The following is a 114,344-nucleotide window of genomic DNA, read 5'->3' as shown; positions in this document are numbered from 1 at the left end:
GCCGTGCCGGCGTAGGGCGCCACCGCCTCCGCGGCGTGCAGGACGCTGTCCTTCGCGGTGCCGGTCGCGGCTCGCACGCTGTCAATGCGGGTCACGGGATCCTCCTCCTCGGTGGCGTGGTGATGCTCCGGGGTGCAGAGTGCTGAGCTGCATGTGCGCAGTTTCGTGTTTCCATCCCACGAAAGATCATGCCTGTTTGTGGAGATCATGCCCGTTCGCAGCACGCGCGGCATGCGTAAACCGGCATCCGGGTCATAGAGAAGATTCTCCCGGAAAACGCGCGGAATGGCGCGCGGCGAGCGCCCCGGACGGCTACTCGTCGCACTCGGGTCCGTGCGAGGATCAGGGCAAGGAAGCGAAAACGATGGAAGGTAGATCGTGGCCGAGCAGCTGTACGCCACCCTCAAGACGAACAACGGCGACATCGTGGTCCGGCTGCTGCCGAACCACGCCCCCAAGACCGTGAAGAACTTCGTGGAGCTCGCCGAGGGCACCCGCGAGTGGACCCACCCGGCCACCGGGAAGAAGGCCGCGGAAAGGCTCTACGACGGCACCGTCTTCCACCGCGTGATCAGCGGTTTCATGATCCAGGGCGGTGACCCGCTGGGCAACGGCACCGGCGGCCCCGGCTACGAGTTCGGTGACGAGTTCCACCCGGACCTGGCCTTCAATAAGCCGTACCTGCTGGCCATGGCCAACGCCGGCCCGGGTACCAACGGCTCGCAGTTCTTCCTCACGGTCGCCCCGACCACCTGGCTGACCGGTAAGCACACCATCTTCGGCGAGGTCGTCGACGAGGACAGCAAGAAGGTCATCGACACCATCGCGGGTGCCGCGACCAACCCGCGCACCGACCGCCCGCTCCAGGACGTCGTGATCGAGTCCGTCGTCGTGGAGACCCGCGAGGGCTGAACCCCGCACGGGAACTCCGCGCCCCGCTTGTCCGTGTGAACAAGCGGGGCGGGGGAACGCGCGCAAGTCTGCGGACAGGGGGCGAAGGGACACCATGGAGGACCAGGCGGTCTGCTGTTACCGGCACCCGCAGCGGGAGACCGGCATCAGCTGTACCCGCTGTGAGCGCCCGATCTGTCCGGAGTGCATGATCAGCGCCTCGGTCGGGTTCCACTGCCCGGAGTGCGTGCGCGGCGGCGCGTCCGCCTCCGGCGAGCCCTCCGGGCCCCCGCGGCGCGCGGCCGAGCCGCGCACCATAGCCGGCGGCGCGTACACCGCCGACCCGCGGCTGGTCACCAAGATCCTGATCGGCCTCAACATCGCCGTCTGGCTGGCGGTGCTGGGCACCGGCGACCGGCTGGTGAACGACTTCGACCTGGTCGGCCGGGCCTACGACCCGGGCACGGCCGACATCGTGGGCGTCGCCGAGGGGCAGTGGTACCGGCTGCTGACCGCGGTCTTCCTGCACCAGGAGCCGATGCACATCGCCTTCAACATGCTGTCCCTGTGGTGGATCGGCGCCCCGCTGGAGGCCGCGCTCGGGCGTGCCCGCTACCTCACGCTCTATCTGCTCTCGGGGCTCGGCGGCAGTGCGCTGTCGTATCTGCTCGCCGCGCAGAACCAGCCCTCGCTCGGCGCCTCCGGCGCGGTCTTCGGCCTGCTCGGAGCCACCGCCGTCCTGATGCGCCGGCTCAACTACGACATGCGCCCCGTCATCGCGCTGCTCGTGCTGAACCTCATCTTCACCTTCGGCTGGTCCGGGATCGCCTGGCAGGCGCACGTCGGCGGCCTGGTGGTCGGCACCGTGGTGGCGTACGCGATGGTGCACGCGCCGCGGGAGCGGCGCGCCCTGGTGCAGCGGGGGGCGTGTGCCGTGATGCTGCTCGCGATCGTGGCGACGGTGTGGGTCCGTACGCTCCAGCTCACCGGCTGACCGCGTAGCCGGAGGCCTTCGCACGGTCGTGGGCGGCCTCGAACGGGGGTGGGTTCGGTCAGTTGTCCACAGCACGCGGTGGATCTTGCGCAACCTGTGGAGAACATCTGTGCGGTACCGCACTGACCTGCGTTTTCGCAGGAAGGCGCAGGTGTGAGCGATCGAACACGGCCGTTCCGCCGGTCACACCGGCGTCAACGCGGCAGAGGTTATCCACAGATCTTCTGAGTTTTCCCCGCCTGTGGATAACCCTGTGGACAGGCGTTCTGTGCGGACCCTGTGGAGGTGGATCTACTTCCACTGGGTGGAAACGACGAACCCCGCGGCGATGAAGCCGAAGCCGACCACGATGTTCCAGTTGCCCAGGGATTTGACCGGCATGTCCCCCGTCGTCACGTAGAAGAGGACGATCCAGGCGAGGCCGATGAGGAACATCGCCAGCATCAGCGGGGCCACCCAGCGGCGGCCACTGGTCAGGCTGATGCTGGTTGCCTGCTTCGCCGGCGGCGGCGTGAAATCGTCCTTCTTGCGGATCCGTGACTTCGGCACGAGGAACTCTCCTGTCGATGCGCTGCGTGACCGCGCGGGGATGTGTACGGACGGCGCCGGGGCGGGACGGTGAAGGGGACCTCTTCCCTCCCCCACACGTCAGTTAGCGTAGTCCTTCCGCGGCGTCGTAAGGAGTAAGGGTACGTTGAGCAATTCCGCTGACTCCCCCACCCCGGCGTCCCGACGTCCCGCGTTCCGGCCGGTCCGGCTGCTGACCGGAGCGGTCTTCGCACTGGCCGGGATCATCTTCTGGACCAGCTTCAACACAGCCCAGGGCACCGACATCCGCAGCGACGAATCGATGCTGCGGCTGTCCGACCTCATCCAGGAACGCAGCCGCAAGAACGGCGCGCTCGGCGAGAGCGCCGCCAGGACGCGCGCCGACGTCGACGCCCTCGCCCGCCGCGACAACGGGAGCACCAAGGCCGAGCAGCGCAAGCTGGAGGGGCTGGAGAAGACCGCGGGCACCCGTGGCCTCAGCGGCCCCGGCCTCACCGTCACCCTCACCGACGCCCCGCCGAACGCCACCCCCCAGATCCCCGGCGTGCCCGACCCGCAGCCCAACGACCTCGTCATCCACCAGCAGGACCTGCAGGCCGTGGTCAACGCGCTGTGGCAGGGCGGCGCCAAGGGGATCAAGGTGATGGACCAGCGGCTGATCTCCACCAGCGCCGTGCGCTGCGTCGGCAACACCCTGATCCTCCAGGGCCAGGTCTACTCCCCGCCCTACAAGATCACCGCCGTGGGTGACCGGGAGCGGCTGACCACCGCGCTCACCGCCTCCCCCGCCATCCAGAACTACCGCTCCTACGTCGAGGCGTACGGCCTCGGCTGGAAAGTCGACCAGCACGACACGGTGACTCTTCCCGGCTACTCCGGCACAGTGGATCTGCACCAGGCACAGCCCGTCCCGTAGCCGCGCGCCGATGGGGGGCCGATGAGGATCCGGCTGGTCGTCAGGACGCTCAGCGAGCTGTGCGTCACCGCCGGCACCCTGATCCTCCTCTTCGTCGTCTACCTCCTGTTCTGGACCGGCGTCCGCGCCGACCAGGCCATGGACGGTGAGATCGACCACCTCCAGGACCGCTGGGCCGCCGGGCCGGTCGCCGCGGCCGAGCGGCCCGCGCCACGGCCGCGCCCCTACGAGAGCGGCGGATCCTTCGCGATCATGTACATCCCGCGATTCGGCGCCGACTGGGCCAAACCGGTCCTCCAGGGCACCGCCACCGCCACCCTGCGCAAAGGCCTGGGGCACTACGCGAACACCGCCCGCCTCGGCGCCACGGGCAACTTCGCCGTCGCCGGGCACCGCCGCACCTACGGCGACCCCTTCAAGGACTTCCCCCGGCTGCGCCCCGGCGACGCGGTGGTGCTGTCCGACGGCACCACCTGGTACACGTACCGCATCACCGGGCGGCCCTACCGCACCCTCCCGGCCGATGTCGGGGTGCTGGACCCGGTGCCGCGGGCGTCCGGCTTCCGCCGCCCCGGGCGCTATCTGACGCTCACGACCTGTGAGCCGGAGTGGGGGCACAGCCACCGGCTGATCGCCTGGGCGCACCTCGACGCGACCCAATCGGTTGCCCAAGGCAAGCCCAAGGCTTTGTACAGCTGACCCTCCGGCCCCACCCCCGGACCTTTACTCTGGTCCTGCACTCCGGTGCTGCAAACGACTTCGTCATCGGCGAGTAGGGATGGCATGTACGGCTGGATCTGGCGGCATCTGCCGGGTAACGCATGGGTGCGGGCGGCGATTTCGCTCGTGCTCGTGCTGGCGATCGTGTTCGTGCTCTTCCAGTACGTCTTCCCGTGGGCGGAGCCGCTGCTGCCGTTCAACGACGTGACGGTCGACCAGGGAATGGCGGGTCCCCGATGAGTGCGCGCGTCCTGGTCGTCGACAACTACGACAGCTTCGTCTTCAACCTCGTCCAGTACCTCTACCAGCTCGGCGCCGAGTGCGAGGTCGTGCGGAACGACGAGGTCTCCCTCGCGCACGCCCAGGACGGCTTCGACGGCGTGCTGCTCTCCCCCGGCCCCGGCACCCCCGAGAAGGCGGGCGTCTGCGTCGACATGGTGCGGCACTGCGCCGACACCGGGGTGCCGGTGTTCGGCGTCTGCCTGGGGATGCAGTCCATGGCCGTCGCCTACGGCGGCGTCGTCGGCCGCGCCCCGGAGCTGTTGCACGGCAAGACCTCGCTGGTGACCCACGAGGGCGCGGGCGTCTTCAGCGGGCTGCCGTCGCCCTTCACCGCCACCCGCTACCACTCCCTCGCCGTCGAACGGGACACCGTTCCCGACGCGTTGGAGATCACCGCCTGGACGGAGACGGGCATCGCCATGGGGCTGCGCCACCGCGAACTGCGGATCGAGGGCGTCCAGTTCCATCCCGAGTCCGTCCTCACCGAATGGGGTCACCGCATGCTCGCCAACTGGCTGGTGGAGTGCGGCGACACGGACGCGATAGAGCGGTCGACGGGGCTCGCCCCGGTGGTCGGGGCGGTCGGCGGCAAGGCCGTCGGGTGACCGCACCGCGCCCCGGGCCCGAGGGCGCGGCCCAGGGCGCACCGGAATCCGCGGCGGGCGCCGCACCGGCCCCCGAGCCGCGCCCCACCGGGCGGCGCCGCCGCGCCCGCCCGGCGGCCGGGGACGAGCGTCCCGAGGAGGCGGCCGCGGCGCCCACGGGGCGGCGGCGCGCCCGGTCGGCCGCCCCGGGCCCGGGCGGTCCCGGCGGGGCCGCGGGCGTGACGGAGACGGCCGTCCCGGCCCCCGTGGCCCCCGCCTCTCCGGAGACTCCCGCGGCGGCTCCCGCGGTGCCCCGCGCCGCTGCTCCCGCCGGGAACGAGCAGACGATGGAGCTGCGGGTGGGCACCGCCCGGGCGGCGCCCGCCCACGACCGGACGGTGCCGCTGCGTACGGTCGAGCCGGACCATACGCCCGGCGGCCGTGCGGCCCGCCGCAGGGCGGCTCAGGAGGCCGCGAGGCGCGGCGGACGGCACGGCGCCCGGGCGCGGGGCGGTACGGCCGTCACAGGGGCCGCAGACGCCTCCGGAGGGGCGCGGCCGGACGGGGAGGCGCGGCCCCGCACCCGTATGGAGGCCAAGCGCGCCGCCCGTGCCCGCAAGGACAGCCCGGGCGTGGTGGCGAGCCGGGTGATCGGCGAGCTGTTCATCACCCTGGGGGTGGTGATGCTGCTCTTCGTGACGTACCAGCTGTGGTGGACCAACATCCTGGCCCACCAGCAGGCGGACGGCGCGGCAGGCGATCTGCAGAAGAAGTGGGACACCAAGGGCGCCGACCGCGATCCGGGCGTGTTCTCCCCCGGTCAGGGATTCGCGATCATCTACATCCCCAAGCTGGACGTGAAGGCCCCGATCGCCGAGGGGATCGACAAGCACAAGGTCCTCGACCGGGGCATGGTCGGCCACTACGGCAAGGGCAAGCTGAAGACCGCGATGCCGTGGGACAAGAAGGGCAACTTCGCGCTCGCCGGGCACCGCAACACCCATGGCGAGCCGTTCCGCTACATCAACCGCCTCAAGCCCGGCGACAAGATCGTCGTCGAGACGCAGAGCCGGTTCTACACGTACGACATGACCAGCATCCTGCCGCAGACGTCCCCCTCCAACACGGGCGTCATCGGCCCGGTGCCGCCCGGCTCCGGCTTCGCCGAGCCGGGCCGCTACATCACGCTGACGACCTGCACCCCCGAGTTCACCAGCACGTACCGGATGATCGTCTGGGGCAAGATGGTCGACGAGCGGCCGCGCAGCGAGGGGAAGCCGGACGCACTGGTCGAGTAGGACCGGGAAGATCCAGAAAAGGGGTACCACGCGGTGGCACGGACCGACCACGACCAGCGGCAGGGCGAGGACCCCGCCCCGTCCGCGACGCAGCCGACCCGCCACCCCGGCCGCGGGCGCGTCGCGGCGGCCATCGGGGTACTGGGCGAGCTGCTGATCACCGCGGGGCTGATCCTGGCCCTCTTCGTGGCCTACTCGCTGTGGTGGACGAACGTCCTCGCCGACCGGGAGGCGAAGAAGCAGGGCGACCAGGTGCGCAAGCACTGGGCCGCCCAGGGGCCGGGCAGGCTCGACACCAAGGACGGCATCGGCTTCCTGCACGTGCCGGCCATGGGCGACAGCGAGGTGCTGGTCAAGAAGGGCACCTCGACCGAGATTCTCAACGACGGCGTCGCCGGGTACTACACGGAGCCCGTCAAGGCCGCGATGCCCTGGGCGAAGTCGGGAAACTTCGCGCTGGCCGCCCACCGGGACGGGCACGGCGCCAAGTTCCACGACATCGACAAGATCCACGATGGCGATCCCGTGGTCTTCGAGACCCGGGACACCTGGTACGTCTACAAGGTCTACGCGACGCTGCCCGAGACCTCGAAGTTCAACGTGGACGTGCTGAACGCGGTCCCGAAGGAGTCGGGCAAGAAGAAGGCGGGCCGCTACATCACCCTCTCGACCTGCACCCCCGTCTTCACCTCGCGGCACCGCTACATCGTCTGGGGCGAGCTGGAGCGCACCGAGAAGGTCGACGCGGACCGTACGCCTCCCGAGGAGCTGCGCTGAGGCAGGCACCTCCTGACGCCTTGACGCAGGCGGGGAAGCCCCCGGCGCCCTCTCCCGGGCGCCGGGGGCTTCCCCGTGCGGTGGTGCCGTGTGCGAGACGGGCTAGCCGCCGAGGCCGCCGAAGAAGCCTCCGCCGTTGTCGCCTCCGCCATCGTTGCCCTTGACCGTGATCAGGTTCACGGACTGGCCCTTGGGCACCTGGGTGCCGGCGCCGGGGTTGCTGGCGACCACGGTCGCGTTGTCGTCCTGCGGGCCCTGGATGTTGCCCACGTTGAGCCCGAGGTCCTGGAGGGCCTTCTTGGCGTCCTTGAGCTTCTGGCCGCCCAGGTTGGGCACCGGGACCTGCTCCTGCTCGGCCGGGGCCTTGGCGATGGTCAGGTTGATGGTGGATCCGGGCGCGGCCGTACCGCCGCCCGCCGGGTCCTGCTTGATGACCGTGCCGGCCTCGGCGTCGCCGTTCTCCTCCTCCGTCGACTGGACCTTGAAGCCCTGCGCCTTGAGGGTGGCCTCGGCGTCCGCCTGCTTCTTGGTGGTCACGTCGGGGACGGGGACCTGCTGCTGCGGCGCGGCGACGGTCAGGGTGATCGTGGTGCCCCGCGCGACCTTCTTGCCGCCTTCCACGCTCTGGCGGATCACCTTGCCCGGGGTCTGGTCGGACTCCTCGGTCGCCTTCTGGACGTCGAAGCCCTTGTCTTCCAGCGACTGCTTCGCCGACGCGAACTGGACGTTGAGGACGTCGGGGACCTCGACCTTCTCCGCGGGCTTCTTGCCCTTCGACATGGTCAGCTCGACCGTGCCGTAGCGCTTGATCTCGCCGCCGCCCTCGGGGTTCTGCTCACAGACCGTGTCCTTGGCCTGGTCACAGAACCTGGAGCCGACCTGCTTCACCTTGAAGTCGCCGTTCTCCCCCTGGGCGCTGGCCTCCTTGAAGGTCTTGCCGGCCAGTGCCGGCACCGGGACCATCTCGTCGTTCTTACCGCTGCCGGTGATCGCCTTCCCGATGAAGATCGCGCCGACCAGCACCAGGATGCCGGCCACCACCAGCAGGATCGTCGAGAGGTTGCGCTTCTTCTCCCGGCCGCCCCGCCGCCGCTCCGGCCGCTCGTCGTAGCCGAAGCCGCCGTCGTCATCCCGCATCGGGGGCAGCATCGAGGTCGCCGGACCGGTGTCCTGCGGCCGCAGCATCGTCGTCGGCTGGTCGTTCGAGCCGTAGCCGACCGCGCCCAGCGCGGCGGTCGCGGCGACCGGCTGGCCTTCGAGGGCCGCCTCGATGTCGGCGCGCATCTCGTCGGCCGACTGATAGCGGTAGTCGGGGTCCTTGACCAGGGCCCGCAGGACGATCGCGTCCATCTCCGGGGTGATCTCGGGGTCGTACGTGCTCGGCGGCTGCGGCTCTTCCCGTACGTGCTGGTAGGCCACGGCCACCGGGGAGTCCCCGACGAACGGCGGCCGCACCGTCAGCAGCTCGTAGAGCAGACAGCCGGTGGAGTAGAGGTCGCTGCGCGCGTCGACGGTCTCGCCCTTGGCCTGCTCGGGGGAGAGGTACTGCGCGGTGCCGATGACGGCGGCCGTCTGCGTCATGGTCATACCGGCGTCGCCCATGGCGCGGGCGATGCCGAAGTCCATCACCTTGACCTGGCCGCTGCGCGTGAGCATCACGTTCGCCGGCTTGATGTCCCGGTGGACGATGTTGTTCCGGTGGGAGTACTCCAGGGCCTGGAGGATCCCGACCGTCATCTCCATCGAGCGCTCGGGGAGCAGCTTTCTCCCGGAGTGGAGAAGCTCACGCAGGGTGGAGCCGTCGACGTACTCCATCACGATGTACGGGATCGACACACCGTCGACGTAGTCCTCGCCGGTGTCGTAGACCGCGACGATCGCGGGATGGTTGAGCGAGGCGGCCGACTGGGCCTCTCGGCGGAACCGGGCCTGGAAGGACGGGTCGCGGGCGAGGTCCACCCGGAGCGTCTTCACGGCGACAGTGCGGCCGAGGCGGGTGTCGTGCGCGAGGTAGACCTCCGCCATGCCACCGCGGCCGAGCACCGAGCCCAGCTCGTACCGGCCGCCGAGGCGACGCGGCTCTTCCATAGCTACTCCAGCCCTCTTCCGTCATTCCCGGCCGCACCCTGTGTGGGGGGCCGGCGAAGTGCTGCTCGCGCATACGGTACCCGGCACGTCTTACGGGACCCGGCCTCGGCCGATACTTGATACCGGACCGGTACGACGACGTGCGGGATTGGTATCAGGGCGTGACCGGCCTCACTTGTCGCGCTCGCTGTCGAGTACCGCCTTCATCACATTCTTGGCGATCGGCGCCGCCAGCTTGCCGCCCGCGATGTCACTGCGCAGGGTGTCGGAACCCTCCACCACGACGGCCACCGCGACCGGGGAACCCTCGTCGGTCTTGGCGTACGAGATGAACCAGGCGTACGGGTTCTCGCTGTTCGCGACGCCGTGCTGAGCCGTACCGGTCTTGCCGCCGACCGTGGCGCCCGGGATCTGGGCGTTGGTGCCGGTGCCCTCCTTGACCACGGTCTCCATCATGTCCTGGAGCTTGCCCGCGTTCTCCGAGCTGAGCGGCTGGCTCATCTCCTCCGGGCTGGTCTGGTCGACCGTGTTCAGGTTGGGGGCGCGCAGCGAGTCGATCATGTACGGCTTCATCAGCTTGCCGTCGTTGGCGACCGCGGAGGCGACCATGGCCATCTGCAGCGGGGTGGCGCGGGTGTCGAACTGGCCGATGGAGGACAGGGCGTTGCCCGGCCGGTCCATCTTCTCGGGGTAGATGCTGGCGGCGGAGCGGACGGGCATGAAGACCTCTTCGTTGAACCCGAACTTCTTCGCCTCCTCCAGCATCTTGTCCTTGCCGAGGTCGTCACCGAGCTTGCCGAAGACGGTGTTGCAGGAGTAGCGCAGGGCCTGCCGCAGGGTCGCGTTCTCGCAGGGGATGTTCCCCTCGTTCGGCAGGTTCTGCGTGGACAGCGGCAGCCGCCACGGCACCGGCGAGTTGGTGGCCCCGTCGATGTCGGTGTACTTGCCGTTCTCCAGCGCCGCCGCGGCGGTGACCACCTTGAACGTGGAGCCGGGCGGGTACGTCTGCCGCAGCGCCCGGTTCAGCATCGGGTCGTCCTTGTCGTTCTTCGGCTGCAGCGCGTTCCAGGTCTCCTCGTCGCTCTTGCCGCTGCCCGCGAACTTCGACGGGTCGTAGCTCGGGGTGGAGGCGAGGGCGAGGATCTTGCCGGTGCGCGGGTCGAGCGCGGCGACGGCGCCCTTGTTCTTGCCGAGGCCCTTGTACGCGGCCTCCTGGGCCTTGGCGTTCAGGGTGGTGATGACGTCACCGCCCTTCTGGTTCTTGCCGGTGAACATGTCGACGGTCCGGTTGAAGAACAGCCGGTCGTCGTTGCCGGTGAGGATGCCGTCCTCGAGGTTCTCGATCTGGGTGGCGCCGAACGCCTGGGAGGCGTACCCGGTCACCGGTGCCCACATCGGACCGTTCTTGTACGTGCGCTTGTACTTGAAGTCCGTCCCGTCGGTCTCCACCGACCCGGTGATCGGGCGGCCGTCGACGATGATGTTGCCGCGCGGCTGGCTGTAACGGGCGATCAGGACCCGGCGGTTGTTCTTGTTGTTCTTCAGCCCGTCGGCCTGGACGTACTGGATCCAGTTGTCCCGCACCAGCAGGGCGAGGACCAGAAGGCCGCAGAAGATCGCGATTCGGCGCAGGGGCTTGTTCACGGTCGGACCACCTGAGTCATCTCGGCGTCAGTGGTGGGGGCGGGCGCGGGGGCCGGCCGGCGGGCGGTGTCGCTGATCCTGATGAGGATCGCGATCAGTGCCCAGTTGGCGAGCACCGACGAACCGCCGTACGCCACGAACGGCATCGTCATACCGGTCAGCGGGATGAGGCCCATCACGCCGCCCGCGACGACGAAGACCTGGATGCCGAACGCGGCGGACAGGCCGACCGCCAGCAGCTTGCCGAACGGGTCCCGGGCGGCGAGGGCGGTGCGCATGCCGCGCTCCACGATGAGGCCGTACAGCAGCAGGAAGGCCATGGTGCCGGCCAGCCCCAGCTCCTCGCCGACGGTGGCGAGGATGAAGTCGGAGTTGGCCGCGAAGCCGATCAGGTCGGAGGCGCCCTGGCCCCAGCCGGTCCCCGAGACGCCGCCGGAGCCGAAGGACATCAGGGCCAGGGCGATCTGGTCGGTGGTGGCCCAGCTGGGCCGGGGGGTCTCGTAGACCGCGAACGGGTGCAGCCACGCCATCACACGGACCTTGACGTGCGATTCGAACGAGGCGACTCCGACCGCGCCGACGGCCGACATCAGCAGACCGAAGACGATCCAGCTGGTGCGCTCGGTCGCCACGTACAGCATGACCACGAACAGGCCGAAGAACAGCAGCGAGGTGCCGAGGTCGGTCTCGAAGATCAGGATCAGGATGCTCATCGCCCAGACGACGATGATCGGGCCGAGGTCACGGCCGCGCGGCAGGTACAGCCCCATGAAGCGGCGGCTGGCCAGCGCGAGCGCGTCCCTCTTCACCATGAGGTAGCCGGAGAAGAAGACCGCGATGATGATCTTCGCGAACTCACCGGGCTGGATGGAGAAGGAGCCGATGGTGATCCAGATGCGTGCGCCGAACCGGGCCGGGAAGAACATCGGCAGGATCAGCAGGATCAGCGCACCGATCATGGAGATGTAGGTGTACCGCTGCAGGATCCGGTGATCCTTGAGGAAGATCAGGACCGCCACGAACAGGGCCACGCCCATCGCCGAGTACATCAGCTGGTTGGGTGCCGATGGGGCGAAGGTCTGGCCGATCGCCTCCGCCCGGCCGGCCAGCCGCCTCGACTGGTCCAGCCGCCAGATGATGACGAGGCCGAGGCCGTTGAGGAGCGTGGCGATCGGCAGCAGCAGCGGATCGGCGTACGGCGCGAACTTGCGCACCACCAGGTGGCCGACGCCCGCGAGCAGGCCGAGCCCGATGCCGTAGCTGAGCATGCCCGAGGGCAGCTCGTCACTGAGGGCCAGGCCCGCGTTGGCGTACGCGAAGACCGGAATGATCACCGCGAACACCAGCATGGCCAGCTCGGTGTTGCGGCGGCTCGGCGGACCGGCCGTACTGATCGTGGTCGTGTTGGTCGTACTACTGCTCATGGGTGGGCGGCCCTCTCACGGCTTCACTGCTGGGTGCTGCTGCACTGCGGGACCAATTCCTTCTCCTGCTCCGACAGGGTGGGACCCGGCTTCGGAGTGGGAGAGGGCGACGCCGGTTTCTTCGTCGTCGGTGTGGCCTTGGCGGTGCGCAACCCCGTCGTCGCGCTCTGACTCTTCTGCGGCGTGGTGCCGCCGCTACTTGCCTTGCCTCCGGATCCGCCGCCGGCCTGCCCCTTGCCGCCGGTGAGGTCCTTCTGGCTCTCCTCGGCCCTGCGCTGTGCGTCGGCCTTTCTGCAGGCGCTGGCGAGAGTGGCGAGATCCTTCGTCTTGTCCTCGGCCTGGCCGAGCCCGCTGACCGCGATGGTGTCCTCCACGCGGCTGCGCTGGTCGGTCGGGAGGTACTTGAGTTCGATCTCGCGGTGGTCCTCATGGACCTTGTTGAGCTTGATCCACGCAAGGTCCTGGTTGATGCCCTGGTAGATCGCGACATGGTCTCCGTTGGAGCCCACGTAGTACTGCTTCTGCGTCCACTGATAGCCGCTGTAGAGCCCGCCGCCGATCACGGCGAGGCCCAGCGCGATGATCAGCGACCGCTTGACCCAGGTCTTGCGGCCGCTCTTCTTGGTGTAGTCGCCGTCCGCGTAGGCCCCGTAACTGCCCTCGGGCGGTCCGCCGAGCCCCGGGTCGCCGCTGCCGGGCGGCCCGAAGCCGCCCGGTGCGTCGCCCTGCTGCGGTACGGGACGGTTCCGGCCCAGCTCGGCGGCGCGGCCCGCCGGGGTGTTCCCGGCGCCGCCGTCCCCGAGGGGGACCTGGTTCTCGGCCACCGCGCCCACGATCACGGGGGTGTCGTTGAGCTGGCCGGCCAGGGTGTCGCCGCCGTCGACGTCGAGGACGTCGGCCACGATGCAGGTGATGTTGTCGGGGCCGCCGCCGCGCAGCGCGAGCTGGATCAGCTCCTGCACCGTCTCGTGCGGGCCCTGGTAGCTGGCGAGGGTGTCCTCGAGGGTCTGGTGGCTCACGACGCCGGACAGGCCGTCGGAGCAGATCAGATAGCGGTCGCCGGCCCGGACCTCACGGATGGACAGATCGGGCTCGACATGGTCGCCGCTGCCCAGCGCGCGCATCAGCAGGGAGCGCTGCGGGTGGGTGCCCGCCTCCTCCTCGGTGATGCGGCCCTCGTCGACGAGCCGCTGCACCCAGGTGTGGTCCTGGGTGATCTGGGTGAGCGCCCCGTCGCGCAGCAGATACGCGCGCGAGTCGCCCACGTGGACCAGGCCGAGCCGCTGGCCGGTCCACAGCAGAGCGGTGAGCGTGGTGCCCATGCCCTCCAGCTGGGGGTCCTCCTCGACCATGACCCGCAGCTGGTCGTTGGCCCGCTGCACGGCGGTGCCCAGGGAGGTCAGGATGTCCGAGCCGGGGACGTCGTCGTCGAGCTGGACCAGGGTGGAGATCACCTCGGAGCTGGCGACCTCGCCGGCGGCCTGGCCACCCATGCCGTCGGCGATGGCGAGCAGCCGGGGGCCGGCGTAGCCGGAGTCCTCGTTGCCCTCCCGGATCATGCCCTTGTGGGACCCGGCGGCGAAACGCAGTGACAGACTCATGCGCACCTCGCCCGTCGGCTCCGGGTACAGCCCCTTGCCAACCACGCTGCCCACCCTCCGGTCGTCATGGTCCTACTACTTCCGCAGCTCGATGACGGTCTTGCCGATGCGGATCGGTGCACCCAGCGGAATCGGTGTCGGTGTGGTGAGTCGGTTCCGGTCGAGATAGGTGCCGTTGGTGGAGCCGAGGTCCTCGACGATCCACTGGCCGTCACGGTCCGGGTAGATCCTGGCATGCCGGCTGGAGGCGTAGTCGTCGTCCAGCACGATTGTTGAATCGTGCGCACGACCGAGAGTGATGGTCTGCCCCTGGAGCGCGACCGTGGTGCCGGTCAGCGTGCCCTCGGACACGACCAGCTTGGTGGGAGCCCCGCGGCGGCCGCGGCCCGAGGGCTGCTGACGCTGCTGGGGCGGTGCGGCCTGCTGTTGCTGCCGCTGCTGCTGCGGCCGGTCGGGGGCGCCACGGCGCGCCGAACCGCGCTGGGTCACGCGAGTCCCGAACAGGTCGCTACGGATGACCTGAACGGCCACGATGACGAACAGCCACAGTACGGCGAGGAAACCCAACCGCATGACCGTGAGGGTCAGCTCTGACATTGCCCCCGCTTCACCCTTCGGCTTGCCGGTAAACGATGGTGGTGCTGCCCACGACGACGCGTGAGCCGTCGCGGAGCGTAGCGCGGGTGGTGTGCTGTCCGTCCACCACGATGCCGTTCGTCGACCCCAGATCCTGGATGGTCGGCGGTGTTCCGACCCGGATTTCGCAGTGCCTGCGGGAGACACCGGGATCGTCAATGCGCACGTCAGCGTCGGTGCTGCGGCCCAGAACCAGGGTGGGCCGGGAGATCTGGTGGCGAGTGCCATTGATCTCAATCCAGCGCCGGGTCTGCCCCTGCGGCTGCGGGACGGAGCCCGCGCCGCTCCGGGCCCCGGGAGGGGCGCTGGGCATGGGCGGCGCGCCCGCGGGCTGGCCGCCGTAACCGCCGGGCCGCTGCTGCGGAGCCCCGCCGCGGGCCGGGGCCTGCTGGGCGGCCGCGCTCTGGGACTCGCTGGAGGCCAGCGTCCGGCTGCGCACCCGGTACAGGCCGGTGTCGAGATCGTCGGCCTTCTCCAGGTGGACCTTGACGCCGCCCATGAAGGTGTACCGCTGCTGCTTGGCGTAGTCGCGGACCATGCCGGAGAGCTCGTCGCCGAGCTGCCCGGAGTACGGCGCGAGCCGCTCGTAGTCGCCGGTGCTCAGCTCGACGATGAAGTCGTTGGGGACGACGGTCCGGTCCCGGTTCCAGATGGTCGCGTTGTTGTCGCACTCACGCTGGAGCGCGCCCGCGATCTCGACGGGCTGGACCTCCGACTTGAACACCTTGGCGAAGGTGCCGTTCACGAGACCCTCGAGACGCTGCTCGAAGCGCTTCAGTACTCCCACGGGGCACCTCCTTCCTCAGTCGTGCTCAGTGTCGTCCTGGTACTGCTTACTGATCGTATCCACGCGTCGGGAAATCGGGTGGTTCCCCTTCCTGGCCCTGTGGAGCAGTGTCACCTCTCACAGGATCGTAGAGGTGCCCTCCGGACAGTGTCCCGCAACCGCGGCGGAGCCCCTCCGGGCGGGGGCTCGACAACGAGTGTGAATCCACCCTGCCCAGCGTGCTAGTGTTCTCGATGTCGGAAGGCGCCGCAGCGAACCGGACCGAAAGGCCCGGGGGGACAGGCGGTGAGCGGAAGACAACACCCATGCGCGGGTGGCGGAATAGGCAGACGCGCTGGATTCAGGTTCCAGTGCCCGAAAGGGCGTGGGGGTTCAACTCCCCCCTCGCGCACCAGTCGGAGCGGGCCTCTCCGGAGTGACGAAAGTCGCTCGGGAGAGGCCCGCTCCGCTTTATGTGGCGGGCCGCTCGGTCTCGCCTTGAGTGCGACTCGATATCGGCTTGATCCACTTCCAGTTCGGCTTGATCCACATCGGTCGCCCCCGGCTCGGTCCGACGAACGGAAGCGGGGCCTCCCCGGAGGGGCGGCCCCGCGGCTCCGCGGCCGGCTGAGACGCAGGCGGCTGAGGTGGCTGAGGTGGCTCAGGCGGCGAAGCGGGAGGCGAGCGCCTTGGCCTTCGCCGCGGCGTCCTCGTGGGCCTTCGCCTTGGAGGCGTCCGAGAGCTCGACCAGGTCGGCCATCGCCGGGTTGCTGCGAGCCAAGGTGAGCTCCGGCACAACGAACTCGACGTCGAGGTTGAGCGCGCCCTTCAGGGCCTTCTCCAGGTAGGTCGTGACGAACTCGAAGCTCTCCCGCGGGGTGCCCGGACCGTAGCCGCCGCCCCGGCTGGCGACGACGATCGTCGGGGTGCCCGAGGTGGTGGTCTGCTCGGCCCCGGAGGTGCGGCCCATGATGATCACGTGGTCCAGCCACGCCTTGAGGGTGGAGGGAATCGTGAAGTTGTACATCGGGGCGCCTATGAGGACCACGTCGGCCTGCTCCAGCTCACTGGCCAGGGTGTCGCGCAGCGCGAAGGCGGCCTGCTGCTCGGGGGTGTGGGTCTCGGTGGGGACGAATCCGGCTTGGGCGGCGAGGCCGTCCAGGTGCGGCAGCGGCTCGGCGGCAAGGTCGCGGTAGATGACCGTGCCGTCCGGGTGCTGGGCCTCCCACTCCTTGCGGAAGGTGGCGGTCACCGCGCGGGAGGCGGAGGCCTCGCCGGGGAAAACGGACGTGTCGATGTGAAGAAGCGTGGGCATGAAGGTGCCTCCGTGGACAAAGCGCTCCCGTAAGGAGCGGGTGTTTTTCTACGTACCTACGATTGGTACAGTAGCTTACTTTTCTGCAGCACCAAACGAAACGCAGGTATGGTGTATTCCATGGCGGACGGAGGCGGGCCCGAGGTCCACGACGAGCACGTGTGCAAGCAGGTCGACGGCAAGATGACCCGGGTCTTCGAGCTGTTCGGGAAGCGGTGGACCGGGCTGATCGTGGCCGTACTGACCGAGCAGGGCGCGTACTTCGCCGAGCTGCGGCGGGCCATCCCGGGCATCAGCGAACGCATGCTGTCGGACCGCCTCACCGAACTCTCGGCGGCGGGGCTGGTGGTCCGCGAAGTGGACCCCGGGCCTCCGTTGCGGGTGGCCTACCGGCTGACGGAGGCGGGGAAGGCGCTGGAGCCCGCGCTGAAGGAACTCGGGCGGTGGGCCGAGGATCATCTGCCCGAGGGCGGCGGCTGCCCGGAGCAGTTCCGGCGCTGAGCAGGACTTTCGCCGGGTTTACCGGAGTTTTCCACAGGCCCTGACGGGACGTGGGCGATCGGGGGTACGGTGCTGGTCGGTCGGGGGCGTGAGCGCTGTCGGCGGGGCCGGTGACGGGCGAGGATCGAAGCGGGGGGCGTGATGGCTGACGGCACGGGTGGGAGCGGGGCGGCCCGGCGGCTGCCCCGGGTTCCGGGGTTCGCGGCCTGGCGCGGGGATGGTCCCTCTCCCCGGCAGGAGGGGAAGGCGCTGCGGAAGCGGGTGCCGCGCTCGGCGCACGCCGTGCTGCCCTCGCCCGCTCCCGGGCGGCCGGACGCGGTGGAGGCGGTCGAGCGGTCGAACGCCGGGCGGCTGCCGGAGCTGACGCCGATACGGGTGGGGCGGATGATCGCGACCCCGTTCTCCTTCCTCCGCGGCTCGGCCGGGCTGATGGCCCACGACCTGGCGGCCACTCCGGTCACCGGCGTCGGTGCGCAGCTCTGCGGTGACGCGCACGCCGCCAACTTCGGGCTCTACGGGGACGCGCGCGGCGGTCTGGTCATCGACCTGAACGACTTCGACGAGACCGTCCACGGTCCGTGGGAGTGGGATGTGAAGCGGCTCGCGGCCTCGCTGGTGCTGGCCGGGCGGGAGGCCGGTGCAGACGAGGACGCCTGCCGGTCGGCGGCCCGTGACGCGGCGGGTGCCTACCGGCGCACGGTGCGGCTGCTGGCCAAGCTGCCGGCCACCGACGCGTGGAACGCGATCGCGGACGAGGAGCTGGTCTCGCACACCGACGCCCGGGACCTGGCCGGCACGCTGGAGCGGGTCGCCGAGAAGGCCCGGCGGAACACGAGCGCGCGCTTCGCCGCCAAGGCCACGGAGGCGGTTCCGGGCGATGAGGGCTCCTCCGGGCGGCCCGTGGCCCGGCGCTTCGTGGACGCGCCGCCGGTGCTGCGGCGGGTGCCGGACGCCGAGGCGGTGGCGGTCGCGGAGGCGCTGGGCGACTATCTGGGGACGCTGCCCGAGGACCGGCTGCCGCTGCTCGCCCGGTACGAGGTGCACGACGTGGCGTTCCGGGTCGTGGGCACGGGCAGTGTGGGGACGCGGTCGTATGTGGTGCTGCTGCTCGATCACCGGGGCGAGCCGCTGGTGCTGCAGGTGAAGGAGTCCCGGCCGTCCGCGCTGCTGCCGCATCTGGGGCGGGCCGGTTTCGAGATACCCGAGGTCGTCCACGAGGGGCGGCGGGTGGTGCTCGGCCAGAAGCGGATGCAGGTCGTCAGCGACATCCTGCTGGGCTGGACGACAGTGCTCGGGCGGCCGTACCAGGTACGGCAGTTCCGTAACCGCAAGGGGAGCGTCGACCCGGCGGCGCTGGCCGCCGACCAGATGGACGACTACGGGCGGATGACGGGCGCGCTGCTGGCGCGGGCGCACGCCCACAGCGCGGATCCGCGGGTGCTCGCCGGGTACTGCGGCAAGGGGGAGGAGCTGGACGAGGCGATGGCCGGCTTCGCGGTGGCATACGCGGACCGCACGGAGGCGGATCACGCGGAACTGCTGGCCGCGGTGCGTGCCGGGCGGATAGCGGCCGAGCCGGGGGTGTGAGGCGCGAGTCCCGAGGAGTGCCCCACGTAGGCTGAGCGGGTGACGAACCGGGAAGCGCAGCAGCAGGCACAGCGGGCGGTGTCCGAGGCGGAGCCCCAGGAGGAAGCTCAGGCGCCGGCCGAGGCCCAGTCCGAGCAGGCCCAGTCCGAGCAGGCCCAGTCCGAGCAGGCCCAGTCCGAGCAGGCCCAGTCCGAGGAGGCGCGATCCGAGGAGGACGCGCGGGCCGCGGAGCGTCTTGAGCGGGCGGTGCGGGCGGCCGAGCAGGCGCTGATCGAGTTCGAGATCGCGGTGGAGACCTTCCGGGTCGAGGTGGAGAACTTCTCCCGGCTGCACCATCAGCGGCTCGGCCCGATGTACTCGCGCCTGGACGAGCTGGACGCGCTGATCGCCGAGGCGGTCGCGGCGCGCACCGGCGATCCGGAGGACCGCCGCAGAGCCCGCGAGGCGCGTGGGCTGGTGCAGCCGATGCCCGGCGTGGAGGAGCTGTTCCACGGCTGGATCGACTCCGAGGGCCTGTCGCCGGAGGCGTCCGCGATGCTCACCGAGCAGCCGGTGCAGCCGCCGCCGCGGGTGCGGCCGAGCGAGGAGGCCCGCCGGATCTACCGCGACCTGGCCCGCAAGGCCCACCCGGACCTGGCCGAGGAGGAGGCCGAGCGGGAGCGGCGCGGTGAGTTCATCGTGCGGGTCAACGCGGCGTACGCGGCCGGGGACGAGGTGGCGCTGCGGAAGCTGGCCGAGGAGTGGGAGGCCGGTCCGCCGCCGCCCGAGCGGAGGGCGAGCCGCAGCGAGGAGCTGTACGCCCGGCTGGAGTGGCTGGCCGAGCGCAAGGAGATGCTGGCCGAGGTCGCCTCCGAGCTGGAGTCGAGTGCGATCGGCGCGATGATCAAGATGGCGCCGGAGGATCCGGACCGGCTGCTGGACGAGATCGCCGAGCAGCTGCTCGCCCAGGTCTCCGAGAAGGAGGCCCGGCTGGCGGAGCTGGCGCGGTAGTAGGTTTCTCCGAGCTGACGATGTCGTGTGAGAGGTGTGTGTGATGCATTTTGCCCAGCTTCCCCAGGTGGAGGCCGCGGCGGTACCGGCCGATGGCTTTCTGTTGGACGTCCGGGAGGACGACGAGTGGGCGGCCGGGCATGTCGAGGGCGCCCTTCACATTCCGATGGGTCAGGTCGTCGCCCGGTTCGGTGAGCTGACCGAGTCGGTCGGCGGGGAGCGCCGAGTGCATGTGATGTGCCGGGTCGGCGGGCGGTCAGCGCAGGTGACGCAGTATCTGGTCGCCCAGGGGCTGGACGCGGTGAACGTGGACGGCGGGATGCTCGCCTGGGAGGCGGCCGGCCGTCCGATGGTCGGTGGCCAGGACGGCACGGCGGAGGGCGCCTTCGTGCTGTAGTCCGGGCAGGTCCGGGTCTGCGGGGTGTCTCAGGCGAGGGGGTGGGCGGCGAGGAGTTCGCCGAGTGCCTCCTCGTGGGCGGCGGCCGGGCCCAGGGACAGCTCCAGCTGCTTGGCCCAGGCGTGATAGCGGTGCAGCGGATAGTCGGTGACCGCCCCGAAGCCGCCGTGCAGATGCTGGGCGGTCTGGACGACCCGGCGTACGCCCTCGGCGGCCCATATCTTGGCGACCGCCACGTCTCCGGCGACCGGCAGTGCCCCGTTCGCCGTCGACTCCGGGCCCTTCTCGTCCCGGGAGAGCCGCCAGGCGGCCTGCCAGAGCGTGGCCTCCATGGCCCGCAGATCGATGTACCGGTCGGCGGTCTGGACGGCGACCGCCTGGAACGTGGCGAGCGGATGGCCGAACTGCTCGCGGGTGGACGTGTACGAGCTGGTCAGTTCGAGCACCGCCGTGCCGACGCCCAGCGCCAGCGCGCAGGTGCCGGTGGTGAGCAGCGCGCGCAGCCAGTCCCAGGCGCCCTCCGCGTCCAGCACCTCGTGACCGTCCGCCCGTACGCCGTCCAGCCGGACCTCGGCCAGCCGCTCGCCGCTGGTGGAGACCTGCTCGTCCAAGCCGGTCCCCGGCCGGTCGCGGGGGACCAGGGCGAGGAGCGCCCGGCCCGCACCGGTGTGGGCGGGGATCAGCAGACGGTCGGCGTCGGCGGCCCAGGGGACCGCGGTCTGCGCCCCGTCCAGCACCCAGCCGCCGCCGTCCCGGCGTGCCTGGACGGCGAGTTCGGCCGGGCCGTGGCCGGTACGCCCGGCGGAGGCCACGGTGAGCACGAGGTCGCCGTCGGCGGTCCGGGGCAGCACGGCGGAGCACAGCTCGGGGGCGCCGTACCGCTGCACGGCGAGGGCGGCCGCGGCGGTCTCCAGCAGCGGCACCCGGGCCAGTACCTTCGCGGACTCGCGCAGCACCAGGCACAGGGCGAGCGGGTCGAGGCCGGAGCCGCCGTGGCGCGGGTCGAGGGTCAGCCCGAGCAGATCGGCGTCGGCGAGTCTGCGCCACAGCGCGCGGTCGATATCTTCGGCGACGGCGCCGGGGGTGAGGGCGGGGCTGGGCACGCCGTCCGGGGTGGTGGAGGAGAAGACGGCCTTCGCCGCCTCCACGGCCGCCTGTTGCTCCTCGGTGAAGGTGAAGTCCACTGTCCGTCCTCCCGCGCCGTCGAGCTACATCTGACGGCCCGTCAAGATAGAACAGGTTCTACAAGAAGGGAACGCCCCGAACGCCCGCGTCGTCCCGCCCGCGTCGTCCCGCCCCGTCGTCCCGCCCCCTCGCACCGCCCCGTCGTGCCGCCCGCCGGGGCGGCGGGCGGTCAGCGGTCGAAGTCCAGCTCCACCCGCTCGCCGACCGGATGGGACTGACAGGACAGCACATAGCCGGCCTTCACCTCGTCCGGCTCGAGCGCGAAATTCCGGTCCATCCGCACCTCCCCGGAGACCAGGAACGCCCGGCAGGTCCCGCACACCCCGCCCTTGCAGGCGTAGGGCGCGTCCGCGCGATTGCGCAGCACGGTCTCCAGCAGCGACTCCCCGTCCCGCACCGGCCAGCTCCCCGACCGGCCGTCCAGGGTCGCCGTCACCGTGCTGTGCGAGGGCGCGGCGGCCGGGGGCGGTGCGGGGGAGACGCCCTCGCCGGGGCCCGCCGCCACATGGAAGATCTCCTGGTGGACCCGGCCGCGGGGCACCCCGAGCCCGCGCAGCGCCCGCTCGGCGGCGCGCACCAGCCCGTACGGACCGCACAGGAACCAGCCGTCCACCGAATCCACCGGCAGCAGCGAGGGCAGCAGACCGGTCAGCCGCTCCTGATCCAGCCGCCCGGACACCAGCCCGGTCTGCTGTTCCTCCCGGGACAGGGCGCACACCAGCTGGAACCGGTCGGGCCAGCGGTCCTTAAGGTCGGCGACCTCCTCCAGGAACATCGTGGAGGCGGCGGTGCGGTCGCTGCGGATCAGGCAGAAGCGGGCCTCGGGCTGCCGCTCCAGCAGGGTGGCGGCGATGGACAGCACGGGCGTGATGCCGCTGCCGCCGACGACCGCGGCGAAGTGGCCGGGCCGGGGGGCGAGCACGAACCGGCCCGCCGGGGCCATCACCTCCACCACCTCCCCGACCGCCAGCTCCTTGAGGGCGTACGTGGAGAACGCGCCGCCCTCCACCAGCCGCACCCCGACCCGCAAGCGCTCGGGCCCCTCCGGGCCAGGGGCGGGGGCGCAGATCGAGTACGTCCGCCGGATCTCCGCGCCGTCCGCGAACCGCCGCACCGCGATGTGCTGCCCGGGGACGAAGCGGAACGTCTCGCGCAGCGCGGGCGGCACCCGGAGGGTGACGGCGACCGCGTCATCGGCGAGCGGATCGACGGCCGCCACCCGCAGCGGATGGAACGCGCCGTGATGGGGCGCGGCGACGGGCACCGCTTCCGCGGTCATCACAACTCCTTGAAGTGGTCGAACGGTTCGCGGCAGGTCTCGCAGCGGCGCAGCGCCTTGCACGCGGTGGAGGAGAAGCGGCTCAGCAGCGTGGTCTCGGTGGAGCCGCACTGCGGACAGCGCACCGTCAGCTCGACGGGCACCGGCCCGCCCGCCGTGGTGCCCCGTGGCGCGGGCGGCGCTATGCCGGATTCGGCGAGCTTGCGGCGGCCCTCGGCGCTGATCGCGTCCGTCGTCCAGGGCGGGGCGAGCACCGTGCGGACCTCGACCTCGGCCACCCCATGGTCGTGGAGCACACGCTCGATGTCGACGGCCATCGACTCCAGCGCCGGGCAGCCGGTGTAGGTGGGCGTCAGCTCGACCTCGACCCGGCCCGGCGCCAGGAACCGCAGCCCCCGCAGCACGCCCAGCTCGGCCAGGGACACCATCGGCAGCTCCGGGTCCGGCACGGAGCCGGCCAGTCGCCGCAGCTCCTCTTCGAGCGCGGTGGGGGCGTGGGGCGCGGGTGTCACCATGCCGCCCCCGGGTGGCTGCGGTGCAGATGCTGCATCTGCGCGAGCATCGGGCCGAACGGCTCGGTGTGGATGCCCTGGCGCCCGGCGCCGGCCGCCCAGGCGCCGCGCCGCGGCCCCTCGGGGACGCTCAGGGTGGCGCGGGTGAGGACGGCGGTGATGCGGCTCAGCCACGCGTCGTGCAGCGCGGACCAGTCGACCTCGCAGCCCTCGACCGGCTCGAACAGCTCACCGGTGAACCGCCACAGCTCGTCCAGCCCGCGGCGCATGCGCTGGTGGCTCTCCTCGGTGCCGTCGCCGAGCCGCAGCGTCCAGTGCTCGGCGTGATCGCGGTGGTAGGCCACCTCCTTGACCGCCTTGGCGGCCAGCGGGGCGAAGGGGCCGTCGCCGCGCGCCAGCTCCTCGTACAGCAGCTCCTGGTAGGTGGAGAAGTAGAGCTGGCGGGCGATGGTGTGGGCGAAGTCCCCGTTCGGCTGCTCGGCCAGCTGGGCGTTGCGGAACGCCCGCTCCTCGCGGAGATAGGCCAGCTCGTCCTCGTCGCCGGCGAGGGAGAGCAGCACCCGGGCCTGGCCGAGCAGGTCCAGGGCGATGTTGGCGAGCGCGACCTCCTCCTCCAGCACGGGGGCGTGGCCCGCCCACTCCCCCAGCCGGTGGGAGAGCACCAGCGCGTCGTCGCCCAGGGCGAGGGCAGCGGTCACAGGTGCCGCACCCCCTCCGGGATCTCGTAGAACGTGGGGTGCCGGTAGGGCTTGTCGGCGGCGGGCTCGAAGAAGGGGTCCTTCTCGTCCGGTGAGGAGGCGGTGATCGAGGCGGAGGGCACCACCCAGATCGAGACGCCCTCCGAGCGGCGGGTGTACAGATCCCGCGCGTTCCGCAGGGCCATCTCCGCGTCCGGGGCGTGCAGGGAACCGGCGTGGGTGTGCGCGAGACCGCGCCTGCCGCGGACGAACACCTCCCACAGCGGCCATGTGCCGTCTGCGCCACCGCTCATGCCTGTGCCTCCCTGTGCTTGGCCGCGTACGCCGCGGCCGCCTCGCGCACCCAGGCGCCTTCCTCATGGGCCCGGCGCCGCTGGGAGATCCGCTGGGCGTTGCACGGCCCGTTCCCCCGCAGCACCTCGCCGAACTCGTCCCAGTCGATGGGGCCGAAGTCGTGGTGCCCCCGCTCCTCGTTCCACTTCAGGTCGGGGTCGGGGAGGGTGAGGCCGAGGGATTCGGCCTGGGGGACGCAGATGTCGACGAAGCGCTGACGCAGCTCGTCGTTGGAATGCCGCTTGATCTTCCAGGCCATCGACTGGGCGGAGTGCGCCGACGCGTCGTCGGGCGGGCCGAACATCATCAGCGACGGCCACCACCAGCGGTCCACCGCGTCCTGGGCCATGGCGTGCTGGGCCTCGGTGCCCCGGCTCAGGGCCAGCAGCAGCTCATACCCCTGGCGCTGGTGGAAGGACTCCTCCTTGCAGATCCGGACCATCGCGCGGGCGTACGGCCCGTAGGAGCAGCGGCACAGCGGGACCTGGTTGGTGATCGCCGCGCCGTCCACCAGCCAGCCGATGGCGCCCACATCGGCCCAGGTCAGCGTCGGGTAGTTGAAGATCGACGAATATCTCTGGCGGCCCGAGTGAAGCTTGTCCAGCAGCTCGTCCCGGCTGGTGCCCAGGGTCTCCGCCGCGCTGTAGAGATACAGTCCGTGGCCCGCCTCGTCCTGGACCTTGGCCATCAGGATCGCCTTGCGCCGCAGCGAGGGGGCGCGGCTGATCCAGTTGGCCTCGGGCTGCATGCCGATGATCTCGGAGTGGGCGTGCTGCGCGATCTGCCGGACCAGGGAGGCCCGGTAGTCGTCGGGCATCCAGTCGCGCGGCTCGATGCGCTCGTCCGCCGCCAGGGCGGCGTCGAACACCGCCTCGTACGCCCCCGCCCCGGCATCCGCCGCCGTCGTCGTCATGCGAAGCCCCTTCGCCATCCGTCCCCGCCGTCCGTCCCGCCGACCGCCCGGCAACCAACCGACCGATCGTTCGGTTCAATGGTGGGCCGAGGGAACGTAGGGTGTCAAGCCTGTGGATAACGCTGAGGATGCTGTGCCAGGCGGGCCGCATCGGTAGCGTGCGGGCGGAGAGGACACCCACCGGGGGCCGTGGGCGCACAGCCGTCCGGGCCGGGTGCGGGGACCTGGACCATCGGGAGCGGGGCGGGGCATGGCGGTAGCGGAGCCGGACGACGAGGCGGCGGAACGGCTCGCCACGCTCTCACTGCCGTCACAGCTGATCGTCGCGGTGGCGGTCGCCGCCGTCGCGGTCGCCGTGGCCCTTCACCTCGGCATGGCGTTCCTGAGCGTCGCGCCGCCCAACACGATCAGCAAGCGGCACGGCGCGGCCATGGACGACTACACCTACCCGGAATTCGAGCGGAACTGGAAGCTCTTCGCGCCCAATCCGCTCCAGCAGGACATCGCCATACAGGCCCGGGCCGAGATCCGCACCCCCGAGGGCGGCCTCGCCACCACCGGCTGGACCAACCTCTCCGCCCAGGACGGCGCCGCCATCCACCACAACCCGCTGCCCAGCCACACCCAGCAGAACGAGCTGCGCCGCGCCTGGGAGTTCTACGCCGGCTCGCACGACGCGCGGGAACGGCCGAACGGCATCCGCGGCAGCCTCTCCGAGCAGTACATACGCCGGATCGTCCTGCTCCGTCTCGGCTCGAAGCCCGACGGCGGCACGGTGCAGCGCGTCCAGGTGCGGTCAGCGACCACGCCGCTGGCCGCACCGCCGTGGAGCGACGAGAAGGTCGACACCAAGCCGTTCTACCGGACCCTGCCCTGGTGGACGGCGACCGCGGCCGACCTTCCCGAGGGGACGCGCCGGTGACGATATCCGCTGCCCAGCCCGTCCTGGAGCGTGTCCGGTCCGCCGTGGCGCGCGGCCACGCCCGCGTCACCGGGTCCGCGCTCGGCCGCTACCAGACGGCCGTGGTGCGCATCGGCTTCTCCTTCACCTGGCTGTTCTTCCTGCTCCGCGAATGGCCCCACCGCCGGGAGCTGTACGGCCCCGACGGCCCCTGGAACTGGGACATGGCCCGGAGGCTGATCGACGGCAACCACGCCTTCACCGCGCTCATGTGGTCCGACAGCGGCCTGTGGTTCGAGGCCGTCTACGCCGTCGCCCTCGGCTCGGCCCTGCTGCTCCTGCTCGGCTGGCGCACCCGCACCATGTCCGTGCTGTTCATGCTCGGCGTGCTGTCGCTGCAGAACCGCTCGGTCTTCATCGGCGACGGCGGCGACAACCTCATCCACCTGATGTCGCTCTACCTGGTGCTCACCCGGTGCGGCCGGGTCTGGTCCCTCGACGCCCGCCGCGCCGCCCGGCGGCCGGACGGGCAGGAGCCGCCGCGCGATACGACCGGAATCGTGCTGTGGACCGTCCTGGGGCTCGCCCTGGCCTGCGCCCAGCTGTTCACCGACGCCGATCTGTCGCTGATCGCGGACGGCCCGCTCCCCGGGCTGGGCTGGGCGACGGTCCTGTGGGGGCTGTGGCTCGTCCAGGGCGGCTGGTGGCTCGCGCGCCGGTACGCGCCGGGGGAGCCGCGCACCGTCCTGGACATGTTCGCCAACCTGGCGCACAACGGCGCGCTGGTGGTGATCATGGGCGAGGTGTGTCTGCTCTACGCCTCCGCGGGCTGGTACAAGGTCCAGGGCTCGCGCTGGCAGGACGGCACCGCCCTGTACTACCCGCTGCACCTGGACTACTTCTCGCCCTGGCCGTCCCTGGCCGGCATGCTCGCGAGCAGCGGCACCCTGGTGATGCTGCTGACCTACGGCACGGTCATCGTCCAGGTCGCCTTCCCCTTCACGCTGCTGAACCGGCGGGCCAAGAACGTCATGCTGGTGCTGCTCATGCTGGAGCACATCGGCATCGCCGTCGCGCTCGGCCTGCCCTTCTTCTCGCTCGCCGCCATCGCGGCGGACGCGGTGTTCCTGCCGACCGCCTTCCTGCTCTGGACCGGCCGGAAGGCCTCCCGGGCCCGCGACCGGCTGGCCGCGGGAGTCGCTGTCCGCCTGCCCCGGCAGGCGAACCGAGCCCCGAAGAGGCGTGCGGCGGAGGACGACGAGACTCCCGCCGCCCCCACGCTCACCGGCTGAGTGCCGTCCTCACCGGCTGACCGGCCCCGGCCGGCGCCGGTGCGTCAGCCGTCGAGGACGGCCAGCTCCAGTCCGCCGAGCCGGGCCGGGTCGGCGATCACCTCGTACGCGGTGATCCTCTCGTCCTCGACCGTGAAGGTGAGGGCGAGCAGCAGCCGCCCGTGCGGTGCCACGACCACGCCCACCGATCCGTTCACCAGCGCCGGTTCGGCGAACCGCGCCCGGCGCCCGAGCACGGTGGTCTCCTCCGCCACCGCGCGCGCACCGCGGGACGTCGTCGGGACGCCCGCCGGGAGGGCCGCCCGGTCGGCGCGGCGTACGACGTCCGGGGCGAGCACCGCCAGCAGCGCCTCCAGGTCGCCGTCGCGCGCGGCGGCGAGGAAGGCGTCCACGACGCGGCGCTGGGCGGCGAGTCCGGCGGCGGAGACCGCGGGCGTGCCGCGCACCTTGCGGCGCGCGCGGCTGGCGAGCTTCTTCGCCGTCTCCGGGGAGCGCTCCACGACGGGAGCGATCTGGTCGAACGGCACGGCGAAGGCGTCGTGCAGGACGAAGGCGACCCGTTCGGCGGGGGCGAGCGTGTCCAGCACCACCAGCAGCGCGCGGCCGACCGCGTCGACCAGGACCGCTTCGCCCTCGGGATCGGCCCCGCCGCCCGTACCGCCGTCGTCCCGGACCTGGTGGGCCGGCTGTCGCTCGATGGGCTCCTCGCGGCGGGAGGAGCGCGAGCGCAGCATGTCCAGGCACAGCCGGGAGACGACCGTGTGCAGCCAGGCGGGCAGGTTCTCGACCCGGTCGGCGTCGCTGCGGCTGAGCCGCAGCCAGGTCTCCTGGACGGCGTCGTCCGCCTCGCTGAGCGAGCCGAGCATCCGGTAGGCGACCGCTCGCAGATGGCTGCGATGGGCCTCGAACCGTGCCGCCAGCCGGTCCTGCTCGTCCATGGGTCACCTTTCGCCTTCGTGCACCGTCACCGTGATGACGCGCGGAACGGGCCTGACGTGACCGTATGCCGCCGCACGGCAGGAAGACCGGAAACCAGGAAGCCAGAAGCCAGGAAGAGGGACACGCCATGTACACCGGCGAGACGACCGACACCGCCGAGACGACCGACACCGGCGACACCGCCCGCACCGCCGACCCGGCCCCCGCAGCTGTCGCGACAGCCCTGGGACAGCCGCTGCTCAGCCCGGTGGACCTCGGCGCCTTCCGGCTGCCCAACCGGGTGGTGATGGCGCCGGTCACCCGCGCCCGCGCCGCCGGTGACGGGCTGGTGCCGACCGCGATGCACGCCGCGTACTACGGCCAGCGGGCCAGTGCCGGGCTGATCATCGCCGAGGGGACATGGGTCGGGGAGGAGGCGATCGGGTTCGCCAACGTGCCCGGCATCTACACTGAGGAGCAGGTGGCCGCATGGCGGAGGGTCACCGGCGTCGTGCATGCGCTCGGCGGCCGCATCGTGCTGCAGCTGTGGCACACCGGTGCCGCCTCGCACCCCGATCACCTGGGCGGACGGCTGCCCGCCGGGCCCTCGGCGATCAATCCCCGGACGCGGTCCTTCACGTCCGGCGGGTTCAAGGGGACCGTCACGCCGCGGGCCATGACCCCGGCCGGTATCGCGGCCACGGTCGCCGACTTCGGTGCCGCATCGGAGAACGCCCGGCGGGCCGGGTTCGACGGGGTCGAGATCGGTGCCCTCGGCTCGTATCTGATCGGGCAGTTCCTCAACCCGCGGCTGAACCACCGGACGGACGCCTACGGCGGCGACCGCGCGGCCAGGCGACGGCTGCTGCTGGAGATCGTGGACGCGGCCGCCGTGCCCTGGGGAGGGCGGGGGGTCGGGGTCCGGCTGGGGCCGTACTGGACGGACGGCGAGCTGTTCCGGCCGGACGAGGAGACGCTCGCCGACTACGACGCGCTCGTGTCCGCTCTGGGCGACCACCCCGTGGCCTATCTGCATCTGCGCGGACGGGACCTCGCCGCGCCGGGCGCCGCTCCCGACGCCGGGGAGATCGCCCGGTACCGGCGGCGGTTCGACGGTCCGCTGATCGCCAACAACGGCTACGGCCGTGCCTCGGCGAACGCCCTCATCGCCTCGGGGCACGCCGACGCCGTGTCCTTCGCCACGCACTTCATCGCCAATCCGGATCTGGTCACCCGGTTCGCCCTGGACCGCGAACTGGCGGCCGGCGACCGCGCCACGTACTACACCGGCGGGGCCGACGGCTATGTCGACTATCCCGTCAGCGATTGGCGGGACGGGCCGGGGCGGCGGACCGGGGCCGGAGCCGGGGCCGTCGGTGAAGGGCCTGGTCACGGCCCTGGCCCCCGTACGCTGAGGGGATGACTGAGGACCAGGCCACGCAGGCCGTGCGGCAGTGGCGCGAGACGGCTGCCGAGACCGTCCTGCTCGACGGCTTCCATGCGCTGAAGCATGCGCTGCGCTTCGGTGCCGAGGTGCGGGTCGCGGTCACCAGCGACAAGGCCGCCGCGATGGAGCTGGCGGCGGAGCTGGCCGGTGATCTCACCGGGGTGATCACGGATCTCCTGGTGGAGGTGCCGGACCGGACCCTGCGCGGTCTCGTCCCCCGGGTGCACCCCACCCGCGTCGCCGCGCTGGCGGTCAGACGCGGGCGGCAGGGGAATCTGGACGCCCTGGCGCGGCTGCCGAGGCCCGCACCGGTCGTCGTCCTGGACAATCCGCGCAACCTCGGGAACGTCGGCGCCGTGGTCCGGCTCGCCGCCGGGTTCGGGGCCACGGGGGTGGTCACCACCGGGGACCTCGACCCCTGGCACCCGAACGCCGTGCGTTCGGGTGCGGGCCTCCACTTCGCCACCGCTGTCGAACGGCTGCCGGACGACGCCCTGCCGCCGGGGCCGCTGTACGCCCTGGACGCGGAGGGGGAGGACATCCGGTCCCTGGCCGTCCCCGACGACGCGCTGCTGGCGTTCGGCTCCGAGCGGCACGGGCTGTCGCCGGAACTGCGCGAGCGGGCCACCCGGCTGGTGGCCCTCCCCATGCGGCCGCAGGTGTCCAGCTACAACCTGGCCACCAGCGTGGCCATGGCCCTGTTTCACTGGGGAGGATCCGCCGCGCTCCCGCGGGACGCGGATTAGGGGGTGTCATCCGGAAGACACCCCCTACGCCGGGCGCCGCACCTCCACCATGCGGAAGCGGCTCGCCACGAACGCCGCGTCGCACAGCGCGGCGTTGGCCGACGGGTTGCCGCCCGTGCCGTGGAAGTCCGAGAAGGCCGCGGTCTGGTTCACATACACCCCGCCGGTCAGGTTCAGCGACAGCTGGGCGCACTCCTCCAGACACGCCTCCTCGATCAGCCGCTCCACCTCGGGCGACGTCGTGTACGCGCCGACCGTCATCGCGCCCTTGTCCCGGGTGGTGCGGCGCAGCAGGGCGACCGCGTCCGCCGCCGAGTCGACCGCGACGGCGAAGGACACCGGGCCGAAGCATTCGGAGAGATAGGGCGCGTCCGCGTCCGCCCCCTCCCAGAACTTGCGCGCCCCGTCCGCCTTCACCATCAGCGGCGTACGCACCGTGGCGTCGGGGAAGTCGGGGTGGGTCACCGCGCGGGAGGCGAGCGCGACCCCGCCGAGCCCGGGCGCGGCCTCCAGCCGCTCCCGCACCCGCGGGCCCACGATCGCGCCGAGCAGCGCGCTCGCCCGGGCGTCGTCGCCCAGCAGCCCGTCGACCGCCGCCGCCAGATCGGCCACCACCTCGTCGTACGACTTGGGGCCAGCGTCGGTGGTGATGCCCTCGCGGGGGATCAGCAGATTCTGCGGGGTGGTGCACATCTGGCCGCTGTAGAGGGAGAGGGAGAACGCCAGATTGGCCAGCATGCCCTTGTAGTCGCCGGTGGAGTGGATGACGACCGTGTTGACCCCGGCCTTCTCCGTGAAGACCTGGGCCTGCCGGGCATGGGTCTCCAGCCAGTCGCCGAAGGCGGTCGAGCCCGTGTAGTCGATGACGCGGATCTCGGGGCGCACGGCGAGGACCTTGGCGATGCCCTCGCCCGGCCGCTCGGCCGCCAGCGCCACCAGATTGGGGTCGAAGCCCGCCTCCCGCAGCACCTCGCGCGCCACCCGCACCGTGAGCGCGAGCGGCAGGACCGCCTGCGGATGCGGCTTGACCAGCACCGGATTGCCGGTGGCCAGCGAGGCGAACAGGCCGGGGTACCCGTTCCACGTGGGGAAGGTGCTGCAGCCGATCAGCAGCGCGATGCCGCGCGGCACCGCGGTGAAGGTCTTGCGCAGCTCCAGCGGATCGCGCTTGCCCTGCGGCTTGGACCAGTCGGCGGCGCTCGGCGTGCGCGTCTGCTCCGCGAACGCGTACGCCACGGCTTCCAGACCGCGGTCCTGGGCGTGCGGGCCGCCCGCCTGGAACGCCATCATGTACGCCTGTCCGCTGGTGTGCATGACCGCCTGCGCGAACTCATGCGAGCGGGCGCTGATCCGGGCCAGGATCTCCAGGCAGACCATGGCCCGCGCCTCGGGCCCGGCGTCCCGCCAGGCGGGCATCCCCGCCCGCATGGCGGGCAGCAGCACATCCAGGTCCGGATGCGGATACTGCATGCCCATCTCGGCCCCGTACGGCGAGACCTCGGAGCCCGTCCAGCCGTCGGTGCCCGGCTGGTCCAGCTCCAGGCGCGTGCCGCGCAGCGCCTCGAAGGCGGCCTGGCCCTCGGGGACGCTCAGGCTCGGGCGCCCGCCCTGGCCCTCCCCGCCGTACGCCTTCGGATGCTCGGGGTGCGGGGACCAATAGGCGCGGGTACGGATCGCCTCCAGGGCCTGGTCGAGGGTGGGGCGGTGCGTCTTCGTCAACTGGTCTGTGGTGCGTGCGGCGGTCACGGCTGACCAACTCCTCGTCGAGCTGGGATTGAGCTGGGCTGGAAGTGGCGACAGAGTTAGATTAACCGAACGATCGGTCGGGACAAGAGGGCCTGGCGGGCCTGTGGACAACTTCGTCGAAAAGGATCAGCGGCATGACTGCGAGCGGCATGACTGCGCACGACCGCGGGCTTCCGCGCACCAGCACCGTGGCCGTCGTCGGCACGGGCACGATGGGCCAGGGGATCGCCCAGGTGGCGCTGGCCGCCGGGCATCCGGTGCGGCTCTATGACGCCGCGCCGGGCCGCGCCGCCCAGGCCGCGGAGGCGATCGCGGCCCGCCTCGGGCGGCTGGTCGCCAAGGGCGCCCTCGCCGCGGCCGACCGCGACGCCGCCCTCGGCCGGCTCGCCCCCGTCGACCGCCTCGCGGACCTGGCCGACACCGAGCTGGCCGTCGAGGCCATCCTGGAGGAGCTGGGCGCCAAGCAGCAGCTGTTCACCGCCCTGGAATCCGTCGTCTCCGACCGGTGTCTGCTCGCCACCAACACCTCCTCCCTCTCCGTCACGGCCGTCGCGGGCGCCCTGCGCCGCCCCGGCCGCCTCGTCGGCCTCCACTTCTTCAACCCGGCCCCGGTGCTGCCGCTGGTCGAGGTGGTCCGCGGCTTCGCCACCGACCCGGCCGCCGCCGACCGCGCGTACGACACCGTCGCCGCATGGGGCAAGACCCCGGTGCGCTGCGCCGACACCCCCGGGTTCATCGTCAACCGGATCGCCCGCCCCTTCTACGCGGAGGCCTTCCGGGTGTACGAGGAGGGCGGCGCCGACCCCGCCACGATCGACGCCGTCCTGCGCGAGTCCGGCGGCTTCCGGATGGGGCCCTTCGAGCTGACCGACCTCATCGGCCAGGACGTGAACGAGGCCGTCACCCGATCCGTCTGGGAATCGCTGTTCCACGATCCGAAATTCACCCCGTCCCTCGCCCAGCGCCGCCTGGTCGAGGCCGGGCTGTACGGGCGCAAGACGGGCCGCGGCTGGTACGACCACACCGAAGGTGCCCCGCGCCCCCGCCCGCACACCGCCGAGCCCTGCGACGCCCCCGAGAAGCTCGCCCTCCACGGGGACCCGGGCCCCGCCGCCGGGCTCGTCCCCCTCATCGAGGAGGCGGGCATCACCCTGACCCGCGAGGCGGGCCCCGGCGGCTTCTTCGAGCTGCCCGACGGCACCCGGCTGTCCCTCACCGACGGGTCCGCCGCCACCATGGACCCCTTCGGACCCGGCATCCGGTTCGACCTGGCGCTGGACTACCGCACCGCCGGCCGCATCGCGCTCGCCCCCTCCGAGACCGCCGCGCCGGAGGCCGTCGCCGCCGCGACGGGGCTCTTCCAGGCGCTCGGGAAGCAGGTGAGCGTCGTGGGGGACCTCCCCGGCATGATCGTGGGCCGCACCGTCGCGATGCTCGTGGACTTCGCCACCGACGCCGTCGCGCGCGGGGTGGCGAGCGCCGGGGACATCGACACCGCCATGCGCGCCGGGGTCAACTATCCGCGCGGTCCCCTGCACTGGGGGAGGCAGCTCGGCGCCGGCTGGGTGCGCGATGTTCTGGAGAACCTCCACGGGGCCTGCCCCACCGGCCGCTACGCCCCCTCCCAGGCCCTGGTCCGGCGTGCTGCCAGCGAAGGAAAGCTGCTCTAATCATGGCCATGGTCAAGCGCGACACCTATACGCCCGAATCGCTGCTCGCGGTCGCCGTGGAGGTGTTCAACGAGCGCGGGTACGACGGCACCTCCATGGAGCATCTCTCCCGTGCGGCGGGGATCTCCAAGTCGTCGATCTACCACCACGTCAAGGGCAAGGAGGAGCTGCTCCGGCGGGCCATAAGCCGTGCGCTGGACGGGTTGTTCGGCATCCTCCAGGAGCCGGCCGCGCGCGACGGCCGGGCGGTCGAACGGCTGGAGTACGTGGCCCGGCGCACCGCCGAGGTGCTGATGGAGGAGCTGCCCTACGTCACGCTGCTGCTGCGGGTCCGCGGCAACACGGACACCGAGCGGTGGGCCATGGAGCGGCGCCGGGAGTTCGACCACCAGGTCGCCGATCTCCTCAAGCGGGCCGCCGCCGACGGTGATCTGCGCGCCGACGTGGACGCGCGGCTGGCGACCAGGCTGCTCTTCGGCATGATCAACTCCATCGTGGAGTGGTACCGGCCCGGCCGGGGCGGGGCCGCCGGTGCCGAGGAGGTGGCCGAGGCCGTGGTCCGTACGGCCTTCGCCGGCCTGCGCGTCCCCGGGGCCTCGTAACACCGAAAGACCCTAGACGTCGGGGTCCAGGTCCGTTTCCTCGAAGACCAGCAGGGTGCGGGTGCTCAGCACCTCCGGTATGGCCTGGATCCGGGTGAGGACCAGTTCACGCAGCGAGCGGTTGTCCTCGGTGTGCACCAGCAGCAGCACGTCGAAATCCCCGCCGACCAGGGCGATGTGCGCCGCCCCGGGCAGCAGTCCGAGCTGTTCGCGCACGGTGCGCCAGGAGTTCTGCACGATCTTCAGCGTGATGTACGCGGACGCCCCCTGCCCGGCCCGCTCCTGGTCCACCCGGGCGCTGAAGCCCCGGATCACCCCGTCGTCCAGCAGCCGGTTGATCCGGGCGTAGGCGTTGGCGCGGGAGACGTGCACCTGCTCGGCCACGGAACGTATGGAGGCCCGGCCGTCCGTCCGGAGCAGCCGCAGGATGTCGCGGTCGATGGGGTCCAGGGGCCGTGTGGGAGGCTTGCCGTCCGGATTGGCCATCTGTTCGCCCCGCATCCCGCCCCGCCTCCCCTTCATGGACGTCCTGTCTTCATCTCACGTGGCGCAGAACCGTTTGTCCACAGGCTCGGGTCGCCTGTAGCCAAAATGCGTCAACGACCGAACAATCGGTAGGTGAGGGTGCTGCCGCACGGCACGCCCGCCCTCCAGCAGTCTGCCCGCCCAGGAGGTCGTGTCATGACGGTCCTAGAGCAGCCCGGCGCCTACCGCCCCACTCCCCCGCCCGCCTGGCGGCCCCGCACCGACGCCGCACCGCTGCTGCCCGACCCCGAGCCGTACCGCCTGCTGGGCACCTCCGCCGCCGCCGGCCTCGCCCCCGGCCTGCTGACCAGGCTCCACCGGGAGCTGGTGCACGGCCGCCGTTACAACGCGCAGGCCACCGCCCTCACCCGGCAGGGCCGGCTGGCCGTCTACCCCTCCTCGACCGGGCAGGAGGCCTGCCAGGTGGCCGCCGGTCTGGTGCTGGAGGAGCGCGACTGGCTCTTCCCCAGCTACCGGGACACCCTGGCCGCCGTCGTCCGCGGGCTCGACCCCGTCCAGGCCCTCACCCTGCTGCGCGGCGACTGGCACTCGGGTTACGACCCCCGGGAGCACCGGGTCGCCCCGCTGAGCACCCCGCTGGCCACCCAGCTGCCGCACGCGGTCGGCCTGGCCCACGCCGCGCGCCTCAAGGGCGACGATGTCGTGGCGCTCGCCCTGGTCGGCGACGGCGGCACCAGCGAGGGCGACTTCCACGAGGCGCTCAACTTCGCGGCGGTCTGGCAGGCCCCCGTCGTCTTCCTCGTCCAGAACAACGGCTTCGCGATCTCCGTCCCGCTCGCCAAGCAGACCGCCGCCCCCTCCCTGGCCCACAAGGCGGTCGGTTACGGGATGCCCGGCAGGCTCGTCGACGGCAACGACGCGGCCGCCGTCCACCACGTCCTCGGCGAGGCCGTCCGCCGGGCCCGGGGCGGTGGCGGCCCCACCCTGGTGGAGGCCGTCACCTACCGGGTCGACGCCCACACCAACGCCGACGACGCCACCCGCTACCGCTCCGACGCCGAGGTCGAGGCGTGGCGCGAACATGACCCGATCGTGCTCCTGGAGGCGGCCATGCGGGACCGCGGGCTGCTCGACGACGACGGCGTCCGGGCCGTGCGCGAATCCGCCGAGCGGCTCGCCGCCGATCTGCGGACGCGGCTGCACCAGGAGCCGGTCCTCGACCCCCTGGAGCTGTTCGAGCACGTCTACGCCGAGAAGACCGGTCAGCTGCGGGAGCAGGCGGCGCAGCTGCGGGCCGAGCTGGACGCCGAGGGGGAGCGATGACCACCGCCACCGAGCGCAAGCCCGCCACCATGGCCCAGGCCCTCGGCCGGGCGCTGCGCGACGCCATGGCCGCCGACCCGGCCGTCCATGTCCTCGGTGAGGACGTCGGCACCCTGGGCGGCGTCTTCCGGGTCACCAGCGGGCTCGCCGAGGAGTTCGGCGACGACCGCTGTACGGACACGCCGCTGGCGGAGGCGGGCATCCTGGGCACCGCCGTCGGCATGGCCATGTACGGGCTGCGGCCCGTCGTCGAGATGCAGTTCGACGCCTTCGCCTACCCGTCCTTCGAGCAGCTCGTCAGCCATGTCTCCCGCATGCGCAACCGCACCAGGGGCGCGGTGCCGCTGCCGATCACCGTGCGCGTGCCGTACGGGGGCGGCATCGGCGGTGTCGAGCACCACAGCGACTCCTCCGAGGCGTACTACATGGCCACCCCCGGCCTCCATGTCGTCGCCCCGGCGACCGTCGCCGACGCGTACGGGCTGCTGCGGGCCGCCATCGCCTCCGACGACCCGGTCGTCTTCCTCGAACCCAAGCGGCTGTACTGGTCCAAGGCCGACTGGGACGCCGAGCGCCCGGACGAGGTCCCGCCGATCGGACGGGCGGTGGTCCACCCCGGGACCGGCCCGGGCGGGGGCCGGAGCGCCACGCTGATCTCGTACGGGCCCTCCGTCCCGGTGTGTCTGGAGGCCGCCGAGGCGGCCCGGGCCGAGGGCTGGCGCCTGGAGGTCGTCGACCTGCGCTCGCTCGTCCCCTTCGACGACGACACCGTGTGCGCCTCCGTGCGTCGCACCGGGCGGGCGGTCGTCGTCCATGAGGCCGCCGGCTTCGGCGGCCCCGGCGGCGAGATCGCCGCCCGTGTCACCGAGCGGTGCTTCCACCACCTGGAGGCGCCGGTGCTGCGGGTCGCCGGATTCGACATCCCGTATCCGCCACCGATGCTCGAGCGGCACCATCTGCCCGGCGTGGACCGGGTGCTGGACGCCGTCGCCCGGCTGCAGTGGGAGTCCGAGTGGACCGAGGGGAGCACGGTCTGATGGCTGTCGTGCGGGAGTTCACGCTGCCCGATCTGGGGGAGGGGCTGACCGGGGCGGAGATCGTGCGCTGGCTGGTCCAGGTCGGCGATGTCGTCGCGGTCGACCAGCCGGTCGTGGAGGTCGAGACCGCGAAGGCCATGGTGGACGTGCCGTGCCCGTATGCCGGGGTGGTGACGGCGCGCTTCGGGGAGGAGGGCACCGAGCTGCCGGTGGGGGCGCCGCTGCTGACGGTGGCGGATTCCGGTGCGTCCGGTGAGCCGGACGCGGTGGGGGGCCGCGTCGAGGCCGAGGCCGAGGCCGAGGGCTCCGGCAATGTGCTCGTCGGCTACGGCACGGCCGCCCCCGCCGAGCGGCGGCGCCGGGTGCGTCCCGCCAACGGAGAGGTGACGGCCAAGCCCGCGGAGGGTCCCGTTCCGGTGATCTCTCCCCTGGTCCGGCGGCTTGCCCGGCAGCACGGCATCGACCTGCGGCAGCTGGTGGGCTCCGGCCCCGAGGGCCTGATTCTGCGCGCCGATGTCGAGCGGGCCGCCGTTCCCCGCACGGCGGCGGAGACGCCCGGCGAGAGGGACGGCGAGAGGGGCGGGGAGCGCGTCCCGCTGCGCGGGGTGCGGGGCGCGGTGGCCGACAAGCTCGCGCGCAGCCGCCGCGAGATCCCCGACGCGACCTGCTGGGTGGACGCCGACGCGACCGAACTGCTCGCCGCGCGCACCGCCATGAACGCCACCGGCGGTCCCAAGATCTCCGTGCTCGCCTTGCTGGCCCGTATCTGCACGGCGGCCCTCGCGCGCTTCCCGGACCTGAACGCGACGGTCGACATGGAGCACCGTGAGGTGGTCCGGCTCGGCGAGGTGCACCTGGGGTTCGCCGCGCAGACGGACCGCGGTCTCGTCGTCCCCGTCGTGCGCGACGCCCACACGCGCAGCGTCGAGGGGCTGGCCGCCGAGATGGCGCGCCTGACCGAGGCCGCGCGTGCGGGCACGCTGTCCCCCGCCGATCTCACCGGCGGCACGTTCACGCTGAACAACTACGGAGTGTTCGGGGTCGACGGCTCCACCCCGATCATCAACCACCCCGAGGCGGCCATGCTCGGCGTCGGCCGGATCGCCGCCAAGCCCTGGGTGCACGACGGGGAGCTGGCGGTCCGCCAGGTCGTGCAGCTGTCGTTCACGTTCGACCACCGGGTGTGCGACGGCGGGACGGCGGGCGGGTTCCTGCGGTACGTGGCGGACTGCGTCGAGCAGCCCTCGGTGCTGTTGCGGGCGCTGTAGGGGGTGCCTTGTCGATCAGGCGGGAGCCCGGCGTGTCGGCGAGGCACCCCCTAACGGCCATACTCGGGGGGTGACGTATGACGCGGTGATCCTGGCCGGGGGTGCCGCCCGGCGGCTCGGCGGCGTGGACAAGCCCGCGCTGCGCGTGGGCGGGCGGGCCCTGCTGGACCGGGTGCTGGGGGCGTGCCGGGGAGCCGGGCGGACCGTGGTCGTCGGGCCGCGCCGGCCCACCGCGCGGCCCGTGCGGTGGGCGCGGGAGGAGCCGCCCGGGGGCGGGCCGGTCGCGGCCGTCGACGCGGGCGTGCGGGGGACCACCGCGCCCGTCGTGCTCCTGCTCTCCGCCGATCTGCCGTTCCTCACCGGGGAGACCGTGCAGGCCCTGCTCGGCGGGCTCGGTCAGGCCGACGGTGCCGTGCTCGTCGATCCCGACGGGCGCGAGCAGCCCCTGGTCGCCGCCTACCGCGCCGAACCGCTGCGGCGCGAGATCGCCCTGCTCGCCACCGAGCACGGCGGCCTCGGCGGGCTGCCGCTCCGGCTGCTGACCGGTGAGCTGAGCCTTCACCACATCCCGCACGCCACCGCCTCCTTCGACTGCGACACCTGGGAGGACATCACGACAGCCCGTGCGCGGATCAGGGAGCATGGACGGGTGCTGGAAGAATGGATTGCCGCAGTCAAAGCGGAACTGGGTCTCGACCTCGATGTCGACACCGCCGCCCTCCTCGACCTGGCCCGGGACGCCGCGCATGGTGTCGCCCGGCCCGCCGCCCCGCTGACCACGTTCCTCGTCGGCTATGCCGCCGCGCAGCAGGGCGGCGGTCCCGAGGCCCTGGCCGCCGCCAGCCGCAAGGCGGCGGCCCTGGCGGCGCGTTGGGCTGACGAGGAATGACACGGCGGGAGCCCCGTCCCGGGGACGCCGACAAGCTCGACCGCCAGGTCGACGAGGCCCTGGCCCTGGCCAACGAGAAGGCCACCGCCGCGCGGGCTTCGCGACCGCTGGACGACCCGGACCCCGAGCTGGGCTGGCCCCCGCCCAGCGTGGTGCGCACGATCCGCCACGGCGTCCCCGAGCCCCAGGCGGCGCCGAGGGACGAGCCGGACGAGGCGCTGGGCTGGCCGCCCCCGAGCATCCGGCCGGTGCCACCGGACGAAGGCCCCGCCCCCGCGCCCGCCCCCGCGCCCGACGCGCGCCCGGACGGCCCCGAGCCCGACCCAGGGAAGCGCGCCGCCGGGAAGCGCGCCCCCGGGAAGCGCGCCGCCGGGAAGCGCGCCCCCGGGAAGCGCGCCGCAGCGAAACCCGCCCCCCGGAAGCCCGCACCCGAGGACACCGCACCCCCCACACCACCCGAGGCCCCCCTGACTTCCTGGCCCGACGCCCGCCGCATCGCCGCCCGCGCCCCCGCCAGGGCCGTCGCCAGGGCGGCGCCGGTCCTGCGGGCGCTGGACGACGCGCTCGGCCACGTCCTCGCCGAACCCCTCACCGCGCTGACCGATCTGCCGCCGTTCGACACGTCCGCCATGGACGGCTGGGCCCTCGCCGGGCCCGGCCCGTGGCGGCTCACGGGAGGCCGTACGGGGCGCGGGATCCTGGCGGGGACCGGTGCGGTGGAGCCGTTGTCCGACGGGCACGCCGTGCGGATCGCCACCGGCGCCCGGATCCCGCCCGGCGCCACCGCCGTGTTGCGGACGGAGTACGGCGCGGACACCGGGGACGGCCGGCTGTACGCGGCGAAGGCCCCCCGGCCGGTCGGCTTCGGGCAGGACATCCGCCCGCGCGGCCAGGAGTGCCGCAGCGGCGATCAGCTGCTGCCCGCGGGCACCCGGGTCACGCCCGCCGTGCTGGGGCTCGCGGCCGCCGCCGGATACGACGAGGTGGCGACCGTCCGCAGGCCGCGGGTGGAGGTGCTGGTCCTCGGGGACGAGCTGCTGCACCGGGGGCTGCCCCGCGAGGGCGGTATCCGGGACGCGCTGGGGCCCATGCTGGGGCCGTGGCTGCGGGCGCTGGGCGCGGAGGTGTCCGGCACCCGCCGGGTGTCCGACGAGGCGGACGCGCTGTACGAGGCGCTCGACGGCTGTTGCGCGGACCTGGTGGTGACGACGGGCGGCACGGCGGCGGGCCCGGTGGACCATGTGCACCCCACGCTGCACCGGCTGGGCGCCGAGCTGCTGGTCGACGGGGTGGAGGTGCGGCCGGGCCATCCGATGCTGCTGGCCCGCCTCGGCCCCGAACGACACCTGGTCGGCCTGCCGGGCAATCCGCTGGCCGCCGTATCGGGGCTGCTGACGCTCGCGGAGCCGCTGCTGCGGACACTGACGGGCCGCCCCGCGCCCGAGCGCCACCCGGCCCCGCTGGCCGAGGCGGTGAGCGGGCATCCGCACCACACCCGGCTGGTGCCGGTGGCGTTCCGGTACGACGAGGCGCGGCCGCTGCGCTTCAGCGGCCCGGCGATGCTGCGCGGCGTCGCGGTCGCGGACGGTCTCGCGGTGATCCCGCCGGGCGGGGCCGGGCGCGGCGCGGAGGTCGAGGTGCTGGAACTGCCCTGGTCGAGCCGGACCGGCGAGCACGGCGCGTCCCACCGGGCCGGCGGCGGGAGCCAGGAGGACGACGATGGCATATGCACCCAGGAGGGCCACGCGTGAAGCTGCCCAGTCATGACGCGGCGGCCCGTACGCCACCGGAGGACACCGGCCACCGCGTACAGCTGCCGCGCTATCCGGACGGCCCGCTGCGCCAGGTGGGCCGCCGGCTGCTGCTGGCGCTCCTCGTCCTGGTGCTGACGGTCCTGATCGTCTACCTGGACCGGTCCGGCTACCACGACAACGCCGACGACAACGTCGACTTCCTCGACTCCGTCTACTACTCCACCGTGACGCTGTCGACGACCGGCTACGGCGACATCGTCCCGTACAGCGACAGCGCCCGGCTCACCAACATCCTGCTGGTCACCCCGCTGCGCGTGCTGTTCCTGATCATCCTGGTCGGCACCACGCTCGAAGTCCTCGCCGAGCGCACCCGCGAGCAATACCGCCTGAACCGCTGGAGGTCCGCCTTGCGCGATCACACCATCGTCGTCGGCTTCGGCACCAAGGGCCGGTCCGCCGTCCAGACGCTCTGCGCGGGCGGGCTGCCCAAGGGCCGGGTCGTGGTGGTCGACCCGAACCACAAGGTGATCGAGTCCGCGACCTCGGAGGGGTTCGCGGGCGTGGTGGGGGACGCGACGCACAGCGATGTGCTGCTGCGGGCGGAGGCGCACCGGGCCCGTCAGTTCGTGATCGCGACCCAGCGGGACGATACGGCGGTGCTGGTCACGCTGACCGCGCGGCAGCTCAACAAGAGCGCCAACATCGTGGCGGCGGTCCGTGAGGAGGAGAACGCGCCGCTGCTGCGCCAGTCCGGCGCGGACGCGGTGATCACGAGCGCGAGCGCGGCGGGACGGCTGCTGGGGCTGAGCGTGCAGTCGCCGACCGCGGGCGCGGTGATCGAGGACCTGATCCAGCAGGGCAGCGGCCTGGACCTGGTGGAGCGCACGGTGGTGAAGTCCGAGGTGGGCAGGTCGGTGCGGGACACGGACGACCTCGTGGTGTCCGTACGGCGCGGGCACCGCCTGCTGGCGTACGACGACGCCGACGCGAGCCCGCTGCAGGCCGCCGATCGGCTGATCACCATCGTTCGCGCGCCGCTGCCCCAGGAGTAGCCTCGCGGCCATGCATGCGATCACCATTCCTGAACCCGGCGGCCCCGACGCACTGCAGTGGACGGAGGTGCCCGATCCCGTGCCCGGCGAGGGGGAGGTCCTGGTCGAGGTCGTGGCCAGCGGCGTCAACCGCGCCGATCTGATGCAGCGGCAGGGCCACTATCCGCCGCCGCCCGGCGCCCCCGAATACCCCGGCCTGGAGTGCTCGGGCCGGATCGTGGAGCTGGGCCCCGGCGTCAGCGGCTGGACGGTGGGCGACGAGGTGTGCGCGCTGCTGGCGGGCGGCGGGTACGCGGGGAAGGTGGCGGTCCCTTCGGGGCAGCTGCTGCCGGTCCCGGAGGACGTCGACCTGGTCACCGCCGCCGGACTGCCCGAAGTGACCGCGACCGTATGGTCGAACGTCTTCATGATCGCCCATCTCCGGCCGGGCGAGACGCTGTTGGTGCACGGCGGTTCGAGCGGCATCGGCACCATGGCCATCCAGCTCGCGAAGGCGGCCGGGGCGCGGGTGGCTGTCACGGCCGGGTCGGCGGAGAAGCTGGCGGCCTGCCGGGAGCTGGGGGCCGATGTGCTGATCAACTACCGCGAGCAGGACTTCGTCGAGGAGGTCCACGCGGCCACCGACGGGGCCGGGGCGGATGTCATCCTGGACATCGTCGGGGCGAAGTACCTGGACCGGAACGTGGACGCGCTGGCCGTCAACGGACGGCTGGCGATCATCGGTCTGCAGGGCGGGGCGAAGGCCGAGCTGAACCTGGTCAAGCTGCTGGGCAAGAGCGGCGCGGTGACGGCCACCGGGCTGCGGGGGCGTTCGCTCGCCCAGAAGGCGGCGATCGTCGCGGCCGTACGGGAGCATGTCTGGCCGCTGATCGGCAGCGGCCGGGTCCGCGCGATCGTGGACCGTACGCTCCCGATGCGGGAGGCCGCGGAGGCCCACCGGTGGATCGAGTCCAGCGGGCATGTCGGCAAGGTGCTGCTGACGGTCTGAGCGCGGGCGGTTCCCGGGCGCGGCCTGCGACGACGGCCGACGTGGCCTGTTCGGCCGCGCCCGGAATGCCCGTACCGTCCCGCTGTGTGACCCTCATCCCGTGAGGCCCGTGAGGCCCGTGAGGCCCGTGAGGCCCGTGAGGCCCGTGAGGCCCGTGAGGCCCGTGAGGCCTGTGAGGCCTGTAAGGCCCGTAAGGTCCGCAAGGCCGGTAAGGCCCGTAAGGCCGGTGAGGCGACGGCTCGGCAGGGGAGGGTGACGACCGTGAACCCCGCACTCCGTACCCTGCCCGCGACGGCCCTGCTGGCGGGCGCCGCCCTGCTAGCCGCCCCGCAGCCGGTGGCGCGCGCCGACGACGGCGATCTGGCGGGGACCCACGCGGGGGAGGGCCGGGCCCACCCCGGCCGGAGCGCGGCGCCCACCACCTCCCCCGACCCCTCGCCCACGCCCACGCCGACGGGCCCGAGCGGACGGGACCAGGCGGACCCGGGTTTGTCGCCGGCCCCGGACTGGACGCCCACCTCGCTTCGGCTCCCGCATGAGCGGGAGCGGCCCGGGGCGCGGGAGGTGCCCCGGGACGATCGTCCGTACGCCACCGAACGGACCGCCGCCGAGCCCGGGGACCGGATCACGCGGGTGCTGCCGCTGGGCACCGGGCTGGCGCTGGCCGGGCTGGGGCTCGGGCTGGCCTTCCTCGGCCTGCGGCTACGCCGTCGCTGAGGACGCTGAGGACGCTGAGGACGCGGAGGGCCCGGTTCCCGGGGGCCCGGGGCGACCCGCGGCCTCCCCCGGAGGTGCCGGTGCGGAACAATGGGGGTATGAACCAGCCGATGAACGAACGATCGCAGGAGAGCCCGCACGTCCTGGTCGTCGGTCCGGACGGCATGGCGCTCGGCGGTGTCGCTCCTGGCGATGGCAGTGGTGACGACGAGTCGCGCGAGGTTCCCGTGACGGACATGGTCGAACAGCCCGCGAAGGTCATGCGCATCGGAAGCATGATCAAGCAGCTGCTGGAGGAGGTCCGCGCGGCACCTCTCGACGAGGCGAGCCGCGCGCGTCTCAAGGAGATCCACGCCAGTTCGGTCAAGGAGCTGGAGGACGGTCTGGCCCCCGAGCTGATCGGGGAGCTGGAGCGGCTGTCGCTGCCCTTCACGGAGGAGACGATTCCGACCGAGGCGGAACTGCGCATCGCCCAGGCGCAGTTGGTCGGCTGGCTGGAGGGGCTGTTCCACGGCATCCAGACGACGCTGTTCGCCCAGCAGATGGCCGCCCGGGCGCAGCTGGAGCAGATGCGCAGGGCGCTGCCCCCGGGCGTCGGTGGCGAGGAGGCCCCGGGGATGGGGCCTGAGCACGGCGGTGCCCGCTCGGGCCCGTACCTGTAGCGGAGGCGCACACACCCCACGCGCACACACCCCACGCGCACATACTCCAGGCGGGCCGCCCCGGGACCGGAAGGTCCGGGGCGGCCCGCCGTTCGCGCGGGCAGGCTCGGCGAAGTGGCCCACGCTCCCGCCCCCGCATTGGCCCCTGACAGTGGTCCGGCGGCTCCCTAAGGTCGACCGCATGCGCATCTTCCTCGCCGGGGCGACCGGCGCCGTCGGCCGTCTCCTGGTCCCCCTGCTCGTCGCGGACGGGCACCAGGTCACCGGGACCGCCCGCACCGCCGGGGGCGCCGAGCGGCTGCGCGCCCAGGGCGCGACGGCCGTATCGCTGGACGTCTTCGACGCCGCGAGCGTGGAGCGTGCGGTCGCGGACGCCGCCCCGGACGCGGTGATCCACCAGCTGACCGCCCTCGCGGGCGGCAGCCGCGCCGAGAACGGGCGGATCCGCCGGGAGGGCACCCGGCACCTGGTGGACGCGGCGCTGCGCGCCGGGGTGCGGCGCATCGTCGCCCAGTCCATCTCCTGGGCGTACGAACCGGGCGCGACCCCGGCCGTCGAGTCCACCCCGCTCGACCTGGCCGCCCCGCCGTCGCGCGCCGCCATGGTGGGCAGCCTGCGGGCGCTGGAGGAGGCGGTGGCCGGGATCGAGACGCATGTGGTGCTGCGCTACGGGACGTTCTACGGCCCGGGCACCTGGTACGCGCCCGGCGGGGCGCTGGACGCCGTACTGCGTGGCGCGCCCCTTGAGGGGCCCGGTGCGCGGCCGGGGGCGGCGATGGTGGGGCAGGTGGTGGCGGACGGCGCGATCAGCTCGTTCGTGCACGTGGCGGACGCTGCCCGGGCCGCGGTCGCGGCGCTGGGCTGGCCGAGTGGCGCGGTGAACGTGGTGGACGACGAACCGGCGCCCGCCCGCGACTGGCTGCCCGCGCTCGCCACCGCCCTCGGCGCCCCGGCCCCGCCGCCCGCCGGGCCCGGCCGGGAGGGCTGGGCGCGCGGCGCCGACAACACCCTGGCCCACCGCCTGGGCTGGCGCCCCCTCCACCCGACCTGGCGCACCGGATTCCACGACCAGGAAAAGCGGTGAGGAGGGAGTGCTGCCTCAGCCCGGATTCCCGGTGGAGACCGTCAGCTCGATGGTGTCGGTGTCCGGGTTGTACGGCTCGTAGTTGCGGTACGTGTAGTTGAGGACCGTGCCCTTGCCCCACAGGTTCTCGTCCTGGGTCGTGACGCGGTACTTCCAGCCCGCGGCCCGGATGCACTTCTTCACCGAGTCGACGTAGAGGTTCTGGAAGTCGGGCACGCTGTAGGTGCCCTTCTCGTCGCTGTTCTCGTACGCGTCCTTGCACTTGGCCGGGTCGATCGTCTTCGTCTTGTCGCCCATGCGGAAGCCCGCGGCGGCCGTCGACGGGGGCGCGGAGGTCTTCTTGTCGCCGCCGCCCTCGCTCTGGTCCTTCTTCTCGCCGCCGCCCGGGCCGTTGAGGGCGACGACCACGACGACGCCGAGGACCGCGATCGCGGCCACCACGGCGGAGCCTATGATCACGCGCTTGTTGCTGTTGCCGCCGCCCGCGGAGCCCGGCGACCCCGGGGACCCCGGCGAGTGGGCCGGGGCGGGCGCGATGTTGTACGGCGGCGGGGTGTGCGAGCCGTGGCCGCCCTGGTACGGGGACGCGGGGGTGCCGTAGGGCTGCTGCCCCACCGGCTGGCTCGGCGGCGGCGGGGTGGACGGGCCGAAGGCGCCGTACTGCCCCGCTCCGGCCTGCGGCTGGTACGGCGTCTGGACGCTGCCGGGGCCGGGGGCGGGGGCCTGCTGGTCGACGGGCGGGAAGACCGCGGCGCCGACGCCGGAGCCGCTGGTCGCGGGCGGGCCGCCGGTGATGATGATCGGGGCCGCGCCGGTCTGGCCGGTGCGGGAGACGCGGGCGCACTCGTCGCGCATGGCCTCGGCGGTCGGGAAGCGCTCGTTCGGGTTCTTCTTCAGGGCGCGGGCGACCAGCGCGTCCACCGCGGGCGGGATGGACTGGTTGATCGAGGAGGGCGCGACCGGCTCCTCCTGCACGTGCGCGTACGCGATGGCGAGTGGCGAGTCGGCGTCGAAGGGGAGCCGGCCGGTCAGCAGCTCGAAGAGCATGATGCCGACCGAGTACAGGTCGCTGCGGGCGTCCACGCCACGGCCCAGCGCCTGCTCGGGCGAGAGGTACTGCGGGGTGCCGACGACCATGCCGGTCTGGGTCATGGAGGTGACCCCGGACTGCATGGCGCGGGCGATGCCGAAGTCCATGACTTTGACCACATTACGCTTGGTCATCATCACGTTACCGGGCTTGATGTCGCGGTGAACCAGCCCCATTTCGTGACTGATCTCCAGCGCCGCCAGAACATCACCGGTGATTTTCAGCGCCTTTTCGGTCGGCATCGCGCCGTGTTGCCGGACATCGGCGTCGAGAACGGAACGCAGCGGATGTCCCTCGACGTACTCCATGACGATGTACGGCATGAGCGTGTCGTCGATCGAATCCTCGCCGGTGTCGAAGACCGAGACGATATTGGTGTGCGTGAGCTTCGCCACGGCCTGGGCCTCGCGGCGGAAGCGCTCGCGGAAGGACTGTTCGCGGCCCAGCTCCGTGTGCAGCGTCTTGATCGCGACCTGGCGGTCCAGCACGGAGTCGTACGCGAGGTGCACCGACGCCATGCCGCCTTCGCCGAGCAGGTCCCGCAATTGGTAACGGCCGCCGGCCAGGGAACTGCCCTGGTAGCGACCAGGTGCGCCGTGCTGGCTCATGTTGTACTTCCCCCTCGGCGCACTCACCGTTCGGACCCGCACGTTTCGACGCCATGATCTTCGTGTTCCGGATATCGTGGCCAAGTCTGCCCCAGGCCACGGACACGTCAAGCCACGTGCCCGTTCCGTGACCGGATGCTCAAGAACCCGTCACGCGATTTGCAACACTTCACCGTCGACAGGTTTGATGGCCGGTCCATCACGAACCGATGCGCGGCGCGAAGGCTGTAGCGTGCCTAGGCAGGAACCGTACCGCCCGCGGGCGGGGCGATCTCGACCAGACCCCCACCTAGACCGAGACGGCGAGGACCGATGGCACAGACCCAGAGCGCCCAGGGGCCTTCAGAACCTGAGGCCACCGGGTCCGGAATGTCTGATGGGCCCGAGGTGTGGGGAAACGGTGGGCTGGTCGGCGATGGCCGCTACCGCCTCACCGGTCGCCTGGGCCGAGGCGGCATGGCGGAGGTCTTCGCCGCCGAGGACATCCGGCTCGGCCGAACGGTCGCGGTGAAGCTGCTCCGTGCCGACCTGGCCGAGGACCCGGTGTCCAAGGCCCGCTTCACCCGCGAGGCACAGTCCGTCGCCGGGCTGAACCACCACGCGGTCGTCGCGGTGTACGACTCCGGCGAGGACGTCGTCGGCCAGCGCACCGTGCCCTACATCGTGATGGAGCTGGTCGAGGGGCACACCATCCGCGACCTGTTGCTGAACGCCGAGGCGCCGCCGCCGGACCAGGCGCTGATCATCGTCTCCGGGGTGCTGGAGGCGCTGGCCTACAGCCATCAGCACGGCATCGTGCACCGTGACATCAAGCCCGCGAACGTGATCATCACCAACAGCGGCGCGGTCAAGGTGATGGACTTCGGCATCGCCCGCGCCCTGCACGGCGCGCAGTCCACCATGACCCAGACCGGCATGGTCATGGGCACCCCGCAGTACCTCTCGCCGGAGCAGGCGCTCGGCAAGGCCGTGGACCACCGCTCCGACCTGTACGCGACCGGGTGTCTGCTGTACGAACTCCTCGCGCTGCGCCCGCCGTTCACCGGTGAGACTCCTCTTTCGGTCGTTTATCAGCACGTTCAGGACACTCCGGTGCCACCGTCCGAAATTTCGGGCGGCACGGTGCCGCCGGAGCTGGACGGCCTGGTGATGCGCTCGCTCGCGAAGGACCCGGACGACCGGTTCCAGAGCGCCGAGGAGATGCGCGGACTGGTCCAGTACGCGCTGCAGATGCTCCAGGAGGCCGGTGGCCACACCGGGGTCTGGAACACCGGCCCGGTCACCCAGCACCTCGGCGGCTCCACGGGCGCGATGGGCATGGCGGGCATGGCGGGGACGACCGCGATGTCGCATCCCGGGCACGGCGACACCTCCCAGCAGCCGATGGCCGTGCCCGGCGTGGGCGACGGCGGCGGCTACGACGGCGGTTACGACGGGGGCTCCGGCCGGGGCCGGGGCGGCCGCGGCAAGCTGTGGCTGATCGCGGCGCTCGCCGTGATCGCCGTGGCGGTCGGGGTCGCGTTCGCGCTCAACTACGGCGGCGACGACGGCAAGGGCAAGCAGCCGAGCAAGAACCCGTCGTCGACCGCGCACAAGGAGACCAAGGGGCCGAGCAAGGAGCCCACGGAGGAGACGACGGCGCCGCCGACGAGCGACGGCTCCACCGGCGGGACGGGCGACTACACCCAGCCCCAGGACCCGACCGGCCCCTCGTACACCGGGCAGCCCACCGATCCCGGGGTGCCGAACGAGCCGACCAGCGGCCCGACCGACACCCCCACGGACACCGAGACCACGCCGGACGACGGCAGCACCCCGTCCACGCCGCCCGACGACGGCGGGACGACGCCGCCCGACGAAGGCGGCAGCGGCGAGCCGAGCGGCGGCGGGCTCCCGAGCGGCCAGGGCCTCGGCTGACCTCGTCCCATGACCATGGCTGCCCCGGCCCCGCGCGAGCGGTGCCGGGGCAGTCGCATGAGCGGGGGGAAGCGCGCGCCTCAGCCGCAGAAGGCGTCGCGGACCGCCCCGTACTCCCGCGTCCACCACACCACCAGCGCGGCCGCGGCCGGGAACTGCGGATCGGCGCGGTGGTCGCCGCGCTGGTAGCGCCAGCGCAGCATCCAGAAGTCGTTGAGCCGCTCCCACCACACCCGGTGCACGGCCGCGGCCATCTCGGCGGCCCCGGCGCCCGCCATGCGGCGGTAGGCCCGGGCGTAGGACCGGACCTTGGTCAGCTCCAGGGTGCCGCCGGGGCGTACGAAGAAGATCGCGGCGGCGCGTACGGCCTCCTCGGCGCGCGGCTGCACGCCCAGCCGGTCCCAGTCGACGATCGCGGCCGGTTCGGTGTCCCGGTAGAGCAGGTTCAGCGGGTGGAAGTCGCCGTGCACCCATCCCGTGGCCGGGATCGCGTCCGCCTCCGGGCGGCGGTGGGCGTGCCGCTCCAGCAGTGCGCGGCGCTCGGTCAGCCGGTGCTCGGCCAGTTCGTCGAAGGTGTCGCGCGGGCGGTGGCCGCGGACCAGGGCCAGCAGCTCGTCTATGACGGCGAAGGTGTCCTCGGGGTCGGCCGCGGGCTCCGGCGGCTCGCGGTCGCAGGCCCGGGCCCGCATGACCTGCTCCAGACAGGTGTGGGCGAACCCCAGCAGCCTGCCCAGCCCCCAGCACTGGGGCGTGGTCAGCGCGGCGCCGTCGCGGTGCCGCCCGTCGACCCAGGGGTGGAGGGCGTAACAGCGGCCGCCGATGACGGCGACCGTACGACCGTGGGCGTCCGGGACCGGCGGGGCGACCGGCAGGCCGAGCGCGCCCAGCCGCTGGGTGGCCCGGTGCTGGCGGGCGATGGCGGCGCGGTCGCCGTCGAGGTGGTGCTTGAGGAAGAACCGGCCGCGGGTGGTGGCGAGCCGGTAGCCGCGGTTGAGCAGACCCTCGGTGAGGGGGTCGCAGGACACCGGCTCACCGGCCCGGTCGTAGCGGCGGAGCAGGGCGCTCAGGGTTTCCCCGTCGGGAGCGGCCTCGGCGAGGTGTACAGGTGAGCGCGGCACCTGCCAGATGTTAGATCACCTGGCGTCACGGACCGTGCGCGAGTTGACGCGGCGGCCCGAATGGTGCTTGGGGGCGATCGGCCCGGGGCGAGATGCCCCTACTAGTTCTTCTGGGCCTGCATCCGGGCCACGAAGGCGGCGGCCTGCGAGCGGCGTTCCATGCCGAGCTTGGACAGCAGGCTGGAGACATAGTTCTTGATGGTCTTCTCGGCGAGGTGCAGCCGCTCGCCGATCACCCGGTTGGTCAGCCCTTCCCCGATCAGGATCAGGATCCGGCGCTCCTGCTCGGTGAGGGCGGCGAGCCGGTCGTCGGGTTTGGCACCGCCGCGCAGCCGCTCCAGCACCCGGGCGGTGGCCACCGGGTCGAGCAGCGAACGGCCCGCGGCCACGTCCCGGACGGCGGCGAGCAGTTCGCTGCCGCGGATGTCCTTGAGCACATAGCCGGACGCGCCCGCCATGATCGCGTCGAACAGGGCCTCGTCGTCGGCGAAGGAGGTGAGCATCATGCAGCGGATGGCCTCGTCGCGCGAGCGGATCTCCCGGCAGACCTCGACGCCGCTGCGGTCGGGGAGCCGGATGTCGAGCACGGCGACGTCGGGGCGGGTCGCGAGGATCCGGGCGAGGGCGTCGGCCGCGGTGCCCGCCTCGCCGACCACCTCCATGTCCGGCTCGGCGGCCAGCAGCTCGCGCACGCCACGTCGTACGACTTCATGGTCGTCGAGTAGGAAAATCCTGATTTTTCCTTCTTCGCGCACGGCTCCAGTCTCACATACGAAGTCTTCCCGTGCCTTTGTCCAGCGGGATAACGTGCGATGGACCGACGGTCGGCGAGGCTGTGACCAGTGGATGTTCACCCAAGCGCGCGATTTACTTGGAAATCCAAGCAAAATTGCAGGTCAGGTGGGGTTTCGCAGAGATGCGGAGCACTGGGTAACGTGCCTTGTGCGGGGCCGACCGCCGGGAACCTGTCACGCCCGGACGGACGTTTCGTCGCACCCACCCCGTGCGTCGTCGTCGGACGGGCGAGCCGCAACTGGCCGCCGGCGGATCCCGGAGGCCGGACAGACGGAGGAGCACACGTGACCGTGGAGAGCACTGCCGCGCGCAAGCCGCGCCGCAGCGGAGCCAAGCGCAGCACCAGCGCGCGGAGCACGAAGAAGCAGTCGGCGGAGCCGGAGCTCGTACAGCTGCTGACCCCGGAGGGCGAGCGGGTCGAGCACCCCGAGTACGCGATCGACCTGACCCCCGACGAGCTGCGCGGCCTGTACCGGGACATGGTGCTGACGCGGCGCTTCGACGCCGAGGCCACCACCCTCCAGCGCCAGGGCGAACTGGGCCTGTGGGCCTCGCTGCTCGGCCAGGAGGCCGCGCAGATCGGCTCCGGCCGGGCGCTGCGCGACGACGACTACGTCTTTCCGACCTACCGTGAGCACGGCGTCGCCTGGTGCCGTGGGGTCGACCCGACCAATCTGCTGGGCATGTTCCGTGGGGTGAACCACGGCGGCTGGGATCCCAACAGCAACAACTTCCACCTGTACACCATCGTCATCGGCGCGCAGACGCTGCACGCCACCGGCTACGCGATGGGCGTGGCCAAGGACGGCGCGGACTCGGCCGTGCTGGCCTACTTCGGCGACGGCGCCTCCAGCCAGGGCGACGTGGCCGAGTCGTTCACCTACTCCGCGGTCTACAACGCCCCGGTCGTCTTCTTCTGCCAGAACAACCAGTGGGCCATCTCCGAGCCCACCGAGAAGCAGACCCGGGTGCCGCTCTACCAGCGCGCGCAAGGGTACGGCTTCCCCGGCGTCCGGGTGGACGGCAACGACGTGCTGGCCTGTCTCGCCGTCACCAAGGCGGCGCTGGAGCGGGCCCGCACCGGCCAGGGGCCGACGCTGGTCGAGGCGTTCACCTACCGCATGGGCGCCCACACCACCTCCGACGACCCGACGCGCTACCGCTCGTCGGAGGAGCGCGAGCTGTGGGAGACCAAGGACCCGATCCTGCGGCTGCGCACCCTCCTCAGCAACGAGAACCTCGCGGACGACGCGTTCTTCGGCGGGCTGGAGGAGGAGGCCGACGCGCTCGCCAAGCGGGTGCGGGAGGCGGTCCGGTCGATGCCCGACCCCGACCACATGGCGTTGTTCGAGCACACCTACGCCGACGGCCACGCCCTCGTGGACGAGGAGCGGGCCCAGTTCGCGGCGTACCAGGCTTCGTTCGTCACCGCCGAGGAAGGCATCTGACATGGCCGCTGAGAAGATGTCGCTCTCCAAGGCGATCAACGCGTCGCTGCGCACGGCCCTCGACAGCGACCCCAAGGTCCTGATCATGGGGGAGGACGTCGGCAAGCTCGGCGGCGTCTTCCGCGTCACCGACGGACTGCAGAAGGACTTCGGCGAGGACCGGGTCATCGACACCCCGCTGGCGGAGTCCGGCATCGTCGGCACCGCGATCGGGCTGGCGCTGCGCGGCTACCGGCCGGTGGTGGAGATCCAGTTCGACGGTTTCGTCTTCCCCGCGTACGACCAGATCGTCACCCAGCTCGCCAAGATGCACGCGCGGTCGCTCGGCAAGGTCAAGATGCCGGTCGTCATCCGCATCCCGTACGGCGGCGGCATCGGTGCGGTCGAGCACCACAGCGAGTCCCCCGAGGCGCTGTTCGCGCACGTCGCCGGGTTGAAGGTGATCTCGCCCTCCAACGCCTCCGACGCCTACTGGATGCTCCAGCAGGCCATCGGCAGCGACGACCCGGTGATCTACTTCGAGCCCAAGCGCCGCTACCACGACAAGGGCGAGGTCGACACCTCGGCGATCCCCGGCCCCCTGCACGCCGCGCGGGTGGCGCGGCCCGGCACCGACCTCACCCTCGCGGCCTACGGCCCGATGGTGAAGGTCGCGCTGGACGCCGCCGCGGCCGCCGCCGAGGAGGGCACGTCGCTGGAGGTCGTGGATCTGCGGTCGATGTCGCCGATCGACTTCGACACGGTCCAGCGGTCCGTCGAGCGGACCGGCAGGCTGGTCGTGGTGCATGAGGCACCGGTTTTCCTGGGGACCGGTGCGGAAATCGCCGCGCGCATCACCGAGCGGTGTTTCTACCACCTCCAGGCCCCGGTGCTGCGGGTCGGCGGCTATCACGCGCCGTACCCGCCCTCGCGGCTGGAGGACGAGTACCTGCCCGACCTGGACCGGGTGCTCGACGCCGTAGACCGTGCGTTGGCGTACTGAAGGGCTTGAGGAGATCGTGACGATGACCGCAGTCGAGCAGCGCTTCCGTGAGTTCAAGATGCCCGACGTGGGCGAGGGACTGACCGAGGCGGAGATCCTCAAGTGGCTGGTGGCGCCGGGCGACACCGTGACCGACGGTCAGGTGGTCTGCGAGGTCGAGACCGCCAAGGCCGCGGTGGAACTGCCCATCCCGTTCACCGGGGTGGTGCACGAGCTGCGCTTCGGCGAGGGCACCACCGTGGACGTGGGCACGGCGATCATCTCGGTGGACACCGACCCGGGCGCCGGAGCCGTGCCCGAGGCCGCCGCCGCGCCGGAACCCGCCGCCGAGGCCCCGGCCGAGGCCGCCGAGCCGGAGGGGCGCCAGGCCAACCTGGTCGGCTACGGCGCCGCGCCCTCCTCCACCAAGCGCCGCCCGCGCAAGGCCCAGCCGGGCGGCCGGCGCCCGGCGGCCGAGGCCGCCCCGGCCCCGGCGCCCGCCTCCGCGCCCGCGCCAGCGGCGCCCGCCGCTCCGGTGCGCCCGGAGCCCGCGCCCGAGCTGAACGGCGACACCGGGGCCGCCCGCCCGCTGGCCAAGCCCCCGGTCCGCAAGCTCGCCAAGGACCTCGGGATCGACCTGGCGACGATCACCCCGACCGGCCCCGGCGGGATCATCACCCGCGAGGACGTCCACGCGGCCGTGGAAGCCCCCGAGGCGGCCCCGGAGCCCGTGGCCCCCACCGCGGGCGCGCGGGAGCGCCGGGTGCCCGTCAAGGGCGTACGGAAGGCCACCGCGCAGGCGATGGTGGACAGCGCCTTCACCGCCCCGCACGTCACGGAGTTCGTCACCGTCGACGTCACCCGCACCATGAAGCTGGTCGCCGGCCTCAAGCAGGACCCGGAGATGGCCGGGCTGCGGGTGAACCCGCTGCTCCTGGTGGCCAAGGCGCTGCTGGTGGCCATCAAGCGCAACCCGGACGTCAACGCCTCCTGGGACCAGGAGAACCAGGAGATCGTCCACAAGGACTACGTCAACCTGGGCATCGCCGCCGCCACCCCGCGCGGTCTGATCGTCCCGAACATCAAGGACGCCCACGCCAAGACGCTGCCCGAGCTGGCCGCCGCCCTCGGCGACCTGGTGTCCACCGCCCGCGAGGGCAGGACCAGCCCGGCGGCGATGTCCGGCGGCACGGTGACCATCACCAACGTCGGCGTCTTCGGCATCGACACCGGCACCCCGATCCTCAACCGCGGGGAGTCGGCGATCCTCGCCTTCGGCGCGGTCAAGCTCCAGCCGTGGGTCCACAAGGGCGAGGTCAAGCCGCGCCAGGTGACGACCCTCGCGCTCTCCTTCGACCACCGGCTGGTCGACGGCGAGCTGGGCTCCAAGGTGCTCGCGGACGTCGCGGCCATCCTGGAACGCCCCAAGCGCCTGATCACCTGGGGTTAGCGGCACGATCCCCCGTCCGCATCGCGGACGGGGGACGGGTGCGCCTCGTCTTGTATCTATGCTGTGCGCATCATGAGTACCGCCGATACGGCCATCAAGCCGCCGCCCGCCGCCGAACGCGTCTACACCCATGTCAAAGAAGCCGTTCTCCAGCGCCGCTACGAGGGCGGCACGCTGCTGAGCGAGGGCGGGCTGGCCGAGGCCGTGGGGGTCTCCCGTACGCCGGTCCGCGAGGCCCTGCTGCGCCTGGAGGCCGAGGGGCTGCTGAAGCTCTACCCCAAGAAGGGCGCGCTGGTGCTGCCCGTCTCCGCCCAGGAGATTGCGGACGTGGTGGAGACCCGGCTGCTGGTCGAGCAGCACGCGGTCGCCAAGGTGGTGCCCGCCGGGGAGCGGCTGCTGCGGCGGCTGGAGGAGCTGCTGGAGGAGCAGAAGGGGCACGCGGCGACCGGCGACCTGGCCGCGTTCGCGGTCGCGGACCGCTGCTTCCACGCGGAGATCGTCCGGGCGGCGGGGAACACGATCCTGGCCCAGCTGTACGACCAGCTGCGCGACCGGCAGCTGCGGATGGGCGTGGCCACCATGCACGCCGAGCCGGACCGGATCGCCAAGAACATCACCGAGCACACCGAGATCCTGGACGCCCTGCGCGCCGGGGACGCGGGCTCGGCGGCCGGGTTCGTCCAGCGCCACATCAGCTGGGTGAACACCCTCGCCCGGGGAGATGTGCGATGACCACGGCCCGACTGCCCGGGGACCCGCCCGGGGGACGGCGTGCCGTCGCCATCTGGGGCCTGGGCGTCTCCGTCTACTTCGTGGCCATCGTCTACCGCACCAGCCTGGGCGTGGCCGGGATCGACGCCGCCGAGCGCTTCCACATCAACGCCTCGGCGCTGTCGACCTTCTCCATGCTCCAGGTCCTCGTCTACGCGGGGATGCAGATACCGGTCGGGCTGATGGTCGACCGGCTCGGCACCCGCAAGGTGCTGGCCTTGGGCATCGTGCTGTTCACCGCCGGCCAGTTCGCCTTCGCGCTGTCCGGCACGTACCCCATGGCGCTGGGCTCCCGGGCGCTGCTCGGCTGCGGTGACGCGATGACGTTCATCAGCGTGCTGCGGCTCGGCTCACGCTGGTTCCCGGCCCGCCGGGGGCCGCTGGTCGGGCAGATCGCCGGGCTGATCGGGATGGCGGGCAACCTGGTCTCCACGCTGGTGATCGCCCAGACCCTGCACAGCGTCGGCTGGACCCCGACCTTCGCGGGCAGCGCGGTCGGCGGGGTGGTCATCCTCGTCCTGGTGCTGCTCTTCCTCAAGGACCACCCGGAGGGGCACGAACCGCCGCCCGCGTCCCGGGCGGACAAGAGCTTCGTGCGCCGGCAGATCGTGGACGCCTGGCGCGAGCCCGGCACCCGGTTGGGCATGTGGACGCACTTCACCACCCAGTTCCCCGCCATGGTCTTCCTGCTGCTGTGGGGGATGCCGTTCCTGGTGGAGGCGCAGGGGCTGTCCCGCGGGGTCGCCGGCGAGCTGCTGACGGTGGTGGTGCTGTCCAACATCGTGATCGGCCTGGTCTACGGGCAGGTCATCGCCCGCCACCACGCCGCCCGCACCCCGCTGGCCCTCGGCACGGTCGGCGCCACCGCCCTGGTGTGGGGCACCGTGCTGTGCTGGCCGGGCGACCACGCGCCGCTGTGGATGCTGGCCGTCATGTGCGCGGTGCTCGGCGCGTGCGGGCCCGCTTCGATGATCGGCTTCGACTTCGCCCGCCCCGCCAACCCGCCCGAGCGGACCGGAACCGCCTCCGGGATCGTCAACATGGGCGGATTCACGGCCTCGATGAGTACGCTGCTCGCCATCGGCGTACTCCTGGACGTGACCGGTGACGACTTCCGCATCGCCTTCGCGGTGGTGTTCGTGCTCCAGGCGCTCGGCGTCTCCCAGATCCTGCGGCTGCGCGGCCGCGCGCACCGCCGGGAGCGCGAGCGCGTGGTCGCCAGCCGCGTCGAGGCGGTGCACGTACCGGCGTGAGCCCCTTGCCCGGTCACGGGGTGATCGCGAAGTGCGCCAGGATCGCGTCGGCCAGCTGCTGGTCCCCCTCGACCTTCACCTGTTCGGCGACGGCCTCGGCGCGCACCCGGCCGCAGGCGAGCCGCAGGTACGTCTCCCAGTCCAGGGAGAGCGTGACGGTCGGGCCCAGCGACACACTGCCGTCGATCGTGGCCCGGCCGTCGGCGTCCACCCGCACGGTGCGCATGAACTCGATCGGGCCGTTCACATCGAAGACCACCGCCGACTGCGGCGCCGCGCCCGCGTCCTTGGCGACCACCTTCGGCAGCGCGGACAGCAACAGGTCCCGGGCGATGTACCCGCCCGGCGAGTCCAGGTCGCCCGGCTGGTTCAGGGCCCGCCGCAGATCCTGCTCGTGCACCCACACATCGAAGGCCCGGCGGGTCAGGGCCTCTTCGAGGGACACCTCGCCGCCGCCGGGCCAGCGCACCATCGTCTCCGGCTGCCGCTTCTCGTTCCGCAGCTGACGGGACCGCCGGATGACGGTGTACTCCAGCTCGGAGGTCATCTCGGGGGCCGTGTGGCAGCGCCGCACGTCGACCTGGACCTCGTGGTAACGCCCCAGCTCGCCCTTCATGTGGAACAGGTCGCGCGGCAGGGAGTGGATGGGGCGCGGATCACCGAGCATCTCGCACTCGAGGCCGATCACGTGCGAGACGACGTCCCGCACCGACCAGCCCGGGCATTCGGTGGCGCGGTTCCATTCGCTCTCCGCGAGCGGGTTCACCAACTCCGATATGGCGTCGATGGAATGCGTCCAGGCGTCGACGGAGGTCTGAAGGCTGGGATGGACGGTCACGGGACCCCTCGGGCGGTTGGTACGCGGGCTGGGTGCAGGTGTGTGGCTTCAAGTTACGCTGCCCACGCGCGCGAGGGCAGTGCTTCGAGTCCGATCGTAGGCCCGGAACGGCGGCTTGCCGCGTGTCGGCGGCGGCCGTGCGCGGTGCCCCGCACGGCGGACCGGGACGGACCGGGGCAAGCCGGTCGAACCGGCCCGCGGGAATGCGTTTCCCCCACCTGATGTTGGATGGGGACATGGCTCCACGTGCACGCGTCCGCGCCCCCCGGCTGACCGGCCGGGGCGGCTGGCTCAACACCGGCGGAAAAGACCTCGGCCTCGCGGATCTGCGAGGCCGCATCGTCATCCTCGACTTCTGGACGTTCTGCTGTGTGAACTGTCTGCACGTCCTGGACGAGCTGCGCGAGCTGGAGGAGAAGCACCGCGACACCGTCGTGATCGTCGGGGTGCACTCGCCGAAGTTCGTCCACGAGGCCGACCACCGGGCCGTCGTGGACGCCGTCGAGCGCTACGAGGTGCACCACCCGGTCCTGGACGACCCTGAGCTGGCCACCTGGAAGAGCTACGCGGTGCGGGCCTGGCCCACCCTCGTCGTCATCGACCCCGAGGGGTACGTGGTCGCAAGCCACGCGGGCGAGGGCCACGCCCACGCCATCGAGACCCTGGTGGGGCGGCTGGAGGCCGAGCACGCCGCCAAGGGCACGCTGCGCCGCGGCGACGGCCCGTACGTACCGCCGGAGCCGGTCCCCACCGAGCTGCGCTTCCCCGGCAAGGCGCTGCTGCTGCCCGGCGGCACCTTCCTGGTCTCCGACACCACCCGCCACCAGCTGGTGGAGCTGGCCGAGGACGGTGAGCGGGTGCTGCGGCGGATCGGCGCGGGGACGCGCGGCCTCACCGACGGCCCGGCGGACCGGGCCCGGTTCAGCGAGCCGCAGGGTCTCGCCGCGCTGCCCGACGGCACGGTGGCGGTCGCCGACACCGTGAACCACGCGCTGCGCCGCTTCGACCCGGCGACCGGTGAGGTCACCACGCTCGCCGGGACCGGCCGCCAGTGGTGGCAGGGCTCGCCCGCCGAGGGGCCGGCGCGCGACGTCGACCTGTCCTCCCCCTGGGACCTGGCCTGGTTCGCCGACCGGCTGTGGATCGCCATGGCGGGCGTGCACCAGCTGTGGACGTACGACCTCCGGACCCAGGTCGTCGCGGCCGCCGCCGGGACCACCAACGAGGGCCTGGTGGACGGGCCGGCGGACCAGGCGTGGTTCTCCCAGCCGTCCGGGCTCGCCGCGAGCGGCGACCGGCTGTGGGTCGCCGACTCCGAGAGTTCCGCGGTGCGCTGGGTCGAGCGGGACGGGGACGGCTTCGCCGTCCGTACCGCCGTCGGCACCGGGCTCTTCGACTTCGGCCACCGGGACGGCGCCGCCGACCAGGCCCTGCTGCAGCATCCGCTGGGCGTCACCGCGCTGCCCGACGGCTCGGTCGCCGTCGCGGACACCTACAACCACGCGCTGCGCCGCTACGACCCGGCCACCGGCGAGGTCTCCACGCTCGCCACGGATCTGCGCGAGCCGTCCGGCGCGGTGCTGGCCGGCCAGGACATCGTGGTCGTGGAGTCCGCCCGGCACCGGCTGACCCGGCTGCGGCTGCCCGAGGAGGCCGTACGGGTCGAGGCGGTGGCCCACCGCACCCAGCGCGCCGCCACCGACATCGCCCCCGGCACGCTCCGGCTGGACGTGGTCTTCCAGGCGCCCGCCGGCCAGAAGCTGGACACCCGCTACGGCCCCTCCACCCGGCTGCTGGTCAGCTCCACCCCGCCCGGGCTGCTGGCGGGCGGCGAGGGCGCGGGCACGGATCTGCGCCGCGAACTGGTCCTGGCCGAGGGGGTCACCGAGGGCGTGCTGCACGTCTCGGCGATGGCCGCGTCCTGCGACGACACGGAGTCTGACAGCGGCTCCGCCGCGGGTGAGAACGCGTACCCGGCCTGCCATGTGCACCAGCAGGACTGGGGCGTTCCGGTCCGGGTCACCGAGGGCGGCGCGGCCCGGCTGCCGCTGGTCCTCGCCGGGATGGACGACGAGTCCTGACCCGGGCTCAGTCCGGGCAGTTGGGGAGCGTCGTGTACTGCACCTGATCGTGATCGATCCGGATGGCCGGGATCCACATCCGCTTGCCGTCCTTCACGACGCGGAACCACATGCTGCTGTGGCCGCCCGCCTCGTCGGTGACGGTGACGCCGTTGGCGATGCGGCAGTCGGCGCGCAGGACGTCGCCGTGCCAGGCCCGCCCGGCGATGTTCGCGGGCCGGTAGGCCAGGTACGGATCCTCGGCCAGCCCCAGCGAGCAGGTGCGGACGCGCTTGGCCCGGCAGTCCTTCTCGGTGTTGTAGACGGTGATCCGCGCCGCGGCACCCGGGGAGGGCTTGTCGTCGTCGGAGGACCTGACGGCGATGACCGTGGCCGTCGCCCCGGCCGCCACGGCGACCGTGCCCACCGCCGCGAGGATGAGCCGCGGCCGCCGTCGGGGCGGCCGGTCCCGCGGGGACGGCGCCGGGGCGCCGTGGGCCGCGACGGCCGTCGCGGGCTCCTCGGCGGGGGCCGCCTCGTTGGCCCGGTGGAGCAGCCTCACCAGCTCGGGCAGCCGGTCCTCGGCGGTGAAGGAGAGCTTGCCCCACTGGACCAGGAGCCGTTCGTCGGGGAGGCTCTGGCCGCGCAGATAGCGGGAGAGCGAGGAGCGGCTGGCGGGCAGCCGCCCCTCCAGCTCCTTGAGGCTCAGGCCCAGTTCGCCGTGCATGTGGCGCAGTGCGGTCACGAATTCCCGTACCGGGCCGGAAAGTTCCTCGGGAAGCGGGGCGAGCGGCTTTCGTCGCGGATTCTCGGATCGATTCGGATGCGCTGGCACGCTTCCCATTGGAGCATGTGGATCATGAGCATGACGAGCGACACGTCCACACCCCCGAGGTGGACGTGCCGCTCGTTACCGGAACCGGATCGCTTACGGACCAGGCCGTGAACTTTCCGCTCAGTCCGTGAACTTCAGCGGTCGGTAGGGCTTGTACTCGCTGCCCGGTTCCAGGCCGTAGGTACGGGTCGTGTGGTCCGTACCGAAGTCACCGCGCTGCTCGTACGAGGTGTACGAGGTGTGGGCGTCGTTGTTCCACTTCTCGAACATCACGACGTGGCGGGTGTTGTTGTCGCCGGAGGCGTCGATCAGCAGATCGCCCGGCTTGAGGTCGCCCACGGCGATGGGCTTGGTGATGCCGGAGCCGGTGAGGCCCACGGTGTTGGTGCCGGGCGCCTTCAGGCCCAGCGCCATGGAGACGTAGCCCGAGCAGTCCTGACGGAAGCCGTCCTTCCAGATCTTGGCCTGGCTGTACGGGACCCGGCCGCCGCCGTTGGCCGTGAGCCAGGTGGCGGCGCGCCGCAGCGCCTCGGCGCGGGTGCCGCCGGGCCGGGGCGGCTCCGGCGGCCGCTGACCGCCGTTCTGCACGGGGACGCCGGGCAGCGAGTCCTCGGGGATGTCCACGGCGAGGACGGTCAGGAAGCCGTTGACCGGGCCGGTGATGTGCGCCATGTAGGTCGAGCACGCGCCGCCCTCGCACGCCTTCTTGCCGGTGTCGACCTGGTAGTCGGCGGTGATGCGGTCCTGCCCCGCGACGCTCTTGTTGATCATGCCGACGGAAGCGGAGCCGGTGTCGGCCGTCTCGTGGACGATCCAGCGCGTGCCCCAGGTGGGGAAGTCGGCCGCGGCCGCCGCCTTGGTGCCGAACTCCCCGCTGGTCGTCTTCAGCTTGAGGGCGCTGCCCTTCCCCTTCGCGGCCTCCGTGTCGCGGCTCAGGGCGTTCTTGCCGGCCGACTGCTCCTTGCCCGCCTTCGCGTCATGGCCGCCGGTGTCCCCGCCGCCCGAGCAGCCCACGAGTCCGGCGGCGCCGATGCCGGCCGCGACGATCGTGGGGAGCACCGTGCGCAGGACGGTCCGGTGCCGGGCGGGTGTGGTGGAGTGCGTCATGTGTGTCCATCCCCCTGTGACGAAAGAGCGGGCCGACTGGCCGTCGGAGCCGCTCGGACGAGGCCGCCGGGCTGGTCCGCCGCGGCGACGGGAACCACTCTCGGCCGGAGGGCGGGGGATTTCGGGGGAGCGTGTGTCCCATGGGACGTCCCGTTCCGTCGCACCCGTTCCGACCTGCGGTGACGTGACCGGGAAGGGCCGGGTGCGGGACACCGGCGGCGGCGCCGTGGGACATGGCGGGACAGCGGACGGCCCCCGCCGGAGGCGGGGGCCGTCGGGGACACGTAGCCGGGGGGAGACGGCTACCTGTCCGTCTGGGGAAACCTGTGGCGCGCCGGGCGCGCCGATCACCAGGTGAGCGCGTCGGAGGCGGTGTTCTGCCAGTAGGTCACCTGCGCGGAGCTGTCGACGTACACCCCGCCGGCCGGCAGGTTCACGGTGGTCGAGTTGTCGAGGCCCTTGAGGAACACCTCGAGCTGGGACTCCTTGGCGCCGCTCGAGCCCGAGCCGTCGCCGCTGGAGGTGGTGATGCCCGCGTACGCGGACTCGCCGGGGGCCAGTGTGACGACGGCCTGCGGCTTGGTGTCCTCGGCGGCCGGGGTGGCGGCCTGCGCGTTGCCGAAGCGGAGGATGGGGTAGGAGGGGACGTTGCAGTCCACCCCGGCCCGGTTGGTGAACTTCAGCAGCAGGTGGTTGACGGGCCGCTTGACGGACTGGACCTCCACCGCGGCCTTGTCGACGTCGCAGCTGCCGATCTCCTGGGTGTCGTCCGACCCGGAGCCGCCGCCCTTCTGCGCCGCCGCGCCCCCGCTCTTCCCGGCCTTCTCCTCGGTGCCCTGCGCACTGCCGGTGCCGCTGTCCTGCGCACTGCCCTTGGCGCCGCCGGTGCTGCTCTCGCCGCTGCCCTGGGCCCCGGCGTTGGCGCCGCCCTGCTCGGCCTGGGCCGTGGCCGAGGACTCGGTCTTGCCCGAGCTCTTGGCGCCCGTGCCGTCGTTGTCGCCGCAGGCCGTGAGGGTCAGGCCCGCGGCGACGACCGTGAGACCGGCGGCGACGGAGCGCAGGGCGCGGGAGTGGCGGGCGAGGAAGGTGGTGGTGTGCGACATGGTGGGTTCCCCCAGTGAGGTTCGGCTGCTGTCCGGTACGACAACAACTCTGTCCGGGGCGGCTGACGTATCGCTGCCGTCCGGCTGCGATACGCTAACGCATCACTAACGTCCCACCGCGCGCCCCTCCCTCACGCCGGGCCGTCCCCCTCACCGGACGGTCCCGCGCCCCGGCCGCCGTCGCCCTGGGCGAAGAGTTTCACCAGGTCACTCATGACGTAGCGGTTGGTGGCCTCCTCGTCCAGCAGATGCATCTCGGCAAGCCGCTCCAGGGAGTCCTGGATCAGGTCGGGGTCCGCCCCGGACAGCGCGGCCGCCTCAGCGGTGTTGACCTCCCGGGCGAAACCGGCGCCGAGCGCCCGCAGCAACTGCGCGTCGTCCGCGGAGAGCCGGGCCACCGAGTTGCGCAGCGCGGCCGCCACCCCGGCGTCCTCCGCCGACAGCAGGGCCAGCCGCCGCCGCTCGTCGCGGAGCGCGGTGGCCAGCCGGGCCAGCCGCCACCGCGGCCGGGCCACCAGCTGGGCGGAGGCGGCGCGCAGCGCGAGCGGCAGCCCGTCGCACAGCGTCACCAGCTCCTCGGCGGCGGCCGGGTCCTCGGCGACCCGGTCGGGGCCGAGCAGCGCGCCGATCAGGGCCGCCCCGTCCTCGGGGCCGAGCGCGTGCAGCCGCACCGGGCGGGCCGCGTCGGTGGCGATCAGCCCGTCCAGCCGGGACCGGCTGGTGACCAGCGTGGCGCAGTGCGGGCCGCCGGGCAGCAGCGGGCGCACCTGGGCCGAACTGCTGGCGTTGTCCAGCACCACCAGCAGCCGCCGCTGGGCCACCAGCGAGCGGTAGAGCGCCCCCGCGGCCTGCTCGGAGGGCGGTATCTGGTCGGCGGGGGTGCCCATGGCGAGCAGGAACTCGCGCAGCACGGCGGCGGGTTCCGCCTCCTCGCCACCGCTGAAGCCGCGCAGATCGGCGAAGAGCCGCCCGTCGGGGAAGGCGGCGGCGTGCGCGTGGCCCCAGCGCACGGCCAGGCCCGTCTTGCCGACCCCGGCGGGCCCGGTGACGAGGGTGATGCCGCCCTCGGCGGGGAGCCCGGCGGGGGCGCCGCCGTACGGGTGGTCCTGTCCGGCGGCGGGCAGCGCCAGCCGGGTCAGCTCGGCCAACTCCGCGTCCCGGCCGAGGAATCCGGCGGGCGGCCGGGGCAGCAGCTCCGGCGCGGGGCCGGGCGCGGGGGCGCCCGAGGCCGCCGTGGGCGCGGGCGCGGCGGGCGCGGCCGGGGCCTCGCCGCCGCGCGGGTCACGCGGGTCGCGGGGGACACGCGGGTCGGGCGGCGGTTCCGTCGCGGGCACCGCCCGCAGGATCTCCTGGTACGCGGCGGTCAGCCGCTCCCCCGGGTCGACGCCCAGGTCGTCGGCCAGCATCTCGCGGGTGCGGTGGAACCAGGCGATCGCGTCGGACTGCCGCCCGGTGCGGTACAGCACCAGCATCAGATCCGCGATCAGCCCCTCGCGCAGCGGATTGCCGAGGGCCGCCGGATGCAGCACCCCCGCCGCCTTCTCGTACTCGCCGAGCGCCCCGTGCGCCCGGGCCAGGGCCTCCACGGCGGTCAGCCGCCGCTCCTCCAGGGCGTGCGCGGCCGCCGCGAAGGGCGGGCTGGCCACCGTCCCGGTGAGCGCCGGGCCGCGCCACAGCCCGAGCGCCTGCCGCAGCATCGGCACCGCGTCGGCCGGGGCGGACTCGGGGTCGGCCCGGGCGACCAGGTCGTCGAAGCGCACGGTGTCCACGAGCGAGGCGGGCAGCCGGAGCAGATAGGCGGAAGCGTGGGTGGTCAGCTCGACGCCGCAGGCCTCGGCGCCGCCCTCGGCGAGGGCCGCGCGCAGCCGGGAGACATGGCCCTGGATGACGGTACGGGCGTGGGCGGGCGGCTCGTCCTCCCACAGTCCGGAGACCAACTGCTCGACCGAGACGGTCGAGTTGGGACGCAGGAGCAGCATCGCGAGCACGCTGCGGCGCTTGGCCGGTCCCAGCGGAAGCTCGACGGGGGCTGTCGCGGGGCCCGTGGTCACGGTCACCGGGCCCAGCAGGGAGAAGTCCAACTCAGCCCTCCAGAAAAGCGGTGAGTGCCTTGGCGAGCAGTCGCGGGTCCTGCGCTCCGCACAGTTCGCGCGCGGAGTGCATGGACAGGATCGCGACGCCGATGTCGACGGTGGCGATGCCGTGCCGGGCGGCGGTGATCGGTCCGATCGTGGTGCCGCACGGCATGGCGTTGTGGGATACGAAGCTCTGCCAGGGCACGCCCGCGCGCTCGCACGCGGCGACGAAGACGGCCCGCCCGGAGCCGTCGGTGGCGTACCGCTGGTTGACGTTGACCTTGAGGATGGGTCCTCCGTTGGGCCGCGGGTGGTGGCCCGGTTCGTGGCGTTCGGCGTAGTTGGGGTGGACGGCGTGGCTGGTGTCGGAGGACAGGCAGACGGTGCCCGCGAAGGCCCGGGCCCGGTCCTCGTAGCCGCCGCCGCGCGCGTAGACGGAACGTTCGAGCACGTTCCCCAGCAGCGGGCCGTCGGCGCCGGTGTCGGACTGGCTGCCGTTCTCCTCGTGGTCGAAGGCGGCGAGCACCGGGATGTACGGCAGCTCCGGGCGGGCCGCGGCGGCGGTGAGCGCGGCCGTCCCGGCGTGCACGGACAGCAGGTTGTCCATCCGGGGCCCGGCGACCAGTTCGCGGTCCCGGCCGAGGTAGGCGGGCGGTTCGACGCTGTGCACCATCAGGTCCCAGCCCGTCACGTCCTCGGCCGCCACCCCGGTCTCCTCGGCGACGAACCGGATGAGGTCGCCCTCCTCGGCGCTGCCCAGCCCCCAGACCGGCGTCATATGGCGCTGCTTGTCGAGCTTCAGCCCGTCGGTGTTGACGGACCGGTCGAGGTGGACGGCGAGCTGGGGCACGCGCAGCAGGGGTCTGTCGACGGTGACGAGGCGGCTGGAGCCGTCCCGCAGGGTGATCCGGCCGGAGAGCCCGAGGTCGCGGTCGAGCCAGGTGTTGAGGAGCGCGCCGCCGTAGATCTCGACGGCGATCTGCCGCCAGCCGTGGGCGCCGGTGTCGGGGATCGGCTTGACGCGCAGATTGGGAGAGTCGGTGTGAGCGCCGACAATCCGGTACGGAGTGCACGGGCTCGCGTCCTCCGGCACGTACCAGGCGACGATCGCGCCGCCCCGCAGCACATACCGTCCGCCCGCCGCGCCGTCCCAGGCCGCCGTCTCCTCGACCTGCCGGAAACCCGCCTTCTCCAGACGCTCCGCCGTGTTCGCCACCGCGTGGTACGGCGAGGGGCTGGCGCGGAGGAAGGACATCAGGTCATCGGTGTGGCCGCGGTCGATGCCGGGGTGTGCGCTCATGACATCAGCATAGATTCGGGGCCGCCTTGGCTGTCGGGGTGAGTGTGCCCGGGTACGGGTCGTGAGGAGGGCCCCATCCGTGGGGCCGCGTTGATCCAATCTGATGAAAGCACGTCAGACCGGCGGTATAAAAGTCGCGCATCGGCCAATAGTCCCCTTAACCGCTCACCATCGCACTCAAGGGGACAGCGGATGCGCGTTCTTCGACACCTCCTCCTCATCCTGGGGTCGCTGCTGCTGCTGCTGTGCGGCGGAGGACAGGCCCTGGCGCAACCCGCCGGACCGTTCCCCGCCGGGCGGCTGCCGGCCCCGGCCCCGGCGCCCAAGTCCTCACCCGGCACCGCGGCGGAGAAGGACGGAGCCGAAGGCGGCGCCAAGGGCCACCCACCCTGTCCCGCCACCCATCGCATCGGGGGGACCAACTCCGCACCCACCCGGCCCTTCCAGCGGTACTACAAGGGCGACTGGCGGCTCGGCCCCGCCGAACTGCCCCGCACGGGCGCGATCGGGAAGATGCTGAAGGGCTACGAGCGGCTGGGCGGCCTGTCCGCCTCCGCGTTCCTGACGTGCTACTGGAACGAGCGGACCGGCGGCTGGTGGTATCCGTACCCCGACGGCTGGGTCCTGCTGAACGGGGTACCGCTCAAGACCACCATCACGCTGAAGGCGGGTCAGAAGGTCGACCTCTTCGGCAGTGGTTTCGGCCACTTCCTCGCCCCGGCGGGCACCCCGTACGCGGAGCGGGCGCTGCCGCCGAGCAACCTGGACACCTACGATCCGGCCTACCCCTACGGCTACCACCTCTACGAGGTCACCAAGCCGTTCCTGGTGGACGCCGGGCCCATCCGGCCCTGGTTCGGCCAGCCGGGTGACGGGCTGCAGTACCTGACGGGTCCTTCGATTCCCCAGCTCGTTGCCGCGGGTAACCTGCGGCCGCTGAACTGACCGCGCATCCTGGTGCCGTGGACAGAACGGAACTCGTCCGGGTGCTGCGCGCCGAGCAGGTCCCGGACGCTTTGTACGACATTCCCGGCGTGCGGGACATCGAAGTCCAGCCGGACGCCTACTACTTCCTGCGGCCCGCGCCGGACGGCGGCTGGGTGACCGGGTTGTGGGAGCGCTCGGTGGACAGGGACGTCAGCCGCTTCGCCTCCGAGGACGAGGCGTGCCAGGACCTGCTCACCAAGCTGCGGGCCCGGCCGCGCCCGCCCGGGGCCGGGCAGGAGACGGTGGAGGAGCTGCTGGCGCAGGGCGAGGAGCTGCGGCGCCGGGCGCGTGAGGAGGTGGAGCGGGCCCTGCGGGAGCATCCGCCCGATCAGGAGAGCTGACGAGGCGGGAGCCGGTCGCCCCCCGGTGAAGGAGAGGGGCGGCCGGCTCCCGGGTCCGCCGGACCGGGGCCCGGAAGGCTCAGAAGGCGGCCTCGTCCAGGTCCATCAGCTCCTTGGTGACGGACTCGGCCAGCGCGCGCTGCACCGAGACGCCCGGCAGGATCTCGTTGGCGAAGAACTTCGCGGCCGCGATCTTGCCCTCGTAGAACGGCACGTCCTTGGTGGCGGCGCCGCCCAGCTTCTCCGCGGCGACGGCCGCGCCCCGCAGGAGGAGGTAGCCGATCACCACGTCGCCGGAGGCGAGCAGCAGCCGGGTGGCGTTGAGGCCGACCTTGTAGATCGAGCTGACGTCCTGCTCGGTGGCCGAGAGGTCGGTGAGCATGGCGCCCACGATGCCCTCCAGGTCGACCGCGGCCTGGGCGAGCCGGTCGCGGGCCGGGGCCAGCTCCTCGCCGCCGGCGGCCTCCGCCAGGAACTTCTTGATCTCCTCGGAGAGGGTGGTCAGCGCCTGGCCCTGGTCCCGGACGATCTTGCGGAAGAAGAAGTCCTGGCCCTGGATGGCGGTGGTGCCCTCGTAGAGGGTGTCGATCTTGGCGTCCCGGATGTACTGCTCCAGCGGGTACTCCTGGAGGTAGCCGGAGCCGCCGATGGTCTGCAGGGACTGTGCCAGCTGCTCGTACGCCTTCTCCGAGCCGTAGCCCTTGACGATCGGCAGCAGCAGGTCGTTGAGGCGGGAGTCGGCCGAGGCGTCCTCGCCCGCGGCCTCCTTGACCATGATCTCGTCCTGGACGGAGGCGGTGTAGAGGACGAGGGCGCGCAGGCCCTCCGCGTACGCCTTCTGCGTCATGAGCGAGCGGCGCACGTCCGGGTGGTGGGTGATGGTGACGCGCGGGGCGGTCTTGTCGGTGAAGGCCGCCAGGTCCGGGCCCTGGACCCGCTCCCTGGCGTACTCCAGCGCGTTGAGGTAGCCGGTGGACAGGGTGGCCATGGCCTTCGTGCCGACCATCATCCGCGCGAACTCGATGATCTTGAACATCTGGCGGATGCCGTCGTGCTTCTCGCCCAGCAGCCAGCCCTTGGCCGGGGTGCCGGCGCCGAAGGTCAGCTCGCAGGTGTTGGAGACGCGCAGACCCATCTTGTGCTCGACGTTGGTCGCGTAGACGCCATTGCGCTCGCCCAGCTCGCCGCTGTCCCAGTCGAAGTCGTACTTGGGGACGATGAACAGCGACAGCCCCTTGGTGCCCGGTCCCGCGCCCTCGGGGCGGGCCAGCACGAAGTGGATGATGTTGTCCGAGACGTCGTGCTCACCGGAGGTGATGAACCGCTTCACGCCCTCGATGTGCCAGGTGCCGTCCTCCTGCCGGACCGCCTTGGCGCGGCCGGCGCCCACGTCCGAGCCCGCGTCGGGCTCGGTCAGCACCATGGTGGAGCCCCACTGCTTGTCCACCATCAGCTGCGCGATCTTCAGCTGCTCCTCGGTGCCCTCGTCGTGCAGGACGCCCGCGAAGGACGGGCCGGAGGCGTACATCCAGATCGGGGTGTTGGCGCCGAGGATCGTCTCGGCCGAGGCCCACAGCAGCGAGCGCGGGCAGGAGGTGCCGCCCAGGTTCTCCGGGACCCCGAGCCGCCACCACTCGGCGTCCATGTACGCCTGGTAGCTCTTCTTGAACGACTCGGGCAGCGGCGCCGTGTGCGTCTTCGGGTCGAAGACCGGCGGATTGCGGTCCGCGTCGGCGTAGGAGGCGGCCAGCTCGTTCTCCGAGAGCCGGGATATCTCGGCGAGCACGCTCTTGGCGGTCTCGACGTCCATCTCCGCGAACGGTCCGGTGCCGTACAGCTTGTCGCGGCCGAGCACCTCGAAGAGGTTGAACTCGATGTCGCGGAGATTCGACTTGTAGTGCCCCATGGCGACGGCTCCGTAAGGCTCGGGAGAGGCGGGACCTCTTCGTGACGCGGTATCGATCAGCAGTCCGGCGCAGTCAATCCGGTTCCGCCATGATGCTACCCGTGGGTAATAAAGGGCAACCCTCAACCGGGTAACTGTGACTCAGTACGCTTCGGGGCATGTACGGCTACGACCAGAACGCGAGCGCAGGGCAGGGCTACGCCGCTCCGCCGCCTCCGCCGCAACAGCAGCCGCATTCGCCACACCACTCACAGCCGGGTCCCGGCTACGGTGGGCAGCCGCTGTACCCCGAGCCCTCGCCGCCGTCCCTGGCGGACGCGGTGCGCGCCTTCACCACGGGCTCGATGGCGGCGGAGGACTTCCAGCAGATCTTCGCGACCTCGAAGGTCTACTGCCCGCGCGGTGACAACCCCGGCTTCCTCGCGCTGCACAACACCCAGCAGCCGGTGATCCCGATGTTCACCTCGCTCAAGGAGCTGCGGCGGTACGCGGGCAAGGAGTCCAAGTACTTCGTGATCACCGGTGCCGAGGTGATCGACCTGCTGCCGACCGGCTACGGCTTCGTCCTCGACATGGAGGGTGAGCACCGCATGGTCTTCGACGCGAAGGCGGTGGAGCAGATGGTCGACTTCGCCATGCGGCGCATGTACGGCTAGGTCCTGTCCGGCGGATCTTCGTGGGTCAGCCCGCGGCGTCTGGTGTGGTGCATCGCGAGGCGGAGGGTCGCCCTCGTGCCGGGTCGTACTCGGGCGATCCCGACAACGCGGCGAGGTGCCGCGCCAGGCGTCGCGGGCCCGCGAAGATCCGCCGGACAGGACCTGGACGCCATCGCTTCGCGGACGGCCGATCCGCGCCTCATGCCCCTCGTGTCCCGCGAGAGCGGGAATAGCGCCCCCCTTGCGAGTCGTTCAGCCTTCAATTAAGTTGAATGGTGAACGACCGAGGAGGCCGTCATGCCCGCAGTGACCGTAGACAACCCCCTGACCCTGCCCCGGGTCGCCGCGCCCGCCGAGGCGCGCCCCCGCCCGGTGCTCGGCGTCACCACCGCGCCCGGTGGCTTCGAGGGCGAGGGATTCCCGGTGCGGCGCGCCTTCGCCGGGATCGACTACAAGCACCTGGACCCGTTCATCATGATGGACCAGATGGGCGAGGTGGAGTACGCGCCGGGCGAGCCCAAGGGCACCCCCTGGCACCCCCACCGCGGCTTCGAGACCGTCACGTACATCATCGACGGGATCTTCGACCACCAGGACTCGCAGGGCGGTGGCGGCACGATCACCAACGGTGACACCCAGTGGATGACGGCCGGCTCCGGCCTCCTCCACATCGAGGCCCCGCCGGAGTCCCTGGTCGTGTCGGGCGGCCTCTTCCACGGCCTCCAGCTGTGGGTGAACCTCCCGGCCGAGGACAAGATGATGCCCCCGCGCTACCAGGACATCCGCGGTGGCCAGGTCCAGCTGCTGACCTCCCCGGACGGCGGCGCGCTGCTGCGCGTCATAGCCGGTGAGCTGGACGGGCACGCCGGTCCCGGCATCACGCACACGCCGATCACGATGATCCACGCGACGGTGGCGCCGGGCGCCGAGATCACCCTGCCCTGGCGTGAGGACTTCAACGGGCTGGCGTACGTGCTGGCGGGCAAGGGCTCGGTCGGTGCCGAGCGCCGTCCGATCCATCTGGGCCAGACCGCGGTCTTCGGCGCCGGCGGTTCGCTGACCGTCCGCGCGGACGAGCAGCAGGACTCCCACACGCCGGACCTGGAGGTCGTCCTCCTCGGCGGCCGGCCGATCCGGGAGCCGATGGCGCACTACGGGCCGTTCGTGATGAACACCCGCGCCGAGCTGCAGCAGGCGTTCGAGGACTTCCAGAAGGGCCGGCTCGGCACGATCCCGGCGGTGCACGGGATGTCCGAGGGCGGGATATAAGGCTCGCCGGGACCAGACGCGAACGAGCCCCGTCCGGATACGGACGGGGCTCGTCGGCGCTTACGGGCGGATCACCCGTCTTTCCGCGGTGTCTCAGTGTTGCCCGGCGCGACGCTTCCGGGTCACGAACGCGGCTGTCGCGCCCGCACCGGCCAGCAGGGCACTGAGGGAGATGATCTTCAGCAGGCCGGACGCGCCTGTGTTGGCCAGCGAACCACCGCCTCCGCCACTGCCCGATCCTGTGCCGGTCCCCGATCCTCCGCCGGTCCCCGAGCCTCCGCCGGACTGGGGGCCCGGGTTGTTGGGCGGCTCGGACGCGGGCGGCTCATGGGACGGCGGCTCGGACGAGGACGGGGTGGGCGTCGGCGTCGGCGTCGGAGCCGGCGGCTTCGCCTTGGGGATGTACACACCGGCGTCGATGGTGTGATCGACCTCTCCCGGCTTGCCCGGCGCCGTGACAGGTGCCTGTCCGTCGCACAGCCGCCCGGTCTTCGGCGGGGTCACATTCGAGTCATGAGCCCGGTTGCCACCGGCCCGCGGGAGCGTGAACCGCAGCTTGGTGGCCGCCGGCTGAGTCGGCACCTCGCTGGTGTCCGCGGTACACACATCGAACTGCACCGTGTACTTCGCACCCGGCTTGAGCTCGTAGGCGGCGCCGACGCCACCGAAGTAGTACTCGCCGGCGGCATCGGTCGTGGTCGTGGCGACCTGCTTGCCGTCGGCATCGAGCAGGTTGACCGTCGCGTCCGGCAGCGGCACCTCGTTGCGTCCCTCGGGGTCCTGGATCCCGTTGTGGTCGCCGTCGAACCAGACCCGGTTGCCGATCTGGATCGGCGCGTTCGCCGCCTCATAGGCGATGTCGCCGAGCCCACCGGCCTTGCCGAACCCGCTCTGAGCCTGACTGACGAACTGGTACGCGTTGGCGGCCGGAGCGTTGCCCGGGCCCTGACCGGTCGTGACGTTGTGGTAACCGGTCCCGGAGGTCGCGACGTTGACGGTCGGGTCGAACTCCGTGCTGACGACCCACTGCTGCTGCGGAATGTAGGCCACCGACCCCAGCGCGGTCTCCGCGTGAACTCCGTTGCCGAAGAAGTCGCCCGGGAAGTACTCGGCGACACTCGCGTCCTGGCCGCCACCGGTGGCGGGGGTGGCGTGGTTCGGGCAGTTCCCGGTGCCTTCCCACTCGTATTCACCGGTGGGAGTGGCGCAGGCCATGTTGATGTCACCGCCGGCCATGCCGTTTTCCGGGTCGTTGTTGTCCGGCCTCGGGTCCAGTCCACCCCAGCTCACGACGTCCATGAACCGGTCGCGGAAACCGAGGACCATCGAACCGTCGCGGGTGAAGGCGAGGGAGGCGAGCTCCGGCTGCGGATCGATGAAGACGTTGCCCACCTTCCGCTCGTCCCAGGTGGCCAGGGAGGTGTTCCACGGGTTCCAGTGGGTGGCCCGGTCGACATCGTTGGAACCGAAGACGGAGCCGCGCTTGCCGGTGAGCGGCTGGGTCAGCACGGTGTCGAACCGCTCGCCGTCGTAGGCGTAGACGACGGCTTTCAGGTCTTCGCGCTGCTGTGTGCTCTCTGCGTTGCACACACCACCGACGTAGAGCTTGTTGTCGTGGACCTGAAGACCGAACGGCCGCCAGTCGCCGGAGTTCGCGCAGCCCGGGTCCGGGATGCGCACCGTCGCCTTCGGCGCGGACGCGGTGGCCCCGGTCGCGTCGAAGCTGACCAGGCGCCGGGTCAGCAGGTTCACCGCGTACAGCGTCGAACCGTCCTCGGACAGGGCCAGACCGCCGATGCTCTCCTTGCCCGGTGCGTTGGTGAACCCGGCGTCCTTGATCATGTTGGTGGCGTCGTGCGGGGTCACCGCGGCGCCCGGCACCTTCGCGAACAGGGTCGGAGCGCTCCCACCGTCGGTCGGCGTGGTGTAGATCGCGTCACCGCCGCCCGGCCCGTACGGGGTGTAGCGCCGGGCGAACGCGCCCTGGAAGATCCGCTTCTGGTACTTGTCGTAGGCCAGCGCGAACGTCGTGCCCACCTGGTCCTGGGTGTTGAGCGCGGTCGGGCACGCCGTGTCGCCAGGACACGTACCGCGTTTGTCCGTTCCGAACGCCACCAGTGCCCGGGTGTCCTTACCGTCGGCGGTGTTCTGGATCGGTACGAAATAGCGCGAGTCCGGCAGCGCGTAATCGGCCGGATTCCAGACCCCGGTGATGACCGAGTCGTCCTTGCCATCCGACACGTCCACGAATGTCGTGAAGCTGTCGAAGTGGTTTTTTTCCGTCGCCGCCGGTGCCGCCCGCAGATGCTTGTTGTACGGCGCCGGAATGGTGACGTCGACGCGGTACTGGCCGCCGGTCAGCTCGGTGGACTTGGAGACCACCACCTTTCCGGTGGCGTCCGTGGTGCCGGTGACCCGGTGGCCGGCGGGGTCCGACACCTGGACCTTCATGCCCCGCTGCGGCACATCCATGGTCGTGTTGATCAGACCGGTGCCGAAGAAATCCCGCAGCACCTGAACCGTCAGGGTGCCGTCGCCAGTCGAGGCGGTGGCCGTCCCGGCCGTCGTGCCCATGGCGCTGCCCAGCAGTACGAAAGAGCAGAGGCCCACTCGTGCCACTGCGCCCGTACGCTTTCCGGCTGTCCGGCGTAACCTTCCACATACTCTTCGCACAGCCATCACTCTCCCCTCGTGATGTGAACCGACCACCCGTTTCCGGTCGGGTATCCGTTCCCCGACTCCGGGTGACATGTCGGTCATGAAAAGGGCCCACCGCTGTTTCGGTGGGCCCGGTCGTTCTTGGTCGTCCTGCCGGATGGAGCGAATTCAGGGATTCGGGAGTGCCTTCCCCAGGCCAGTCGCACTCGTCCTCGCTTCCTCACGCGGAAACAGCACAAGAGTCTGAATTGCCACCCTGAACCGCCTCACCAGCAGCGATACTGTAGCGGGTGCACGCCAAGATCGGGGGGAGAGCAGGGAATGAACAAGCGGAACGTGTTAGCAATCCGCCGGGTACGGAGTCTGAAAATCAGACACGTTTTCTCGCGGCGCGCGGCCGGCCAGCGCCGATGGCCGCGGCCACGCTGGGTGGTGGCCGGGACCGGCGGTGTGGCCGTCGCGGTGGCCACGTTCCTGGTCGCGAGCAGCGGCTCCGCCCCCACCGGTCCTAGGGAACTGACCTCGGATCAGGCGGGCCGTCTGGCGGTCACGCGGTTCCTCAACTTCCAGGCGGGCGGACGGGCCGTGACGATCAACGTGCCGGGCACCGCCGGTGGGCTGACCATCACCGGATCCATCGACTACCGCCGCAAGATCGGTTACGGCGCGGTGCGCGGCACCGGGCGCGACACCTCCAGCGACGGGCTGCTCCAGTGGACGGCCACCACCGTGTCCGTCCACCCGATGGCGAACACCCCGGTGAAGGCACCGGCACGGCCGCCGGGGTCGGGCTGGTACAGCCGTCCGTTGCAGAGGTACGGCAGTTCGCTGGACAGTTCGCTGGCCATCGCGCTGAAGCTCGGCAACGACCGGCCGGACAACGCCGAACTGCTGCCGCAGAACGGTGCCGCCTGGGTGGGACAGGACCGGTTGGACGGGCATCAGGTGGACATCATGACCGGGCCGAGGGCCGCCCGTGCCGCGACCGGTACCGCGGCCTCCGGTCCGGCGGGCGCGGGTGCCGTGCGCTACTGGATCGGCTCGGACGGCACCATGTACCGGGTGCGCGTCGGCGTGGCTTCCGCGTCGCGGCCGGTGGTCATCGACTTCGACACCCAGAAGTACGTGCCGGTCCGGCCGGTCCCCGGAGTCACCCCGAAGCGGTAGCCGCAGCTCAGGACGTCCGCACCTGCGCGGCCGCGGCGAGCAGCGACACCGGCGGCAGCGGGATGTCCGCCGCGTCAGGGAGCGCCGGAACGGCCGGAACAGCGGTGGCGCCCGTGGTGGTGGCCTTCGGGAACTGCGGCTGTCGGCTGGGCGCCGCCACATCGGTGAACGGGATACCGCCGGGTGCCGTCGGCTTCGCCCAGGTGCCGGACGGCGAGGGCGACCGGGCGGGACGCGGGCAGGACGCGGTGGTCGCGAGCTTGGCGGGCACCGTCGTGCGCAGCTCGTTGCCGCGCAGGCAGTTGCCCCGTCCCTTCGTGGCGGTGGGGAACGTCCAGCCGACGTCGACGCCGTTGGCCGCGAAGGTGTTGTCCAGGATCTGGTTGCCGTTCGGCGGTATGTCGGCGTTCGCGGTGATCACCAGCCCGGCGTTGCCGTTGCCGGAGATCCGGTTGCGGACGAACTGGTTGTCGCTGCCGCCGTCGACGCCGACGCCGATGCCCCAGCCGCCATCGGCCTGTTCGGGGGTGGCCTTCTGCTGGTTGGCCGCGACCAGGTTGCCCGCGATGACGGCCGCCTTCTGCGGGAGCAGCTTCTCCTGGTGGTCGGAGTTGGTGGTGAGTCCGACCCGGTTGCCGACCAGGCGGTTACCGACCACGTACATGTCGCCGCCGGCATTGGTGCCTTCGTAACCGACCGCGTTGAGTTCGGCGATGTTGTCCCGCACCACGATGCGACACGGCTTGCACTGTCCGACGTAGATCCCCGAATCGGCCGAGCCCGACGCGTACGAGCGCTCGATGACACCGTTCTGCGCGGAGAACGCGTAGATGCCGTACAGCCCGTTGCGGGTCGCGGTCACGTGGGAGACCAGGAACGACTTCAGGAAGGTGACGGGCTCGTCGCCGGTGTCGTAGCCGCCGGACTGCCCCGGCATTCCGGCAGCCGCCTTCGCCGAACCGGTGACCAGGACCCCGTTCTGCGTGTTGTTCCGCACCGTCAGGTTCTCCACGGCCACCCCGGGAGCGGTGACGACGATGCCGTTCGGCTGCTTCAAGCGCCCGTCGATGACGACCTTGTCCCGAAGCGTGCCGCGGAGGGTGATGCGGGCCTTGGAGATCTTCACCGACTCGTGGTAGACGCCCGGCGCGACCAGTACGAGATCGCCGGGCCGGGCCAGGGACACCGCGGCCGAGATCGTCGGGGCGTCGGCCGGCACGTTGATCGTCACATGCGAACCGGACGGCCGTCGGCCGTCGTCCGACCCGTCATCGCCTCCGCCGCAGCCGACCAGTACGGGTGCCAGTGTGCCGAGCACGGCGGCGATCAGGCGAAGACGGAGACGAGGCATGTCCTCATCCTGGCACGGTCGTTGACGGAGCGCAGGCGTCGAGGCGGTATGGCACAGTTCACACTGTGCGCCAAGCCGACTTCACCCCGTCACGCCGCGCGTTTCTCGGTGCCACCGGCACTGTGACCGCCGTCGGCCTCACCGCCGGGTGCCAATCAGATTCCGCCCGGCCGGACCGGTCCGCCGACCCCGCGCCGACCCCGCCGGTGTCACCAACGGGCCGGTACCAGGCGGGCATCGTGCGCCCCCAGCCGGCCCAGCCGAACCTGCTGGCCGTGGTGGCCGACCTCGTCGACGCCGCGCCGGTCCGCCCGTTGCTGGCCGAACTCGGCCGGGCCGTCCGCGCGCTCACCACGGGGTCCGACGCACGGCTGATGGGCCTGCCGCCCGGCGATCTCACCGTGACGATCGGGGTGGGCCCCCGGCTGGTGCGCACGGTCGATCCCGCCCTCCCCGGCGCGCAGGACCTGCCGCGGTTCTCCCGCGAGCGGATCGCCCCCGAGGCGCGCGGCGGCGACCTGCTGATACAGATCTGCGCCGGCGACCCCATGGTCGTCACCGTCGTGGCCGCCGCGCTTCTGGAGCAGGCCGGTGACCGGATACGGGAACGCTGGCGGCAGTCCGGACGCCGCGGTGCGAACGTGCCGGTGCGCCAGGGCCTCGCCGCGCCACGGAACCTGTTCGGTTTCGTCGACGGCATCGTGGGCCCCCACACGAAGGCCGAACAACGACGCCATCTGTGGCTGGCCGGACCGGCTCCGGTCGCCGGCGGCACCCTGGCCGTCCTGCGGCGCATGGAACTCGACCTGCCGCGGTTCGCCAGGCTGTCGGTCGCCGAACAGGAAGCGGTCTTCGGCCGGCACCGGGACACCGGCGTGCCCCTCTCCGGCGGCACCATCGCCTCGGGCCCGGACCTCGGCGCCAAGACGCCGGACGGACGCTACCTCGTCCCGGCGGACGCCCACGCCCGCAGAGCGCACGCCAACGTGGTCGGCGTCGGCCTCATGCTGCGTCGCTCCTACAGCATCGACGGACCCGCCCCCGGCCTGCTCTTCATGAGCTTCCAGAACGACATACGCACGTTCACCAGCACCCTCACCAGCATGGACAACTCCGACGCCCTGCTGGGGTTCACGACCACGACCGCCAGCGCGACCTTCCTGGTGCTTCCCGGCTTCGACGGACAACGCCCGCTCGGCGACCAACTCTTCCGCTGATCCGGCCTGATCCACAAGACACCCTCTAGCCCGCCGCCTCCGGCGGGCGCTCGTGGAGTTCGTACCAGATGCACTTGCCGTCGCCCCGGGGGTCGACTCCCCAGGCGTCGGCCAGCATCTCCATCAGCAGCAGCCCCCGCCCGGACGAGGCGAGTTCGCCGGGGCGGCGGCGGTGCGGCAGCTCGTCGCTGCCGTCCGCGACGTCCAGCCGCAGCCGCCTGGACCCGCGCCGCCCACTGACCTCGGCGACCAGCAGGGCGTCCCCGTCGGTGTGCACCAGGACGTTGGTGACCATCTCGGAGAGCAGCAGCACCGCCGACTCCACCTGGTCCGGGTCCGCCCAGTCGTGCAGCATGTCGCGCAACTGGCGGCGGGCGCCCGCTATCCGCTCCGGCTCGGCCTGCGCGAGCGTGATCGCGGTACGCCGCACCGGCGCCGAACCGGGCCCGACCAGGCACACCTCCGCGTCCCGGCGGATCAGCAGCAGCGCTATGTCGTCCTCGCGTCGGTCGGCGAGAGGGCCGGTGGTGTGGTGCGAGGGCGGCCCGTGCACGGCCTGCACCAGCGCCTCGGCGAGCGCTTCCAGGTCGTGGGGGCCGTCGGTAGCGGTGGCCGGGTGCTCGAAGACCGACCGGATCCGGTCCCAGCCGGTCTCCAGATCGTGGCCACCGGTCTCGATCAGCCCGTCGGTGCACATCAGGAGCGTCTCGCCGGGCTCCAGCACGACCCGGGTGGTGGGGTAGTCGCCCTCCGGGTCGACGCCCAGCGGCAGCCCGCCCGCGGTGGGGCGGATCATCAGCGTGCCGTCGGCCAGCCGGACCGCCGGGTCCGGATGGCCCGCGCGGGCGATGTCCAGGGTGCCCGCGACCGGGTCGACCTCCATGTACAGACAGGTCGCGAACCGCGGATCGTCGGCCCCGTCCCCGCCGGGGTCGGCGAGACCGCACAGGAAGCGGGAGGCGCGGGCGAGCACCGCGTCCGGGTGGTGGCCCTCCGAGGCGTACGCCCGGACCGCGATCCGCAGCTGCCCCATGATCCCGGCGGCCCGGACGTCATGCCCCTGGACGTCGCCGATCACCAGGGCGGTGCGCCCCGAGGGCAGCGCTATCACGTCGTACCAGTCGCCCCCGACCTGGAGCCCGCCGCCGGTCGGCACATAGCGCGCGGCCACGGTGAGCCCGGGGATGTCGGGCTTGGCGGCGGGCAGCATCGAGCGCTGGAGGCCGTCCGACAGCTCGCGCTCGGTCTCCTGGAGGGCGGCCCGGGACAGCGCCTGGGCCAGCATCCGCGCGATCGTGGTGAGCACCGAGCGCTCGTCGGGTGAGAACGCCACCGGATGCGCGAAACCGGCCATCCACGCGCCGATGGTGCGGCCCGCGACGATCAGCGGCAGAAAGGCCCAGGAGCGGCGCTTGCGGGGCCGCATCCGGTGCCAGGCGGCCGGGAACCGGCCCCGGTACTCGTCCGGCGAGGGCAGATAGACGGCCCGGCCGGTGCGGACCACCTCGGCCGCCGGATAGTCGGTGTCCACCGGCATCTCGGCGAAGGGGTGCTCGGCGTCGGCGCGGGGCCCGTGGTGGCCGATGAGCGAGATCCGGTCACCCTTGACGCCGAAGACGGTGAGCCCGTCCGGCGAGAAGCCGGGCATGGACAGCCCCGCGGCCACCCGCAGCACCTCGGCGGTGGACATCGCCTCGGCCAGCGCCCGCCCCGCGTCCAGCAGGAACGCCTCGCGGTTGCGCCGCCAGTCGCCGGTGACCGGGGTGCCGCCCGCGGTGGTGCCGGGCAGCGGCTCGGCGACCTCCTGGAGCGTGCCGAGCAGATGGAAGCCGTCGCGGCCGTCGGTGCGGGGGACGGGCCGGGACCGGGTGCGCACGGTGCGCAGGACCGTACCCTTGTCGTCCACGATGCGCAGCCGGGTCTCGGCGAGGGTGCCCTCGGCCACCGCCAGCTCCACGATGGCCTTGACCTCCAGCCAGTCCGCCGGGTGGTAGCAGGCCCGGGCGGCGGCCTCGGGGAGCGTGACCGCCTCGGCGGGCAGGCCCACCAGACGGGCCGCTTCGGCGTCGTAGGAGACGGCGCCCGAGACGCTGTCCCACCGCCACAGGCCGGTCGCTATGGCGGCCAGCAGGTCCTCGGTGCGCATTGCGCTACCTTATGGGCATTTTCCGCGCGCTTACCAGTGAGGGTCATGGCGCCGGTAGGCTTGGCCGGAAGCTTCACGAGGGTACGCAAGCCTCCCGACCAGACGACTTGGATGAATGATGCATCGGTACCGGTCCCACACCTGTGGCCAGCTCCGCGCCGCTGACGTCGACACCGACGTACGGCTCTCCGGCTGGCTGCACAATCGACGGAACCTGGGCGGCATCCTCTTCATCGATCTGCGCGACCACTACGGCCTGGTGCAGCTCGTCGTCCGGCCCGACACCGCCGCCAACGACAAGCTCAGCTCGATCACCAAGGAGAGCGTCGTCCGCGTCGACGGCCGGGTGATCGCCCGCGGCGCCGACAACGTCAACCCCGAGCTGCCGACCGGCGAGATCGAGGTCGAGGTCGCGGACGTCGAGGTGCTCGGCGCGGCCGACCCGCTGCCCTTCACCGTCTACCCGGAGGACGGGGTCGGCGAGGAGCGGCGTCTTGAGCACCGCTTCCTGGACCTGCGCCGGGAGCGGATGCACCGCAACATCATGCTGCGCTCCGCCGTGATCTCCGCGATCCGGCAGAAGATGACCGCGCAGGGCTTCAACGAGATGGCGACCCCGATCCTGTCCGCCACCTCGCCCGAGGGCGCGCGCGACTTCCTGGTCCCGTCCCGGCTGCACGCGGGCCGCTTCTACGCCCTGCCGCAGGCCCCGCAGCAGTTCAAGCAGCTGCTGATGATCGCGGGCTTCGACCGCTACTTCCAGATCGCGCCCTGCTTCCGCGACGAGGACGCCCGCGCCGACCGCTCGCCGGGCGAGTTCTACCAGCTCGACGTCGAGATGAGCTTCGTCGAGCAGGAGGACGTCTTCGAGGTCATCGAGAAGGTGATGACCGAGCTGTTCGAGGAGTTCGGCGGCGGCCGCCACGTCACCTCGCCGTTCCCGCGGATCCCGTTCCGCGAGGCCATGCTGAAGTACGGCTCCGACAAGCCGGACCTGCGGGCCAAGCTCGAACTGGTCGACGTCAGCCACGTCTTCGCGGGCTCCGGCTTCAAGGCCTTCGCCGACAAGCACGTGCGCGCGCTGGCCGTGCCGGACACCGCCGGGCAGCCCCGGAAGTTCTTCGACCAGCTCGGCGAGTTCGCGGTGGAGCAGGGCGCCAAGGGGCTGGCCTGGGTCCGGATCGGCGAGGACGGGAAGCTCACCGGGCCGATCGCCAAGTTCCTTGGCGAGGAGGATGTCGAGAAGCTGGTCGCCGAGGTCGAGGGCAAGCCCGGCACGTCGGTCTTCTTCGGCGCGGGCGACTTCGACGAGGTCTCCAAGATCATGGGCGCGGTGCGGGTCGAGGCCGCCAAGCGGACCGGCCACTTCGAGGAGAACGTCTTCCGCTTCTGCTGGATCGTCGACTTCCCGATGTTCGAGCGGAACGAGGACACCGGCGGGATCGAGTTCTCCCACAACCCGTTCTCCATGCCGCAGGGCGGTCTTGAGGCGCTGGAGAACCAGGACCCGCTGTCCATTCTGGCCTGGCAGTACGACATCGTCTGCAACGGCACCGAGCTGTCGTCCGGCGCCATCCGGAACCACGAGCCGGACGTGATGTTCAAGGCGTTCGAGATCGCCGGATACTCCCGGGAGGACGTCGAGCGGGAATTCGGCGGCATGCTGCGCGCGTTCCACTTCGGGGCGCCCCCGCACGGCGGCATCGCCCCCGGCGTCGACCGCATCGTCATGCTGCTCGCCGACGAGCCGAACATCCGCGAGACCATCGCCTTCCCGCTCAACGGCAACGCGCAGGACCTGCTGATGGGCGCGCCCAGTGAGGTGGACGAGGCCCGGCTGCGGGAGCTGCACCTGTCGGTGCGCAAGCCGCAGATCAAGCAGGCGGCGGAGAAGGCCGGGAAGGCCCGGGCGGCTGAGAAGCCGGTTGAGGGGAAGAACGCCGAGTAGCGGCGCGGAGACGAGAGGAGTCCGTGCCCGGTGCGTTCCCAGGGGCGGAGGACACAGTGAGGGTACGGATTCCGGCCGTGGCCACGGCCTTGGCCATCGCGGTGCTCGCGGGCTGCGCGGGGCCCGGGGACGGGTCCCGCAAGCACGCCGCGGACACCAGGGGCACCGCGGACGCCAAGGGCGCCGCGGGCCGGTCCGGCCCGCAGAGCCCCGCCGGGCGGCCCGCCCCCGCCGAGCGGGCGGACGACCTGCCCGGGCTCGGGCCGCGCACCCGCGCCGAGGTGCCCCGGGACGCCGAGCAGGTCGTCGTCGTCACGGGCAGCGGCCGGGACGCGTCCCGGTCCACCGTCGTGCTCTACGAGCGGTCCGCGGCGGACGCGAAGGCCGGCGACCGGGAGGGCGGCACCGGCGGCGGCGCCGCCTGGCGGGCGGGGCCCACGTGGAAGGCGCACAACGCCGCCCACGGCTGGACCGAGCACCACGAGCAGGGCGACCTCCGCTCCCCGATCGGAGTCTTCGGCCTGACCGACGCGGGCGGCAAGCTGCCCGACCCGGGCACCCGGCTCACCTACGACCACGCCGTCCAGGGCTTCACCATCAGCGGCACCGGCGCCGAGGGCGAACCGCTGGCAGGGGCCTTCGACTACGTGGTGGCGATCAACTACAACCGGAAGGCCGGGACCTCCCCGCGCGACTGGACCCGGCCGCTGGGCGCGGAGCGGGGCGGCGGCATCTGGTTCCACGTCGACCACGACGGGCCCACCCAGGGCTGCGTCAGCCTCTCCAAGCCGCATATGCGGACGCTGCTGCGCACCCTCGACCCGGACCGCCATCCGGTCGTGGTGATGGGCGACGCGGGCTCCCTGGCCCGTTGAGCCTTCCCGGCCCGCTGAGTCTGGCGCATTGACGCCGTTCGCACAGGCATTCACAGCGAGCACCCATGCGCTTGCCAGGTTGCGGTCCTAGCGTCCCCTGCCATGACCGAACCCCGGAAGAACACTCCCGTCACCGCACGGGACATGACGAGGCGCCGGGTCGTCGTGGCGGGCGGCGCCGCGGTCGCGGCAGCCGGTTTGGGCACCGCCGTCGCCACCGCCGCATCCGCCGGCGGCTCGTCCTCCGCCGCCTCCCCCTCGGCGTCGGCCTCCTCCCCGTCCCAGGAGGTCTGCTACCGGCTCACCTCGGAGACCACCGAGGGCCCGTACTACATCGACGCCGACAAGATCAGAAAGAACATCACGGAGGGCAAGGAGGGCATCCCGATGACCCTCCGGCTCAAGCTCATCGACTCCGAGACGTGCAAACCCCTCGCCAAAGCGGCCGTCGACATCTGGCACTGCGACGCGCTCGGGCTGTACTCCGGTTACGAGGACTCCAGCACCGGCGGCGGCACCCCGCCCACCGGCCCCCCGCCCACCGGGACACCCACGGGCACGCCGACCGGAGGGCCGCCCGGTGGCGGGGGCGGCCACCAGGACCCGACCGACGACAGGCGGTACCTGCGCGGCACCCAGCTCACCGACCGGCACGGGTTCGTCGAGTTCACCACCGTCTTCCCCGGCTGGTACCGGGGCCGGTGTGTGCACATCCACACCAAGGTGCACGTGGGCGGCAAGCTGACCGACTCCGGCTACGAGGGCGGCCACGCCTGCCACACCGGGCAGCTCTTCTTCGCCGAGGAGGCCGTGCTCGCCTCCGCCGAGGTCGCGCCGTACAGCACCAGCACCACCCCGCGCACCACCCTCGACGAGGACGGCATCTACCCCGGCAACGGGGCCGAGGGCGGTCTGCTGCGGCTCCAGTACCGCAAGGGGAAGATCGCCAAGGGGGTCGTCGGCTCGCTGACCCTCGGGGTCGACCCCGACGCGACGAACGACGGCACCGGTATGTGACGGCGGCCCCGGGGAGCCGTGGGGGGCTCTCCGGGGGTTTCCGCCTCTCCGCCGGGGCCGCTCAGCGCGGGAACAGGTCGGTCAGCCGCCGGTCCACGCCGCACGGCTCGCCCCGCTCCGCGCGGGCGGCCCGGTGCACCGCGCGCAGCAGCCGCCGGGGTGTGGTGCGGTGCTGCCACAGCACCGCCCGCACCCCGTACTCCATCACCGTCAGCAGCTCCGTCTCGCGCAGCTCGCCCGCGACCAGCACCACCCGCTGCCGCCCGCCCCGCACCAGGCGGCGCAGCTCGGCCCCGGCGCGGGCGTCGAGGCGTTCGGAGAGCATGACGGCCACCGTGCCGGTCGGGCGCGTCAGCTCGACGCTGGGCTGCTGATCCAGATGACGGACGACCCCGGCCCGCGCGAGCGGATCGGGGCCGTGGACCGACACCGTGACACATGGGTCCGGCACGGGGTTTTCCTCGACTTCCCGGTGGATGGTGCTCCACAGGGTCATCGAGCGGGCTAAACATCCGGTTGTCGAACGATCGACGCGATCGCCCGGCCCGTTTCCCCTACTTCGCCTTGGGCTCCGTGGGCTCCTGGGCCGCCACCTGCTCCTCCGTGCCGCCGAAGCGCTCCCGGTAGGACTCCAGGTCCTCCTCGGTGATCTTCGCGAAGAGCACCGGCGGCACCGTGAAGCCCGTGCCCGCCGGGACCGAGGCGAGCGCCCTGGCCTCCTCCTGGCCGACCCACCGCGCGGTGTCCCCCTCCAGCGCGAACGCCGACCGCATGGCCGCCGCCGACGCCGGGATGAACGGCTCCGAGACGATCGCGTACAGGTGGATCAGGTTCATCGCCGTACGGAGCGTGAGCGCCGCGGCCTCCGGGTCGGCCTTGATCTCCAGCCAGGGGGCCTTCTCCTCCAGGTAGGAGTTGCCCGCGCTCCACAGGGCGCGCAGCGCCGCCGCCGCCTTGCGGAACTGGAGCGTGTCCATGTGCTCCTCGTACTCCGCCAGCAGCCGCGCGATCTCCTCGCCCAGGCGCTCCTCCGCCTCCCCCGCTGCCTTACCGGCGGGGACCTCGTCGCCGAACCGCTTGCGGGAGAACGACAGCACCCGGTTGACGAAGTTGCCGAGGGTGTCCGCCAGGTCCTTGTTGACCGTGGCGGTGAAGTGCTCCCAGGTGAACGACGTGTCGTCGGACTCGGGCGCGTTCGCCATCAGGAAGTAGCGCCAGTAGTCGGCGGGCAGCACCTCCAGCGCGGCGTCCGTGAACACCCCGCGCTTCTGCGACGTGGAGAACTTGCCGCCGTAGTACGTCAGCCAGTTGAACGCCTTGACGAAGTCGACCTTCTTCCAGACGTCCCGGGTGCCGAGCAGCGTGGCCGGGAACATCACCGTGTGGAACGGGACGTTGTCCTTCGCCATGAACTCGGTGTAGCGCACGCTCGTGTCCACGTCGTACCACCAGGACTTCCAGTCGCGGTTCTCCGGGTCCTGGTCCGCCCACTCCTTCGTCGCGCCGATGTACTCGATCGGGGCGTCGAACCACACGTAGAAGACCTTGCCCTCGGCCGCCAGCTCCGGCCAGGTGTCCGCCGGGACCGGAACGCCCCAGTCCAGGTCGCGGGTGATCGCGCGGTCCTGCAGCCCCTCCGTCAGCCACTTGCGGGCGATGGAGGAGGCGAGCGTCGGCCAGTGCTTCCCGTGCTCCTCGACCCAGGTCCCGACCTCCTCGGCCAGCTTCGACTGCAGCAGGAACAGGTGCTTGGTCTCCCGGATCTCCAGATCGCTGCTGCCGCTGATCGCGGAGCGGGCGTCGATCAGATCGGTCGGGTCCAGCACCCGGGTGCAGTTCTCGCACTGGTCGCCGCGGGCCCGGTCGTAACCGCAGTGCGGGCAGGTGCCCTCGATGTAGCGGTCGGGCAGGAACCGGCCGTCGGCGTTGGAGTACACCTGCCGGATCGACCGCTCCTCGATGAAGCCGTGTCCCTTCAGCTCGCGGGCGATCCGCTGGGTGATCTCGACGTTCTGCGCGGAGGAGCTGCGGCCGAAGTAGTCGAAGGCCAGGCCGAAGCCGTCGTAGATCGCCTTCTGCGCGTCGTGCTGCTGCGCGCAGAACACGTCCACCGGCAGCCCCGCCTCCTTGGCGGCCAGCTCGGCCGGGGTGCCGTGCTCGTCCGTGGCGCAGATGTACAGCACGTCGTGGCCGCGCTGCCGCATATAGCGGGAATAGACATCGGCCGGGAGCATGGACCCCACCATGTTGCCCAGGTGCTTGATCCCGTTGATGTAGGGAAGGGCGCTGGTGATGAGGTGTCGAGCCATTGCAGGCTGCTCCCAAGTCGGTACGGTGGGTGACGTTGAGCCCGCCGGGCGGGTGGCAGCCGCCGTACGAGCCGCCCATATCGTATCCGAGCGGCGAGGGCCACCCGTCCGGCGTTTCGCCGTACGGATGGCCCTCCCTGGTTACTGATGCCCTACGCGAGGACGCCCGCGGCCCGAGCCTGCTCCAGCCATGCCGGGAACGCCTTCAGCAGCTCCTCGTACACCTCCGCGTCGGAGAGCGACCGGGGGTCGAGACCGGCGTGGAAGAACGCCGCGTTGTCCAGCGCCCGCTTCTCCGGCACGGCGAGGGCCGGGGAGGTGCCGAGCTTGCGGAGGAAGTCGAACCCCTTGGCCTCCGGATCGCCGAACCCGACGAACTGCCAGAACAACGGCAGCCCCGCCGCCTCGCACAGCGCCTTCTCCGCCGCCGCCTTGCCGGTGGGCGCGCCGTCCGTCTGGAACAGCACCAGTGCCGGGGCGGCCGTGCCGGACGCCTTGTAGTGGTCGATCACCGCTTCGATCGCCCGGTGGTAGTTCGTCCGCCCCATGTGCCCGAGCGAGGCGTGCAGCTCCTCGACCCGGCCCTGGTAGTCGCCCAGGCCGATCTCGGCGGTGCCGTCGATGTCCGTCGAGAAGAACACGATGGGCAGGGTGCCGCTGTCGTCGACGCTCGCGGAGAGCGCGAGCGCCTGCTCGGCGAAGTGCTGGACGGTGCCGTCCTTGTAGTAGTTCCGCATCGAGCCGGAGCGGTCGAGCACGAGGTAGACGACGGCGCGGGTGCCGGTGAGCTTGTGCCCCGCGAGCACGCCCCCCGCGGCCGCGCCCATCCCGGCCAGCTCACCGAGCCCCGCGCTCGCCGCCACGGGCTCGTCGGCGGCCTCGGGCTCGGTGGCGGTCTCGTCCGCGGCGGCGGGCGTCTCGGCCTGCTCGGGTTGGGCGTCTTCTGCCGTGGGCTCGTCGTCGGCCTCGGCCTCGGCCTTCGCTGCCGGGGCGGGCTTGTCGTCGGCGGCCGCGACCGCCGTCGGCGCGGGCGTCGAGGCGTCGGCCTCGGCCTCGGTCATGGTGACGGCCACCGGGGCGTCGGCGGCCGTCGGCTCGGGCGGGGTGTCGGTCGTGACGTCGGCCGGGGTGGTGGCCTCGGCTTCGGCGGCCGGGGCCACCTCCGGCTCGGGCTCGGGCGTGGCTTCCGGGGCGGCGTCGGTCGGCTCCGGCTTCGCCTCCGCCGCAGCGGCCTCGGCCGTCGGCTCGGCCTGGGCGGGCGCCTCTTCGGCCTTCGCCACCGGCTTGCTCTCGGCTACCGCCTCCGCCTTGGCGTCGTCCGCCGGTACCTCCTCGGCGGACGGCTCCGGCGCGGTCTCCGCCGCACGGGCGGGCTCGTCCTCGGCGGCCGGGGCCGCCACCGGCTCCGGCGCGGCCTCGGCGGCGGCTTCGGCGGTCGGGGTGGCCGGGTCGGCGTCCGTCGGTGCGGCGGGCTCGGCGGCGGCCTCGGTGGCCGTCGGCTCCGGCGCGGTGTCGGTCGTGACGTCGGCCGGGGTGGCGGTCTCGTCCGCGGCGGCGGGCGTCTCGGCCTGCTCGGGCTGGGCGTCTTCTGCCGCGGGCTCGGCCTCGGCCTCGGCCTCGGCCTTCGCCGCCGGGGCGGGCTTGTCGTCGGCGGCCGCGACCGCCTCCGGCGCGGGCGTCGAGGCGTCGGCCTCGGCCTCGGTCGTGGTGACGGCCACCGGGGCCTCGGTGGCCGTCGGCTCGGGCGGGGTGTCGGTCGTGACGCCGGCCGGGGTGGCGGTCTGGTCCCCGACGGGCGTGTCCACCTCCGGCTCGGGCGCGGCTTCGTCCTTGGCCGCCGCCTCGGCCCGAGCGTCGTCCTTCGCGGCGGACGTCTCCGCCTGATCCTCCGCGCGCTCCGGCTCGGCGTCCGCGGACTGGGCGGGCTTGTCCTCCGTGGCGACGGCCGGTTCGGCGGGGGTGCCCAGGATCTCGTCCAGGGTCTTCAGGGGCTCGCCCAGTGCCGGGTCGTGCCGGGGTTCTTCGGGGGCCGGGGCCGGGGCCGGAGCGGGGTCGGGCTTCGGGTCGGGGGCCGACTCGGCCGGGTCGGGGGCCGACTCGGGCTGGGGGGTCGGGACAACTGCCGCCTCCGGCGCAGCGGAATCGTCCACCCGGGTTGTTCGGGAGCGTCCGAATACTTTGCGCAGTAGGTCCCGTATGCCCATGGGAGATACCTCTCACGTGTTCGAGTGCGGTGCATGCCGTCGCATGACCGTGGTGCCGAAAGGCTAGCGGGCCGACCGGCTGGTTCCGGCCGTCGATTCCGGTCGCCGGTCGTTCACCCCCGGTTCACGACGTGGTCGTCGGCATGCGGTTCTCCACGCCTAGCTTCGCGGCCAATGGATTCCGACGTCATGTCGGCGGGGGCTGCCCGGATGTGACGTCCTACGGAGGGGAAGTCGTGCCCAAGCTCCTGCCGCTCATCAGCTCGCATCCGGGCGGTCGTTCCGCGCTGACCTGCCGGTACCGCTGTGGCGACGCGTGTCTCCATGAGACCCCGAACACCAGTGGAAACGCCTACGTGGGCGACCTGATCGCGGGCGCCGTCTCGCGCCGTTCCCTGCTGCGGGCGAGCGCCGTGGTGACCGTGGCGGCCGCCACCGGGACGGCGGCCGCTGCGGGCCAGGCGCCTCCGGCCGCCGCCGCGTCGGGTGGCGCGGCCAAGGCGGGCAAACCCGCCCGTGGACTGCGGTTTTCGCCGGTCGCGCCGAACACGAAGGACGCGGTGGTCGTCCCCGAGGGGCATGACCAGAACCTTGTCATCCGCTGGGGCGATCCGATCCTGCGCGGCGCGCCCGCCTTCGACCCGGACAACCAGTCGGCGAAGGCGCAGGCGGGCCAGTTCGGTTACAACAACGACTACATGGCCGTGCTGGACGTACCGGGCGAGCGCGACCGGCAACTGCTGGTGGTCAACCACGAGTACACCGACGAGGTGTTGATGTTCGCGGGGTACGACGCGGACAACCCCACCCGCGGGCAGGCCGAGATCGGCTGGGCGGCGCACGGCCTGTCGGTGGTCGTGGCGGAGGAGCACCGGGGGGTCGGCAAGCTGACGGCCGTACCCGGGCACCGCCTCAACCGGCGGATCACGGGCACGACGCCGTTCGAGGTGACGGGCCCGGCGGCGGGCAGCAAGCTGCTGCGGACATCGGCGGACCCGTCCGGCAAGCGCGTCCTGGGCACGCTGAACAACTGCGGCGGCGGCATCACCCCGTGGGGCACGGTGCTGTCGGGCGAGGAGAACGTCAACCAGTACTTCGCACACGGCGGCTCGGTGACCGACCCGACGGCCGCCGCCCGGCTCAAGCGGTACGGGATCACCGGTGGGGCGTCCGAGCGCAAGTGGGAGCGTTTCGACGACCGTTTCGACGTGGCGAAGGAGCCCAACGAACCCAACCGGTTCGGCTGGGTGATCGAGGTGGACCCGTTCGACCCGGAGTCCACCCCGCGCAAGCTGACCGCTCTGGGCCGCTTCAAGCATGAGGCCGCCGAGCCGCGGCTGACGACCGACGGCCGCCCGGTCCTGTACATGGGCGACGACGAGAAGTTCGACTACTTCTACAAGTTCGTGTCGTCCAAGCGCATGATGAAGGGCGGCAGCCGCACCGCCCGCGAGCACAACCGCACGCTGCTGGACGAGGGCACGCTGTACGTCGCCAAGTTCACCGGCGACAGCCCGGCCTCGCAGATCGACGGCTCCGGGAAGCTTCCCCACGACGGTGAGTTCGACGGCTCCGGCGAGTGGATCCCGCTGGCCACCGGCGACACCTCGCACGTGGAGGGGATGACGGCCGAGGAGGTGTACGTCTTCACGCGGCTCGCCGCCGACAAGGTGGGCGCGACGAAGATGGACCGCCCCGAGGACGTCGAGCCGAGCCCGCGCACCGGCCGGGTGTACATCGCGCTGACCAACAACACCGACCGCGGCAAGGACGGCAAGGCCCCGGTCGACGAGGCCAATCCCCGCCAGGGCAACAAGCACGGCCAGATCCTGGAGCTGGCCGAGCGCCGGAACAACCCGGGCTCCACCCGCTTCAACTGGCGACTGTTCCTGGTGTGCGGCGACCCGGAGGACCCCAGCACCTACTTCGGCGGCTTCCCGAAGGACCAGGTCAGCCCGATCTCCTGCCCGGACAACCTCACCTTCGACGCGTTCGGCAATCTGTGGATCTCCACCGACGGCAACGCCCTGGGCAACCACGACGGGCTGTTCGGGGTGGCGACGGCGGGCGGCCGGCGCGGTGAGGTGCGGCAGTTCCTGACCGTCCCGAACGGCGCCGAGACCTGCGGGCCGATCGTGCAGGACCGGCGGGTGCTGGTGGCGGTGCAGCATCCGGGTGAGCTGGACGGGGCGAGCGTGGAGAAGCCCGCGTCGACGTGGCCGGAGGGCCCGGGCACGCTGGTCCGCCCGGCGGTCGTCAGCGTGTGGCGGCGCGACGGCGGCGACATCGGCGCGTAACGGCCCACCCCACGGCCCACCCCACGTTCAGAGCCGCGTCAGCCGCCGCCGCGCGGTGCGCAGCGAACGACCCCTGGTGTCCGCGTGGGCCCAGGGGTCGTCCCGCAGCCGCTCCTCGAAGGTGCGCAGCGTCCAGCGGTCCGGGGCCAGCGCGGGGTCGTCCAGTTCCGTGGCGTCGATCGGCGCGGCGACGGGGGCGCCGGGGCGGGCGCGCACGGCGTACGGGGCGACCGCGGTCTGCGCGTAGGCGTTGCGCTGGATGTCGAGGTAGAGCCGGCCGCCGCGCCGGTCCTTGCGCATCTCGGTGGTGAGCCGGTCGGGGTGGCGGGCGGCGAGCGTGTCGGCGGCGTCGCGGGCGAAGGCCCGTACGGTGTCGAAGCCGGCGCGCCGGTCGAGCGGGACGACGACGTGCAGTCCGCGCGAACCGGTGGTCATCAGCAGCCCGGGAAGCCCCAGTTCACCGAGCAGCCCGCACATCCGCCGGGCCGCCCACCGCACTTCCTCGAAGGCGGAACCCTTCCCGTCAGGCGGGTCGAGGTCGAAGACGAGCCGGTCGGGGTGGTCGGGCCGGTCGGCGCGGGAGAGCCAGCGGTGCGGGGTGACGCAGGCCTGCCCGGCGAGGTGGACGAGGGTGGCGGTGTCGTCGCACACCGGGTGGGTGACCTTGCCGCCCTCCTTGGGGAGAACGGCCCGGCGCACCCATTCCGGAAAGTGGTCGGGGGCATTCTTCTGCATGAGCGGCTTGCCGCCGATTCCGTCCGGGTGGCGTTCCATCATCAGCGGCCGGTCGCGCAACTGCGGGACCATGAGCCGGGAGACCGCACGATAGTGATCGACGAGATCCGATTTGGTGATTCCGTCGTCGGGGAAGAGCACCTTTTCCGGGCGGCTGATCTCGACGGTGTGCCGTCCGGCCCTGACCTTCCGTGCGTCGGTGCGTGTCTCGCTCATATCCGCCCGGGTTACCAGGGGGCGGCCGCGTAAACTCGGGCCCCCTTGGCGGGAAGCGAGGAAAACGGGGAAACGGGGAGGAAAAGAATCATGACGAGGTCCGGACTGCTGGACAGTCCGCTCGCGCTCATGGACACCACCATGGACCAGCTCCGCACGCTGGTCGTGGTCCATGAGACGGGTACGGCGCTGGGCGCCGCCCGTGCGCTCGGGCGGGAACAGGCCAGTGTGCAAAAGCAGCTCGACACCATGAACCGCAACTTCTCCGAACTGTGCGGCGAGCCGCTGGTGCTCAAGCAGGGGCGCGGCAAGGACGTGCTGTTCACCGGCACCGGAACGACCCTTGTCGCATTGGCCCGGGGAACGCTCGGCGACTGGCTGGACGGCATCCACAGCTCCCGCCGGCGCCTCGGCCGCAGCCTGTTGGTCGGCACCACGCGCTTTACGCTCGGTTATCTCGCCGGCGCCCGGGAGCGGGTCGCCGAGGAATTCCGGGAACGCGGGATCGACCTCAAGGTCGGCCATGTGCGGACCCGGGACGTCCTGGCCAAACTCCGCGCCAAGGAAATCGATCTGGTGTGCGGAAGTGTGGTGACGGAATCCGGCGGGGAAACCTCCCGCGAACTCGACGCCTTCGACGTGATGGAATGGCGGCGCAGCGCGGTGTCGCTGGTGACCAATCTGCCCGTGGACGAACTGCCCGGCCCGGCCGTCGAGCGCGGCGAACTGGCCTCGCTTCCGCTGGTGGTCCCGGCCAGCGGGGTGATGGCCGGGGTGCTGCACACCTGGTTCGGCCCCGGTTACCGCGACACCCTGCGCATCGCCGCCGAGATCGACAACGTCAACTACGGCCTGGAGCTGCTGCGTTCCGGGGTGGTGCGCGGCTGCATGCTGGTCACCGAGGGCGTCGCGGACGCGGCGGGCGACCCGGAGGCGGCGTACGCGCGCGGGCTGCGCGCCGTCGAACTGGTCCATGACACCGGGCCGACGCTGGAAGTGCTGCTGGGCGCCTTCACCCGCCGGGGCGAGCGCGCGGGGTACGCCGCCGACCACCCGCTCAACCTGCTGTGGAACGCGCTGGAGCGGGAGAAGGAGCGGTGGCGGCGCGAGCGGCACGGCCCCGGCGAGGGCCCGGCCCAGGACCCGTTCGAGCTGGCCACCGCGCAGGACCCGGACGAGGGTCTTTAGCGCGCGTGCAGGTCGAGGTCGACCAGCAGCGCCCGGTGGTCGGTGTCGCCCAGGTCCAGGAAGCGGGCGGTGCGCGGCCGCAGCGCGTCGCTGACCAGCACGTGGTCGATCTGCGCGCTCAAGCCCGGGGCTGTCGTGTCAGGCCAGCTCGGCGTCCGGGGCACTCCGGCGGCCCGTGCGCTGTCCCGCATGCCGGTGTCGAGCAGGGCGCGGAACGCGGCGTGGTCCTGGGTCGCGTTGAAGTCGCCCGCGATCAGCGTGGGTCGCCCGCCGCGCCCGGCCGCGTACGCGCGCAGCCTCCCCAGTTCGGTGCGCCAGACGCCCAGCTGCCCCGGCATCGGCGGCATCGGGTGCGCGACCTGGAGCCGTAGCGTCGCGCCCCCGATCCGGGCGGCCGCGCCCGGCATCGACAGCTCGCCCTCCACGCCCCGCTCCTCCGTCAGCGGATGGGTGCTGAGGATCGCCGAGCCCTCGGCGGGACTGCCCGTGACGATGTCCCGGTACGGGTACGCCCTGCGGACGGCCGGCGAGCGAAGCGCGTCCGCGCAAGTGTCGTCGCACTCCTGGACGGACACCACGTCCGGCCGCTCCCGGCGCAGCGCGGCCAGCAGCCCGTCCGTGGCCCGGCCGAACTCCAGGTTCGCGGTCAGCACCCGCAGCCGGGCCACCACCGGGCCGTGCGGCGCGGCCGCGGGGCCGGGGCCGTACGGCTGGATGAACCAGCCGGTCACCACGGCGGCCAGCAGCGCCCAGCCGCAGCCCAGCGGCCAGCGCGCGGCCACGCTGAGCAGCAGCCCCAGCAGCGCGGGGACCAGCAGCCAGGGCAGGAAGGCCAGCAGCTGCGGTACGGGCGTGACGCCGTCGGTGTCCATGGCCCGGCAGCCCAGGACGACGCTCACCACGGCCAGCGTCACCAGCGCGCACCAGGCCGCCACCCGGCGCGCCCGGCCCCCGCCGGGCAGCCGCACGAGGCGGCGTGCGGCCGCGGGGGCGGCGCGGTCCGTCGCGGCAGTCGTCTCCACGCGGGGCCTCTCGGTCGAGGTGGGGCGCTCATTGTCACCCGCCGCGCCGACTTCCGGGGCCTGGGCTTACGCGGCCGCTTCGCAGAGCACGACCATGTGCGGAATCGGAGCCCCGGATGCACCGAACCCGCGGCACTTCACACGGGAAGTGCTCCCGTGCGAGCGGCGAACTCGCGAAGCCCTGGCACATGGGCAGGCCCGAACAGCAAACCCGCCGTCAACGCGCGCGTGCCCGGCCGTCGCACCTCCTGGGGCACCGCACGCTCTACCGAAAGCAACGCCCGCAAGCACTCCTCCGGGCGCCCCCAGTCGTTGTAGGCCCGGGCCACATCAAGATCCAGTCGGGCCGCGCGTTCCAGCGGCAGCCCTCGCGGGTCGACCCGCCGCGCAGCCGCCACGGCTCTGTCGGGAGCCCTGAGCACCTGATGCACGGATACCTCATGCAAGGCGACCTGCCGGGGGCCGAACCAGCCCCCGACCGTATGCTCATCACTCCGGCCGGCAACGGCGCGCGCCCGTGCCAGCAACTCCATGGCGCCGCTTCGGTCTGCGCCCTTTGCCGCCGTATACGCTGCCGTGGCCAGCAATTGACCCTGAGCCGATGCCCGTGCTCCGGCAGGGATGCCTCGTGCACTCGCGAGTTCCTCAGCAGCCCGGACCGCGACCTGAGCCGCCCGGTCATATCGGCCCGCGCGCCGATATCCACTGGAGACCATCCGGTGTGCCTCCGCAAGCGCCAGGGGATGGCCGCCGTCGCGCGCAGCCTGCACTGCCCTGTCGGCCGCCACGATCAACAGGTGGTCGTCACCCGCTTTGATCGCCACTCGCGCAGCGATGGCGTACAACGCGGACAACGCTTCCGTACCGTGCCCCTCGCCGACTGCGGCGGTGGCGAGCGCGAGCTGCTGGGGGAGGGCCGCATCCAACTCCTGGTAAGCACCCGCCTCCAGCGCTGCGCGTGCGCGCATGACCGCACCCTGCACGGCAACCGCGGTCGGCGCGGAGTCGCATGGTGGCAACCCCGAAAGCAGCGCGTCCTCCAGCCCTGCCCGGGAGGCGGCCAGATCAGCGGCGACACTGGTTTGCGGGCTTCCAAGAGCTGCCGTGGCTCCGATCGCCAGCGCCCCGGTGAACAGGCTCCTACGACGCACCGCATCCTCCTCGTTCGCGGGATGCCCCACCGTATCGACCGGGCCACAGCCGGGGACAGGAGTCCCCGTCAGCCTGTCGGGTGGGATACCGAGGAACGCCGCGAAGGCTAAGAGCCGGTCGTACTCCAGCCGCATACGGCCGGCCTCGATCCGGGAGACGGCCGATGCCGAGTAGCCGCCCCCCTTCCCGACCTGAGCCTGGGTGAGCCGCGCACGACACCGCGCTCCTCGGAGCTCGGCTCCGATCTCCTGCGGGGATCGAATGACGTCCATAGGTGCCTCCTACGGAACGACGGGAGGGACGACGTTAGCCGCAACTCGACGGTGTCGGGAGGGCGTACGGATGCACGCCGTGTGCGAGCCCCGCACACGGCGTGCCATCCATCACCGTGAGCCTCCCGGCCGAGGTGTCCCGGCGACATGGTGAGGTCACGCCCCGCCGATCGGCCGGGCAGCCCCCGGCGGTGCAGGTCGACACCGGCGCCGTCCTCCTTCCCTCAAGGAGAGGCCCATGGAACGCTTACTCGTCACCGGCGGGGCCGGCTTCATCGGCTCGCACTTCGTGAAGCGAATCATCCGCGCGGAGGATGTTGCCACGGTGACCGTCCTTGACGCCCTCACCTACGCCGGCCGCGTCGAGAACCTGGGGACGGCTTTCCTCAGCCCGAAGTTGACGTTCGTCCCAGGCAACATCCTCGATGCCGAGCTCGTGGACGACCTCATGGCCGAGCACAGCGCTGTCGTGCATTTCGCAGCGGAGTCCCACGTCGACCGCTCGTTCTTCGCTGCCGCCGCGTTCCTCGCCACCAACGTGCACGGCACGTACACCATCCTCGACGCCGCGATGCGGCACGGTGTGCAGAAATTCGTGCACGTCTCGACGGATGAGGTCTACGGTCCGCTGCCGGAAGGCACAGCCACCGAGGAGGCCCCGCTCCGTCCCTCCGTCCCCTACGCCGCGTCGAAGGCCGCGAGCGACCTCGTCGCCCTGTCGTACTGGCAGACCTTCGACGTGCCGGTGTGCGTGACCCGCTCCTCGAACAACTACGGCCCGTACCAGCACCCCGAGAAGATCATCCCCCTGTTCCTCACCTGCCTCCAGCGCGGCGAGCCGGTCACCCTCCACGGCCGGGGCGAGCACGTCCGTAACTGGCTGCACGTCGAAGACAACTGTGCCGGCATCGAGGCCGTCCTCCGGCGCGGTACTCCCGGCGAGATCTACAACCTCGGTGGCGGCACCGACCTCACCAGCCGGGAGCTGACCGGCTACCTCCTCCGCCTCTGCGGCGCGACCGAGGAGGCGATCACCTACATCCCCGACCGGGCGGCGAATGACATCCGGTACTCGATCGACTGGACGAAGGCATCCGCTCAGCTTGGATACCGGCCCGATCGGGATGTGGAGGACGGCCTCGCCGAGACCGCCGAGTGGTACTGCCGCAACCCCGACCTGTGGGCGCCGCTGATGCGGAACCCGCAGGCCGCGCGCCTTCCGCGGATCGTCCCCGCCGCGGCTTGTGCCTTCCCGGTCGTCCCGGCAGGGTGGTGACCGTCGTGCCGAAGCGCATCCTCGTCACTGGCGTCGGCGGCGCCCCCGGCTTCGACCTCGCCCGGTCCCTCCAGGAGCTCGGCTGCGATGTCCTCGGAGCCGACGCGGACCCACATGCGGCCGGGCTCCTCCTCCCGGAAGTCACCGCGCACGTCCTCCCCCCGACGGAGGACGCCGCGTACCGCACAGCCGTGCTCCGGCTGTGTGCGGAGGCCCGCCCGGACGCGGTCCTCTCGACCGTAGAGAGGGAGCTGCCGCGCCTGGTCGCCCTCCGCCGGCCGCTGGCGGGCCTCGGCGTCACCACCTGGCTCCCCGACCGGGACGCGGTCGCGGCGTGCGGCGACAAAGCCCGGTTCGCCGCCGTGCTCGCCGAGCACGGCGTGCCGACGCCGCGCACCGTCCTCCCGGACGAGCTCGACCGCGCGCCGGACGGCCCTCTCGTCGTCAAGCCCCGGCACGGACAGGGCGCGAAGGGCGTGCATGTGTGCCGGACGCGGGAGCAGGCCCGGGTGTTGTGCGAGCTCATCCCGGCGCCGATCGTGCAGGAACACGTCCGCGGGCGGGAGTTCACCGCGGACTGCCTCGTCGACCGCGCCGGCCGGGCCTCCGTGGTCCTCCGATATCGGCTCCTGGTCAAGGGGGGCCTCGCCGTCGTCTCCCGTACGTTCACCGACCCCGACGCGGCGGAGCGCGTCCGCGCCGCGCTCACCGCGACCGGTGTCACCGGGGCGTGCTGCGTGCAGGGCTTCATCCGGGAGCAGGCTGGAGGCCCGGGCAGGGTCGTCATCACGGAGGCCAACGCCCGGGTCGCCGGTGGATTCCCTACCTCCGTCGCGGCCGGCGCGGACTACGTCGGACAGTACCTCCGCGGTCTCTTCCGCCAGGACGTCGACCACGGCCGGCTCACCTACAAGCCGGACGTCACCCTCACGCGATACGTCGAGACGCTGACCAGCATCGAAGGGGCGGCCTGATGACCAGCACCACAACCCCGGACATCGCGCGGAACGCGCGCCCGTACCTCTATGGGGGCGAGGAAGCCGCCATCGCCGGCGCGCTGAGCGCCGGCCAGTACAACCACGGCGCGGTCACGGAAGAGTTCGAGCAGCGCATCGCCGCGTTCCTCGGCGTGCCGGATGTCGTCGCGGTCGCCTCCGGCACGGCCGCCCTCCATGTCGGGCTTCTTGCCGCAGGCGTCGGCCCGGGCCATGAGGTCCTGGTGCCCTCCTTCACTTTCTGCGCGAGCGTGCAGGCGATCGTCGCAACGGGGGCCCGGCCGCGGTTCATCGAAGTCAACCCCGGCACCGGATGCGTCGAGCCTGCCGAGGTCCTGGCCGCCCTCACCCCTCACACCCGCGCCGTGCTGCCGGTCCTCTACGGGGGCCGGGCCGTCGACCTCGCCCCAGCCCGGCCGACGCTGGACGCCCAGGGTGTGACCGTGGTCGAGGACGCGGCGCAGGCCTTCGGCTCCTGGCAGGGAGAGCGCCGAGTCGGCACGACCGGCGTGGTGACGTGCTTCTCCTTCGGCCCGGTCAAGAACCTCACGTGTGGGCTCGGCGGCGTGATCGTGCCCCGTACATCGCTGGAAGCCGACACCTGTCGGCGCCTGCGCGGCCTCGGCATCGTGGAGCCCTCGACTAGGCGCGCGGAGATGACGGCGTACACGGTCGACGGGTTCGGCATGCGTGTGCAGATGTCGCCGCTCAACGCCGCTGTGGGCCTCGTGCAGCTCGCCCACTTCGCAGAGGCGGAGAACCGGCGCCGCTCCCTCTGGCGCGCCTACGCCACTGCCCTCGACGGAATCGGTGGCGTCGCCCTGGTCGACGCCGACGTAGACCGCACGGTCCCGCCGATGTGTGCCGTCCGCGTCCCCGACGGCCGCCGTGACAGGGTGTTCCTAGAGCTACGGAACCGCGGTATCGGCGTCGGTGTGCACTACCCGCCGAACCACACGCAGCCGGCCTTCTCCACGTGGCACCGGCCGCTGCCGGTCACCGAGCGATTGGGTCAGGAGATCATGACGCTCCCGTTCCACCAGCACCTCACGCCGACGGACGCCGAGCACGCCGCCGCCGAATTGCGCCGCGCCCTCGTCAGGGCCAGGCGGTGAGCGCCGCCGCACGGCCGCGGCGCCTCCTCACGGTGTGCCTCGGCAACCACTGCCGCTCACCGCTCGCAGCGCTCATCCTCGCGGAGCTCGGCGGCGCAGCCGTCGAAGTCCGGTCGGCCGGCACCCGGGACAAGTGGGTCGGGCACCCCGCGCACGCGCAGATGGTGACCGCCGCGGCGACGGCCGGCTACGACCTCACCGCCCACCGAGGCGTACACCTCACTCCCAGCCTGCTGGACTGGGCGGACGCCGTCCTCGCCATGGACGGCGCCAACCTCACCGCCATCCGCGGCCTCACCGACGGGGCGGTCGTCCGGAAGACCGTCCTCTACCTCATCGACCGGGACGTCCCCGACCCTTGGGGCAAGGGGCCGGAGGCTTTCGCCGTCGTCGTCCGCCTCATTCGGGACGGCGCCCCGCGGCACCTCTCGTAGAACCGGTCCGACCGGTCAGCCGGACGCGGCGGACAGGAGCACGTCCACGAGCCTGTCCGCCGCGTCCGGCCGTCCGTGTGCCCGAGCCGCGTCCGCCATCCCCGCGCGCCGCGCCGGGTCGGTGAGCAGTGGCCCGAGGGCGTTCTGCAGCCGGTCCGCGGTGACTTCTCCCTCCAGCGCGATGGCCGCGCCCGCTTCCTCCAAGTGACGGGCGTTGTGTGCCTGCTCGTTCCCCGCCGAGGAGGCGAGCGGCACGAACACGGCCGGCTTGCCGAGGGCGGTGAGCTCCGCGAGGGTGCCGGCGCCACTGCGGGAGACCACGACGTCGGCGAGCGCCAGGACGTCGGGCAGCTCCGGGCCGACGAACCCGGTGAGGTAGTACCGCCCCGCGAGGTGTGGCGGGAGCGCCGACGCGCTCGCGCGCAGGGCCTCGACGTTCGCCGGACCGCACTGGTGCACTACGTTCGCACGCTCCAGCAGCCACGGGAGCGCGTCCCGGACTACGTTGTTGATCTGCTGCGCGCCCTGCGCGCCGCCGGTCACGTACAGCGTCGGGAGCCGCTGGTCGAAGCCAACCAGCCCGAGGGCGGCGACTGCCTTCTCAGCGTGCCCGGTCAGGACCTCCGGCCGTACCGGGTTGCCTGTGACGACCGTGGCGGACCGCACAGCCTCCGGGAGGAGCGGGAGCGTCGACTCCGACGACACAGCGATCCGCGCCGCCGACCCGGCCAGCTTCCGGTTCGCCAGCCCGAGCCGCACGGTCTGTTCATGCAGCACCAGCGGACGCTTGCACATGCGGGCGGCGAGCCCGGCCGGGACGGCGACGTACCCGCCGGTCGCGAGGACGACGTCCGGCCGGAAGTCCGACACGATCTTGCGGGCCTGAGCGACACCGAGCGGTACCCGCGCCATGTCCTTGACGTTCGCCGGGGACACCATCTTGAGCGGATTCGCAGACCTGCGGATCTTGCCCGTAGCGACTGTCTTGAAGGTGATGCCCTCGGCCGGGGCGACGCGGGCCTCCAGCCCGTCGGACGTGCCGATCCAGAGGACGTCGAGCGTGCGGCGGTCGACCGTCAGCCGGGCCTGTAACGCCCGGACCGCGGTCAGCGCGGGGTAGGTGTGGCCGCCGGTACCTCCCCCCGTGACGATGAGGCGAAAGGCGTCCGGCAGACGGGAAGGTTGATTCACCCCGCGGACCCTACTGCCGGCCATGGACAGCACGTCGGTATTTCCTCGAACTCTCGTCGGCTTGACGTCGACGACGCGTCATCGACGGGTCCGACTGCGGCAGTCAGCGCACCGACTCACGCCCGTCGCAGCGCCAGCACCGTCTCCACCGTGTCCGCCTGGTCCGCCGGTTTGTCCTCCCGGTAGCGCAGCACGCGCGCGAAGCGCAGGGTGACCCCGGCCGGGTAGCGGGAGGAGCGCTGCAGGCCGTCGAAGGCCACCTCCACCACCAGCTCGGGCCGTACCCGCACCACCCAGCCGTCGTCGCTGACCGCGATCCCCAGCAGCGCTTCGGTCTGCCACTCCAGCAGCGCGTCGGTCAGCCCCTTGAAGGTCTTGCCGAGCATCAGGAACGTGCCGTCCGGCCGCCGGGCGCCCAGGTGGAGGTTGGACAGCTTGCCGGTGCGGCGGCCGTGGCCCCACTCCGCGGCCAGCACCACCAGGTCGAGCGTGTGCACCGGCTTGACCTTCAGCCAGGACGCCCCGCGCCGCCCCGCGCCGTACGGGGCCTCAAGGCCCTTGACCAGGACGCCCTCGTGGCCCCTGGCCAGTACGTCGGCGGCGAAGGCGCGGGCCTCCCGCCGCCGCTCCGGGTCCGCCGGGTCCTCGGCGACCAGCCGCCGCACCCGGCGGGGCGCGGGGGCCACCCGGGCCAGCTCGGTGTGGCGCTCACGGGTCGGCAGCGCGAGCAGATCGCGGTCGTCCACGGCGAGCAGGTCGAAGAAGACGGGGGACAGCGGCAGCGCGGCGGACGCCCCGGCGATGTCGAGCCGGGAGCCGACCCGGGCGGAGACCTCCTGGAACGGCCGGGGCCGCCCCGCCTCGTCCAGGGCGATCACCTCGCCGTCGAGGATGGCCCGCTCCACCGCGAGTTCCCGGGCCGCCGTCACGACCTCGGGCAGCCGGTCGGTGATCTCGTCCAGGGTGCGGGTGTAGACGCGTACGGCGTCCCCGTCCCGGTGCACCTGGACCCGGATGCCGTCCAGCTTCTCCTCGACCACGCACGGGCCGAGCCGGTCCATGGCCTCGTCCAGGTCCGCCGCGCTCTGCGCGAGCATCGGCAGCACCGGCCGCCCCACCTCCAGCCGGAAGTCGGCCAGCGCGGCCGGGCCGCGCGCGAGCAGCGCCTCGGCGACCGCGCCCAGCGAACCGCCGAGCATCACCGCCCGGCGCACCTCGGCGGGCGGTGCGCCGGCCGCCTGCGCCAGCCCCTCCACGGCCAGCGCCTCCAGCGCGCCCTGGCGCAGCTCGCCGCCGATGAGCCCGAGCAGGAAGCGCTGCTCGTCCTCGGTGGCATCGGCCATGAGCGCGCCCACCAGCCGCCTTCGCTCCGCCCCGGCGCCGGTGCCGGACACGGCGGCGATGCGGCTCAGCGCGCGGTCCACGTCGAGGACGGCGAGCCGTGGCGCGGCGGCGGGCTCGCGCCGCTGCCGCAGGGTGGACCAGCCGACGCCGGTGCGGCGCTGCGGGAGCTTCCCCGCGAGGTAGGTGATCACCACGGGGGCCTCGGCGGGTTCGGTGCGGCGGAACAGCCCGGCCAGGGCGGCGATCTTCTCCGAGCGGGCGGAGGTGGCCGCGACCTGCCGGGAGGTTCGTGCGACATCGGCCAGCAGCATGGCTCCAGCCTGCCTCCGCCGCCGCCGTGCCGCACGCGATCCGTGCTAGACCGACGGGTTCATCGATCTCGGTGTCACCGGCGGCCGGGCCGCCGATGACACCACCCTGGTCGTCATCGGTCTTCGGGCCCCGGCCCGCGGCCTTCGTAGCCCGGTCCGCGGCCTTCATGGCCCGGTCCGCGGCCCTCGTAGCCGGACCCGCGGCCTTCGGGACCCGGCTCGCGGGCGTCCGGACCGGCTCCGCGGCCTTCGTATCCCTGTCCGCGGCCTTCGTACCGGGCCTCGCGGCCCGCCCCGCGGCCCATGGAACCCGCGCCGGCCATCCCCGCCTCGTAGCCCTGGCCCCCGGTGCACAGGGCCCAGATGATGAACGCGTCGATGAGCAGCAGCGCCACCGCCCACAGCGGGGTGTACGGCAGCCACAGGAAGTTGGCGATCAGGGCGAGCCCCGCGATCACCACGCCCACGGTCCGGGCCCACATCGCGCCGGTGAACGTCGCCAGGCCGGCGATCACCAGGACGATGCCGAGGATCATGTGGATCCAGCCCCACCCGGTGAGGTTGTAGCTGAAGATGTAGTTCGGGGTGGCCACGAAGACCCTGTCGGTGCGTACGGCGGCGACGCCCTGGGCGAGGGTCATCAGACCGCCGAAAAGCATCATGACGGCCCCGAAGACGAGACGTCCGCTGACTCCGCCGTAGGTGCGGGGAGCGGTTCCCGGGTGGACTCCACCCGCGTGAGTGGCCATGTCGGGCTCCTTCGTCAGGCGCGATCGGCGACACGGTGGCCGCCGTTTCGCGGCAATTCGGGTGAATTGCCCTGTTGTCAGGTTTGCACAGTCCGCCGGGCTCGGCACCCCGCGCCCCGTGGTTTCCTCGCCCCGGCGGCCCGCGCGTAAAGTCACCCCTTCTCGGCGCAAGGTGCTTTTGTGGGCATGGCGGGCAGAAGGGGCTCGCCTTCCGGGGCATCCCGGTGTAGATGTATCTCTATGGCCCGGTTTATGGGTCGATCGTGGGTTGCCCGCATGTTCCCCGGTCGGCGCCCACGGAGTCGGCGGCGTGAGCGCCCTCAGGAGGCGGGACGGCGCACTGGGGTGTGGCGACACGTCCGCAGCGTCGCCGGCCAGGTTTTCGTCCTCCAGCTGATCATCGTGCTGCTGCTCGGCGTCGCGGCGTCCGCCGCCCTGGTGCTCCAGGTGCGGCACGACGCCACCAACGAGGCCCGCGGCCGGTCCATCGCCGTCGCCGAGTCCTTCGCCAACGCGCCGGGGATGGTGCGGGCCCTGCACAGCCGCGATCCGACCGCCGTGCTGCAGCCGAAGGCGGAGGCCGTCCGCAAGAGGACCGGGCTCGACTTCGTCGTCGTCATGAAGACCGACGGCATCCGGCTCACCCACCCCAACCCCAGGCGCATCGGACACCACTACATCGGCACCATCGGCCCCGCGCTGCACGGGCACCTCACCACCGGTACCGGCCCGGGCACCATGGGCGAGGCGATGGACGCGGTGGCGCCCATCTTCGACAGCCACCACAAGGTCGTCGGCGCGGTCGGCGCGGGCCTCACGATCCGCACGGTGAGCGGGCTCGCCGACCGCCAGCTGCCGCTGCTCATCGGCGCCGTCACCGCCTCGCTCGCCCTGGCCACCGGCGGCACCGCCCTGGTCACCAGGCGGCTGCGGCGCCAGACCCGGGGCCTGGACCCGGCCGAGATGACGCGGATGTACGAGCACCACGACGCGGTGCTGCACGCCGTGCGGGAGGGCGTGCTGATCGTCGACGGCGAGGGCCGCCTGGTGCTCGCCAACGACGAGGCGTCCCGGCTGCTCGGCCTGCCGCCGCGCCCCGAGGGACGCCCGGTCCACCTGCTGGGGCTGGACCCCGGGATCGCCGGTCTGCTGGTCTCCCGGCGCGTCGTCACCGACGAGGTGCGGGTGGCGGGCGACCGGCTGCTGGCGGTGAACAACCGGCCCACCGACCGCGACGGCGGTCCGCCCGGCAGCGTCACCACCCTGCGCGACTCCACCGAGCTGCGTGCCCTCTCGGGCCGCGCCGATGTGGCCCAGAAGCGGCTCAAGCTGCTGTACGACGCCAGCGTGGAGGTCGGCACCACGCTCGACGTGGGGCGCACCGCCGAGGAGCTGACGCGGGTGGCGGTGCCGCGGTTCGCCGATTTCGTCACGGTCGACCTGGCGGAGTCCGTACCGCGCGGGGAGGAGCCGTCCGCGGCCGGCGGCGCCCAGATGTGCCGGGTGGCCGTCCACGGCTTCCGGCCCGACCACCCCTTCTACCCCGTCGGCAGACGGTTCTCGTTCACCGCATCCGCGCCCCAGGCGCTGGGCATGGGCAGCGGGCGGCCGGTCGTCCAGGACGATCTGACCCGGGCGTCCGGCTGGCGTGCCCACGACCCCGGGCAGACGGCCAAGATCCTCGACTACGGCGTGCGGTCGCTGGTCACCGTGCCGCTGCGGGCCCGCGGCGTGCTGCTCGGCGTGGTCAACTTCTGGCGGATGGCGGAGCGCGAGACCTTCGAGGAGGAGGAGGTGACGCTCGCCGAGGAGCTGGCCTCCCACGCGGCGGTGTGCATCGACAACGCCCGCCGCTACACCCGCGAGCACACCATGGCGGTGACCCTCCAGCACAGCCTGCTGCCCCGCGCCGTGCCCCCGCAGAGCGCCCTGGACGTGGCCTTCCGCTATCTGCCCGCGGAGTCGGGCGTCGGCGGCGACTGGTTCGACGTCATCCCGCTGCCCGGTGCGCGGGTGGCGCTGGTGGTGGGCGACGTCGTCGGGCACGGGCTGCACGCGGCGGCCACCATGGGGCGGCTGCGGACGGCGGTGCACAACTTCTCCACCCTCGACCTGCCGCCCGATGAGATCCTGACCCATCTGGACGACCTGGTGGCCCGCATCGACCAGGACGAGATCCCCCTCGGCCAGGACCTCCCCGGCGGCGGGGGCGAACCGCTCACCGGCGCGACCGGGGCCACCTGCCTGTACGCGATCTACGACCCGGTGACGCGGCGCTGCACCATGGCCCGGGCCGGGCATCCGCCGCCCGCGGTGGTGAGCCCGGACGGGTCGGTGCAGTTCCCGGACCTGCCCGCCGGGCCCCCGCTGGGCCTGGGCGGGCTGCCGTTCGACATGGCCGAGCTGGAGCTGGCCGAGGGCAGCCATCTGGTCCTCTACACCGACGGGCTCATCGAGGACCGCCGCCGGGAGATCGACATCGGTCTGGAGATGCTGCGCGGCGCCCTGTCGCATCCGGGGCGGTCGCCCGAGGAGATCTGCACCGACGTGCTCGACGCGATGCTGCCCACCCAGCCGGGCGACGACATCGCGCTGATCGCCGCCCGGACCCGGGTGCTGGGCCCCGGCCGGGTGGTGTCCTCGGACGTGCCGTCCGACCCCGCCGCGGTGGCCGGAGTGCGTGCCGGGGCGCTGCGGCAGCTGGAGGAGTGGGGCATGGAGGAGGTGGCGTTCACCGCCGAACTGGTCCTCAGCGAGCTGATCACCAACGCCATCCGGCACGCCACCGGCCCGATCCGGCTGCAGCTGATCCGCGACCGCGGTCTGATCTGCGAGGTGTCCGACACCAGCAGCACCTCACCGCATCTGCGGTACGCGGCGACGACCGACGAGGGCGGCCGCGGGCTGTTCCTGGTCGCCCAGTTCGCCGAGCGCTGGGGGACGCGCTACACGGCGGGCGGCAAGGTCATCTGGGCGGAACTGGCGCTGCCCGAACCGCCCGAGCCGCACGAGGTCCTGCCGGCGGATCGGTCCGCCCGGCCGCCGGCGGTGCCGGAGCCGTCCTGACCGGCGCCCGAGCGAGGGGACATGAGGGGATACGTGACCCCAGCTCAGAACCGTTCAGCTTTGGCGGGATCGGGCAACCTGCCTTCTCCGGCCGTGATACTGACGGTCCGTCATGGTCCATGTGCCGATCGCGGGCGCTCAAAATTCGCTGAGCAGTACTACCATGTGCCGCCCACGGCTTGATGTCCGCGTGGTCCACCCTCAACCCTCGAACGCGCCCATGAGGACCTGATAGATGTCAGCACATATATCCAGCCATCCCTACAAAGGGCCAGCCGTGACCCGGCAGGCCCTGGCCGTGCCTCTGCTGGCCGCGGTCGTCGCCGGCGGGGCGGGAGCGTGGGTGACGGCAGAGGTGCCCGAATCCCGGCGCGTCCTCGTCGCCGTCTTCAGCGCGCTGGTGGCCGTGGCTCTGGGCGTGGCCCTCGCGGTCGCCGCCCACCGGTCACGGACCATCGGCCGGCTCCAGTCCCGGATCGCGAGTCTGGAGGCCGCGGCCGCGCAGCACGCCGCGGAGGCCGCCCGGCTCGCTGATGAAACGATTCCCTCTGCGGTGAAGGGCCTGCGGGAGGGCGGCTCGGTGGACACCGTGCTGATGCAGGTGACCAAGCCCGGTGACCAGGCGCACGGCCGGCTCCTGCGCAGGGTCGTGCAGGAGATCGGCACCGGTGAGCGCATGCGCGCCTCCGCGATGGCGGCCTGCGCCAACGCCGCGGGCCGGGTCCAGGCCCTGGCCACCAGCATGCTCGCGGACCTGCGCGAGATGGAGAACCGGCACGACGAGTCCGTCCTCGGCGACCTGCTGAAGCTCGACCACACCACCGCCCAGACGGGCCGCATCGCGGACAGCATCGCGGTCCTCACCGGCGCCCGCTCCGGGCGCCGGTGGACCAAGCCCATCGTGATGGAGTCCATCCTGCGCGGCGCGGTCGGCCGGATCAGCGCCTATCAGCGGGTCCGGGTCCACGCGGCCAGCAACGCGGCGGTCGCCGGTTACGCGGCCGAGGGCGTCATGCACGCCCTCGCCGAGCTGATGGACAACGCCACCAGCTTCTCGCCTCCCACCGAGGAGGTGCACGTGTACGTCGAGGAGACGCACACCGGCGTCGTGGTCACCATCGAGGACGGCGGCCTGGTCATGGGCCCCTCCGCGCTGGCCCGCGCCCAGAAGGCGGTCTCCTCGCAGACTCTCGACCTGACGACCCTGTCCGGCACCCGGCTCGGCCTCGCGGTCGTCGGCTGTCTGGCCCGTAAGCACGGGCTGACGGTCTCCTTCCGCCCGTCCGCCCGGGGAGGCACCGGCGTCGTGGTTCTGATCCCACAGCAGCTGATCACGCACATCAACCAGGGCGCGGTGCCCGGGGCGCCCGCGCGGAACCGCGCCGAGTCCGCCCGGCCGCGGACCGCCGCCGCTCCGGCGGCGCGGGCGACCGGCTCCCAGGCAGCCGCGAGCGCCGAGCCGGTGGCCGAGGCGGCCGTCCCGGTGGCCCCTCCCACCCCGTCGCCCGCGACGGAGCCCTCCGGGCCCTCCGGCACGTCCGTCGACTCCGACTTCGACGCCGACGCCTCCGCGGAGCCGCGCGTCAACGGGCTGCCCCGGCGGCGCCGAGGCGAGACGCTCGCCGCCGCCACGCGGGCCACGCCCCGCCCCGCCCCCGACGCCAAGCCGAAGGCTCCGCGGACCGACGCCGGGGCCCGCTTCGGTGCCTTCCGCGACGCCACGCGCGGCGGCTCCACCGGTGACGCCCCCGGGCGTAACACCACGTCGGAGGCGTCCGCAGAAACCAACGGGCCCGTGCCGTCCGCCGAGCCCGCACAGTCCGCCGAGTCCGCTGAGAACGACCAGCCGTGATGATAGGAACGCCGATGAACACCACAGACCGCAGCTTGGACTGGCTGTTGGAGAACCTGCTGGAGAAGACGCCGGGGGCCCGGCACGCGCTGGTGCTGTCGCGGGACGGCCTCAAGCTGTGCCTCACGTCCGGTCTCTCCGTGGACCAGGCCGACCAGCTGTCGGCCATCGCCTCGGGTATCCAGAGCCTCTCCCACGGCGCGTCCATCGAGTTCGGGGACGGCAGCGGCGGCGTCCGGCAGTCCATGACGGAGTTCCACGGGGGAATTCTGTTCATCGTCGAGGCCGGCGAGGGCGCCCATCTGGCCGTCGTGGCGGACGACGAGGCCGACGTCGGCATCATCGGGCACAACATGAACGAGCTGGTCGAGCAGATCGGCGACCATCTGCGGGCGGCGCCCCGGACCACCGGACATGGCCGTGGCGGCGGGATGAACGCATGATCCGAGGGCCGCTCGACAGCGAGGAGCCCGACCGGCTGTACACCGTCACCGGCGGTCGCAGCCGCGTCGACGAGAGCGTGTTCGACATGGTCACGCTCATCGTCAGCGAATCCGACCCCACCCCCGGCATGCAGTCCGAGCACGTCAAGATCCTGCGGATGTGCCGGCGGCCCATGGCGGTGGTGGAGATCTCCTCGTACCTGGGAATGCCCGTCAGCGTGGTCAAGATCCTGCTCTGCGACCTGCTCGACATGGGCAAGATCACCGCGCGCCATCCCCATGCCGCCCGCCCCGACAACGGAGGGCTGCCGGAGCCCGAAACGCTGAAGAAGGTGCTCGTTGCACTCCAGAACCTCTGACCGTGCCGACGTCCGGGCGCCGCTGCGGGCGAGCGCGAGCGAAGGCCTGAAGATCGTGATCGTCGGCGGCTTCGGCGTGGGCAAGACGACGATGGTCCAGTCGGTGAGCGAGATCCGCCCGCTCAGCACCGAGGAGACGATGACCCAGGCGGGCGTCGGGATCGACGACCCCTCCTTGGTCCAGTCGAAGACGACCACCACGGTCGCCTTCGACTTCGGCCGCATCAGCCTGGACGAGCAGATGGTGCTCTATCTGTTCGGCGCGCCCGGGCAGGAACGTTTCTGGTTCCTGTGGGACCGGCTCTTCGTCGGCACCCTGGGCGCGGTCGTCCTGGTGGACACCAACCGGCTCGCCGACTCCTGGTACGCCATCGACCGGCTCGAACACCACGGGACGCCGTTCATCGTGGCCCGCAACAACTTCACCGAACCGCAGCACACGCTGGAGGAGGTCCGGGACGCGCTCGATCTGCCCCCGGACATCCCCGTGATCGACTGCGACGCCCGTGAGCGCGACTCCAGCAAGGCCGTCCTCGTCGCGCTCGTCCGCCACCTCTACTCCCTGTCCACCTCCGCCGCCCGGGAGACCACCGCGTGACCACCCCGGACCCCACGACCCCACCCGAGGATCCCCTCGACCCCGCCGCACCGCTCCAGGGCTGGCCGGAGCAGCCGGACGCGGTGCGGCTGGACACCCAGATGCTCCGCTCCGATCCGGACGAGCTGTACCGGAAGCTGCGCCACGAGCACGGCCCCGTCGTGCCCGTGCTGCTCGAACCGGACATCCCCGTCTGGATGGTGCTGGGCTACCGGGAGCTGCTGCGGGTCACCGCGGACTCCAACGTGTTCGCCCGCGACTCCCGCCGCTGGCACTCCTGGGACCGGGTCCCGCCCGACTGGGAGCTGATCACGTTCGTCGCCTACCGGCCGACGATGCTGTTCACCGAGGGCCCCGATCACGAGCGCCGGTCCGAGGCGATGATCGACAGCCTGGAGTCCGTGGAGCCGTTCGAACTGCGGGCGGAGTGCGAGCGGGTCGCGGACCAGCTGATCGACGTCTTCGCGGGCAGCGGCCGCGCCGATCTGATGGCCGAGTACGCCAGCCAGATCCCGCTGCGGGTGCTGAACCGGATGTTCGGCCTGGACGACGATCCCGCGCTGACGCAGGAGATGCTCGACCTGGTCAGCGGGAAGGCGGGACCGGCCGCCTTCGACCGGCTGACCAACCGGATGGTGGCGCTGCTGGAGCACGCCCGGTCCCACCCCGCCGCGTCCAACATCGCCTCGGCCCTGGCGTTCCACCCGGCGGGCCTGACCGACGAGGAGATCGTCAACGACCTCCTGGGCAACGTCTACGCGGCCCACCAGCCCACCACCGACCTGATCGGCAACGCGCTGCGGCTCATGCTCACCGACGAGCGGTTCGCGGTCACCTTGTCCGGCGGGCGGCGCAGCGTGGGCCAGGCGCTCAACGAGGTGCTGTGGGAGGCCACCCCGATCCCCAACTGGGTGGGCCGCTGGGCCTCGGAGGACACCATGTTCGCCGGGCGCCACATCCGGAAGGGCGACTGCCTGATGCTGAGCCTCGCCGCGGCCAACGCCGACCCCGACGTACGCCCGGACTTCCAAGCCGGGGCGTCCGGCAACCAGGCCCACATGGCCTACAGCCACGGCACCCACGGCTGCCCCCAGGTCGGCCGCGAGCTGGCCGAGAGCATCGCCATGGCCGCGATCGAGGTCCTGACCGACCGCCTCCCGGACGTGACCCTCGCGGTCGCCCCCGACGAGCTGGAGTGGCGCTCGGCGCTGATGATGCGCGGCGTCTCGTCGATCCCGGTCGAATTCACCCCGGCCTTCGCCCGCTGACCGCCCCGCCCCGGCGGCAGACACCGCCGGGGCCGTCAGCGTGCCGGACCTTCCCTCCCCGCGTACGGAAGGTCCGGCACGCCCACTCGCACGACCCGCCCTTAATGCTCATGGGCGCGCGTTAAGCTGGGGGCGTCACCGTATCCGGACGCGGGCGCGTCACGCAATGACGTACTGGCCGGTAAAGGCTGGAAGTAAGGAAGATCTCGTGCGCCGGGGTCGGGGTGGGACATAGGGTCGGCCCGTTACCGACCCCATCCGCGGCACAGGAGACATGGCGGCTCACCATCCATGAACGCGCGACCACCCCATGGCTCGGCGCGCCCCGGCGGGCGTACGGCGCGGACCCGTGCCGCCGTGCTGGCCGCCGCCTACGACGAACTCGACGCCGAATCGTTCAGCGCCCTCACCCTCGACAAGCTCGCCCGGCGCTCCGGGGTGCACGCGTCGACCATCCGGCGGCGCTGGCGGACGGTGGAGGGGGTCGTCCTCGATCTGCTGGCCGAGCGCGCCGCCACGCTGCCCACCCCCGACTCGGGCGACTTCCGGCGGGATCTGCACGAACTCGCCCGGTTCATCGGCGACTTCAACGACTCGCTGCGCAATCGCAACGTCATCCAGGGGCTGGTGGCGGCCGCCGCCCATGACGTACGGGCCGAGGAGGTCGTCCGCGACACCTTCGCCGGCCGGATCGAGGACAGGACCCCGATCGTGCGGCGCGCGATCGACCGGGGCGAGGTGCCCGCGGACACCGACGCCAAGGCCGTCATCGGCGCGCTGGCCGCGCCCTTCTACTACCGGGTGCTCATCCTGCGCGGCTCCATCGACGCCCGGCTGGTGCGTACCAGCGCCGAGGCGGCCTACGAGGCGGCGCGGGCAGGGGTGTTCCGTACCGGGGTGGACGGGGAGTGAGCCCCCGGCCCGGCGCACAGCCGGGCCGGGGCCTCACCGGGGAGCGTTCAGGCGCCGCGCTCCTTCAGCATGTCGGCCATCAGCTGGATCTCCGACTGCTGGGCCCGCACCATCGTCGTGGCCAGCCGCTTCTCGGTCGGGTCGTGGACCTTCGCGACCGCGCCCTCCGCCATCTCGATCCCGCCCTTGTGATGGGCGGTCATCAGCTTCAGGTAGAGCACCTCGGCCGCCTTGCCCTTGGCCCTGCGCAGCCGGTCCAGCTCGGTGTTGGTGGCCATGCCCGGCATGAGCGAGCCGTCGTGCGGCTTGTACGCGTGGTCCATGCCCTCCATGCCCTCCATGGAGCCGTGCTTCATCCACGTCATCGGCGGCTCCTCGGACGTCCGGTCCAGCCCCCACATGTCCAGCCAGCCCTGCAGGATGCCGCGCTCGGTGGCCTGCGCGGTGAGGATGTCGAACGCCAGCCGCCGCACATCCTCGTCGTCGGTGCGGTCGCGCACGATGAGCGACATCTCCACCGCCTGCTGGTGATGGGTGGACATGTCGCGGGCGAAACCGGCCTCGGCGGAGGTGTCCTTCGGGGCGCCGGTGCCGGTCGTGCCCTCCGAGCGGTCGCTCATCAGCCACATCAGCCCCACCGCGACCAGCGTCAGCACCGCGAGGGCGGCGGTGATCCCGGCCACCAGCGGCTGCCGCGACGCACGGCCGACGGCGGTGGTCCCCTCCGTCACGACGACTTCCCGTTGGTGCAGTAGGCGTTCGGCTCGGGGGTCTGCTTGCCCTGGACGAACTTCTTGAAGAAGGCGGCCACCCGCGGGTCCGACGCCTTGTGAATGTCCAGCTGGTTGCCCCAGGCGTTGAGGACGATCGGCGCGTCCTGGTCCTGGTAGGGGCTCATCAGCGAGTACGGGGTCTTCTCCACCCGGGCCTTGAGGGTGGCGATGTCCTCCTTGGACGCCTTGTCGCTGTACGTCACCCACACCGCGCCGTGCTCCAGCGAGTGCACCGCGTTCTCCTTGGTCAGCGGCTTGGTGTAGACGTCGCCCTGGCAGTTCTGCCAGACCTGGTCGTGGTTTCCGCCGACCGGCGGCGACATGGCGTACTTCACGGTGCCGCCCACATGGGTGCGGCCCAGGTTCTTCCAGGTCTTCATGCCCTTGAACTCACCGGTCTTCACGACCGAGGAGGTCACCTTCGTCGCCTTCTTCTCCTTGTCGTTGCCCGCTTCGACCAGGAAGAAGCCGCCGACGGCCAGAGCGGCGACGATCACCGTGCAGGAGGTGATGGTGATGATCCGGTACCTGCGCTCGCGTGCCTTCTCCGCGCGGCGCAGCTCTTCTATCTTCGCGCGGCGCTCGGCCGCGCCCTTCGTCTTCGATCCCTTGGAAGCCATGGTTGTCCAGTCCTCGCAGTTCTCGCACTGTCGCACTGAATGAGTGATGTGGCGGCGGAGGCCGGCGATCGGCCAAGAGGCCTCCTAGGTGCGGAGTACTTGGAGCTGATGGAGGCCGAGGGCGTGGACGACCGTGTCGGGCGGTGCCCGTACGGCGTCCGTGCCCCGTGGGGCCTCCGGCGGCCGGAAACCGGCGGGGGCGGGCGGCGGGACGGGAGCGGGGACCAGGGCGGGGTTCCCGCCGCGGGGACCCGCCACGCAGTCGTCGCTGCCGCCGTCCGGGGCTTTCGGGTGGTCCCCGGCGGCCGGGGCGCCGGGAGCGGTGTGGAACCGGGCGACGGCCCCGGCCCCGGCCGCGGCCGGGGCCGGTGGCGGCCATGGGAGCTGCGGCTCGGCCACGAGGCGGTGCGGGCAGCCCGCCGACAGCGGCGGGTGGTCGCCGCCGGAGTGGACGCACAGCGGCGCCACCCAGAGCAGCACGGCGAGGAGGGGGACGACACGCCGGAGCGCGGAGCGCGCGGTGGCTCGCACCGCGCGCTTCCGTATGCCGTCGTCTCCGCCCCGCCCTCTGCCCATCGCGCCAGATCGTAACCAGTGGGCCTGCCGGGGCTGAACGGGTAGCACGGCAATCCCGTCAGTCGTGTGGCCAGTCGTGTGGCCAGTCACGCGGTCGGGCGGGCGGTCGGGCGCGCTTCAGTCGTGCCGGGGGAGGCCCGACAGGTCGTGGTCGGCGTGGCTCAGCGCCTCGGTCACCAGACGGGCCAGATGCCCGTCCCGGAGGGCGTAGACGACCCGTCGGCCGTCCTTGCGCGAGGTGACGACCCCGGCCAGTCGCAGCTTCGCGAGGTGCTGGCTGACGGCCGGGCGGGCCGCCCCGCAGACGGCGGTCAGCGCCGTCACATCGGCCTCGCCCGAGGCGAGGGTGTGCAGCAGCGCCAGCCGGGTGCGGTCGGCGAGCAGGACCAGAACCTCGGCGGCGCGCGCGAACTGCTCGGCGCTCGGGGTGCGCGGATGCGCATCGTGCGCATCTGATAGGTGCATGCGTGCGCTCATACGCACATAATGGTGTCCGCGGCGGACCGTGTCCAGTACGGGAGCGCACGGCGAAGGAGGCGGAGGCCATGGACGACCGGCACGAGCACGACCACGGGCACCACCACGGGCCTGACCACGAGCACGTTCACGATCACACCCGTGGCCGCGGCGCCCGGTGGCGCCACCGGGCGGGCCATCTGCCGCGCCCCCACTCCCATGCGGCCGCCGACAAGGTGGACCGGGCCCTGGAGTCCTCCGCCCGCGGCCTGCGCGCCCTGTGGACCTCCCTCGCCGTCCTCGGCGCGACGGCCGTCGCGCAAGCGGTCGTCGTGGTCGCCTCCGGGTCCGTCGCGCTGCTCGGCGACACCGTCCACAACGCCGCCGACGCCCTGACCGCCCTCCCGCTCGGCCTCGCCTTCCTGCTCGGCCGCCGCGCCGCCACCCGCCGCTTCACCTACGGCTACGGGCGGGCCGAGGACCTGGCCGGGATCGCGATCGTGCTCACCATCGCGGCCTCCGCCGCGTTCGCCGCCTGGACCGCCACGGACCGGCTGCTGCACCCGCGCGACATCGACCAGCTGCCCGCCGTGGCCGCCGCGGCCGTGGTCGGCTTCATCGGCAACGAATGGGTCGCCCGCTACCGCATCCGCGTCGGCCGCGACATCGGCTCGGCCGCCCTCGTGGCCGACGGCCTGCACGCCCGTACCGACGGCTTCACCTCGCTGGCCGTCCTGGTGAGCGCGGCCGGTGCCGCCCTCGGCTGGCGCCTCGCCGACCCCCTCGTCGGCCTCGCCATCACCGCCGCGATCCTGCTGGTGCTGCGCGACGCCGCCCGCGAGGTGTTCCGCCGGGTGATGGACGCCGTCGACCCGGCCCTGA

The 114,344-nt window shown here is 72.2% G+C and carries 102 protein-coding genes and 1 tRNA gene (2 of these 103 running past the window's edge); 59 read left to right on the top strand and 44 right to left on the bottom strand.

The window, feature by feature from the left end:
• Nucleotides 1-95 carry the beginning of a DUF5324 family protein gene (locus ASC60_RS01655; RefSeq protein WP_055545921.1) on the bottom strand. 625 nt of this gene lie to the left of the window's left edge, so 95 of the gene's 720 nt are visible here — the first part of the coding sequence; the start codon lies at nt 93-95; the stop codon falls past the left edge of the window.
• A gap of 283 nt (nt 96-378) precedes the next feature.
• On the opposite strand from ASC60_RS01655, the gene ASC60_RS01650 reads away from it, so the two are divergent.
• Nucleotides 379-912 carry a peptidylprolyl isomerase gene (locus ASC60_RS01650; protein ID WP_055545919.1) on the top strand — a complete coding sequence of 178 codons (534 nt, stop codon included), beginning with the start codon at nt 379-381 and terminating at the stop codon, nt 910-912.
• 94 nt (nt 913-1,006) lie between these two features.
• Nucleotides 1,007-1,885 carry a rhomboid family intramembrane serine protease gene (locus tag ASC60_RS01645; protein ID WP_055545917.1) on the top strand — a complete coding sequence of 293 codons (879 nt, stop codon included), beginning with the start codon at nt 1,007-1,009 and terminating at the stop codon, nt 1,883-1,885.
• Between the two features lie 291 nt (nt 1,886-2,176).
• On the opposite strand, the gene crgA is transcribed toward ASC60_RS01645, so the two are convergent.
• On the bottom strand, nt 2,177-2,434 hold the full coding sequence (gene crgA, locus ASC60_RS01640) for a cell division protein CrgA (protein WP_055545915.1): 258 nt from the start codon (nt 2,432-2,434) through the stop codon (nt 2,177-2,179).
• 145 nt (nt 2,435-2,579) lie between these two features.
• On the opposite strand from crgA, the gene ASC60_RS01635 reads away from it, so the two are divergent.
• The 6 genes from ASC60_RS01635 to ASC60_RS01615 all read left to right on the top strand — a co-directional run bounded on the left by ASC60_RS01635 (nt 2,580) and on the right by ASC60_RS01615 (nt 7,011).
• Complete coding sequence (locus ASC60_RS01635; RefSeq protein ID WP_055545913.1) at nt 2,580-3,350, top strand: DUF881 domain-containing protein; 771 nt, start codon at nt 2,580-2,582, stop codon at nt 3,348-3,350.
• A 21-nt stretch (nt 3,351-3,371) separates the two neighbouring features.
• A complete protein-coding gene (locus tag ASC60_RS01630; RefSeq protein ID WP_055545911.1) occupies nt 3,372-4,049 on the top strand; it encodes a class E sortase in 678 nt (225 codons plus the stop codon).
• A gap of 84 nt (nt 4,050-4,133) precedes the next feature.
• A complete protein-coding gene (locus ASC60_RS41995; protein ID WP_039938336.1) occupies nt 4,134-4,310 on the top strand; it encodes a hypothetical protein in 177 nt (58 codons plus the stop codon).
• Nucleotides 4,307-4,957 (top strand): aminodeoxychorismate/anthranilate synthase component II, encoded by a 651-nt coding sequence (locus ASC60_RS01625; RefSeq protein ID WP_055545909.1) that lies wholly within the window; start codon nt 4,307-4,309, stop codon nt 4,955-4,957. Before ASC60_RS41995 ends, ASC60_RS01625 begins: the two co-directional genes overlap by 4 nt.
• Nucleotides 4,954-6,234 carry a class E sortase gene (locus ASC60_RS01620; RefSeq protein ID WP_107096957.1) on the top strand — a complete coding sequence of 427 codons (1,281 nt, stop codon included), beginning with the start codon at nt 4,954-4,956 and terminating at the stop codon, nt 6,232-6,234. The genes ASC60_RS01625 and ASC60_RS01620 overlap by 4 nt, the downstream gene beginning before the upstream one ends.
• Before the next feature lie 33 nt (nt 6,235-6,267).
• The gene (locus ASC60_RS01615; protein ID WP_055545907.1) at nt 6,268-7,011 is read left to right on the top strand and encodes a class E sortase; all 744 of its coding nucleotides are present in this window, start codon (nt 6,268-6,270) and stop codon (nt 7,009-7,011) included.
• Between the two features lie 102 nt (nt 7,012-7,113).
• Here the strand turns inward: ASC60_RS01615 and pknB are convergent, their stop codons facing one another.
• The 6 genes from pknB to ASC60_RS01585 form a co-directional block, all read right to left on the bottom strand.
• Nucleotides 7,114-9,099 (bottom strand): Stk1 family PASTA domain-containing Ser/Thr kinase, encoded by a 1,986-nt coding sequence (pknB, locus tag ASC60_RS01610; RefSeq protein ID WP_055545905.1) that lies wholly within the window; start codon nt 9,097-9,099, stop codon nt 7,114-7,116.
• A 171-nt stretch (nt 9,100-9,270) separates the two neighbouring features.
• Entirely contained in the window at nt 9,271-10,743 is a 1,473-nt protein-coding gene (locus ASC60_RS01605; protein WP_055545903.1) for a penicillin-binding protein 2, read from the bottom strand.
• Nucleotides 10,740-12,167, bottom strand: a complete 1,428-nt coding sequence (locus ASC60_RS01600) for an FtsW/RodA/SpoVE family cell cycle protein (protein WP_055545901.1) — start codon at nt 12,165-12,167, stop codon at nt 10,740-10,742. Before ASC60_RS01600 ends, ASC60_RS01605 begins: the two co-directional genes overlap by 4 nt.
• Nucleotides 12,168-12,190: 23 nt before the next feature.
• Nucleotides 12,191-13,768: a PP2C family serine/threonine-protein phosphatase gene (locus ASC60_RS01595; protein ID WP_055547104.1), complete on the bottom strand. Its 1,578-nt coding sequence runs from the start codon at nt 13,766-13,768 to the stop codon at nt 12,191-12,193.
• Nucleotides 13,769-13,843: 75 nt separating this feature from the next.
• Entirely contained in the window at nt 13,844-14,365 is a 522-nt protein-coding gene (locus tag ASC60_RS01590; protein ID WP_055545898.1) for an FHA domain-containing protein, read from the bottom strand.
• A gap of 10 nt (nt 14,366-14,375) precedes the next feature.
• Nucleotides 14,376-15,191, bottom strand: coding sequence for a DUF3662 and FHA domain-containing protein (locus ASC60_RS01585; protein ID WP_055545896.1), 816 nt, complete (start codon nt 15,189-15,191; stop codon nt 14,376-14,378).
• A gap of 307 nt (nt 15,192-15,498) precedes the next feature.
• On the opposite strand from ASC60_RS01585, the gene ASC60_RS01580 reads away from it, so the two are divergent.
• Nucleotides 15,499-15,585 (top strand) — tRNA-Leu (locus ASC60_RS01580).
• 246 nt (nt 15,586-15,831) lie between these two features.
• Here ASC60_RS01580 and ASC60_RS01575 read toward each other — a convergent pair.
• Nucleotides 15,832-16,485, bottom strand: coding sequence for an FMN-dependent NADH-azoreductase (locus tag ASC60_RS01575; RefSeq protein ID WP_055545895.1), 654 nt, complete (start codon nt 16,483-16,485; stop codon nt 15,832-15,834).
• A gap of 120 nt (nt 16,486-16,605) precedes the next feature.
• Here ASC60_RS01575 and ASC60_RS01570 point away from each other — a divergent pair, with 120 nt between their 5' ends.
• The 4 genes from ASC60_RS01570 to ASC60_RS01555 all read left to right on the top strand — a co-directional run bounded on the left by ASC60_RS01570 (nt 16,606) and on the right by ASC60_RS01555 (nt 19,960).
• Nucleotides 16,606-16,986 carry a helix-turn-helix domain-containing protein gene (locus tag ASC60_RS01570; protein WP_055547102.1) on the top strand — a complete coding sequence of 127 codons (381 nt, stop codon included), beginning with the start codon at nt 16,606-16,608 and terminating at the stop codon, nt 16,984-16,986.
• A 141-nt stretch (nt 16,987-17,127) separates the two neighbouring features.
• Nucleotides 17,128-18,573 carry a DUF2252 domain-containing protein gene (locus ASC60_RS01565; protein ID WP_055545894.1) on the top strand — a complete coding sequence of 482 codons (1,446 nt, stop codon included), beginning with the start codon at nt 17,128-17,130 and terminating at the stop codon, nt 18,571-18,573.
• Nucleotides 18,574-18,612: 39 nt separating this feature from the next.
• On the top strand, nt 18,613-19,563 hold the full coding sequence (locus ASC60_RS01560; RefSeq protein WP_234356740.1) for a hypothetical protein: 951 nt from the start codon (nt 18,613-18,615) through the stop codon (nt 19,561-19,563).
• A 43-nt stretch (nt 19,564-19,606) separates the two neighbouring features.
• A complete protein-coding gene (locus ASC60_RS01555; RefSeq protein ID WP_055545893.1) occupies nt 19,607-19,960 on the top strand; it encodes a rhodanese-like domain-containing protein in 354 nt (117 codons plus the stop codon).
• A gap of 29 nt (nt 19,961-19,989) precedes the next feature.
• Here the strand turns inward: ASC60_RS01555 and ASC60_RS01550 are convergent, their stop codons facing one another.
• The 6 genes from ASC60_RS01550 to paaA form a co-directional block, all read right to left on the bottom strand.
• Complete coding sequence (locus ASC60_RS01550; RefSeq protein ID WP_055545891.1) at nt 19,990-21,144, bottom strand: acyl-CoA dehydrogenase family protein; 1,155 nt, start codon at nt 21,142-21,144, stop codon at nt 19,990-19,992.
• A gap of 170 nt (nt 21,145-21,314) precedes the next feature.
• A complete protein-coding gene (locus ASC60_RS01545; RefSeq protein ID WP_055545889.1) occupies nt 21,315-22,424 on the bottom strand; it encodes a 2Fe-2S iron-sulfur cluster-binding protein in 1,110 nt (369 codons plus the stop codon).
• Entirely contained in the window at nt 22,424-22,939 is a 516-nt protein-coding gene (paaD, locus tag ASC60_RS01540) for a 1,2-phenylacetyl-CoA epoxidase subunit PaaD (protein WP_055545887.1), read from the bottom strand. Before paaD ends, ASC60_RS01545 begins: the two co-directional genes overlap by 1 nt.
• Nucleotides 22,933-23,634 (bottom strand): 1,2-phenylacetyl-CoA epoxidase subunit PaaC, encoded by a 702-nt coding sequence (paaC, locus tag ASC60_RS01535; protein WP_055545885.1) that lies wholly within the window; start codon nt 23,632-23,634, stop codon nt 22,933-22,935. Before paaC ends, paaD begins: the two co-directional genes overlap by 7 nt.
• Entirely contained in the window at nt 23,631-23,927 is a 297-nt protein-coding gene (gene paaB / locus ASC60_RS01530) for a 1,2-phenylacetyl-CoA epoxidase subunit PaaB (RefSeq protein WP_055545883.1), read from the bottom strand. Before paaB ends, paaC begins: the two co-directional genes overlap by 4 nt.
• Entirely contained in the window at nt 23,924-24,880 is a 957-nt protein-coding gene (gene paaA, locus ASC60_RS01525; RefSeq protein ID WP_055545881.1) for a 1,2-phenylacetyl-CoA epoxidase subunit PaaA, read from the bottom strand. Before paaA ends, paaB begins: the two co-directional genes overlap by 4 nt.
• A gap of 250 nt (nt 24,881-25,130) precedes the next feature.
• On the opposite strand from paaA, the gene ASC60_RS01520 reads away from it, so the two are divergent.
• Entirely contained in the window at nt 25,131-25,802 is a 672-nt protein-coding gene (locus ASC60_RS01520) for a DUF5819 family protein (protein WP_055545878.1), read from the top strand.
• A complete protein-coding gene (locus tag ASC60_RS01515) occupies nt 25,799-27,073 on the top strand; it encodes an HTTM domain-containing protein (RefSeq protein ID WP_370592856.1) in 1,275 nt (424 codons plus the stop codon). The genes ASC60_RS01520 and ASC60_RS01515 overlap by 4 nt, the downstream gene beginning before the upstream one ends.
• 44 nt (nt 27,074-27,117) lie before the next feature.
• On the opposite strand, the gene ASC60_RS01510 is transcribed toward ASC60_RS01515, so the two are convergent.
• Nucleotides 27,118-28,011: a sigma-70 family RNA polymerase sigma factor gene (locus ASC60_RS01510; RefSeq protein WP_055545874.1), complete on the bottom strand. Its 894-nt coding sequence runs from the start codon at nt 28,009-28,011 to the stop codon at nt 27,118-27,120.
• A gap of 128 nt (nt 28,012-28,139) precedes the next feature.
• Here ASC60_RS01510 and ASC60_RS01505 point away from each other — a divergent pair, with 128 nt between their 5' ends.
• Both ASC60_RS01505 and ASC60_RS01500 read left to right on the top strand, forming a co-directional pair.
• Nucleotides 28,140-29,414, top strand: a complete 1,275-nt coding sequence (locus tag ASC60_RS01505; protein WP_234356739.1) for an alkene reductase — start codon at nt 28,140-28,142, stop codon at nt 29,412-29,414.
• Entirely contained in the window at nt 29,411-30,184 is a 774-nt protein-coding gene (locus ASC60_RS01500) for an RNA methyltransferase (protein ID WP_055545873.1), read from the top strand. Before ASC60_RS01505 ends, ASC60_RS01500 begins: the two co-directional genes overlap by 4 nt.
• A gap of 24 nt (nt 30,185-30,208) precedes the next feature.
• On the opposite strand, the gene paaN is transcribed toward ASC60_RS01500, so the two are convergent.
• Nucleotides 30,209-31,930 (bottom strand): phenylacetic acid degradation protein PaaN, encoded by a 1,722-nt coding sequence (gene paaN / locus ASC60_RS01495; RefSeq protein ID WP_055545872.1) that lies wholly within the window; start codon nt 31,928-31,930, stop codon nt 30,209-30,211.
• Nucleotides 31,931-32,064: 134 nt separating this feature from the next.
• Here paaN and ASC60_RS01490 point away from each other — a divergent pair, with 134 nt between their 5' ends.
• Together ASC60_RS01490 and ASC60_RS01485 are read left to right on the top strand one after the other, a co-directional pair.
• Nucleotides 32,065-33,600, top strand: coding sequence for a 3-hydroxyacyl-CoA dehydrogenase (locus ASC60_RS01490; RefSeq protein WP_234356738.1), 1,536 nt, complete (start codon nt 32,065-32,067; stop codon nt 33,598-33,600).
• 2 nt (nt 33,601-33,602) lie between these two features.
• Nucleotides 33,603-34,202 carry a TetR/AcrR family transcriptional regulator gene (locus ASC60_RS01485; protein ID WP_055545870.1) on the top strand — a complete coding sequence of 200 codons (600 nt, stop codon included), beginning with the start codon at nt 33,603-33,605 and terminating at the stop codon, nt 34,200-34,202.
• 12 nt (nt 34,203-34,214) lie between these two features.
• Here the strand turns inward: ASC60_RS01485 and ASC60_RS01480 are convergent, their stop codons facing one another.
• Nucleotides 34,215-34,703: an Lrp/AsnC family transcriptional regulator gene (locus ASC60_RS01480; protein ID WP_055545869.1), complete on the bottom strand. Its 489-nt coding sequence runs from the start codon at nt 34,701-34,703 to the stop codon at nt 34,215-34,217.
• A 180-nt stretch (nt 34,704-34,883) separates the two neighbouring features.
• On the opposite strand from ASC60_RS01480, the gene pdhA (ASC60_RS01475) reads away from it, so the two are divergent.
• The 10 genes from pdhA (ASC60_RS01475) to ASC60_RS01430 all read left to right on the top strand — a co-directional run bounded on the left by pdhA (ASC60_RS01475) (nt 34,884) and on the right by ASC60_RS01430 (nt 45,462).
• Nucleotides 34,884-36,011 (top strand): pyruvate dehydrogenase (acetyl-transferring) E1 component subunit alpha, encoded by a 1,128-nt coding sequence (pdhA, locus tag ASC60_RS01475; protein WP_055545867.1) that lies wholly within the window; start codon nt 34,884-34,886, stop codon nt 36,009-36,011.
• Nucleotides 36,008-37,048: an alpha-ketoacid dehydrogenase subunit beta gene (locus tag ASC60_RS01470; protein ID WP_055545865.1), complete on the top strand. Its 1,041-nt coding sequence runs from the start codon at nt 36,008-36,010 to the stop codon at nt 37,046-37,048. Before pdhA (ASC60_RS01475) ends, ASC60_RS01470 begins: the two co-directional genes overlap by 4 nt.
• Entirely contained in the window at nt 37,048-38,316 is a 1,269-nt protein-coding gene (locus ASC60_RS01465) for a dihydrolipoamide acetyltransferase family protein (RefSeq protein WP_055545863.1), read from the top strand. Before ASC60_RS01470 ends, ASC60_RS01465 begins: the two co-directional genes overlap by 1 nt.
• Before the next feature lie 70 nt (nt 38,317-38,386).
• The gene (locus tag ASC60_RS01460) at nt 38,387-39,205 is read left to right on the top strand and encodes an NTP transferase domain-containing protein (RefSeq protein WP_055545861.1); all 819 of its coding nucleotides are present in this window, start codon (nt 38,387-38,389) and stop codon (nt 39,203-39,205) included.
• Nucleotides 39,202-40,956, top strand: coding sequence for a molybdopterin molybdotransferase MoeA (locus ASC60_RS01455; protein WP_055545859.1), 1,755 nt, complete (start codon nt 39,202-39,204; stop codon nt 40,954-40,956). The genes ASC60_RS01460 and ASC60_RS01455 overlap by 4 nt, the downstream gene beginning before the upstream one ends.
• The gene (locus tag ASC60_RS01450) at nt 40,953-42,011 is read left to right on the top strand and encodes a TrkA family potassium uptake protein (protein ID WP_055545857.1); all 1,059 of its coding nucleotides are present in this window, start codon (nt 40,953-40,955) and stop codon (nt 42,009-42,011) included. The genes ASC60_RS01455 and ASC60_RS01450 overlap by 4 nt, the downstream gene beginning before the upstream one ends.
• A gap of 10 nt (nt 42,012-42,021) precedes the next feature.
• Nucleotides 42,022-42,999, top strand: coding sequence for an NAD(P)H-quinone oxidoreductase (locus ASC60_RS01445; RefSeq protein ID WP_055545855.1), 978 nt, complete (start codon nt 42,022-42,024; stop codon nt 42,997-42,999).
• Nucleotides 43,000-43,260: 261 nt separating this feature from the next.
• Complete coding sequence (locus ASC60_RS01440; RefSeq protein WP_055545853.1) at nt 43,261-43,716, top strand: hypothetical protein; 456 nt, start codon at nt 43,261-43,263, stop codon at nt 43,714-43,716.
• Between the two features lie 98 nt (nt 43,717-43,814).
• A complete protein-coding gene (locus ASC60_RS01435) occupies nt 43,815-44,378 on the top strand; it encodes a bacterial proteasome activator family protein (protein WP_079038089.1) in 564 nt (187 codons plus the stop codon).
• A 181-nt stretch (nt 44,379-44,559) separates the two neighbouring features.
• Nucleotides 44,560-45,462 (top strand): NAD(P)-dependent oxidoreductase, encoded by a 903-nt coding sequence (locus tag ASC60_RS01430; protein ID WP_055545851.1) that lies wholly within the window; start codon nt 44,560-44,562, stop codon nt 45,460-45,462.
• Nucleotides 45,463-45,477: 15 nt separating this feature from the next.
• Here the strand turns inward: ASC60_RS01430 and ASC60_RS01425 are convergent, their stop codons facing one another.
• Nucleotides 45,478-47,160 carry a protein kinase gene (locus ASC60_RS01425; RefSeq protein WP_055545849.1) on the bottom strand — a complete coding sequence of 561 codons (1,683 nt, stop codon included), beginning with the start codon at nt 47,158-47,160 and terminating at the stop codon, nt 45,478-45,480.
• A 312-nt stretch (nt 47,161-47,472) separates the two neighbouring features.
• Here ASC60_RS01425 and ASC60_RS01420 point away from each other — a divergent pair, with 312 nt between their 5' ends.
• The gene (locus tag ASC60_RS01420; protein WP_079038088.1) at nt 47,473-49,077 is read left to right on the top strand and encodes a protein kinase; all 1,605 of its coding nucleotides are present in this window, start codon (nt 47,473-47,475) and stop codon (nt 49,075-49,077) included.
• An 80-nt stretch (nt 49,078-49,157) separates the two neighbouring features.
• On the opposite strand, the gene ASC60_RS01415 is transcribed toward ASC60_RS01420, so the two are convergent.
• Together ASC60_RS01415 and ASC60_RS01410 are read right to left on the bottom strand one after the other, a co-directional pair.
• Nucleotides 49,158-50,195, bottom strand: a complete 1,038-nt coding sequence (locus ASC60_RS01415) for a phosphotransferase (RefSeq protein WP_055545845.1) — start codon at nt 50,193-50,195, stop codon at nt 49,158-49,160.
• Nucleotides 50,196-50,296: 101 nt separating this feature from the next.
• Complete coding sequence (locus tag ASC60_RS01410; RefSeq protein ID WP_055545843.1) at nt 50,297-50,950, bottom strand: response regulator transcription factor; 654 nt, start codon at nt 50,948-50,950, stop codon at nt 50,297-50,299.
• A 324-nt stretch (nt 50,951-51,274) separates the two neighbouring features.
• On the opposite strand from ASC60_RS01410, the gene pdhA (ASC60_RS01405) reads away from it, so the two are divergent.
• From pdhA (ASC60_RS01405) to ASC60_RS01385, 5 genes are all read left to right on the top strand, one after another.
• Nucleotides 51,275-52,438, top strand: coding sequence for a pyruvate dehydrogenase (acetyl-transferring) E1 component subunit alpha (pdhA, locus tag ASC60_RS01405; RefSeq protein ID WP_055545839.1), 1,164 nt, complete (start codon nt 51,275-51,277; stop codon nt 52,436-52,438).
• Between the two features lies 1 nt (nt 52,439).
• On the top strand, nt 52,440-53,420 hold the full coding sequence (locus tag ASC60_RS01400) for an alpha-ketoacid dehydrogenase subunit beta (RefSeq protein WP_055545837.1): 981 nt from the start codon (nt 52,440-52,442) through the stop codon (nt 53,418-53,420).
• Between the two features lie 22 nt (nt 53,421-53,442).
• Complete coding sequence (locus tag ASC60_RS01395; protein WP_055545835.1) at nt 53,443-54,849, top strand: dihydrolipoamide acetyltransferase family protein; 1,407 nt, start codon at nt 53,443-53,445, stop codon at nt 54,847-54,849.
• A 72-nt stretch (nt 54,850-54,921) separates the two neighbouring features.
• Nucleotides 54,922-55,581: a GntR family transcriptional regulator gene (locus ASC60_RS01390; RefSeq protein ID WP_055547096.1), complete on the top strand. Its 660-nt coding sequence runs from the start codon at nt 54,922-54,924 to the stop codon at nt 55,579-55,581.
• Nucleotides 55,578-56,873, top strand: a complete 1,296-nt coding sequence (locus ASC60_RS01385; RefSeq protein ID WP_055545833.1) for a nitrate/nitrite transporter — start codon at nt 55,578-55,580, stop codon at nt 56,871-56,873. The genes ASC60_RS01390 and ASC60_RS01385 overlap by 4 nt, the downstream gene beginning before the upstream one ends.
• A 13-nt stretch (nt 56,874-56,886) precedes the next feature.
• Here ASC60_RS01385 and ASC60_RS01380 read toward each other — a convergent pair whose 3' ends face one another.
• On the bottom strand, nt 56,887-57,711 hold the full coding sequence (locus ASC60_RS01380; protein WP_055545831.1) for a maleylpyruvate isomerase family mycothiol-dependent enzyme: 825 nt from the start codon (nt 57,709-57,711) through the stop codon (nt 56,887-56,889).
• 236 nt (nt 57,712-57,947) lie between these two features.
• Between ASC60_RS01380 and ASC60_RS01375 the strand changes: the two genes are divergently transcribed.
• The gene (locus tag ASC60_RS01375; protein ID WP_055545829.1) at nt 57,948-59,792 is read left to right on the top strand and encodes an NHL domain-containing thioredoxin family protein; all 1,845 of its coding nucleotides are present in this window, start codon (nt 57,948-57,950) and stop codon (nt 59,790-59,792) included.
• 7 nt (nt 59,793-59,799) lie between these two features.
• Here the strand turns inward: ASC60_RS01375 and ASC60_RS01370 are convergent, their stop codons facing one another.
• From ASC60_RS01370 to ASC60_RS01350, 5 genes are all read right to left on the bottom strand, one after another.
• Nucleotides 59,800-60,516 (bottom strand): helix-turn-helix domain-containing protein, encoded by a 717-nt coding sequence (locus tag ASC60_RS01370; protein WP_234356737.1) that lies wholly within the window; start codon nt 60,514-60,516, stop codon nt 59,800-59,802.
• A gap of 210 nt (nt 60,517-60,726) precedes the next feature.
• Nucleotides 60,727-61,713 carry a hypothetical protein gene (locus ASC60_RS01365; protein WP_055545825.1) on the bottom strand — a complete coding sequence of 329 codons (987 nt, stop codon included), beginning with the start codon at nt 61,711-61,713 and terminating at the stop codon, nt 60,727-60,729.
• Between the two features lie 347 nt (nt 61,714-62,060).
• The gene (locus ASC60_RS01360; RefSeq protein ID WP_055545823.1) at nt 62,061-62,816 is read right to left on the bottom strand and encodes a DUF4232 domain-containing protein; all 756 of its coding nucleotides are present in this window, start codon (nt 62,814-62,816) and stop codon (nt 62,061-62,063) included.
• A 131-nt stretch (nt 62,817-62,947) separates the two neighbouring features.
• Nucleotides 62,948-64,897 (bottom strand): BTAD domain-containing putative transcriptional regulator, encoded by a 1,950-nt coding sequence (locus tag ASC60_RS01355; RefSeq protein ID WP_055545818.1) that lies wholly within the window; start codon nt 64,895-64,897, stop codon nt 62,948-62,950.
• A 1-nt stretch (nt 64,898) separates the two neighbouring features.
• Nucleotides 64,899-66,191, bottom strand: a complete 1,293-nt coding sequence (locus ASC60_RS01350) for a M18 family aminopeptidase (protein WP_055545816.1) — start codon at nt 66,189-66,191, stop codon at nt 64,899-64,901.
• A 192-nt stretch (nt 66,192-66,383) separates the two neighbouring features.
• On the opposite strand from ASC60_RS01350, the gene ASC60_RS01345 reads away from it, so the two are divergent.
• Nucleotides 66,384-67,136: a TNT domain-containing protein gene (locus ASC60_RS01345; protein ID WP_234356736.1), complete on the top strand. Its 753-nt coding sequence runs from the start codon at nt 66,384-66,386 to the stop codon at nt 67,134-67,136.
• Nucleotides 67,137-67,153: 17 nt separating this feature from the next.
• On the top strand, nt 67,154-67,519 hold the full coding sequence (locus tag ASC60_RS01340) for a hypothetical protein (RefSeq protein WP_055545815.1): 366 nt from the start codon (nt 67,154-67,156) through the stop codon (nt 67,517-67,519).
• A 79-nt stretch (nt 67,520-67,598) separates the two neighbouring features.
• On the opposite strand, the gene ASC60_RS01335 is transcribed toward ASC60_RS01340, so the two are convergent.
• The gene (locus ASC60_RS01335) at nt 67,599-69,425 is read right to left on the bottom strand and encodes an acyl-CoA dehydrogenase (RefSeq protein WP_055545814.1); all 1,827 of its coding nucleotides are present in this window, start codon (nt 69,423-69,425) and stop codon (nt 67,599-67,601) included.
• A 158-nt stretch (nt 69,426-69,583) separates the two neighbouring features.
• Here ASC60_RS01335 and ASC60_RS01330 point away from each other — a divergent pair, with 158 nt between their 5' ends.
• Together ASC60_RS01330 and ASC60_RS01325 are read left to right on the top strand one after the other, a co-directional pair.
• Nucleotides 69,584-70,081: an SseB family protein gene (locus tag ASC60_RS01330; RefSeq protein WP_055545813.1), complete on the top strand. Its 498-nt coding sequence runs from the start codon at nt 69,584-69,586 to the stop codon at nt 70,079-70,081.
• Nucleotides 70,082-70,378: 297 nt separating this feature from the next.
• The gene (locus tag ASC60_RS01325; protein WP_055545812.1) at nt 70,379-71,350 is read left to right on the top strand and encodes a pirin family protein; all 972 of its coding nucleotides are present in this window, start codon (nt 70,379-70,381) and stop codon (nt 71,348-71,350) included.
• Nucleotides 71,351-71,443: 93 nt separating this feature from the next.
• Here ASC60_RS01325 and ASC60_RS01320 read toward each other — a convergent pair whose 3' ends face one another.
• Nucleotides 71,444-73,924 carry an SdrD B-like domain-containing protein gene (locus tag ASC60_RS01320; protein WP_055547092.1) on the bottom strand — a complete coding sequence of 827 codons (2,481 nt, stop codon included), beginning with the start codon at nt 73,922-73,924 and terminating at the stop codon, nt 71,444-71,446.
• Nucleotides 73,925-74,470: 546 nt separating this feature from the next.
• Here ASC60_RS01320 and ASC60_RS01315 point away from each other — a divergent pair.
• Nucleotides 74,471-75,175, top strand: coding sequence for a hypothetical protein (locus tag ASC60_RS01315; RefSeq protein WP_055547090.1), 705 nt, complete (start codon nt 74,471-74,473; stop codon nt 75,173-75,175).
• Between the two features lie 7 nt (nt 75,176-75,182).
• Here the strand turns inward: ASC60_RS01315 and ASC60_RS01310 are convergent, their stop codons facing one another.
• On the bottom strand, nt 75,183-76,526 hold the full coding sequence (locus tag ASC60_RS01310) for a nitrous oxide reductase family maturation protein NosD (RefSeq protein ID WP_055545810.1): 1,344 nt from the start codon (nt 76,524-76,526) through the stop codon (nt 75,183-75,185).
• Nucleotides 76,527-76,591: 65 nt separating this feature from the next.
• Between ASC60_RS01310 and ASC60_RS01305 the strand changes: the two genes are divergently transcribed.
• Nucleotides 76,592-77,743: a Dyp-type peroxidase gene (locus tag ASC60_RS01305; protein ID WP_055545808.1), complete on the top strand. Its 1,152-nt coding sequence runs from the start codon at nt 76,592-76,594 to the stop codon at nt 77,741-77,743.
• Nucleotides 77,744-77,768: 25 nt separating this feature from the next.
• On the opposite strand, the gene ASC60_RS01300 is transcribed toward ASC60_RS01305, so the two are convergent.
• Nucleotides 77,769-79,889: a SpoIIE family protein phosphatase gene (locus ASC60_RS01300; RefSeq protein WP_055545806.1), complete on the bottom strand. Its 2,121-nt coding sequence runs from the start codon at nt 79,887-79,889 to the stop codon at nt 77,769-77,771.
• A 118-nt stretch (nt 79,890-80,007) separates the two neighbouring features.
• Here ASC60_RS01300 and aspS point away from each other — a divergent pair, with 118 nt between their 5' ends.
• The 3 genes from aspS (at nt 80,008) to ASC60_RS01285 (ending at nt 83,729) form a co-directional block, all read left to right on the top strand.
• The gene (gene aspS / locus ASC60_RS01295; RefSeq protein ID WP_055545804.1) at nt 80,008-81,837 is read left to right on the top strand and encodes an aspartate--tRNA ligase; all 1,830 of its coding nucleotides are present in this window, start codon (nt 80,008-80,010) and stop codon (nt 81,835-81,837) included.
• 77 nt (nt 81,838-81,914) lie between these two features.
• Nucleotides 81,915-82,712, top strand: coding sequence for a L,D-transpeptidase family protein (locus ASC60_RS01290; protein ID WP_370592855.1), 798 nt, complete (start codon nt 81,915-81,917; stop codon nt 82,710-82,712).
• Nucleotides 82,713-82,814: 102 nt separating this feature from the next.
• Nucleotides 82,815-83,729 carry an intradiol ring-cleavage dioxygenase gene (locus ASC60_RS01285; RefSeq protein ID WP_055545802.1) on the top strand — a complete coding sequence of 305 codons (915 nt, stop codon included), beginning with the start codon at nt 82,815-82,817 and terminating at the stop codon, nt 83,727-83,729.
• Between the two features lie 61 nt (nt 83,730-83,790).
• Here the strand turns inward: ASC60_RS01285 and ASC60_RS41990 are convergent, their stop codons facing one another.
• The 3 genes from ASC60_RS41990 to ASC60_RS42540 form a co-directional block, all read right to left on the bottom strand.
• On the bottom strand, nt 83,791-84,180 hold the full coding sequence (locus ASC60_RS41990; RefSeq protein WP_055547085.1) for a hypothetical protein: 390 nt from the start codon (nt 84,178-84,180) through the stop codon (nt 83,791-83,793).
• A 103-nt stretch (nt 84,181-84,283) separates the two neighbouring features.
• Nucleotides 84,284-86,038, bottom strand: a complete 1,755-nt coding sequence (gene metG / locus ASC60_RS01275; RefSeq protein WP_055545800.1) for a methionine--tRNA ligase — start codon at nt 86,036-86,038, stop codon at nt 84,284-84,286.
• 152 nt (nt 86,039-86,190) lie between these two features.
• Nucleotides 86,191-88,188, bottom strand: a complete 1,998-nt coding sequence (locus ASC60_RS42540; RefSeq protein ID WP_234356735.1) for a VWA domain-containing protein — start codon at nt 88,186-88,188, stop codon at nt 86,191-86,193.
• Nucleotides 88,189-88,478: 290 nt separating this feature from the next.
• On the opposite strand from ASC60_RS42540, the gene ASC60_RS01265 reads away from it, so the two are divergent.
• Nucleotides 88,479-90,539: a PhoX family phosphatase gene (locus ASC60_RS01265; protein ID WP_055545799.1), complete on the top strand. Its 2,061-nt coding sequence runs from the start codon at nt 88,479-88,481 to the stop codon at nt 90,537-90,539.
• 27 nt (nt 90,540-90,566) lie between these two features.
• Here ASC60_RS01265 and ligD read toward each other — a convergent pair whose 3' ends face one another.
• Nucleotides 90,567-91,490: a non-homologous end-joining DNA ligase gene (gene ligD, locus ASC60_RS01260; protein WP_055545797.1), complete on the bottom strand. Its 924-nt coding sequence runs from the start codon at nt 91,488-91,490 to the stop codon at nt 90,567-90,569.
• A gap of 90 nt (nt 91,491-91,580) precedes the next feature.
• On the opposite strand from ligD, the gene ASC60_RS01255 reads away from it, so the two are divergent.
• Nucleotides 91,581-92,678: a LysR family transcriptional regulator gene (locus tag ASC60_RS01255; protein ID WP_370592854.1), complete on the top strand. Its 1,098-nt coding sequence runs from the start codon at nt 91,581-91,583 to the stop codon at nt 92,676-92,678.
• Here the strand turns inward: ASC60_RS01255 and ASC60_RS01250 are convergent.
• A complete protein-coding gene (locus ASC60_RS01250; RefSeq protein ID WP_079038087.1) occupies nt 92,675-93,700 on the bottom strand; it encodes an endonuclease/exonuclease/phosphatase family protein in 1,026 nt (341 codons plus the stop codon). The genes ASC60_RS01255 and ASC60_RS01250 overlap by 4 nt on opposite strands.
• Nucleotides 93,701-93,837: 137 nt before the next feature.
• Nucleotides 93,838-95,124, bottom strand: a complete 1,287-nt coding sequence (locus tag ASC60_RS01245) for a helix-turn-helix domain-containing protein (RefSeq protein WP_055545795.1) — start codon at nt 95,122-95,124, stop codon at nt 93,838-93,840.
• 238 nt (nt 95,125-95,362) lie between these two features.
• On the opposite strand from ASC60_RS01245, the gene rfbB reads away from it, so the two are divergent.
• From rfbB to ASC60_RS01225, 4 genes are read left to right on the top strand one after another with little or no spacing between them, the layout of a single operon-like run.
• Complete coding sequence (gene rfbB / locus ASC60_RS01240) at nt 95,363-96,400, top strand: dTDP-glucose 4,6-dehydratase (RefSeq protein ID WP_055545793.1); 1,038 nt, start codon at nt 95,363-95,365, stop codon at nt 96,398-96,400.
• 5 nt (nt 96,401-96,405) lie between these two features.
• The gene (locus ASC60_RS01235; protein WP_055547077.1) at nt 96,406-97,374 is read left to right on the top strand and encodes an ATP-grasp domain-containing protein; all 969 of its coding nucleotides are present in this window, start codon (nt 96,406-96,408) and stop codon (nt 97,372-97,374) included.
• A complete protein-coding gene (locus ASC60_RS01230; RefSeq protein WP_055545791.1) occupies nt 97,374-98,510 on the top strand; it encodes a DegT/DnrJ/EryC1/StrS aminotransferase family protein in 1,137 nt (378 codons plus the stop codon). The genes ASC60_RS01235 and ASC60_RS01230 overlap by 1 nt, the downstream gene beginning before the upstream one ends.
• The gene (locus tag ASC60_RS01225; RefSeq protein ID WP_055545789.1) at nt 98,507-98,944 is read left to right on the top strand and encodes a protein-tyrosine-phosphatase; all 438 of its coding nucleotides are present in this window, start codon (nt 98,507-98,509) and stop codon (nt 98,942-98,944) included. The genes ASC60_RS01230 and ASC60_RS01225 overlap by 4 nt, the downstream gene beginning before the upstream one ends.
• A gap of 15 nt (nt 98,945-98,959) precedes the next feature.
• Here ASC60_RS01225 and ASC60_RS01220 read toward each other — a convergent pair whose 3' ends face one another.
• The 3 genes from ASC60_RS01220 to ASC60_RS43925 all read right to left on the bottom strand — a co-directional run bounded on the left by ASC60_RS01220 (nt 98,960) and on the right by ASC60_RS43925 (nt 102,539).
• Nucleotides 98,960-100,159: a glycosyltransferase gene (locus ASC60_RS01220; protein ID WP_055547075.1), complete on the bottom strand. Its 1,200-nt coding sequence runs from the start codon at nt 100,157-100,159 to the stop codon at nt 98,960-98,962.
• 92 nt (nt 100,160-100,251) lie between these two features.
• Nucleotides 100,252-101,790: an ATP-dependent DNA ligase gene (locus ASC60_RS01215; RefSeq protein WP_055545787.1), complete on the bottom strand. Its 1,539-nt coding sequence runs from the start codon at nt 101,788-101,790 to the stop codon at nt 100,252-100,254.
• Nucleotides 101,791-101,903: 113 nt separating this feature from the next.
• Nucleotides 101,904-102,539, bottom strand: a complete 636-nt coding sequence (locus ASC60_RS43925) for a hypothetical protein (RefSeq protein ID WP_063787053.1) — start codon at nt 102,537-102,539, stop codon at nt 101,904-101,906.
• Nucleotides 102,540-102,779: 240 nt separating this feature from the next.
• Here ASC60_RS43925 and ASC60_RS01205 point away from each other — a divergent pair, with 240 nt between their 5' ends.
• The 7 genes from ASC60_RS01205 (at nt 102,780) to ASC60_RS01175 (ending at nt 111,037) form a co-directional block, all read left to right on the top strand.
• Nucleotides 102,780-105,605, top strand: coding sequence for a SpoIIE family protein phosphatase (locus tag ASC60_RS01205; protein ID WP_079038086.1), 2,826 nt, complete (start codon nt 102,780-102,782; stop codon nt 105,603-105,605).
• Between the two features lie 277 nt (nt 105,606-105,882).
• A complete protein-coding gene (locus ASC60_RS01200; RefSeq protein WP_055545785.1) occupies nt 105,883-107,457 on the top strand; it encodes an ATP-binding protein in 1,575 nt (524 codons plus the stop codon).
• A 14-nt stretch (nt 107,458-107,471) separates the two neighbouring features.
• The gene (locus ASC60_RS01195) at nt 107,472-107,900 is read left to right on the top strand and encodes a roadblock/LC7 domain-containing protein (protein WP_055545783.1); all 429 of its coding nucleotides are present in this window, start codon (nt 107,472-107,474) and stop codon (nt 107,898-107,900) included.
• Nucleotides 107,897-108,259: a DUF742 domain-containing protein gene (locus ASC60_RS01190; protein WP_055545781.1), complete on the top strand. Its 363-nt coding sequence runs from the start codon at nt 107,897-107,899 to the stop codon at nt 108,257-108,259. The genes ASC60_RS01195 and ASC60_RS01190 overlap by 4 nt, the downstream gene beginning before the upstream one ends.
• Complete coding sequence (locus ASC60_RS01185) at nt 108,240-108,857, top strand: ATP/GTP-binding protein (RefSeq protein ID WP_079038085.1); 618 nt, start codon at nt 108,240-108,242, stop codon at nt 108,855-108,857. The genes ASC60_RS01190 and ASC60_RS01185 overlap by 20 nt, the downstream gene beginning before the upstream one ends.
• On the top strand, nt 108,854-110,125 hold the full coding sequence (locus ASC60_RS01180; RefSeq protein WP_079038084.1) for a cytochrome P450: 1,272 nt from the start codon (nt 108,854-108,856) through the stop codon (nt 110,123-110,125). Before ASC60_RS01185 ends, ASC60_RS01180 begins: the two co-directional genes overlap by 4 nt.
• Before the next feature lie 291 nt (nt 110,126-110,416).
• Nucleotides 110,417-111,037 carry a TetR-like C-terminal domain-containing protein gene (locus ASC60_RS01175; protein ID WP_055545777.1) on the top strand — a complete coding sequence of 207 codons (621 nt, stop codon included), beginning with the start codon at nt 110,417-110,419 and terminating at the stop codon, nt 111,035-111,037.
• Nucleotides 111,038-111,084: 47 nt separating this feature from the next.
• Here ASC60_RS01175 and ASC60_RS01170 read toward each other — a convergent pair whose 3' ends face one another.
• The 4 genes from ASC60_RS01170 to ASC60_RS01155 form a co-directional block, all read right to left on the bottom strand.
• Nucleotides 111,085-111,768: a DUF305 domain-containing protein gene (locus ASC60_RS01170; protein ID WP_055545775.1), complete on the bottom strand. Its 684-nt coding sequence runs from the start codon at nt 111,766-111,768 to the stop codon at nt 111,085-111,087.
• Nucleotides 111,765-112,430: a DUF3105 domain-containing protein gene (locus ASC60_RS01165; protein WP_055545773.1), complete on the bottom strand. Its 666-nt coding sequence runs from the start codon at nt 112,428-112,430 to the stop codon at nt 111,765-111,767. The genes ASC60_RS01170 and ASC60_RS01165 overlap by 4 nt, the downstream gene beginning before the upstream one ends.
• Nucleotides 112,431-112,514: 84 nt before the next feature.
• Nucleotides 112,515-113,006, bottom strand: a complete 492-nt coding sequence (locus ASC60_RS01160) for a hypothetical protein (RefSeq protein ID WP_159043189.1) — start codon at nt 113,004-113,006, stop codon at nt 112,515-112,517.
• 117 nt (nt 113,007-113,123) lie between these two features.
• Nucleotides 113,124-113,483, bottom strand: coding sequence for a helix-turn-helix transcriptional regulator (locus ASC60_RS01155; protein ID WP_055545769.1), 360 nt, complete (start codon nt 113,481-113,483; stop codon nt 113,124-113,126).
• A 68-nt stretch (nt 113,484-113,551) separates the two neighbouring features.
• Between ASC60_RS01155 and ASC60_RS01150 the strand changes: the two genes are divergently transcribed.
• Nucleotides 113,552-114,344: the 5' portion of a cation diffusion facilitator family transporter gene (locus ASC60_RS01150; protein WP_055545767.1), read on the top strand. It continues 275 nt past the right edge of the window; only the first 793 of its 1,068 coding nucleotides appear in the window; its start codon is at nt 113,552-113,554; its stop codon lies off the right edge, out of view.

Origin of the sequence: Streptomyces sp. NBRC 110028 (assembly GCF_001417735.1) — a bacterium.
Lineage (GTDB): Bacteria > Actinomycetota > Actinomycetes > Streptomycetales > Streptomycetaceae > Streptomyces.
This window is presented reverse-complemented; position numbering and strand designations above follow the sequence as displayed.

Coding starts and splice junctions, on each gene's coding strand:
- ASC60_RS01465 (WP_055545863.1), top strand. CDS start 37,048: ATGGCTGTCGTGCGGGAGTTCACGCTGCCCGATCTGGGGGAGGGGCTG.
- ASC60_RS41995 (WP_039938336.1), top strand. CDS start 4,134: ATGTACGGCTGGATCTGGCGGCATCTGCCGGGTAACGCATGGGTGCGG.
- ASC60_RS01485 (WP_055545870.1), top strand. CDS start 33,603: ATGGCCATGGTCAAGCGCGACACCTATACGCCCGAATCGCTGCTCGCG.
- ASC60_RS01435 (WP_079038089.1), top strand. CDS start 43,815: ATGAACCAGCCGATGAACGAACGATCGCAGGAGAGCCCGCACGTCCTG.
- ASC60_RS01175 (WP_055545777.1), top strand. CDS start 110,417: ATGAACGCGCGACCACCCCATGGCTCGGCGCGCCCCGGCGGGCGTACG.
- ASC60_RS01545 (WP_055545889.1), bottom strand. CDS start 22,424: ATGACCGCGGAAGCGGTGCCCGTCGCCGCGCCCCATCACGGCGCGTTC.
- ASC60_RS01595 (WP_055547104.1), bottom strand. CDS start 13,768: ATGAGTCTGTCACTGCGTTTCGCCGCCGGGTCCCACAAGGGCATGATC.
- ASC60_RS01470 (WP_055545865.1), top strand. CDS start 36,008: ATGACCACCGCCACCGAGCGCAAGCCCGCCACCATGGCCCAGGCCCTC.
- ASC60_RS01320 (WP_055547092.1), bottom strand. CDS start 73,924: ATGGGCACGACGGCCGGGACGGCCACCGCCTCGACTGGCGACGGCACC.
- ASC60_RS01490 (WP_234356738.1), top strand. CDS start 32,065: ATGACTGCGAGCGGCATGACTGCGCACGACCGCGGGCTTCCGCGCACC.
- ASC60_RS01510 (WP_055545874.1), bottom strand. CDS start 28,011: ATGGACGAGCAGGACCGGCTGGCGGCACGGTTCGAGGCCCATCGCAGC.
- ASC60_RS01575 (WP_055545895.1), bottom strand. CDS start 16,485: ATGCCCACGCTTCTTCACATCGACACGTCCGTTTTCCCCGGCGAGGCC.
- paaB (WP_055545883.1), bottom strand. CDS start 23,927: ATGAGCGGTGGCGCAGACGGCACATGGCCGCTGTGGGAGGTGTTCGTC.
- paaD (WP_055545887.1), bottom strand. CDS start 22,939: ATGGTGACACCCGCGCCCCACGCCCCCACCGCGCTCGAAGAGGAGCTG.
- ASC60_RS01390 (WP_055547096.1), top strand. CDS start 54,922: ATGAGTACCGCCGATACGGCCATCAAGCCGCCGCCCGCCGCCGAACGC.
- ASC60_RS01245 (WP_055545795.1), bottom strand. CDS start 95,124: ATGGACGTCATTCGATCCCCGCAGGAGATCGGAGCCGAGCTCCGAGGA.
- ASC60_RS01385 (WP_055545833.1), top strand. CDS start 55,578: ATGACCACGGCCCGACTGCCCGGGGACCCGCCCGGGGGACGGCGTGCC.
- pdhA (WP_055545867.1), top strand. CDS start 34,884: ATGACGGTCCTAGAGCAGCCCGGCGCCTACCGCCCCACTCCCCCGCCC.
- ASC60_RS43925 (WP_063787053.1), bottom strand. CDS start 102,539: ATGGCCACTCACGCGGGTGGAGTCCACCCGGGAACCGCTCCCCGCACC.
- ASC60_RS01425 (WP_055545849.1), bottom strand. CDS start 47,160: ATGAGCCAGCACGGCGCACCTGGTCGCTACCAGGGCAGTTCCCTGGCC.
- ASC60_RS01310 (WP_055545810.1), bottom strand. CDS start 76,526: ATGCCTCGTCTCCGTCTTCGCCTGATCGCCGCCGTGCTCGGCACACTG.
- ASC60_RS01400 (WP_055545837.1), top strand. CDS start 52,440: ATGGCCGCTGAGAAGATGTCGCTCTCCAAGGCGATCAACGCGTCGCTG.
- ASC60_RS01230 (WP_055545791.1), top strand. CDS start 97,374: ATGACCAGCACCACAACCCCGGACATCGCGCGGAACGCGCGCCCGTAC.
- ASC60_RS01335 (WP_055545814.1), bottom strand. CDS start 69,425: ATGGGGCACTACAAGTCGAATCTCCGCGACATCGAGTTCAACCTCTTC.
- ASC60_RS01455 (WP_055545859.1), top strand. CDS start 39,202: ATGACACGGCGGGAGCCCCGTCCCGGGGACGCCGACAAGCTCGACCGC.
- ASC60_RS01325 (WP_055545812.1), top strand. CDS start 70,379: ATGCCCGCAGTGACCGTAGACAACCCCCTGACCCTGCCCCGGGTCGCC.
- ASC60_RS01445 (WP_055545855.1), top strand. CDS start 42,022: ATGCATGCGATCACCATTCCTGAACCCGGCGGCCCCGACGCACTGCAG.
- ASC60_RS01480 (WP_055545869.1), bottom strand. CDS start 34,703: ATGCGGGGCGAACAGATGGCCAATCCGGACGGCAAGCCTCCCACACGG.
- ASC60_RS01300 (WP_055545806.1), bottom strand. CDS start 79,889: ATGCGCACCGAGGACCTGCTGGCCGCCATAGCGACCGGCCTGTGGCGG.
- ASC60_RS01420 (WP_079038088.1), top strand. CDS start 47,473: ATGGCACAGACCCAGAGCGCCCAGGGGCCTTCAGAACCTGAGGCCACC.
- paaA (WP_055545881.1), bottom strand. CDS start 24,880: ATGACGACGACGGCGGCGGATGCCGGGGCGGGGGCGTACGAGGCGGTG.
- ASC60_RS01350 (WP_055545816.1), bottom strand. CDS start 66,191: ATGAGCGCACACCCCGGCATCGACCGCGGCCACACCGATGACCTGATG.
- ASC60_RS01155 (WP_055545769.1), bottom strand. CDS start 113,483: ATGAGCGCACGCATGCACCTATCAGATGCGCACGATGCGCATCCGCGC.
- ligD (WP_055545797.1), bottom strand. CDS start 91,490: ATGAGCGAGACACGCACCGACGCACGGAAGGTCAGGGCCGGACGGCAC.
- ASC60_RS01375 (WP_055545829.1), top strand. CDS start 57,948: ATGGCTCCACGTGCACGCGTCCGCGCCCCCCGGCTGACCGGCCGGGGC.
- ASC60_RS01365 (WP_055545825.1), bottom strand. CDS start 61,713: ATGACGCACTCCACCACACCCGCCCGGCACCGGACCGTCCTGCGCACG.
- ASC60_RS01590 (WP_055545898.1), bottom strand. CDS start 14,365: ATGTCAGAGCTGACCCTCACGGTCATGCGGTTGGGTTTCCTCGCCGTA.
- ASC60_RS01190 (WP_055545781.1), top strand. CDS start 107,897: ATGATCCGAGGGCCGCTCGACAGCGAGGAGCCCGACCGGCTGTACACC.
- ASC60_RS01630 (WP_055545911.1), top strand. CDS start 3,372: ATGAGGATCCGGCTGGTCGTCAGGACGCTCAGCGAGCTGTGCGTCACC.
- ASC60_RS01430 (WP_055545851.1), top strand. CDS start 44,560: ATGCGCATCTTCCTCGCCGGGGCGACCGGCGCCGTCGGCCGTCTCCTG.
- ASC60_RS01555 (WP_055545893.1), top strand. CDS start 19,607: ATGCATTTTGCCCAGCTTCCCCAGGTGGAGGCCGCGGCGGTACCGGCC.
- ASC60_RS01565 (WP_055545894.1), top strand. CDS start 17,128: ATGGCTGACGGCACGGGTGGGAGCGGGGCGGCCCGGCGGCTGCCCCGG.
- ASC60_RS01625 (WP_055545909.1), top strand. CDS start 4,307: ATGAGTGCGCGCGTCCTGGTCGTCGACAACTACGACAGCTTCGTCTTC.
- ASC60_RS01500 (WP_055545873.1), top strand. CDS start 29,411: ATGACTGAGGACCAGGCCACGCAGGCCGTGCGGCAGTGGCGCGAGACG.
- ASC60_RS01600 (WP_055545901.1), bottom strand. CDS start 12,167: ATGAGCAGTAGTACGACCAACACGACCACGATCAGTACGGCCGGTCCG.
- ASC60_RS01395 (WP_055545835.1), top strand. CDS start 53,443: ATGACCGCAGTCGAGCAGCGCTTCCGTGAGTTCAAGATGCCCGACGTG.
- pknB (WP_055545905.1), bottom strand. CDS start 9,099: ATGGAAGAGCCGCGTCGCCTCGGCGGCCGGTACGAGCTGGGCTCGGTG.
- ASC60_RS01645 (WP_055545917.1), top strand. CDS start 1,007: ATGGAGGACCAGGCGGTCTGCTGTTACCGGCACCCGCAGCGGGAGACC.
- aspS (WP_055545804.1), top strand. CDS start 80,008: ATGCATCGGTACCGGTCCCACACCTGTGGCCAGCTCCGCGCCGCTGAC.
- ASC60_RS01285 (WP_055545802.1), top strand. CDS start 82,815: ATGACCGAACCCCGGAAGAACACTCCCGTCACCGCACGGGACATGACG.
- ASC60_RS01195 (WP_055545783.1), top strand. CDS start 107,472: ATGAACACCACAGACCGCAGCTTGGACTGGCTGTTGGAGAACCTGCTG.
- ASC60_RS01220 (WP_055547075.1), bottom strand. CDS start 100,159: ATGGCCGGCAGTAGGGTCCGCGGGGTGAATCAACCTTCCCGTCTGCCG.
- ASC60_RS01215 (WP_055545787.1), bottom strand. CDS start 101,790: ATGCTGCTGGCCGATGTCGCACGAACCTCCCGGCAGGTCGCGGCCACC.
- ASC60_RS01165 (WP_055545773.1), bottom strand. CDS start 112,430: ATGGCTTCCAAGGGATCGAAGACGAAGGGCGCGGCCGAGCGCCGCGCG.
- ASC60_RS01570 (WP_055547102.1), top strand. CDS start 16,606: ATGGCGGACGGAGGCGGGCCCGAGGTCCACGACGAGCACGTGTGCAAG.
- ASC60_RS01520 (WP_055545878.1), top strand. CDS start 25,131: ATGGCGGTAGCGGAGCCGGACGACGAGGCGGCGGAACGGCTCGCCACG.
- ASC60_RS01330 (WP_055545813.1), top strand. CDS start 69,584: ATGTACGGCTACGACCAGAACGCGAGCGCAGGGCAGGGCTACGCCGCT.
- rfbB (WP_055545793.1), top strand. CDS start 95,363: ATGGAACGCTTACTCGTCACCGGCGGGGCCGGCTTCATCGGCTCGCAC.
- ASC60_RS01160 (WP_159043189.1), bottom strand. CDS start 113,006: ATGGGCAGAGGGCGGGGCGGAGACGACGGCATACGGAAGCGCGCGGTG.
- ASC60_RS01205 (WP_079038086.1), top strand. CDS start 102,780: ATGGCCCGGTTTATGGGTCGATCGTGGGTTGCCCGCATGTTCCCCGGT.
- ASC60_RS01345 (WP_234356736.1), top strand. CDS start 66,384: ATGCGCGTTCTTCGACACCTCCTCCTCATCCTGGGGTCGCTGCTGCTG.
- ASC60_RS01360 (WP_055545823.1), bottom strand. CDS start 62,816: ATGTCGCACACCACCACCTTCCTCGCCCGCCACTCCCGCGCCCTGCGC.
- ASC60_RS01505 (WP_234356739.1), top strand. CDS start 28,140: ATGTACACCGGCGAGACGACCGACACCGCCGAGACGACCGACACCGGC.
- metG (WP_055545800.1), bottom strand. CDS start 86,038: ATGGCTCGACACCTCATCACCAGCGCCCTTCCCTACATCAACGGGATC.
- ASC60_RS01255 (WP_370592854.1), top strand. CDS start 91,581: ATGACGAGGTCCGGACTGCTGGACAGTCCGCTCGCGCTCATGGACACC.